Origin of the sequence: Paraburkholderia sp. GAS199 (assembly GCF_050436585.1) — a bacterium.
Lineage (GTDB): Bacteria > Pseudomonadota > Gammaproteobacteria > Burkholderiales > Burkholderiaceae > Paraburkholderia.
The window spans coordinates 114,990-226,704 of the sequence record NZ_JBNDMM010000012.1 but is presented as its reverse complement, the minus strand read 5'-3'; the positions used below and the strand labels follow the sequence as shown (position 1 = coordinate 226,704).

The 111,715-nt window shown below is 64.2% G+C and carries 106 protein-coding genes (2 of these 106 only partly in view); 46 read left to right on the top strand and 60 right to left on the bottom strand.

From position 1 onward, the window contains the following. A protein-coding gene (locus P3T18_RS34430; RefSeq protein WP_429304446.1) for an FUSC family protein crosses the window boundary here: on the top strand, positions 1–1,047 show its end. It extends 1,128 nt beyond the left edge of the window; only the last 1,047 of its 2,175 coding nucleotides appear in the window; the start codon falls outside the window, past its left edge; its stop codon occupies positions 1,045–1,047. Positions 1,048–1,631: 584 nt separating this feature from the next. Then, positions 1,632–3,152 (top strand): acetyl-CoA hydrolase/transferase family protein, encoded by a 1,521-nt coding sequence (locus tag P3T18_RS34425; RefSeq protein ID WP_429304445.1) that lies wholly within the window; start codon positions 1,632–1,634, stop codon positions 3,150–3,152. Between the two features lie 126 nt (positions 3,153–3,278). Here P3T18_RS34425 and P3T18_RS34420 read toward each other — a convergent pair whose 3' ends face one another. Both P3T18_RS34420 and P3T18_RS34415 read right to left on the bottom strand, forming a co-directional pair. After that, complete coding sequence (locus tag P3T18_RS34420) at positions 3,279–3,533, bottom strand: GlsB/YeaQ/YmgE family stress response membrane protein (RefSeq protein ID WP_429304444.1); 255 nt, start codon at positions 3,531–3,533, stop codon at positions 3,279–3,281. Positions 3,534–3,692: 159 nt separating this feature from the next. After that, positions 3,693–4,409, bottom strand: coding sequence for an MgtC/SapB family protein (locus P3T18_RS34415; protein ID WP_429304443.1), 717 nt, complete (start codon positions 4,407–4,409; stop codon positions 3,693–3,695). A gap of 602 nt (positions 4,410–5,011) precedes the next feature. On the opposite strand from P3T18_RS34415, the gene P3T18_RS34410 reads away from it, so the two are divergent. Then, entirely contained in the window at positions 5,012–5,533 is a 522-nt protein-coding gene (locus tag P3T18_RS34410) for a hypothetical protein (protein ID WP_429304442.1), read from the top strand. 92 nt (positions 5,534–5,625) lie between these two features. Here P3T18_RS34410 and P3T18_RS34405 read toward each other — a convergent pair whose 3' ends face one another. Continuing rightward, positions 5,626–6,789 (bottom strand): metallophosphoesterase, encoded by a 1,164-nt coding sequence (locus P3T18_RS34405; RefSeq protein ID WP_429304441.1) that lies wholly within the window; start codon positions 6,787–6,789, stop codon positions 5,626–5,628. A 349-nt stretch (positions 6,790–7,138) separates the two neighbouring features. Between P3T18_RS34405 and P3T18_RS34400 the strand changes: the two genes are divergently transcribed. Further along, positions 7,139–7,468: a hypothetical protein gene (locus tag P3T18_RS34400; RefSeq protein WP_429304440.1), complete on the top strand. Its 330-nt coding sequence runs from the start codon at positions 7,139–7,141 to the stop codon at positions 7,466–7,468. A 24-nt stretch (positions 7,469–7,492) separates the two neighbouring features. Here the strand turns inward: P3T18_RS34400 and P3T18_RS34395 are convergent, their stop codons facing one another. Continuing rightward, on the bottom strand, positions 7,493–8,077 hold the full coding sequence (locus P3T18_RS34395) for a malonic semialdehyde reductase (RefSeq protein WP_429304439.1): 585 nt from the start codon (positions 8,075–8,077) through the stop codon (positions 7,493–7,495). A 149-nt stretch (positions 8,078–8,226) separates the two neighbouring features. Here P3T18_RS34395 and P3T18_RS34390 point away from each other — a divergent pair, with 149 nt between their 5' ends. The 7 genes from P3T18_RS34390 (at position 8,227) to P3T18_RS34360 (ending at position 14,807) form a co-directional block, all read left to right on the top strand. Beyond that, positions 8,227–8,826, top strand: coding sequence for an alpha-ketoglutarate-dependent dioxygenase AlkB family protein (locus tag P3T18_RS34390; RefSeq protein ID WP_429304438.1), 600 nt, complete (start codon positions 8,227–8,229; stop codon positions 8,824–8,826). 303 nt (positions 8,827–9,129) lie between these two features. Next, entirely contained in the window at positions 9,130–10,116 is a 987-nt protein-coding gene (locus tag P3T18_RS34385; RefSeq protein ID WP_429304437.1) for an ABC transporter substrate-binding protein, read from the top strand. A gap of 139 nt (positions 10,117–10,255) precedes the next feature. Next, positions 10,256–11,815 (top strand): sugar ABC transporter ATP-binding protein, encoded by a 1,560-nt coding sequence (locus tag P3T18_RS34380; protein WP_429304436.1) that lies wholly within the window; start codon positions 10,256–10,258, stop codon positions 11,813–11,815. Continuing rightward, entirely contained in the window at positions 11,812–12,843 is a 1,032-nt protein-coding gene (locus P3T18_RS34375; protein ID WP_429304435.1) for an ABC transporter permease, read from the top strand. Before P3T18_RS34380 ends, P3T18_RS34375 begins: the two co-directional genes overlap by 4 nt. Further along, complete coding sequence (gene yjfF, locus P3T18_RS34370) at positions 12,840–13,943, top strand: galactofuranose ABC transporter, permease protein YjfF (protein ID WP_429304434.1); 1,104 nt, start codon at positions 12,840–12,842, stop codon at positions 13,941–13,943. Before P3T18_RS34375 ends, yjfF begins: the two co-directional genes overlap by 4 nt. 301 nt (positions 13,944–14,244) lie before the next feature. Further along, complete coding sequence (locus P3T18_RS34365; protein WP_429304433.1) at positions 14,245–14,493, top strand: AbrB/MazE/SpoVT family DNA-binding domain-containing protein; 249 nt, start codon at positions 14,245–14,247, stop codon at positions 14,491–14,493. Continuing rightward, a complete protein-coding gene (locus P3T18_RS34360; protein ID WP_429304432.1) occupies positions 14,487–14,807 on the top strand; it encodes a type II toxin-antitoxin system PemK/MazF family toxin in 321 nt (106 codons plus the stop codon). The genes P3T18_RS34365 and P3T18_RS34360 overlap by 7 nt, the downstream gene beginning before the upstream one ends. A gap of 26 nt (positions 14,808–14,833) precedes the next feature. Here P3T18_RS34360 and mdcH read toward each other — a convergent pair whose 3' ends face one another. The 8 genes from mdcH to P3T18_RS34320 are packed head-to-tail and all read right to left on the bottom strand — an operon-like array spanning position 14,834 to position 21,882. Next, on the bottom strand, positions 14,834–15,766 hold the full coding sequence (gene mdcH / locus P3T18_RS34355; protein ID WP_429304431.1) for a malonate decarboxylase subunit epsilon: 933 nt from the start codon (positions 15,764–15,766) through the stop codon (positions 14,834–14,836). Beyond that, positions 15,766–16,470: a malonate decarboxylase holo-ACP synthase gene (locus P3T18_RS34350; protein ID WP_429304430.1), complete on the bottom strand. Its 705-nt coding sequence runs from the start codon at positions 16,468–16,470 to the stop codon at positions 15,766–15,768. Before P3T18_RS34350 ends, mdcH begins: the two co-directional genes overlap by 1 nt. Then, positions 16,470–17,288: a biotin-independent malonate decarboxylase subunit gamma gene (mdcE, locus tag P3T18_RS34345; protein ID WP_429304429.1), complete on the bottom strand. Its 819-nt coding sequence runs from the start codon at positions 17,286–17,288 to the stop codon at positions 16,470–16,472. The genes P3T18_RS34350 and mdcE overlap by 1 nt, the downstream gene beginning before the upstream one ends. Further along, positions 17,285–18,151, bottom strand: a complete 867-nt coding sequence (locus P3T18_RS34340) for a biotin-independent malonate decarboxylase subunit beta (RefSeq protein WP_429304428.1) — start codon at positions 18,149–18,151, stop codon at positions 17,285–17,287. The genes mdcE and P3T18_RS34340 overlap by 4 nt, the downstream gene beginning before the upstream one ends. Beyond that, positions 18,148–18,462 (bottom strand): malonate decarboxylase subunit delta, encoded by a 315-nt coding sequence (locus tag P3T18_RS34335; protein WP_429304427.1) that lies wholly within the window; start codon positions 18,460–18,462, stop codon positions 18,148–18,150. Before P3T18_RS34335 ends, P3T18_RS34340 begins: the two co-directional genes overlap by 4 nt. Next, complete coding sequence (locus P3T18_RS34330) at positions 18,450–19,436, bottom strand: triphosphoribosyl-dephospho-CoA synthase (protein WP_429304426.1); 987 nt, start codon at positions 19,434–19,436, stop codon at positions 18,450–18,452. Before P3T18_RS34330 ends, P3T18_RS34335 begins: the two co-directional genes overlap by 13 nt. A 2-nt stretch (positions 19,437–19,438) precedes the next feature. Beyond that, entirely contained in the window at positions 19,439–21,100 is a 1,662-nt protein-coding gene (gene mdcA, locus P3T18_RS34325; RefSeq protein ID WP_429304425.1) for a malonate decarboxylase subunit alpha, read from the bottom strand. A gap of 8 nt (positions 21,101–21,108) precedes the next feature. Further along, complete coding sequence (locus P3T18_RS34320) at positions 21,109–21,882, bottom strand: GntR family transcriptional regulator (RefSeq protein ID WP_429304424.1); 774 nt, start codon at positions 21,880–21,882, stop codon at positions 21,109–21,111. Between the two features lie 97 nt (positions 21,883–21,979). Between P3T18_RS34320 and P3T18_RS34315 the strand changes: the two genes are divergently transcribed. From P3T18_RS34315 to P3T18_RS34305, 3 genes are all read left to right on the top strand, one after another. Then, positions 21,980–23,278 carry an MFS transporter gene (locus P3T18_RS34315; protein WP_429304459.1) on the top strand — a complete coding sequence of 433 codons (1,299 nt, stop codon included), beginning with the start codon at positions 21,980–21,982 and terminating at the stop codon, positions 23,276–23,278. A gap of 274 nt (positions 23,279–23,552) precedes the next feature. Beyond that, on the top strand, positions 23,553–23,846 hold the full coding sequence (locus tag P3T18_RS34310) for a type II toxin-antitoxin system Phd/YefM family antitoxin (protein ID WP_429304423.1): 294 nt from the start codon (positions 23,553–23,555) through the stop codon (positions 23,844–23,846). A gap of 10 nt (positions 23,847–23,856) precedes the next feature. Then, positions 23,857–24,111 carry a Txe/YoeB family addiction module toxin gene (locus P3T18_RS34305; protein ID WP_429304422.1) on the top strand — a complete coding sequence of 85 codons (255 nt, stop codon included), beginning with the start codon at positions 23,857–23,859 and terminating at the stop codon, positions 24,109–24,111. A gap of 100 nt (positions 24,112–24,211) precedes the next feature. Here the strand turns inward: P3T18_RS34305 and P3T18_RS34300 are convergent, their stop codons facing one another. After that, on the bottom strand, positions 24,212–25,126 hold the full coding sequence (locus P3T18_RS34300; protein ID WP_429304421.1) for a DMT family transporter: 915 nt from the start codon (positions 25,124–25,126) through the stop codon (positions 24,212–24,214). Between the two features lie 101 nt (positions 25,127–25,227). Between P3T18_RS34300 and P3T18_RS34295 the strand changes: the two genes are divergently transcribed. Then, positions 25,228–26,112 (top strand): LysR substrate-binding domain-containing protein, encoded by an 885-nt coding sequence (locus tag P3T18_RS34295; RefSeq protein ID WP_429304420.1) that lies wholly within the window; start codon positions 25,228–25,230, stop codon positions 26,110–26,112. A 68-nt stretch (positions 26,113–26,180) separates the two neighbouring features. Here P3T18_RS34295 and P3T18_RS34290 read toward each other — a convergent pair whose 3' ends face one another. The 6 genes from P3T18_RS34290 to P3T18_RS34265 form a co-directional block, all read right to left on the bottom strand. Beyond that, a complete protein-coding gene (locus tag P3T18_RS34290) occupies positions 26,181–27,239 on the bottom strand; it encodes an ABC transporter ATP-binding protein (RefSeq protein WP_429304419.1) in 1,059 nt (352 codons plus the stop codon). Positions 27,240–27,311: 72 nt separating this feature from the next. Then, positions 27,312–28,913: an ABC transporter permease gene (locus P3T18_RS34285; protein ID WP_429304418.1), complete on the bottom strand. Its 1,602-nt coding sequence runs from the start codon at positions 28,911–28,913 to the stop codon at positions 27,312–27,314. Continuing rightward, a complete protein-coding gene (locus P3T18_RS34280; protein ID WP_429304417.1) occupies positions 28,914–29,945 on the bottom strand; it encodes an iron ABC transporter substrate-binding protein in 1,032 nt (343 codons plus the stop codon). It abuts the gene before it with no gap. A 57-nt stretch (positions 29,946–30,002) separates the two neighbouring features. Next, positions 30,003–31,319 (bottom strand): iron uptake transporter deferrochelatase/peroxidase subunit, encoded by a 1,317-nt coding sequence (efeB, locus tag P3T18_RS34275; RefSeq protein ID WP_429304416.1) that lies wholly within the window; start codon positions 31,317–31,319, stop codon positions 30,003–30,005. 51 nt (positions 31,320–31,370) lie between these two features. Next, a complete protein-coding gene (locus P3T18_RS34270; RefSeq protein WP_429304415.1) occupies positions 31,371–32,522 on the bottom strand; it encodes a hypothetical protein in 1,152 nt (383 codons plus the stop codon). A gap of 100 nt (positions 32,523–32,622) precedes the next feature. After that, positions 32,623–34,131 (bottom strand): carbohydrate porin, encoded by a 1,509-nt coding sequence (locus P3T18_RS34265; RefSeq protein ID WP_429304414.1) that lies wholly within the window; start codon positions 34,129–34,131, stop codon positions 32,623–32,625. 338 nt (positions 34,132–34,469) lie between these two features. Here P3T18_RS34265 and P3T18_RS34260 point away from each other — a divergent pair, with 338 nt between their 5' ends. From P3T18_RS34260 to hutC (P3T18_RS34220), 9 genes are all read left to right on the top strand, one after another. Further along, positions 34,470–35,147 (top strand): hypothetical protein, encoded by a 678-nt coding sequence (locus P3T18_RS34260; protein ID WP_429304413.1) that lies wholly within the window; start codon positions 34,470–34,472, stop codon positions 35,145–35,147. A 180-nt stretch (positions 35,148–35,327) separates the two neighbouring features. Beyond that, the gene (locus tag P3T18_RS34255; RefSeq protein WP_429304412.1) at positions 35,328–36,164 is read left to right on the top strand and encodes an arylamine N-acetyltransferase family protein; all 837 of its coding nucleotides are present in this window, start codon (positions 35,328–35,330) and stop codon (positions 36,162–36,164) included. Positions 36,165–36,213: 49 nt separating this feature from the next. Continuing rightward, positions 36,214–36,894, top strand: a complete 681-nt coding sequence (locus P3T18_RS34250) for a methyltransferase family protein (RefSeq protein WP_429304411.1) — start codon at positions 36,214–36,216, stop codon at positions 36,892–36,894. Positions 36,895–37,209: 315 nt separating this feature from the next. After that, positions 37,210–38,034 carry a transporter substrate-binding domain-containing protein gene (locus P3T18_RS34245; RefSeq protein ID WP_429304458.1) on the top strand — a complete coding sequence of 275 codons (825 nt, stop codon included), beginning with the start codon at positions 37,210–37,212 and terminating at the stop codon, positions 38,032–38,034. Between the two features lie 93 nt (positions 38,035–38,127). Further along, on the top strand, positions 38,128–38,850 hold the full coding sequence (locus tag P3T18_RS34240; RefSeq protein ID WP_429304410.1) for an ABC transporter permease: 723 nt from the start codon (positions 38,128–38,130) through the stop codon (positions 38,848–38,850). Positions 38,851–38,865: 15 nt separating this feature from the next. Further along, the gene (locus tag P3T18_RS34235; protein WP_429304409.1) at positions 38,866–39,639 is read left to right on the top strand and encodes an ABC transporter permease; all 774 of its coding nucleotides are present in this window, start codon (positions 38,866–38,868) and stop codon (positions 39,637–39,639) included. A 55-nt stretch (positions 39,640–39,694) separates the two neighbouring features. Next, positions 39,695–40,486, top strand: a complete 792-nt coding sequence (locus tag P3T18_RS34230; protein WP_429304408.1) for an ABC transporter ATP-binding protein — start codon at positions 39,695–39,697, stop codon at positions 40,484–40,486. Between the two features lie 19 nt (positions 40,487–40,505). Then, positions 40,506–42,221, top strand: a complete 1,716-nt coding sequence (locus P3T18_RS34225) for an HAL/PAL/TAL family ammonia-lyase (RefSeq protein WP_429304407.1) — start codon at positions 40,506–40,508, stop codon at positions 42,219–42,221. A gap of 80 nt (positions 42,222–42,301) precedes the next feature. Beyond that, the gene (hutC, locus tag P3T18_RS34220; protein ID WP_429304457.1) at positions 42,302–43,060 is read left to right on the top strand and encodes a histidine utilization repressor; all 759 of its coding nucleotides are present in this window, start codon (positions 42,302–42,304) and stop codon (positions 43,058–43,060) included. 11 nt (positions 43,061–43,071) lie between these two features. Here hutC (P3T18_RS34220) and hutC (P3T18_RS34215) read toward each other — a convergent pair whose 3' ends face one another. The 5 genes from hutC (P3T18_RS34215) to P3T18_RS34195 all read right to left on the bottom strand — a co-directional run bounded on the left by hutC (P3T18_RS34215) (position 43,072) and on the right by P3T18_RS34195 (position 47,208). After that, positions 43,072–43,875 (bottom strand): histidine utilization repressor, encoded by an 804-nt coding sequence (gene hutC, locus P3T18_RS34215; RefSeq protein WP_429304406.1) that lies wholly within the window; start codon positions 43,873–43,875, stop codon positions 43,072–43,074. Between the two features lie 124 nt (positions 43,876–43,999). Then, positions 44,000–44,875: an amino acid ABC transporter ATP-binding protein gene (locus P3T18_RS34210; protein ID WP_429304405.1), complete on the bottom strand. Its 876-nt coding sequence runs from the start codon at positions 44,873–44,875 to the stop codon at positions 44,000–44,002. 69 nt (positions 44,876–44,944) lie between these two features. After that, positions 44,945–45,607, bottom strand: coding sequence for an amino acid ABC transporter permease (locus P3T18_RS34205; protein WP_429304404.1), 663 nt, complete (start codon positions 45,605–45,607; stop codon positions 44,945–44,947). 45 nt (positions 45,608–45,652) lie between these two features. Then, the gene (locus tag P3T18_RS34200; protein ID WP_429304403.1) at positions 45,653–46,303 is read right to left on the bottom strand and encodes an amino acid ABC transporter permease; all 651 of its coding nucleotides are present in this window, start codon (positions 46,301–46,303) and stop codon (positions 45,653–45,655) included. A 77-nt stretch (positions 46,304–46,380) separates the two neighbouring features. Then, complete coding sequence (locus tag P3T18_RS34195; RefSeq protein ID WP_429304402.1) at positions 46,381–47,208, bottom strand: transporter substrate-binding domain-containing protein; 828 nt, start codon at positions 47,206–47,208, stop codon at positions 46,381–46,383. A 267-nt stretch (positions 47,209–47,475) separates the two neighbouring features. On the opposite strand from P3T18_RS34195, the gene P3T18_RS34190 reads away from it, so the two are divergent. Beyond that, complete coding sequence (locus P3T18_RS34190; RefSeq protein WP_429304401.1) at positions 47,476–48,456, top strand: isopenicillin N synthase family dioxygenase; 981 nt, start codon at positions 47,476–47,478, stop codon at positions 48,454–48,456. After that, positions 48,453–49,865, top strand: a complete 1,413-nt coding sequence (locus P3T18_RS34185; RefSeq protein WP_429304400.1) for an FAD-binding oxidoreductase — start codon at positions 48,453–48,455, stop codon at positions 49,863–49,865. The genes P3T18_RS34190 and P3T18_RS34185 overlap by 4 nt, the downstream gene beginning before the upstream one ends. Here the strand turns inward: P3T18_RS34185 and P3T18_RS34180 are convergent. From P3T18_RS34180 to P3T18_RS34170, 3 genes are all read right to left on the bottom strand, one after another. After that, positions 49,857–50,672, bottom strand: a complete 816-nt coding sequence (locus P3T18_RS34180; RefSeq protein WP_429304399.1) for a hypothetical protein — start codon at positions 50,670–50,672, stop codon at positions 49,857–49,859. The genes P3T18_RS34185 and P3T18_RS34180 overlap by 9 nt on opposite strands. A gap of 129 nt (positions 50,673–50,801) precedes the next feature. After that, the gene (locus P3T18_RS34175) at positions 50,802–54,212 is read right to left on the bottom strand and encodes an alpha/beta fold hydrolase (protein ID WP_429304398.1); all 3,411 of its coding nucleotides are present in this window, start codon (positions 54,210–54,212) and stop codon (positions 50,802–50,804) included. A gap of 164 nt (positions 54,213–54,376) precedes the next feature. After that, a complete protein-coding gene (locus tag P3T18_RS34170) occupies positions 54,377–55,168 on the bottom strand; it encodes a hypothetical protein (RefSeq protein ID WP_429304397.1) in 792 nt (263 codons plus the stop codon). Between the two features lie 274 nt (positions 55,169–55,442). Here P3T18_RS34170 and P3T18_RS34165 point away from each other — a divergent pair, with 274 nt between their 5' ends. Further along, entirely contained in the window at positions 55,443–57,329 is a 1,887-nt protein-coding gene (locus P3T18_RS34165; RefSeq protein ID WP_429304396.1) for an ATP-binding response regulator, read from the top strand. Positions 57,330–57,431: 102 nt separating this feature from the next. Here P3T18_RS34165 and P3T18_RS34160 read toward each other — a convergent pair whose 3' ends face one another. From P3T18_RS34160 to P3T18_RS34135, 6 genes are all read right to left on the bottom strand, one after another. After that, entirely contained in the window at positions 57,432–58,178 is a 747-nt protein-coding gene (locus P3T18_RS34160; protein ID WP_429304395.1) for a response regulator transcription factor, read from the bottom strand. A gap of 314 nt (positions 58,179–58,492) precedes the next feature. Then, positions 58,493–58,672, bottom strand: a complete 180-nt coding sequence (locus tag P3T18_RS34155) for a hypothetical protein (RefSeq protein ID WP_429304394.1) — start codon at positions 58,670–58,672, stop codon at positions 58,493–58,495. Continuing rightward, positions 58,647–59,660: a cytochrome d ubiquinol oxidase subunit II gene (gene cydB / locus P3T18_RS34150; protein ID WP_429304393.1), complete on the bottom strand. Its 1,014-nt coding sequence runs from the start codon at positions 59,658–59,660 to the stop codon at positions 58,647–58,649. The genes P3T18_RS34155 and cydB overlap by 26 nt, the downstream gene beginning before the upstream one ends. 20 nt (positions 59,661–59,680) lie before the next feature. Next, positions 59,681–61,105 (bottom strand): cytochrome ubiquinol oxidase subunit I, encoded by a 1,425-nt coding sequence (locus P3T18_RS34145; RefSeq protein ID WP_429304392.1) that lies wholly within the window; start codon positions 61,103–61,105, stop codon positions 59,681–59,683. 330 nt (positions 61,106–61,435) lie between these two features. Then, on the bottom strand, positions 61,436–61,723 hold the full coding sequence (locus tag P3T18_RS34140) for a helix-turn-helix domain-containing protein (RefSeq protein ID WP_429304391.1): 288 nt from the start codon (positions 61,721–61,723) through the stop codon (positions 61,436–61,438). After that, positions 61,710–62,042, bottom strand: a complete 333-nt coding sequence (locus P3T18_RS34135; protein ID WP_429304456.1) for a type II toxin-antitoxin system RelE/ParE family toxin — start codon at positions 62,040–62,042, stop codon at positions 61,710–61,712. The genes P3T18_RS34140 and P3T18_RS34135 overlap by 14 nt, the downstream gene beginning before the upstream one ends. A gap of 604 nt (positions 62,043–62,646) precedes the next feature. Between P3T18_RS34135 and P3T18_RS34130 the strand changes: the two genes are divergently transcribed. The 3 genes from P3T18_RS34130 to P3T18_RS34120 all read left to right on the top strand — a co-directional run bounded on the left by P3T18_RS34130 (position 62,647) and on the right by P3T18_RS34120 (position 65,975). Continuing rightward, positions 62,647–63,468, top strand: a complete 822-nt coding sequence (locus P3T18_RS34130; RefSeq protein ID WP_429304390.1) for an alpha/beta fold hydrolase — start codon at positions 62,647–62,649, stop codon at positions 63,466–63,468. Positions 63,469–63,813: 345 nt separating this feature from the next. Then, positions 63,814–64,644, top strand: coding sequence for an NAD-dependent epimerase/dehydratase family protein (locus tag P3T18_RS34125; protein WP_429304389.1), 831 nt, complete (start codon positions 63,814–63,816; stop codon positions 64,642–64,644). A 29-nt stretch (positions 64,645–64,673) separates the two neighbouring features. Then, positions 64,674–65,975, top strand: a complete 1,302-nt coding sequence (locus tag P3T18_RS34120) for an MFS transporter (protein ID WP_429304388.1) — start codon at positions 64,674–64,676, stop codon at positions 65,973–65,975. A 187-nt stretch (positions 65,976–66,162) separates the two neighbouring features. Here the strand turns inward: P3T18_RS34120 and P3T18_RS34115 are convergent, their stop codons facing one another. The 3 genes from P3T18_RS34115 to garL all read right to left on the bottom strand — a co-directional run bounded on the left by P3T18_RS34115 (position 66,163) and on the right by garL (position 70,397). Then, positions 66,163–68,277, bottom strand: coding sequence for a glycoside hydrolase family 28 protein (locus tag P3T18_RS34115; protein WP_429304455.1), 2,115 nt, complete (start codon positions 68,275–68,277; stop codon positions 66,163–66,165). A gap of 340 nt (positions 68,278–68,617) precedes the next feature. Beyond that, a complete protein-coding gene (locus tag P3T18_RS34110; protein ID WP_429304454.1) occupies positions 68,618–69,514 on the bottom strand; it encodes a 2-hydroxy-3-oxopropionate reductase in 897 nt (298 codons plus the stop codon). Between the two features lie 82 nt (positions 69,515–69,596). Then, complete coding sequence (garL, locus tag P3T18_RS34105) at positions 69,597–70,397, bottom strand: 2-dehydro-3-deoxyglucarate aldolase (RefSeq protein ID WP_429304387.1); 801 nt, start codon at positions 70,395–70,397, stop codon at positions 69,597–69,599. Between the two features lie 222 nt (positions 70,398–70,619). Between garL and P3T18_RS34100 the strand changes: the two genes are divergently transcribed. Further along, a complete protein-coding gene (locus tag P3T18_RS34100; protein ID WP_429304386.1) occupies positions 70,620–72,203 on the top strand; it encodes an aldehyde dehydrogenase (NADP(+)) in 1,584 nt (527 codons plus the stop codon). A 101-nt stretch (positions 72,204–72,304) separates the two neighbouring features. Here P3T18_RS34100 and P3T18_RS34095 read toward each other — a convergent pair whose 3' ends face one another. The 3 genes from P3T18_RS34095 to kdgD form a co-directional block, all read right to left on the bottom strand. Beyond that, positions 72,305–73,048: a FadR/GntR family transcriptional regulator gene (locus tag P3T18_RS34095; protein ID WP_429304385.1), complete on the bottom strand. Its 744-nt coding sequence runs from the start codon at positions 73,046–73,048 to the stop codon at positions 72,305–72,307. Positions 73,049–73,291: 243 nt separating this feature from the next. Beyond that, the gene (locus P3T18_RS34090; protein ID WP_429304384.1) at positions 73,292–74,665 is read right to left on the bottom strand and encodes an MFS transporter; all 1,374 of its coding nucleotides are present in this window, start codon (positions 74,663–74,665) and stop codon (positions 73,292–73,294) included. A 205-nt stretch (positions 74,666–74,870) separates the two neighbouring features. Continuing rightward, a complete protein-coding gene (kdgD, locus tag P3T18_RS34085) occupies positions 74,871–75,788 on the bottom strand; it encodes a 5-dehydro-4-deoxyglucarate dehydratase (RefSeq protein ID WP_429304383.1) in 918 nt (305 codons plus the stop codon). Between the two features lie 227 nt (positions 75,789–76,015). Here kdgD and garD point away from each other — a divergent pair, with 227 nt between their 5' ends. The 7 genes from garD (at position 76,016) to P3T18_RS34050 (ending at position 84,288) form a co-directional block, all read left to right on the top strand. Beyond that, complete coding sequence (gene garD, locus P3T18_RS34080) at positions 76,016–77,605, top strand: galactarate dehydratase (protein ID WP_429304382.1); 1,590 nt, start codon at positions 76,016–76,018, stop codon at positions 77,603–77,605. 55 nt (positions 77,606–77,660) lie between these two features. Continuing rightward, on the top strand, positions 77,661–78,503 hold the full coding sequence (locus P3T18_RS34075) for an NAD-dependent epimerase/dehydratase family protein (RefSeq protein ID WP_429304381.1): 843 nt from the start codon (positions 77,661–77,663) through the stop codon (positions 78,501–78,503). Then, positions 78,500–79,438 carry an SMP-30/gluconolactonase/LRE family protein gene (locus tag P3T18_RS34070; protein ID WP_429304380.1) on the top strand — a complete coding sequence of 313 codons (939 nt, stop codon included), beginning with the start codon at positions 78,500–78,502 and terminating at the stop codon, positions 79,436–79,438. The genes P3T18_RS34075 and P3T18_RS34070 overlap by 4 nt, the downstream gene beginning before the upstream one ends. Positions 79,439–80,033: 595 nt before the next feature. Next, positions 80,034–81,026 carry a TRAP transporter substrate-binding protein gene (locus P3T18_RS34065; protein ID WP_429304379.1) on the top strand — a complete coding sequence of 331 codons (993 nt, stop codon included), beginning with the start codon at positions 80,034–80,036 and terminating at the stop codon, positions 81,024–81,026. Between the two features lie 152 nt (positions 81,027–81,178). Further along, the gene (locus P3T18_RS34060; protein ID WP_429304378.1) at positions 81,179–81,658 is read left to right on the top strand and encodes a TRAP transporter small permease; all 480 of its coding nucleotides are present in this window, start codon (positions 81,179–81,181) and stop codon (positions 81,656–81,658) included. A gap of 7 nt (positions 81,659–81,665) precedes the next feature. Continuing rightward, positions 81,666–83,018, top strand: a complete 1,353-nt coding sequence (locus P3T18_RS34055; protein ID WP_429304377.1) for a TRAP transporter large permease — start codon at positions 81,666–81,668, stop codon at positions 83,016–83,018. A gap of 73 nt (positions 83,019–83,091) precedes the next feature. Beyond that, a complete protein-coding gene (locus P3T18_RS34050; RefSeq protein WP_429304376.1) occupies positions 83,092–84,288 on the top strand; it encodes a porin in 1,197 nt (398 codons plus the stop codon). Positions 84,289–84,300: 12 nt separating this feature from the next. Here the strand turns inward: P3T18_RS34050 and P3T18_RS34045 are convergent, their stop codons facing one another. Further along, entirely contained in the window at positions 84,301–84,966 is a 666-nt protein-coding gene (locus P3T18_RS34045) for a TetR/AcrR family transcriptional regulator (protein WP_429304375.1), read from the bottom strand. Positions 84,967–85,035: 69 nt separating this feature from the next. Here P3T18_RS34045 and P3T18_RS34040 point away from each other — a divergent pair, with 69 nt between their 5' ends. After that, the gene (locus P3T18_RS34040; protein WP_429304374.1) at positions 85,036–85,770 is read left to right on the top strand and encodes an SDR family oxidoreductase; all 735 of its coding nucleotides are present in this window, start codon (positions 85,036–85,038) and stop codon (positions 85,768–85,770) included. Positions 85,771–85,839: 69 nt separating this feature from the next. On the opposite strand, the gene P3T18_RS34035 is transcribed toward P3T18_RS34040, so the two are convergent. From P3T18_RS34035 to P3T18_RS34025, 3 genes are all read right to left on the bottom strand, one after another. Continuing rightward, a complete protein-coding gene (locus tag P3T18_RS34035; RefSeq protein WP_429304373.1) occupies positions 85,840–86,031 on the bottom strand; it encodes a 4-oxalocrotonate tautomerase in 192 nt (63 codons plus the stop codon). 84 nt (positions 86,032–86,115) lie between these two features. Beyond that, complete coding sequence (locus P3T18_RS34030; RefSeq protein ID WP_429304372.1) at positions 86,116–86,892, bottom strand: class II aldolase/adducin family protein; 777 nt, start codon at positions 86,890–86,892, stop codon at positions 86,116–86,118. A gap of 51 nt (positions 86,893–86,943) precedes the next feature. After that, positions 86,944–87,918, bottom strand: coding sequence for an urea transporter (locus tag P3T18_RS34025; protein WP_429304371.1), 975 nt, complete (start codon positions 87,916–87,918; stop codon positions 86,944–86,946). A 259-nt stretch (positions 87,919–88,177) separates the two neighbouring features. On the opposite strand from P3T18_RS34025, the gene P3T18_RS34020 reads away from it, so the two are divergent. Next, the gene (locus tag P3T18_RS34020) at positions 88,178–88,732 is read left to right on the top strand and encodes a putative glycolipid-binding domain-containing protein (protein ID WP_429304370.1); all 555 of its coding nucleotides are present in this window, start codon (positions 88,178–88,180) and stop codon (positions 88,730–88,732) included. On the opposite strand, the gene P3T18_RS34015 is transcribed toward P3T18_RS34020, so the two are convergent. From P3T18_RS34015 to P3T18_RS33970, 10 genes are all read right to left on the bottom strand, one after another. Next, on the bottom strand, positions 88,707–89,669 hold the full coding sequence (locus P3T18_RS34015; RefSeq protein ID WP_429304369.1) for an alpha/beta fold hydrolase: 963 nt from the start codon (positions 89,667–89,669) through the stop codon (positions 88,707–88,709). The two genes, P3T18_RS34020 and P3T18_RS34015, sit on opposite strands and share 26 nt — an antisense overlap. Beyond that, entirely contained in the window at positions 89,666–90,547 is an 882-nt protein-coding gene (locus P3T18_RS34010; RefSeq protein WP_429304368.1) for a metal-dependent hydrolase, read from the bottom strand. Before P3T18_RS34010 ends, P3T18_RS34015 begins: the two co-directional genes overlap by 4 nt. A 78-nt stretch (positions 90,548–90,625) precedes the next feature. Then, a complete protein-coding gene (locus tag P3T18_RS34005; protein WP_429304367.1) occupies positions 90,626–91,534 on the bottom strand; it encodes an SDR family NAD(P)-dependent oxidoreductase in 909 nt (302 codons plus the stop codon). 43 nt (positions 91,535–91,577) lie between these two features. After that, on the bottom strand, positions 91,578–93,179 hold the full coding sequence (locus tag P3T18_RS34000; protein ID WP_429304366.1) for a flavin-containing monooxygenase: 1,602 nt from the start codon (positions 93,177–93,179) through the stop codon (positions 91,578–91,580). A 233-nt stretch (positions 93,180–93,412) separates the two neighbouring features. Further along, positions 93,413–94,273, bottom strand: coding sequence for a MerR family transcriptional regulator (locus P3T18_RS33995; protein ID WP_429304365.1), 861 nt, complete (start codon positions 94,271–94,273; stop codon positions 93,413–93,415). 31 nt (positions 94,274–94,304) lie between these two features. Next, a complete protein-coding gene (locus tag P3T18_RS33990) occupies positions 94,305–94,901 on the bottom strand; it encodes an N-acetyltransferase family protein (protein ID WP_429304364.1) in 597 nt (198 codons plus the stop codon). A 139-nt stretch (positions 94,902–95,040) separates the two neighbouring features. Next, on the bottom strand, positions 95,041–95,271 hold the full coding sequence (locus tag P3T18_RS33985) for a hypothetical protein (protein ID WP_429304363.1): 231 nt from the start codon (positions 95,269–95,271) through the stop codon (positions 95,041–95,043). 72 nt (positions 95,272–95,343) lie between these two features. Further along, complete coding sequence (gene ddpX / locus P3T18_RS33980) at positions 95,344–95,907, bottom strand: D-alanyl-D-alanine dipeptidase (RefSeq protein ID WP_429304362.1); 564 nt, start codon at positions 95,905–95,907, stop codon at positions 95,344–95,346. 24 nt (positions 95,908–95,931) lie between these two features. After that, positions 95,932–96,825, bottom strand: coding sequence for a sap1 transcriptional regulator SapR (gene sapR, locus P3T18_RS33975; protein ID WP_429304361.1), 894 nt, complete (start codon positions 96,823–96,825; stop codon positions 95,932–95,934). Positions 96,826–96,939: 114 nt separating this feature from the next. Continuing rightward, on the bottom strand, positions 96,940–97,827 hold the full coding sequence (locus P3T18_RS33970) for a DMT family transporter (protein ID WP_429304360.1): 888 nt from the start codon (positions 97,825–97,827) through the stop codon (positions 96,940–96,942). Positions 97,828–97,939: 112 nt separating this feature from the next. On the opposite strand from P3T18_RS33970, the gene P3T18_RS33965 reads away from it, so the two are divergent. Next, positions 97,940–99,361: a PLP-dependent aminotransferase family protein gene (locus P3T18_RS33965; RefSeq protein ID WP_429304359.1), complete on the top strand. Its 1,422-nt coding sequence runs from the start codon at positions 97,940–97,942 to the stop codon at positions 99,359–99,361. A 22-nt stretch (positions 99,362–99,383) separates the two neighbouring features. Here the strand turns inward: P3T18_RS33965 and P3T18_RS33960 are convergent, their stop codons facing one another. Together P3T18_RS33960 and P3T18_RS33955 are read right to left on the bottom strand one after the other, a co-directional pair. Then, positions 99,384–100,460, bottom strand: coding sequence for a TAXI family TRAP transporter solute-binding subunit (locus tag P3T18_RS33960; protein WP_429304358.1), 1,077 nt, complete (start codon positions 100,458–100,460; stop codon positions 99,384–99,386). A 206-nt stretch (positions 100,461–100,666) separates the two neighbouring features. Beyond that, entirely contained in the window at positions 100,667–101,668 is a 1,002-nt protein-coding gene (locus tag P3T18_RS33955) for a hypothetical protein (protein WP_429304357.1), read from the bottom strand. On the opposite strand from P3T18_RS33955, the gene P3T18_RS33950 reads away from it, so the two are divergent. Continuing rightward, the gene (locus P3T18_RS33950) at positions 101,649–101,996 is read left to right on the top strand and encodes a hypothetical protein (protein ID WP_429304356.1); all 348 of its coding nucleotides are present in this window, start codon (positions 101,649–101,651) and stop codon (positions 101,994–101,996) included. The two genes, P3T18_RS33955 and P3T18_RS33950, sit on opposite strands and share 20 nt — an antisense overlap. A gap of 479 nt (positions 101,997–102,475) precedes the next feature. Here P3T18_RS33950 and P3T18_RS33945 read toward each other — a convergent pair whose 3' ends face one another. Then, positions 102,476–104,035, bottom strand: a complete 1,560-nt coding sequence (locus tag P3T18_RS33945; RefSeq protein WP_429304355.1) for an MDR family MFS transporter — start codon at positions 104,033–104,035, stop codon at positions 102,476–102,478. Between the two features lie 74 nt (positions 104,036–104,109). On the opposite strand from P3T18_RS33945, the gene P3T18_RS33940 reads away from it, so the two are divergent. Continuing rightward, positions 104,110–104,874: a TetR/AcrR family transcriptional regulator gene (locus P3T18_RS33940; RefSeq protein WP_429304354.1), complete on the top strand. Its 765-nt coding sequence runs from the start codon at positions 104,110–104,112 to the stop codon at positions 104,872–104,874. 593 nt (positions 104,875–105,467) lie between these two features. Beyond that, on the top strand, positions 105,468–105,980 hold the full coding sequence (locus P3T18_RS33935) for a response regulator (RefSeq protein ID WP_429304353.1): 513 nt from the start codon (positions 105,468–105,470) through the stop codon (positions 105,978–105,980). Between the two features lie 121 nt (positions 105,981–106,101). Here P3T18_RS33935 and P3T18_RS33930 read toward each other — a convergent pair whose 3' ends face one another. The 3 genes from P3T18_RS33930 to P3T18_RS33920 form a co-directional block, all read right to left on the bottom strand. After that, positions 106,102–106,761, bottom strand: a complete 660-nt coding sequence (locus tag P3T18_RS33930; RefSeq protein WP_429304352.1) for a Fur family transcriptional regulator — start codon at positions 106,759–106,761, stop codon at positions 106,102–106,104. A 99-nt stretch (positions 106,762–106,860) separates the two neighbouring features. Next, positions 106,861–107,487: a glutathione S-transferase family protein gene (locus P3T18_RS33925; protein ID WP_429304351.1), complete on the bottom strand. Its 627-nt coding sequence runs from the start codon at positions 107,485–107,487 to the stop codon at positions 106,861–106,863. Positions 107,488–107,542: 55 nt separating this feature from the next. Continuing rightward, positions 107,543–108,169 carry a glutathione S-transferase family protein gene (locus tag P3T18_RS33920; RefSeq protein WP_429304350.1) on the bottom strand — a complete coding sequence of 209 codons (627 nt, stop codon included), beginning with the start codon at positions 108,167–108,169 and terminating at the stop codon, positions 107,543–107,545. Between the two features lie 214 nt (positions 108,170–108,383). On the opposite strand from P3T18_RS33920, the gene P3T18_RS33915 reads away from it, so the two are divergent. Beyond that, entirely contained in the window at positions 108,384–110,075 is a 1,692-nt protein-coding gene (locus P3T18_RS33915) for an ATP-binding domain-containing protein (RefSeq protein ID WP_429304349.1), read from the top strand. A gap of 56 nt (positions 110,076–110,131) precedes the next feature. On the opposite strand, the gene P3T18_RS33910 is transcribed toward P3T18_RS33915, so the two are convergent. Continuing rightward, on the bottom strand, positions 110,132–111,079 hold the full coding sequence (locus tag P3T18_RS33910) for a phosphoribosyltransferase family protein (RefSeq protein WP_429304348.1): 948 nt from the start codon (positions 111,077–111,079) through the stop codon (positions 110,132–110,134). A gap of 371 nt (positions 111,080–111,450) precedes the next feature. Between P3T18_RS33910 and P3T18_RS33905 the strand changes: the two genes are divergently transcribed. After that, positions 111,451–111,715 carry the start of a molybdopterin-dependent oxidoreductase gene (locus P3T18_RS33905; RefSeq protein WP_429304453.1) on the top strand. Its footprint extends 269 nt past the window's final position, so the window shows 265 of its 534 coding nt (coding positions 1–265); its start codon is at positions 111,451–111,453; its stop codon lies off the right edge, out of view.

Genomic DNA, 111,715 nt, shown 5'->3' with positions numbered 1-111,715 from the left:
CAGCGTCGGCGGGAAAAGCCGGCTGCCGCGGCGCGGAGCGCAAGCCGCTACGTCAGCAGGACGAACGGCTTCGTGGTCGGATTCACGTTCGTTCGATCCGCGGTGGTGATGGCGATCGCCGGCTGGTTCTGGATCGCGACCGACTGGCCCAGCGGCGGTTTCGCCGTAATCGGCGCGGCGCTCGCGTGCGCGTTGACGTCGAGCGCCCCGAATCCGTCGAAGATGGCCGCGCAGATGGCCGCGGGCGCAGTCGTCGCCACCATGACCGGCTATCTGTTCACTTGCTACGTCTACCCGAACATCGACGGCTTTCCGTTGCTCTGCGCGACGCTGGCGCCGGTGCTCGCTCTCGGTGCCTTCATTGCCACGCGCAAACGCGCCGCGGGCTACGGCATCGGGTTTTCCGTGTTCTTCTGTCTGTTGGCGGGTCCGGACAACGTAATCACGTATGCGCCGGATCTCGTGATCAACAACGGAATTGCGATCGCCGCGTCGTTGTTGCTGGCGGCGCTCGCGTTCTCGGTGGTCTTTCCGGCCGATATGCCATGGCTGATCGGGCGCATCGAAAAAGATCTGCGCGCACAGGTCATATCCGCCTGCAACGACGACCTGCGTGGTCTCAATCAGCGCTTTCAATCGGGCACGCACGATCTCACTTCGCAATTGCAGTTGCAATTGACACGGCGTTCCCGACGACGCCGGCGAGCACTACGATGGACGCTCGCCACGCTCGAAGTCGGGCACGCGATGATCGACTTGCGCCATGAGCTTGTGCGAGCCGCGTACGCCCATACGCTTCATCCACACTGGACAAGCAGCCTGGCACGCATCCGCGACGACGTGGCGCGTCTCTTCGCGCTGCCCGACGCGTCCAATTTAGATCGTGCGATCCGGTCCGTGCAAGCTGCGACATGGATTGCCCAGGACGTACTCGAAGACGTTCATGCCGACCGCGACAAACGCCACGATTTGCAGCGCATCCTCAGCTGTCTGCATTTCATCCGCACGGCTTTGCTCGACAAAGATGCGCCGTTCAACACGCGCTGACACGCGATTTCGTCGCAGCGCGCCTCGCCGCCGATCCTTCTGCCAGATGGAAGGATCACTTTCACCGGCACGCGTTTATCTGCACACATCGCGGTCATATAGTTTCATTGCTGCCCCGCAGTCCAGAAGAAAACTTCCTGCGGGGTGCAATCGAAAGTATCGGAGAACGAAATGAAAGTGTTGAAGAGTGTTTTGATTGTCTGTGCAATGTCCGCGGCCGTCGCCCACGCTCAAACGGCGCCGTCCGCGCCGGAATCGCGCGTCGCACAAACGGAAATGCCACGTGCCCAAGGCGTCGCAACGGAAGGCCGCGCGGCTGCGTCGAATGTCAAAACGGAAGAGTGTGTTGGACCGGTGAGCTTCTGCAATATCTACTTCGGCAGCTGATCAGCGCCACGCGTCTCGAAGACGCAAATTCGCGTCAACCTGCGGGTTCGACCCGCAACCCCCGCCGCCTGATCGCAAGCGGCACACACCCTGTCGTGAAGCCGCGGCAGGGTGCAACAACCCGGTTATCGGCGAAGCACACCGCAGACGTGCGCAGCGGCAGACCGGAGAGCGATGACTATGGAGAGACTCGATTCATGTATCAAGACCGGATTCGTTGTGCCGCATTGCGCGACAAGCTGACATCGGCGGCCGAAGCGGCCCTTCTGATTCAGGACGGCATGCGCGTCGGCGCCAGCGGCTTCACGCGCGCGGGCGACGCGAAGGCCGTTCCCGTCGCACTGGCCGAACGCGTGCGTCAGGAAGGCAAGCCTTTGCAGATCACGCTGATGACCGGCGCATCGCTCGGTCACGACGTCGATCGCCTGCTCACCGAAGCAAACGTGCTGGCGCGCCGTCTGCCTTTTCAGGTGGACAAAACCCTGCGCGACGCGATCAATCGCGGCGACGTGATGTTCGTCGACCAGCACCTGTCGGAGACGGTCGAAATGCTGCGCGCCAATCAACTCGGCAAGCTCGACGTCGCCATCATCGAGGCCGTCGCGATCACCGAAAGCGGCGGTATCGTGCCGACCACGTCGGTCGGCAATTCGGCGAGCTTCGCGATTCTCGCGGACAAGGTGATCGTCGAGATCAACCTTGCGCAACCGCTCGAACTCGAAGGTCTGCACGATATCTGGATTCCGGGCCGCCGCCCGCATCGCGAGCCGTTGCCGATCGTCAGTCCGCGGGATCGTGTCGGCACGCGTGCCATTGAGATTCCGCTGGAAAAGATTACCGCCATCGTCATCACGGACAAGCCGGACAGTCCGTCCACCGTGCTGCCCGCGGACGCGGAGACGCAACTGATCGCCGGGCATCTGATCGAATTTTTCCAGCACGAAGCGTCGCACGGACGCATGCCCACGCAATTGCCGCCGCTGCAAGCCGGCATCGGCACGATTGCCAATGCCGTGCTCGCGGGTTTTGTCGATTCGCCGTTCGACCACTTCGACATCTATTCAGAAGTACTGCAGGATTCGACCTTCGATCTGCTGGACGCCGGCAAGGTCAGGTTCGCCTCGGGCGCGTCGATCACGCTGTCGGCCAGCCGGCAAGCCCAGGTGTTCGGCGAGCTCGAACGCTATCGCGAGCGTCTCGTCCTGCGGCCTCAGGAGGTCAGCAATCACCCGGAAGTGATCCGCCGGCTCGGGCTGATTGCGCTGAACACGGCGCTCGAATTCGATATCTACGGCAACGTGAACTCGACCCATGTGGGCGGAACGCACATGATGAACGGCATCGGTGGCTCCGGCGATTTCGCGCGCAATGCGTCATGTGCGATCTTCGCGACGAAGTCGATTGCGAAGGACGGCCGCATTTCGAGTGTCGTGCCGATGGTGCCGCACTGCGATCACAACGAACATGACGTGGACGTCGTGGTAACGGAGCAGGGACTGGCCGATTTGCGTGGACTCGCACCGCGCGAGCGCGCCGTCGCGATCATCGAAAAGTGTGTGCATCCACTGTATCGCGATCTGCTTCGCGACTATTACCGCGAAGCACTGAAAAGCGGCGGGCAGACGCCGCACCGACTGGATGAAGCTTTCGCATGGCACACGCGTCTGCGCGATAGCGGATCGATGTTGCCCGTCACGGAAGCGGGCCGATCGAGCTAGTCGAGGAAAGCGCGCTGTCGGCGTGGAGACTAGATAAAACCAGCGCGGTAAACAACTTAAAAGAAACACAAACAAAAACGGCGTCAGCCGGCTTTCGCCGCTGACGCCGCATGAGCGTTTGCTACGTCAGGTTCCGCGTCGGATAAGCCTGATGATGAACAGAAGAATCACCGCGCCGATGACGGCCGTGATGATCGAGCCGATCCAGCCGCCGCCGAGCGAAATATGCAGCACGCCCGCGAGCCAGCCGCCGATGAACGCGCCGACGATCCCGACAATGATGTCGACGATCAGGCCGAAGCCGCCGCCCTTGACGAGCACGCCGGCCAGCCAGCCGGCGATTGCGCCGATGATGAGCCATGCAATGATGCCGTGTTCCATAATCGAGACTCCATGGTTGAGTGTGAAGAATTCACGGTGACAGAGCTTAGTCGAAGGCTATGGGACAGTCCATATTCAGGACGCGGAATTAACATTGTCTGAATCTATTGCAGCTTAAGTGTAGACGATGCCCGCGCATAAAGGTGACTTACCGCGACATCACTCCGGCGTCGGCTCGGCTTCTTTCGCAATCCAGCTGACGCTCGATACGCTCTTTTCCATGCTGATGCGGCTTGCCATCTGTTCGAGCTTCGGCTGGTCTTTCGGATGCAGCTTCAGGATCGCGGTCACGCGAATGCGTCGCTCACTGCCTTCGGCGCCTTCCACGTCTTCGCTCGTCAGGCTTTGAAACGACAGCGGAGTCGAGTACATCGAGTTGGACACGGCGGTGCGGATATGAATCTCGTCGGCTTCGCGGCACACGATCGTCAGGACGTATTCGCGCACGAGGTCTGCGTTTGAAACCGGCGTGGCATTGATCATGCGGCTGACTTCACGCAGCACGGTATTGGTCAGAAGGACCACGAGCGTACCCGCGATAGCCGGGCCGTAGTGTCCCGCGCCGCACAAAACGCCGACCGCCGCCGAGCACCAGAGCGTCGCCGCGGTGTTGATGCCCTGGATGGAGCCCTTGTCGCGCATGATGACGCCGCCGCCGAGAAAGCCGACGCCCGACACCACGTAAGCGGCGATCTGCGTGATGCCGCTGGTGCCGTTGCCGGTCAATACGCCGAGCGTGACGAACAGGCAGGCGCCGCTCGCCACCAGCGTGATGGTGCGCAGTCCCGCATTGCGCTGACGCATCTGCCGTTCGAGGCCGATCGCAACGCCGCAGGCAAAGGCGGCCAGCAGCCGCCACACGAATTCGATAGTCATCGTTAGTCAGAAAGTTGGTGCGCGTGTTCGCATAGTGTGTACCGCACGCGTGACAGCGTCACGTAAGCGCGCTGCGGGCGCCTGAAAATGCAGAAGGCGAGCACGGACGAGCGTGTCGGCGCAGCAATCGGCGCGAGCGGAACAGGCAGGCAAAGCGCGCGAGCAAAGCGGCCGCGCTGGCATCGGGCCACGCAGCACTTCACTGGCAATGAAAGATAAAACGGCGAGAGGTATAACGACGCGCACCGTCGGGCCCGAGGGCAAGACGGCGGCAGCAGACGAACGGCTGACGCGGAAATCTTGCCGATCAGGCGATCGGGCGAATCGAAGCTCGACGGGTACGACTGCTACTGTCCAAGATCGTGATTCCGGGTTGAAGAACTGCGCGGATTTTAGGCGGCTCTATGAAGATAAGTCAAGCCATCAGCAAAGCTGACGCGGAGCTTGCAAAGCCAGGTGCTGGAGAATTTTCCCTCCTACATGTCTATTCGATCTGACATAAATACGGACTCCGAATGTTGACGATGGTCATCCCGGAAAACACACTGTTTGGACATTTCGGAAAGCGTCTTGCTGTTCCGTTTGATTCACTTGAGGAAAGTATGAAAGACAGAATTCGCGGCATCGTTGCCGGTGTGTTGTTCGCGGCGGTGCCGCTGGTGTCGCTGGCTGCGGGTTTGCCTGCGCCGTTCGAGGGCAGCAGCACGCTGCAGGCCGATGGTGTCGTGAAGTCGGTCGATATGGCAACGCACGCGGTCGCCGTGCTGGACGCGCAAGGCGCGGAAGCCTCGTTCAACATTACCGACACCAGCAACTTCGCGCAGATCAGGCCGGGCAGCAAGGTTCACATCCGCATGACGCGTAACGCGGTGGTCAGCATCACGCGTGGTGCCGACGCGCATGACGCAGCGCAGCTTGCGTCGTCGGGTAGTGTTCAGAATGTCGTGGCCCAGGTTCAGGCCGTCGATCACGCGTCGGGCGTCATGGCCCTGAAGGGCGCGAATGGCTCGGTATTCCACATTCGCGGGCGCGACGCGGCCAAGGTGGCGGGCGTCACGCCGGGCATGCAGGTCACGGTAGCGTTTGCCCCGCAAGTCAGCGTGGCGGTTGCGCCGGTGCAATAAAAGCGCGAGTGTCCCTAATAGGGACACTCGCGCTTTTTTATCTGTCGGTCGTCGTGAACAACGGCTAAGGAGCGATCCGCCAGGTCAGGAAATTAATCAGGTTCACCCGGTACGAGCCGCACTCGCGTAATTTCAGATGGCGCGCCGAGGCGCTTCGGCGGACCCCAGTAGCCAGTGCCTCGGCTCGTGTAGACCCAGAGCCCATTCAGTCGCGCCAGTCCCGCGGTGAAGGGTTGCTGGAACCGCACGAAGAAATTCCACGGGAAAAACTGACCGCCGTGCGTGTGGCCCGACAACTGCAACGTGAAGCCGGCCGCGGCCGCCGCTTCCGCAGAGCGCGGTTGATGCGCGAGCAGCACCTTGATCAGCACGTCGCCGGGCGCGCCGGCCAGCGCGGCGGCCGGGTCGCTGCGATGCAGCGGATCGTGATGGCCCGCGGAATAGTCGGTCACGCCGGCAATCACGGCGCGGGCGCCGTCGTGGTCCACGATCACGTGCTCGTTCATCAGCACGTTCAGGCCGAGGCGTCTGAACTCGTCGATCCAGGCATTCGCGCCGGCGTAGTACTCGTGGTTGCCGGTCACGAGGAAAGCGCCGTGACGGGCGCTCAGGCGCGAAAGCGGCTGCGTGTGATTGGTCAGCTGCTGCACGCTGCCGTCCACCACGTCGCCCGTAACGGCGATCAGATCGGGTTTCAGCCGATTCACCGCGTCCACGATCGCATCCACATAGCGGCGCTTGATGGTCGAGCCAACGTGAATATCGCTGATCTGCACGATGGTGAAACCCTCGAGCGCTTTCGGTAAATCGTCGATCGGCACCTCGATCGTGACCACTTTTGCGCGGCGCCGTGCGTTGAACAGACCGACAAGCGTCGACAGCAGCGCAAGGATTGGCACGGCTTCGGCACTGCCCGTGCGCCACGAGGCGAGGGCGAGCGTGTTAGGCCAGATCGCGTCGACGGTTAGTAGTGAAGCCAGCGCCAGATCCCGCGCGAAGGTCAACACCAGCAGCGACGAAAAGAAGCCCATCGCCAGGAGGCCGACCCACGCGAGACGATCGCCGAGCGGTTGCCGCTTGATGGTGCGCGCGATCATGCCGAGCGGGATCACGAGGACCGACAGCATGAGCCACAACGCGCACAGCCAGCGGCCGGTCGCGCTGATCGGCAGATCCGGAATCAGCCGGAAGCCGACGTAAATATGCAGCAAGATGCCAATCAGAATGATGCGAACAAGAAACGATGAGCGGCGCATAGAAAGATTAGAGGCGGGAAGGGGCCGCGGCCAGAGAAGCAGCGGCGGCAGTTCGGCAGGCAGTTAAGTCAGTAGCACGCAAAGCGCGCGCCAGCCGGCAAGCCGGACCATTCTACCGGCATGTTCAGCCGCTTGCCGGAGCCGCCTCGGAGGCCGCGACCCGAGCGCGAAAACCGCGCTGCGACACAGAACGCATTGGCATCGGCGCGCTGCGCCGCACCCCAATTAAATGGCCTTTGAATTGCGTTCGCGCGTGACCTATTCTGAAAGAGAACCCGCTGACGAGAGGCATCTGAGGCCGGCAGCGGTTCATTGCGCCGCCTGCTGACGGCGCGGGAGGAGACGCATCATGAAGCTACTCGGATCAGGCAACCACGAACGCCACTTTCACCAGGGGCATCATGTTGGCCGGGAGGGGTCTCACGTGATGCTGCCGCTGGTCGGCATTTCCTTGATGGCGATCGCACTGTATTTCGGCGTGCGCGATATCGACTTCTCCGAGCTCGGCAAGAGCGCCCTATTCGACGTCGTGATGCTCAGCGTTGCGCTGGGCATTGCCGGACTGTTCGGCGCGGCGGGCGCCTGGTTGCGCTCAGCCGGCGACGACGCCGACGAAGGCTTCTGCTTCGTCGGTGCGGTGATTGGCGTGGTGGTGTTCTACATCGCCGTGCTCAGCTAGCAGCGCTGGCGCCGCATAACGGCGTCACGCGATGCGAGCCGCTTCGTCGAACGAGAAACGCGGGCTGCGCGCAAACAGCTTCGACGCGTCGCCGTAGCCCAGATTGATCAGGAAGTTCGCCTTCACGCTCGTGCCGGCGAAAAACGCTTCGTCGACCTTGGCGGCATCGAAACCCGACATCGGCCCGGTGTCCAGACCGAGCGCCCGCGCGGCCATGATCAGATAGCCGCCTTGCAACGTCGAATTGCGGAACGCAGTGTCCGCGATCGCGCGTTCGTTTCCGGCGAACCAGCTGCGCGCGTCGGCGTGCGGAAAGAGCTTCGGCAGATGCTCGTAAAAAGCCATGTCCATACCCACGATCACCGTTACCGGCGCCGCCATGGTTTTCTCCAGATTGCCGGCCGACAGTGCCGGGCGCAGCTTTTCTTTGCCTTCCGCCGTTTTCACGAAGACGAAACGGCCGGGGCTCGAATTCGCCGAGGTCGGGCCGAGCAATGTGAGTTCGGTAAGTTGATGCAGAACGGCATCGTCGACGGGTTGGGGCAGCCAGCCGTTATGCGTGCGTGCTTCGCGAAAGAGCTGGTCGAGGGCCTGGTCGGAGAGAGTCATGATGGTGGAATGCTGAAAGGCTCGATGAGCGGTGATGAAATGAATGACAGCGCAAGCTCGCACACGGTCGGGCGCCGCCGCTGCCGCCATAATAGCCAAGGTTTTCACTCAGGCGTGCAGTGCGCGCGCCCTTGCATTCAGGCAATCCGATGAAGGATCTTTTCGACGACCTGCCGACGCCCGACGTCGACTGGTATCCCGAGTGGCTCGAACCCGCAGCCGCGACCCGAGCGCTGACGCAACTCATCGACGAGGTGCAGTGGCGGCAGGACACGATGGGCACGCCGGGCGGCCGCATTCCCTTGCCCCGGCTGACCGCGTGGCAGGGCGAGCCGGACGCCGTCTACATCTATTCCGGCATCCGCAATCTTCCGCAACCGTGGACGCCGGCCGTCGCCGAACTCAAGGCGGCCGCCGAAGCCACGAGCGGCTCGCGCTTCAATAGCGTGCTGATCAACCGCTATCGCAGCGGCACCGACAGCATGGGTTGGCACGCCGACCACGAACCCGAACTCGGCGCGCGTCCCGTGATCGCGTCGGTTAGCCTGGGCGTGGCGCGGACCTTCGATCTGCGCCATAACAAAAGCGGCGCCGTGCAGTCGTTTTCGCTGAAAGGCGGCAGCCTCCTCGTCATGAAGGGCGAGACGCAAGCCCAGTGGCGTCATCGCGTCCCCAAGGAGCCGCGCGTGTCGGGTGAGCGTATCAATCTCACGTTCCGCTGGGTGACGCCGCGCAAAACGAGCGCGTAACGCGAAGCGCCCGCCGATCGCGGCGGGCCGCTCACAGCGGTCCTTAAGAAAGCGCTTAGGTGTTCGCGTACTAGCCGCGGCAAGCGCCGCGCGCCTCCGTCCGGGTCGCGTCAGCCGCGCAGGGTCCACGCGGCAACCGGTCCCGCCCGCTATACCGAAATTGGTATCGCCGACGCGAATCATATGATTGGACGGTTAACGCGTCGCACACTACGCTACATCACGATCCACGCACCGTGAGGGCCGTGCGAACTGCGGGCCGGTTGGATGGATCGCCAACACAACAACGATCAGGAGACAGTCATGGCGAATTCACGACGCGCCGCATGTCGTGCGTTGGGCGCGCTCGCATTCTGCGCGGGCACGGGAGCGCTGACGCTGGCAACGCCCGGCGCCTACGCGCAGGACAAACAGATCACGCTTGGTTTTGCGCAGGTCGGTGCGGAAAGCGCATGGCGGACGGCCAATACCGAGTCGGTGAAGTCGGCGGCGGCCGATGCGAAAATCAAGCTGAAATTCTCGGACGCGCAACAGAAACAGGAAAACCAGATCAAGGCGATCCGCTCGTATATCGCGCAGAAAGTCGACGTAATCGCGTTTTCGCCTGTCGTGGAATCGGGCTGGGAGCCCGTGCTGCGGGAAGCCAAGGCCGCGAAAATCCCCGTCATCCTGACCGACCGGAATATCGACGTGAAAGACACGTCGCTTTACGTAACCATGATCGGTTCGGATTTTATGGAAGAAGGCCGGCGCGGCGGTCACTGGCTCGCTGATCACTATAAAAACGACGCAGGCCCCATCAACATCGCGGAACTGCAGGGAACCGTTGGCTCGGCACCGGCCAACGACCGCCATTCCGGTCTGATCGAAGTCATCAAGAGCGATCCCAAGTTCAAGATCATCGCGTCGCAAAGCGGCGATTTCACGCTCGCCGGCGGCAAGCAGGTCATGGAAGCATTTATCAAAACATACGGAAATAAAATAAATGTAGTTTATGCGCATAACGACGATATGGCGCTCGGCGCCATTCAGGCGATGGAAGAGGCCGGCATGCATCCGGGCAAGGACATCACCATCGTCTCGTTCGATGCGACCAAGGGCGGCTTCCAGGCCATGGCTGCGGGCAAGATGAACGTGGACGTGGAGTGCAGCCCGTTGCTCGGACCGCAGTTGATGTCGGCCGTCAAGGACGTGGTGGCCGGCAAGCCGCTGCCGAAGCGCATCCTGACCGAAGAGACAGTCTTCCCGATGAGCGTGGCAGCGCAAACTTTGCCCACGCGCAAATACTAAGCCTCACAGATTCGCACGGACATACGAGCATTTCTCCAGTGGTGCCTGGCCGCCCGGCTGCTTCGGTAGCGGGCGGTCTCTTTTACCCGGAATATTGCTTAGCTAACCGAATCATTGCCCCATCGATCGAGCGAGGTCTATGACGCATTCCGCTTCCGAATCCATCGAACCGATTCTTGCCACCACCGGCGTGAGCAAGACCTTCCCCGGCGTCAAGGCGCTGCAAGGCGTCGATTTTCGTCTGTTTCCCGGCGAAGTCCATACGCTCATGGGCCAGAACGGCGCCGGTAAATCCACGCTGATCAACGTGCTGACGGGCGTGGTGGCGCCCGACGCGGGCACGATCCGCCTCGGCGGCGATATCGTGGCCTTTGCTTCCCCGCAGGAAGCGGAGGCGGCCGGCGTACGTACGCTGTATCAGGAAGTGAACCTGTGCCCGAATCTTTCGGTGGCAGAGAATATTTTCGCGGGACGGCAACCCAGGCGCTTCGGCGCGATCGATTGGCCCGACATCAAGCGCCGCGCCCAGCAGGCGCTTGCACGCCTCGACGTGTCGCTCGATGTCACGCGTTCGCTGGACGCATACCCGATCGCCGTCCAGCAGATGGTGGCAATCGCGCGTGCCTTGTCCGTCGACGCGCGCGTGCTGATCCTCGACGAGCCTACGTCGAGCCTCGACGACAGCGAGGTCGCACAGCTTTTCAAAATACTTCGGCATCTTAAGCAATCGGGAATCGCAATTCTGTTCGTCACGCACTTTATCGAGCAGACGTATGCCATTTCCGATCGCATTACCGTGATGCGAAACGGCGAGCGTGAGGGCGAGTATCTCGCGCGCGATCTGCCGGCCGATCAGCTCGTGTCGAAAATGGTCGGCCATGAGCGCATGAGCGCGCGACTGCGCGAAGCCGCTCACGACGCGCCGCGCGCGCAGGATCCGCAACCGGGCGCCGACGCGGCTGCACCCGGTCAGCCGTTCATCGCACTGCGTGGTGTAGGACGTCGCGGCACGCTGCAGCCGATCGACCTCGACGTGCAGGCCGGCCAGATCCTCGGGCTGGCGGGATTGCTCGGCTCGGGTCGCACGGAAACCGCGCGCCTGCTGTTTGGCGCGGACCGCGCCGACAGCGGCACGATTCTCGTCGACGGGCGCGCGGTGCGTCTGCATTCGCCGCGCGACGCAGTGCGCCACGGTATCGGCTACTGCGCGGAAGACCGCAAGAAGGAAGGCATCGTGGCCGAACTGTCGATCCGCGAAAACATTCTGCTGGCGTTGCAGGCGCGTCGCGGCTGGTGGCGCAAGATCAACCGGCAGCGCGCGCGCGAACTGGCCGATCTTTGGATCGAACGTCTCGGCATCAAGGCCGCCGACGCCGAGCAGCCCATCGGCCTGCTGTCCGGCGGCAATCAGCAGAAGGCGCTGCTGGCACGCTGGCTTGCCACGGATCCTAAACTCCTGATCCTCGACGAACCCACGCGCGGTATCGACGTGGCTGCGAAATTCGACATCATGGATCGCCTGCTCGCGCTGTGCGCGAACGGCCTGAGCATTCTGTTCATTTCCTCGGAAATCAGCGAGGTTTTGCGGGTCAGCCATCGCGTCGCCGTGTTGCGCGACCGTCGCAAGATCGCGGAAGTGGCGGGCAGCGCATCCAACGAAGACAACATCTACCGGCTCATTGCGGGGAGCGGCGAATGAAGCTATCGAACTGGTTCGCGCGCGACGGAGTCGAGCGTCCGTTGATCTGGCCATGCGTCACGCTCGCGTTGTTGTGCGGCTTGAACCTGTGGGTCAATCCGCATTTTCTATCGCTGCGCATGCTCGACGGCCATCTGTTCGGCGCGCCGATCGACGTGTTCAATCGCGCCGCGCCGCTGGTGCTCGTCGCCACCGGCATGACGCTCGTGATCGCGACGCGCGGCATCGACATTTCGGTGGGCGCGGTCGTGGCGATCGCGGGCGCGGCGGCGGCCACCATTCTCGCGACCCAGCCGGTGCCGACTCCTGGGCTGATCGCGCAGGCGCTGATCGCCGCGTTGATCGTCGGCGTGCTGAGCGGCATGTGGAACGGCCTGCTGGTGTCGTTCGTCGGCATGCAGCCGATCATCGCGACGCTGATCCTGATGGTGGCGGGACGCGGTATCGCGCAGCTGCTCACGGCAGGGCAGATCATTCCGATCGGCGCGCCGGGCTATCTGTTCGTCGGCGGAGGTTATTGGCTCGGCGTGCCGTGCTCCGTGTGGATTGCCACGGTCGCCGTGCTCGCCACCGCGACGCTCGTGGAAGGCACCGCGCTCGGGCTGTTCATTCGCGCGATCGGCGTCAATCCCGTGGCGACGCGTCTCGTCGGGCTGCGGTCCAAGGCGCTGGTTTTCGCGGTCTACGGGTTCTCGGGGCTGACTGCCGCGATGGCGGGCATCCTCATCAGTTCGAACGTGCGCAGCGCGGACGGCAACAACGCCGGTCTGCTGCTGGAACTCGACGCGATTCTCGCCGTGACGCTGGGTGGCACGTCGCTGCTCGGCGGCCGCTTCAGTCTGGCCGGCACCGTGCTCGGCGCGCTGATCATCCAGACGCTGACCTACACGACGTATTCGATCGGCGTGCCGCCGGAAGCGACACTCGTCGTGAAAGCGGCCGTGGTGCTCGCGGTCAGCGTGATCCAGTCGCCGTCGGCGCGCGCGATGGCCATGTCCGTGTTCAGACAGCGCGGGGTGGCGCGATGAAACGTCTTCTCGACGCATGGGCGCATATCGTCGACCCGCGCACGCTGCCGATCGCCGTCACGATCCTGCTGTTCTGCGCGCTGTTTGGCTTCGGCTCGGTCATGTACACGGGTTTCTTTTCATGGCAGGTGCTGCTCGATCTGCTGGTCGACAACGCGTTCCTGCTGATCGTCGCCATCGGCATGACCTTCGTGATCGTTTCGGGCGGCATCGACCTGTCGGTCGGTTCGGTGGTTGCGCTGACCACCATCGTCGAAGCCGTGCTTTCCGAGCGCATGCATTGGCCGGTCTGGGTGATCGTGCCGATCGTCCTGCTGATGGGCGCGGTGTTCGGCGCGGTACAAGGCGCGCTGATTCATTTCTTCCGGCTGCAGGCCTTCATCGTCACACTTGCGGGCATGTTCTTCGCGCGCGGCCTGTGTTTTCTGATCACCACGCAGTCGATCACGATCACCGATCCGACGTTCCAGAAAATTTCCGCGTTCCGTCTCGACATCGGCATCGGTTCGGTGACGGCCAACGTGATCATCGCTTTCGCCGCGCTGCTGGTCGCCATCTACGTCGCGCACTTCACGCGCTTCGGCCGCAACGTGTACGCGGTCGGCGGCAATGCGCGCTCGGCGCTATTGATGGGTTTGCCGGTGGCCCGCACACGCATCGGCGTGTATGCGCTGAGCGGCTTCTGTTCGGCGCTGGGCGGCGCGGTTTTCACGTTCTACGTGCTCTCCGGTTATGGCTTGCAGGGGCAGGGCATGGAACTCGATGCGATCGCCGCGACGGTGATCGGCGGCACCTTGCTGACGGGCGGCGTGGGTTATGTGATCGGCTCGCTGTTCGGCGTCGGTATTCTCGGCACGATCCAGACGCTGATTACCTTTGACGGCACGCTCAGTTCATGGTGGACGCGCATCGTGATCGGCGCGCTGCTGTGCGCGTTCTGTCTGCTGCAAAGATTGATCGAGCGGCACGCGAAGTCGGTGCGTCGGCCCGGCGGCACCGGTGCGGTCGTGACGCCCGGACGCCAGGGCGACACGCGACGCGCCGAGGCGAGCGCGCCGGATACGCAGGCAATCGGACGCGCACCGGAACAGGCACTGTGACCGCCCGGCATTGAACGCCTGATCTGCCCGCATAGACGCGACTGCCTGGCCGGGGTCGCGCACGATGTTTTGCTTTTACAGTTCTTCCGCGCGCCGATGCACCGATTGTCTGCGCGACAGCAGTTCGTCAGACATCCCCTCACTCCGCAGCGACGAATTCCCACGCGTGGCAACGGTGTTTTTGCGTGGAAACTGCCGTGCGCATGTCATTCGTCCTATATCGTTTGCCGTGCTACACTGTAATAACAATGTGTTTACTTTTCCGCGTCCGCCGCTTAGCATTTTATCCATAGGCACTGCCATGAAAACGACCATTCGCCGCATGGGAAATTCCCACGGCGTGCTGATTCCGAAACCGATTTTGGCCCAACTGGGTCTGGAGGACGAAGTGGATATGCAAGTAGAAGGCGACGCACTGGTCATCAGGCGTCCACAGAAAAAAGCGCGTGCGGGCTGGGCCGAGGCGAGCCGCTCGCTTGCGGCTTCGCAGGCCGACGCGCTGGTCATGGGCGAGTTTCCCAACGCAGGCGATTCGGAGTTCGAATGGTAGCGCGCGGCGAGGTCTGGCTCGTTGCGCTGGATCCAACCGTGGGCAGTGAGATTCAGAAAACGCGGCCCTGCGTCGTGGTCTCTCCGGCGGAGTTGCACGATCATTTGCGCACGGTGATCGTCGCACCCATGACCACCGCCGGTCAGCCGGCTCCGTTCCGTGTGCCGCTTACGTTTCTACGCAAAAAAGGTCTGATTCTGCTCGACCAGATCCGCACCGTCGACAAAACGCGGCTCGTCAAACGCGCCGGTGCGATTTCCGACCGCGCACTAACGGATGCGTTGTCCACCTTGCAAGAGCTATTCATCGAGTAGGCGTGCGCGGAAGACCGCTTTGCAGGTCAGCTTTGCTCGAGACGCCGCCGCGCGGTTGCAATCAGATTGTCGAAGGAGAACGTGCTCGCGGCCAGCGCGCTGGTGTCGGGAAAGTTGTCGCGCGCAATGTCTGTCAGCACCTGGCCGGGCGGTGCTTCGATCAGCACGCGCGCGCCCATTTCCTGCATCACGGTCAGGGCATCGAACCAGCGTACGGTGTAGCGCATGTTGGTGGCGAGATCGTCACGAATGGCGTCGGCGTGATAAAGCGGGCGGCCGCCGCGGTTGTCGACGTAGATGCCGTGCGGCGTTTTGAATGGCACGTCGCGCGCGTAGGCCACGAGTTCGTCGGTGGCTTGCGCGAGCAGTTCGCAGTGCGAGGGTACGCTCACCGCAAGACGCGTCACCTTGCGCGCGCCCGCGGCCAATGCGCGTTCCATGAAAGCGTCCAGCGCGGCATCTGCGCCCGCCATGACGATCTGGCGTGGTGCGTTCACGTTGCCTACATAAACAGGCTGGCCGCCGTCGTCAGTCTGTCGCGCTGCGAGTTGTCCGGCTTCGTGCTCGCTCAAACCCGAGATGGCCGCGAGACCATAACCGGATGGATAGGCCGCTTCCATGAGTTCGGCGCGTTTGCGAACCATGCGCAGGGCGTCGGCGAATTCGATCGCGCCGCACGCTACCGCCGCTGCATAGGCGCCAACCGACAGGCCCGCGCTTATTTCGGGTGTGAGCCCGGCGTCCACCAGCGCGCGCGCGTGGGCGACGCCTGCCACGGTGAGGCCGATTTGCACGGCGACCGTGGAGCGCAGCGCCTCGGCCGTATCGAGCGTGAGTGTGTCGATGCCGAGCACGTCCGACGCTTCTTGCAGCGTCCGTTGCACCACATCGCGTTCTGGCAACCGATGAAGAAAGCCATCGGTTTGTGCGCCCTGGCCGGGAAAGAGGAAGGCGAGCATCAGCGCATCTCGTGAGCCGAAGCCCATGGGTCCGCGATCAACTGCGGGCCGCGCGCATGGCGTGCCATCACGCGAGGTTTGTTTGCCGCCCATTCAGCCAGCGCGACGCCGCCTGCGGGTGTTTCGAGTTGCGCGTCGATGCGAACACCGGCTTCTGCGGCAATTGTTTGCAATTGGGTGAGCAAATGGGCGGCGTGTTCGAGCGGCAGTTTGGCCGGCGTGCGAATCAGCAGGTCGAGATCGCTCGAAGCGGAAACGGCGCTCACCTGGGTGGCGAGTTCGAAACCGGTGCTGCCGGTCGGCCCCCAAACCAGCGCGTTTTCCGTGGCAGTGCGTGCCTGAGACCAATCACGTTGCAACGCCGCGAGTGCCTTGAACGCCGGCAACCCGGCACGTGTTGCCGGCGGTTCGCGACCGCACAATGCTTCGGGCGTGACGGCATCGTCGACATCGTCCGTCTTCACCCACGTGCCGTAACGGTGCGAGCGCTGCGCGCCGCGCAAGCCGACCGCCAGAAAGCCATCGGCCGTCAAAGCGCGACGCACGACCACGTAGGGCGCGCGTTCGAAAGCGGCGCGCACCCAGTCCGGTTCGCCGTCGAAATACGGCAAACGGCGCAGGCGCAGCAAGTCGTGCGCGCGCCATCTCGCATCACACGAACGCGCGTGATCGGCAGCGAAGGGCGGCGCCGCGCAGACGGGCATTACACGGCGTCCCACTGTTCGGCGAGGCGCCGCCGCACTTCGATCGACGCCGCGCGATTCTGCTGTGCGGCAGGCGACATCAACCGGTGCGACAGATCGCGGTGGCTATCCGCGCGCGTGCTGCGAATCTGCTCGATCAGCACCTGACGCACACGCTCCACCTGCGCTGCGTCCGGCGCGTCGGCGTCGACGCTGCCGATCAACTGGTCGAGCAGGCCGAGTTTGGCGAAAGAGGCCATCGTGTACGACATCGGCACGACGGTTTCGCCGAGTTCGTCGAGTGCTTCGACCGTGCGGCGTGTGACGCGCGCGGCGGCTTCCTTGCCCATGGCGTGCACCATGGTGCCGGGCGCGTCGAGCGCGACGATGCGGTTGGCCTGATAGCCGTGCGCGAGAAACGCGCCCGACATGGCCGGACCGACGATCAGCGCGATCACGGGATGTCCGGCGTCGCGCGCGCTGGCATAAGCATCCACCCCCGCGGCGCACGCGAGATGAATGCCGAGCATCTCCTCGCGATAACCGTACGCCTGACTCTTCACGTCGACGATCGCCACGATCGGGCGGCGCGTGCCGCTCGCGGCGTCGGCGTCGATCGCTGCGCGCACGGCGCGTCCGAGCAGCCAGCCCTGTTCGAGGCCGACCACGTTGTCGACGGCGCGCGGAAAACGGTTGCCCGCATCGGGCACGACCGCCACGAAACGCGCGGTGTCGTCGCCCAGTGTTGCGTCGCCGCTCAGGACGGGCGCGGCGCTGGCGGAGGCGCCGGCCAGCGCGCGGAACCAGCGCGCGCCGCGGCTTTCGATGGTATCGCTCATGCCTGCTCCTTGTTCGTGTTGAACACCGCGCGCATCGTTTCGGGCGTGACGGTGGCCGGGTCGATCTGCGCGAGCCGCTTCAGGAAAACGTCGACCTGTTCGCTGCGGTGCGCAGCCGGCTTGCCGCGTGCGAACGACGCCAGCACGGCGTCGCGTACGGCGTCGGCGTCGTCGTCCACCAGAACGTCGGCCAGCGCGGTCGCGGCACGCTGTTCGCCGCCGATCAGCTGCCACACGCGGCGGCGGTCGCTGGCGTCGAGTTCCTCGATGCCGGCTTCCTGCTCGATCACTTCGGGTCCGTTCATGCCGAGCCGCCCTTGCTTCGTGACGATCAGGTAAGAGCACAAGGCGGCCGCGAGCGACATGCCGCCGAAGCAGCCCACCATGCCCGCGATCACGCCGACCACCGGCACGTGCCGGCGCAACGCGACGATCGCCGCCTGGATTTCCGCGATCACCGCGAGGCCGAGATTGGCTTCCTGCAAGCGCACGCCGCCGGTTTCGAACAGCACGACCGGCCGCACCAGCTTGCCGCGTTCGCAGTCGCGCAGCGCCATTTCGAGCGCGGCGGCAATCTTGCTGCCGGACACCTCGCCGATGCTGCCGCCCTGAAACGCGGACTCGATCGCGGCGACCACGGCTGGCTCGCCGTCGATGGTGCCGCGCGCGATCACGCAGCCGTCGTCGGCCTGGCAGACCACGCCTTGCAGCGGCAGCCACGGCGATTCGAGGCGGTCGAACGGTCCCAGCAGTTCGCGGAAGCTGCCCGCGTCGAGCAGGGCGCGGGCGCGCTCGCGCGCCGGCAATTCGATGAAGCTGTCACGCAGCACCGGTGCCGGGCGCGGATTGTCGACGGTGCTCATGCGGCGTCTCCCTGTTCGGCGGCTTCGACCGCTTCCGCGAGCCGCAATGCGACCACGCCGGGCGTGGCGCCGAAGTCGTTGATTTCGATCTGCACGGCGCCGTCGTAGCGCGTGAAGAAGCGGTCGAACACGCTTTTCCAGATGTGGCTGTAGCCGTCCACGCTGGTGTGCACGATCACGTGCGCCGTGAGCGCCGCGCCGTGATCGGCCGGCAACAGCAGCACTTCGAGATCGCCCGAACCCACCACGCCGACATGCGCGCGAGTCGTGACGGCGCGTTGCGCCGGGTAGTCGAAGGTCAGATTTTCCATGTGACTGAGCTCCCGCCGGCGTGATGGTGCGCCAGCATGTCGAGAAAAAGGGTGGCGGCGAGCAGATCGGCTGCGCCGCCGGGCGATGCGTTGAGCGAAAGCAGTGCCTGTTCGAGCGCGGCGAGCGCGACGCGGCCGTGCGGCGTGGCGCTGCCGCCTGCGTCGAGAACGCGTTGCGCGCCGCGCTGTCCGGCGTGCAGACCGGGCAGACCCGCGCGATGCAGCAGGCAGGTGTCGTCGAGCGAGGCCATGATCGACAGCAGCGCGTCCAGGCGCGCCGCGTTTTCTTCGACGCCGCTGGCGCGCGCCGCGACGAGCGCCGGCAGACCGACGTCGATCACATGCGGAAAGCCGTCCTGTGCTTCGCGCCGCGCGCCGCCCACCTGATAGCGCTGACGGGCCCGCTCGCCGTGGCTATCCGTGGGCGCCGCAAAGCGATCCGGAAAGCAGGCGATCTGCGCGGCACGCGAGCAGACCTGCGCGGCGAACGGTGCGCTCGTGTTCGCTTCGTGAGCGGGCATCGCGGCGCTGGCCGCGAGCAGGCCGACGATCCAGATCGCGCCGCGATGCGCGTTGCTGCCGCCGGTGGCGCGCAGCATGTCGAGTTCGCCGGCGCGGCCGATCTGCGCGAGTTCGGTGCGCAGCAGTGCCGACGGTTCGCCACGGCGGCGCGCCGCACGCGCCAGCGCGGCAAAGGTGGCTTCCAGCGCATGCGCCGAGCGTTCCATGGTGGCGAGATCGAGATCGCGGTGCGCGCCGCTGCCGCGCTGATCCACCAGCGCGGGCTTCGGCGTCAACCGGGCTTCTTCGACCAGTGCCTGCGTGGCGAGACGCGCGAGCAATGCGTCGGACAGTGACGCAGAGGCGGAGGCAGGTGCAGCGCAAAAACGGCCCCGCAAACGCGGCGCGCGCGCGTGCGACGTGCGCTCGGGCAACGCGCCGGCCGACGTATCCAGCAACAGGGCGGGCGCCATGATTACCAGCTCCTGAAGCGTGCCGGCGGCGTGTACAGTCCGCCGGACCACGTCACCAGATCGTCGATGCTGCGCGCGGCCAGCAGCGAGCGTTTCGCTTCGCCGCGGCGGATGCCGAGGTCTTCCGGATACGCGACGATGCCGCGCCGGCGCAACTCGGCCGTTTTCTCCGGCTTCGCCCGCAGACCGATCGGCGTGACGCCGGCTACCGCGGCGATGGCGGCGCGCCGTTCGTCGATGCCCTCGGCCTTGTGCAGATGCGCAATACCTTCTTCGGTGACCACGTGGCTCACGTCGTCGCCGTAGATCATCACCGGGGCGATCGGCATGCCGCTTTTCGCGCCCACCGCCACGGCGTCGAGTTCGTCGACGAAGGTCGGCTCGCCGCCTTTCTTGTACGTTTCGGCCATCTGCACGACGAGTTTTTGTCCACGCGACACCGGCCCGGTGTCTTTGAGGAGCTTGAGCCAGGCTTCGCTCGAGTGACGCCGCCCACGCGGATCGTGGCCCATGTTCGGCGCACCGCCGAAGCCGGCGAGGCGCCCGCGCGTGACCGTGGACGAGTTCGCGTCCGCGTCGATCTGCAGGGTAGAGCCGATGAACAGATCGACGCCGTATTGCCCGGCCAGCTGGCAGAACACCCGGTTCGAGCGCAGGCTGCCGTCGCTGCCGGTGAAGAACACGTCCGGGCGCGCCTCGATATACGCCTCCATGCCGACTTCGCTGCCGAAACAATGGATGCTGTCGACCCAGCCGGATTCGATCGCCGGGATCATGGTGGGATGCGGGTTGAGCGTCCAGTTGCGGCAGATCTTGCCTTTCAGGCCGAGCGATTCGCCGTAGGTGGGCAGAAGCAGTTCGATCGCGGCCGTGTCGAAGCCGATGCCGTGATTCAGCGAGGTGACGCCGTACGGCTCGTAGATGCCGCGAATCACCATCATCGCGGTGAGCACCTGCAGGTCGCCGATGTGGCGCGGATCGCGCGTGAAAAGCGGTTCGACCGCGAACGGCCGGTCGGCCTGCACGACCACGTCGACCCACGAACCCGGAATATCGACGCGCGGCAGTTCGTCCACGATTTCGTTCACCTGAACGATCACGATGCCGTGCCGGAACGCGGCGGCCTCGGCGATGGTGGGCGTGTCTTCCGTATTCGGACCGGTGTAGAGATTGCCGTGACGGTCGGCTTTCTCGGCGCACAACAGCGCCACCTGCGGCGTGAGGTCGACGAACATGCGCGCATACAGCTCGACGTACGTGTAGATCGCGCCGATTTCCAGCTTGCCGTCTTCGAGCAGTTGCGCAACGCGCAGGCTCTGCGGACCGGCAAACGAGAAGTCCACCTTGTGCGCGATGCCGCGCTCGAACAGCGTGAGATGTTCAGGACGACCGATGCTGGAGATCAGCAGATGGACGTCGTGGATTTTTTGCGGATCGACTCTGGCGAGCGAGCGCGACAGGAAGTCGGCCTGCTTCTGGTTGTCGCCTTCGAGCGCAACGCGGTCGCCCGGTTTGATCAGCGTTTCGAGCGCGTCGACGATGCGGTGCGACGGCAGCACGCCGTCTTCGAGCCAGGGCGCAATGGCGGCGAGGCGGCGGTTCTTCTCGTCGCGGCGCGTGGTCCATGAACGGGCGGCTGGTGGTGCTTCGGCGGGTCGGGTCATCGGAGAATTCAGCTCCCGTGAGTGGTGCGCGTGCGTCTGGCGCGCGGCTTGGGTTGATTCGCAAGCGTGGCTTCCGCCTGCGCGCGTTCAGTCAGGAAACGATAGAGCAGATCGCCCGTGCCGAGCAGATGCGCGACCACGAGTTTTTGCGCCGTGGGTGTGTCGCGGCGCTGCACGGCTTCGAGGAGCGCGGTGTGTTCGCTGTCGGACTCGCCCTTGTACGACGGCAAGCCGAACTTGAGCCGCAGATAGCGCTCGCCGCGACGGTGCAGCGTGTCGATCATGCTTTCCAGCTGCGCCCGCCCGGCCGGTGCATACAGGCTCATATGGAACGCGACATTGCGCGCCACGTAGAGCGAGGGATCGGGTTCGAGCTCGGCGGCGCGGCACAGCCTGGCCGACTCGCGCAGGGTGGCGGCGGTGTGATTGGGAATGGCAAGACCGATGGCAAGACTTTCCAGCGCCGAGCGGATCTCGTAGATCTCGCGCGCTTCGTCCGCCGAGAGCGGCGCGACCGTCGCGCCTTTGTTCACGGCAACTTTGGCCCAGCCTTCGCTTTCCAGCTGCCGCAGCGCCTCGCGCACGGGAATTGCGCTCACCGAGAAATGCCGCGCGATCGCGTCCTGGCGCAGCGGCGCACCCGGCGCCAGCGTGCCTTCGACGATCGCCGCGCGCAGGGCCTCGGCAATCAGGCGGGACGTGCTCTCACGCGGCGCGGCAGCGGGCAGGAGCGGGCTGCGTGGCGGGGCGTCCAGGGGAAAACCATCGGTTACGTCACTCATAGTATTGAATATTATATATAAAAATAACGCGAAATGCAGTCAGGGTAGCGGCGGATTTAACGTCACGTACGGACAACCGTAGTACCGGAGGAGCATGATGAATTCGATCACCGACCATACACCGGTCGCGCGGCGGCGCACGCCGCTCAACCGTTCGCAGATTGCGGGTTTCTGGGGCGCCTGGGCCGGCTGGACGCTCGACGGCATGGACTCGTTCATCTATGCGCTCGTGCTGACGCCCGCACTGACCGAACTGCTGCCGCGCTCGGGCTACGCCGCTACGCCGGCGAACGTCGGCCTCGCGGGCTCGATCCTGTTCGCGCTGTTTCTGGTCGGCTGGGGGCTGTCGTTTATCTGGGGACCGCTGGCCGACCGATTCGGCCGGACCAAGGTGCTGGCCGGCACCATTTTCACCTTCGCAATTTTCACGGGACTCGCAGCCACCTCGCATAACGTGTGGGAGCTCGGCATTTACCGCTTTATCGCCGGGGTCGGGATTGGCGGCGAGTGGGCGCTGGCGGGAACCTACGTGGCCGAGTCCTGGCCGGAAGACCGTCGCAAGATGGGCGCGGGCTATCTGCAAACGGGCTATTACGCGGGCTTTTTCCTCGCCGCGGCGCTGAACTACACCATCGGCGTGCATTACGGCTGGCGCGCGATGTTCCTGACCGGCGCGGTGCCGGTGGTGGTCGCGATTCTGGTGCTGCTGCGTGTGAAGGAATCGGAGAAGTGGCAGAAGGCCGAGGCGGGTGTCGCGCGGGCCAGGCCGATGCGCGAGATTCTCGGGCCGGCGTATCGCCGCCGCACGTGGGTCGCCTGCATCCTGCTGACCATCGCGATCATCGGATTGTGGGCGGGCGCGGTCTACGAGCCGTCCGCCGTGATCCAGCTTGCCACGAAGGCGGGTATGGCGAAAAACGACGCGATCAGAACGGCCTCGATTGCGACGGGTCTGCTGTCGATCTTCACGATTCTCGGTTGTCTCGCGCTGCCGCCGATGGCGGAGCGGATCGGTCGCAAGAAAACGCTCGCGGTGTATTTCCTCGGCATGGCGGTGGCGATCGTCGGCAGTTTCGGCTGGGCTTTCTATCTGCCGAATGGACTTGCGCCGTTCATCGCCTGGTTGTGCGTGCTGGGGTTCTTCGGCGGCAATTTCGCGCTGTTCAGCCTGTGGCTGCCGGAGCAGTTCGAGACGCGTGTGCGTGCCACGGCGTTCGCGTTCTGCACGTCGTTCGGGCGCTTCGTCGGGGCGGGCGTCAACTTCCTGCTCGGCGCGGCTGTCCTGCATATGCATACGCTCGGACTGCCGGTCGCGTTGACGGCGATCGCCTTCGTGGTCGGTCTGCTAGTGATTCCGTTCGCGCCGGAAACGAAGGGCGAGGTGTTGCCGCAGTAAGTCTGCTGCGGTACGTCTTGTGGTGCACGCGAGTGCCGGCTTAGATCATCTGGCCGACTGGCGCGCGGGGTGGTCGGCGGGCATGCTTCGTATCGGTTGGAAGCAGGCGGTTTGCGATTCGGGCGGTGGTTCAGGCAGTTGATGAGTTGTACAGCAAAATGTACAATGATTCGAAAGCCCCGGCATGTTTCGAGCACGGGGTTGCCGCCTGTTCGCGGGCCATTCCAACCTTCTTACACGAGCGGCCGGAACACAGGTTCCGGTCGGGATACGAATGAACGTCCTTACTTATAGCGAGGCGCGCGCCGGCTTCAAGCAGGCGATGGACGACGTTTGCCGCGACCACACGCCGATGCTGATCACCCGTCAGAGCGGCGAAAACGTGGTCATGGTGTCGCTCGAAGACTTCAACGCGATGCAGGAAACCCTGTATCTGTTGAGCTCGTCGAAGAACGCCCAGCGGCTTGCACAGTCCATCGCGCAGTTGAACGCAGGCAGCGCGGCACCGCGCGAACTGCTGACCGATGAACCGACAGAGAAGCCGAAACGAGGAGGCCGCAAGGGCTGACGGCGTTTTTATGTTTACCGACAACGCGTGGGACGACTACCTGCACTGGCAGAAGACGGATAGAAAGGTGCTGGGCAAGATCAATGTCCTGCTCGACGAATGCCGCCGCGATCCTTTTAGCGGCACCGGAAAACCGGAGCCGCTCGTCGGCAGTCTGAGCGGATTCTGGTCGCGCCGCATTACGCTGGCCGACCGCCTCGTCTATCTGCCGAAAGACGGAAAGATCTATGTGATCGCCTGCCGCTTCCACTACGACGAATCATGAAGCCAGGCCGCGAGGTCCTGCTTCGCGATCTGCCTCGTCCCGAAACGCCGCGTGCGCAATCCAGCATTCACCGCAACACACACTGCAACACCCACCCACGTCACTCCGCGTGACGCCGCGCGCGTGGCCGCAACATCGAGAACAGCGGCCAGCCGAGATTGACACCCAGACTCGCCACCACGATCAGCGCCATGCCCGCGAGTTGCGGCACGGAGAGCGCACGTCCGTACACGAGTGCATCCACTGCAATGGCGGTGAGCGGGTAGACGAACAGCAGCACGGCGATGATCGGCGTGGTCAGCTTCGGCAACGCGCCATAGATGAGCACGTAGGACAGCCCCGTGTGCAGCACGCCCATGCCGATCAGCCAGAACCATTGCATCGGCGCGATGTGCTGGGCAGTGAGCGGCGCGATGAACGGCAGACACACTACGCCGACCGCGCATTGCACGAGCGCGAGCAGATGCGGGCGCAGATTGCCGAGTCCTTTGGCGATGAGCGTGACGCTCGCGTAGAGCACCGATCCCGCGAGCGCTTCGCCGATTCCGACCAGATAACTCGTGTGTCCGTGGAGGTTGTCGCCGGCAGCGATGCCCGAAGCCAGCACGAGCCCCGCGAACGCCGTCGCGATCCAGCCGAGCCGGTCTGCGCCGAGGCGCTCGTGAAAGAGCGCGGCGCCGATCAGCACGACCCAGAACGGCTGCACGTGAAACACTACGGTGGCGACCGCGATGCTGGTGCGATGGATCGCGTCGAAGAAGCCGACCCACTGCGTGACCATCAGCACGCCTGCGATCAGCGCGAGCGCCGTCGTGCGGCGTGTGAACTGGGCGCGCGAGAAAAAGCCTTTCCACCCGCAATAGGCGGCCAGCGCGAGAAACCCGAACAGGCAGCGGAAAAACACCAGCGTCAGTGCGCCGAGGCGCGCCTCTTCGACGAAGATGCCCATCGTGCCCATCAGCAGTCCGCCGCTGGCCAGCGTGATGGCGCCTTGTTGACGTTGGGTGAAGGACATGCCGGCTGACTCCGTAATCGTGAAGTCCCGAGTTTGCGTGCCTTGCGCAGCATCGACAAACGAATTAAATTTAAAAATTCCATAAGCTGAATTGATAAATCATGCACCCGGAATTCGACGTCGATTTGTTGCGCACGTTTCTGGCCGTCGTGGAAACGGGCAGTTTCACGAAGGCTTCGGCAACCGTGCATCGGTCGCAGGCGGCGGTCAGCATGCAGATCAAGCGGCTCGAAACGATGCTCGGCACGACGCTCTTTGCGCGTAACACGCGTAATCTTTCGCTGACGCGACCCGGCAACACCTTGCTCGAATACGCGCGGCGCGTGCTGGCGCTGCATGAAGAGGCGTGGTCGGCGATAGTGCGGCCCGAAGTCACGGGGCGCGTCGTGCTCGGCGCGCCGGACGACTATGTGTCGTCCCTGCTGTCGCCGGTGTTGCGGCGCTTTTCGAATCTGTATCCGCACGTCGAGATCGAGATCGTGTGCGCGCAGAGCACCTCGCTCGCGCCGATGCTGGCCGACAACAAGATCGATCTCGCGTTCGTCACGCGCGACCGCAAGCTGCGCGGCGAATTCGTGCGCGCCGAACCGATGGTGTGGGTGGGCGCGTCGGAGGATACGCCGGTGCTGGCGGCTTCGCCCTTGCCGGTTGGCTTGTACGAGCCCGGTTGCGTGGCGCGTCAGCACACGCTTGCCGCGCTCGACGGCGCGCGCATCCGGTATCGCGCAGCGTTCAGCAGTGCCAGCCTGATGGGGCTGGTGGCGACCGTCGATGCGGGCCTGTCGGTGATCGCGCTGACGCGCTGCAGCGTGCCGTCGCGGCTCGCGATCCTCGGCGAGGAGCAGGGCTTGCCGAAGATCGCGCCGCTGGAAATCGTGGTGGCGCGCAGCGCCAAATCGGATCGGCCGACCTGCGATTATCTGGCGGCACAGATGGTGCAGGATCTTTCATTGCGCACGCCGGCGCGCAGCAGTTCGGCGGCGTGACGCATGGCAGGGTCGGGTGCAATGCCCGGCTCGCCAATCGTGCCGGGCGCGGCATCTACATCGGCGCGCTATTTCTGCGGATACGCCGTCACTTCGCCATCCACCGCGAGTCGTACACGCTCGCCGGGTTTCGGCGTCAGATAACCCGGCACGCGCGCGCGCAGCAGCGTTTGCGTGCCCGATTGCAGTTGCAGCGCGACGGCCGCATCCTGTCCCTGGAAGATCACGTCGCGCACCACGGCCTCGTGCGGAGCCACACCGTTGGTCACGGCTTCGTCGGCGCGCAGCAGGCGGATCTGCTCGGGGCGCACCATCACGTCGACCGGACCGTTGCCGACCGCGCCGCTCAGCGGCAGGTCGCCCAGTTCGCAACGCACACGGTCCTGCGTCACGATACCCGGCAGCAACACTGCTTCGCCGATAAACGACGCGAGATCGCGCGTCACGGGACGGCGGTAAAGCGTCTCGGGCGTCGCGGTCTGGATCAGCTTGCCATGCCACAGCACCGCGACTTCGTGACCGAGCGACAACGCTTCCGACTGATCGTGCGTCACCAGCACGGCGGTCGCGCCGGTCGCGGCCAACGCGCTGGCCACGGCCTGGCGCGTTTCGAGCCGCAACGCGGCGTCGAGCGACGAGAACGGCTCGTCGAGCATCACGAGCGTAGGTGTCGGCGCGAGCGCGCGCGCCAGTGCGACGCGTTGCTGCTGACCGCCGGACAACTGCTGCGGCGCGCGCGTGGCGAACTCCGGCGGCAGACCCACGAGTTCGAGCAATTCGGCGACGCGATGCCGCGCGCGGCGCTGGGCGCGCGGCAGGCCGAACACGATGTTGTCCGCCACCGACAGATGAGGAAACAGCGCGCCTTCCTGCGGCACGTAACCGATGCGGCGTTGCTCGGACGGCAGGTGCAGGTTATCGCCGGCCACCAGCCGGCCGTCGATCTCGACGCTGCCGCCGTCGGCGCGTTCGAAGCCGCACAGCAGGCGCAGCAGGGTGGTCTTGCCGCTGCCGGATGGGCCGAGCAGCGCGAGCAGCGTGCCGCGTTCGACGGACAGATCGATGCCGTGCAGCACAGGATGACCGTCGAACGATTTTTGCAGTCCGCGGATACGAAGTTCGCTCATGAAAATCCGATGGAAAAAGCGGGTGGGGCGAACGGGGTTGCGAGTTCGGGCATCGACGTGCGGCGTCGTCGCTCAGGTGCGTTCGCCGAGCAGCGCCGATTTGCCGAGCAGCGCGAACAGCAGCCCGGAGGCGAACAGCGAAATGCCGGTGAGCAGCGCCGCATACGGCGCGGCGGCGGCAAAAGCCATCGTCGAGGTGTCGGCCCAGACCTGGGTCGCGAGCGTCTGGGTGTCGATGGGCGAGAGCAGCAAGGTCGCATTCAGTTCGGTGACGACCGAGATGAACACCATCGCCGCGGCTGCCCCGAGTCCGGGTCCGGCCAGCGGCAAGACCACGCGAAACAGGGTTTGCGTCCACGTCAGACCGAGCGCCCGCGCGGTTTCTTCGAGACGCGGCTGTGCCTGCATGAAGGCGGCGCGCACGCTCACGAGTGCGATCGGCATGAACAGCATCGCGTAGGCGATCACCAGCAGCGTCGCGCTCTGATAGAGCGGTTGCAGCGCGTGCACCGCGAGCGACACGATTGCCAGCGCGATCACGAGACCCGGCACGCCTTGCGCGAGAAACACCGTGCGCTCGAACAGCGTGGCGAAACGCGTCGGATAGCGCACCAGCAGGAACGCCAGCGGCACGACCAGCAAGGTGGTCAGCAGCGCCGCGGCGAGCCCGAAACCGAGCGACGACATCGTGGCGTTGAAAAGCAGTTCCGGCGATACATCAGCAGGCGTGACCGCGGCTGCGCCGGGTTGCGTCAGCCAGTAGCCGATCATGCCGAGCGGCACGCCGAGCGTGGCCGTGGCGAGCGCGGCGAAACCGGCCACCACGATCCAGCGCCATGCGCCGAGTTCGTAGCGCAGCACCGCGCGACGCGTGCCGCGATCGACGCGTTCATAGCGCGCCGCGCCGCGCACGCGAAATTCGAAGGCCAGCACGATCAGGCAGATCACGATCAGCAGACACGCGAGCAGCGAAGCGCCGCCGCCGTCGAAACTGACGCGGTATTCCGCGTAGATCTGCGTGGTGAAAGTGCGAAAGCGCAGCAGCGTGAAGGCGCCGAATTCCGACAGCACGCCGAGCGCGACCAGCAGCATGCCGCCGAGCAGGGCGGGACGCAATTGCGGCAGCACCACGCGCACGAAGGTGCTCCAGCGGTTGCAGCCGAGTGCCCGCGCGCTTTCTTCGAGCGCCGGGTCCATGCCGCGCAGAGCCGCCGCGACCGGCAGATACACCAGCGGAAAATACGCCGAGGTGAGCACCAGCAGCGCGCCGTTGAAGTCCTGCAACTCCAGACTCAGCGACACCCACGCGTAGCTCGAAATGAACGCCGGCATGGCGAGCGGCGCGGCGGCGAGCACGGCCCACACGCGGCGTCCCGGCAGATGCGTGCGTTCGACGAACCACGCGGCTGCCGTGCCGATCACGGCGCAGGCGAGGGTGGTCGCCACGGTGATGGTCAGCGTATTGACGAGCAGTTCGCCGACCAGCGGCCGCACGATCAGATCGATCGCCTCACCGATACCGAAGCTCGCCGCGCGCCAGAAGGTAAACGCAATCGGCAGCAGCACCAGCAATGCGCTGAGTGCCGCTGCCGCAAAGAGGCCGCGCGGCGCGCGCAAACGGGGGCGCGCCGCGGCGGTGACGACCGGTGGCCCGGCCGATAAGGCTTCGCTCATTTACAGCAGGCCCGCCTGACGCAGCAGCTTGCCGGCCTGGCTGTCGTCGCCGAGTTGCTGGATGGTCAGCGCCGGCGGATTCAACTCGGCGATCGGCTTGAGGATCGGGTCCGGCGCAACGCCCGCGTGCAGCGGATATTCGAACATCACGTGGCTGTTCGCCATCAGTTGCTGCGCGCGTTCGCTCACCAGGTACTGCAGGAATTTCTGTGCGCCGTCCGCGTTGTGCGCCGACTTCAGCACCGCCGCGCCCGACACGTTCACCAGCGCACCGGCGTCGCCGTTGCCGAAGTGATAGATCGCGCTGCGGGTTTTCGCGTCGCCGAGTTCGGCGTGCAGACGCGCCCAGTAGTAGTTGTTGATCAGACCCGTGGCGACACCGCCGCGATTCACGGCGGCGACCACGCCTTCGTCGTCGTCGAAAATCTGCGCGTTGGCTTTCAGGCCTTTCAGCCACGCCACGGTTTGCGCCTCGCCCTTCAGCGCGAGCACGGCGCTCACGAGCGGCAGGAAGTCGCTGTCGCTCGGTGCGATGCCGACCTTGCCCTTCCATTCCGGCTTCGCCAGATCGAACAGCGATTGCGGCAATTGCGACGCCTGGACCTTGGTCGTGTTGTAGGCGAGCACGCTTTCACGCGCCGTCACGGCAACCCATACGCCGGTGGGCGAATTGAAACGCGAGGGAACGGTGGCGAGCGTCGAGCCGTCGACCTTGTTCAGGAGACCTTTCTCTTCGAGCAGCATCAGCTCGGGCGAGTTTTCGGTGAAGTACACGTCCGCGGGAGTGGCGGCGCCTTCCGCGACGAGTTGCGCGGCCATCGCCGGACCTTCGCCGTTGCGGATCTTCACCGAGATGCCCGACTGCTTTTCGAAGTCTTTGGCCAGCAGATTGACGACCTGCTCGTGTTGCGCGTTGTACAGCGTGATCGAAGCGGCCTGCGCCGCCGACGGCACGGTAGTCAATGCGGCCAACGAAAGCGCCACCGCGCTGCTGACGAAGCGCAGGCGCGCGCCAAACCCGATATGAGCCATGATCCAGAAGTCCGTTTTAATGATGTGGTTGATTGCTGTTGTGCTTGCTGCGCGGCCTTAAGCCTCGAACAGACCCGCGCCGATATACGAACCCGGCTTCGCGCCCGGCGGCACGGCGAAAATCGCGCTGCCAACGTGCGTGGTGAACTGGTTCATCATGTCGAACTTCGCGAGCCGGTCGTTGATCGGAATGAAGCCGGTGCGCGGGTCGCCCTGATGCGCGATGAAGATGAGGCCCGCGTCGTACTCGGTCTCCTGGCGCCATGGCGGCCAGCGCTCGATGTAGAAGTTGGTGCCGTCGTTGTACGAGTACGAGCGGCGCAGAATCTGCGCGCCGTTGTTGCTCGCCTGATTCGACAGACGCACGTGCGAGTTCTCCGGAATCACCGGATTGCCGTCCTTGTCTTCTTCTTTCAGATCGACGGCGTCGAATTCGTTCTTCTTGCCGATCGGCGCGCCGCTGTATTTGTGGCGGCCGAACACCTGCTCCTGAAAGTCGAGTTCGGTGTTGTCCCAGTGTTCGAGCGTGATGCGGATACGCCGCACCACCGTGTAGGTGCCGCCTTCCATCCACGGCGCCTCGGGCGTGCCGCGCGCCCACACGAATTCGTTCATCAACTGCGCTTTGGCGGTCGACGGGTTATTGGTGCCGTCCTTGAAGCCCATCAGATTGCGCGGCGTCTGACCGCGCGGACCCGACAGGAAACCGGACTGACCCCAACGCATGGCCGCCACGCCATACGCGCGGCGCGACAGTTGCCGCACCGCGTGAAAGGCCACCTGCGCGTCGTTGGCGCAGGCCTGGATGTACAGGTCGCCGCCGGTTTTTTCGGGAATCAGCTGGTCGCCGTTAAAGCGCGGCAGATCGACGAGCGCGGCGGGGCGGCGCGAGGCGAGGCCGTAGCGATCCTTGCCGTCGCGCGTGAAGAGGCCGGGGCCGAAGCCGAAGGTGATCGTCAGACCGTTCGGGCCGAGGCCGAGCACGTCGCCGGAATCGGGTGCGGCCTTGTTATCGGCCGCGCCGTCCTGCGGCATGGGGGCGGCGGTGCCGCCTTGCGTCAGACGCGCGGCAGCGTCGGTCCACGCCTGCAGGAGCGCGATCACGTCCTCGCGTTTGTCGGTGGTGAGATCGAGCGCGGCCACGTACGTGTGGCTCTGCTGCGGCGTGACGATGCCGCCCTGATGCAGACCGTAAAACGGCTCGACCGCCATCTGGGGATCGACGGCGTGCGCCGGTGCTTTCGCCAGCGCGGACTGCGGCGCGGCCAGACCGGCGCCGAGGCCGGCACCGAGACTCGCGCCGGCCGCTACCGCCGCGCCGCCCTTTTTCAGAAAGCCGCGCCGTGCCGGCCGCGGCGGTTGTTCCTTTGCCATGATTACTTCACCTTCCTGTGGCACTCGATGATATTGCGCGCGTCGACGCGCTTACTTCGCCAGCACCAGCGTGTTGACGTCGTCCTGCACGTAGTAGAAACCGTCGCCTTCCGGTGTGAGCGCGAGACCGAACAGGTCGCCGTTACCCGGCGGCGATTGCGCCTTGTCGGTGTCGATCCAGCGCGCGTAAATCTGCTTGCCGCTGGCCGGATCGATCTCGACGATCTGGCCGTTCAGCGCGTTCGTGACGAGCAGGTGGCCGTTGGGCGCGGTGACCATCGCGAGCGGACGATGCAGCAGTCCGTCCGCGGTCAGTTGACGGCCCACGCCGGCGCTGGTGTCGCGCGTCATGGGATCGTCGATTTCGGTGATGCGGTTGCCGATCGCGTCGGACACGTACAGCAGTTTCTGGTCGGCGGAGAGCGCGAGCCCGGTCGGCCCGACGAGGAACACGCCCTTGTCGGCCTGCGCCCCGAAGCCGCTGCCCACCACGGTTTCCTTCTTCACGACGGGCGGCTTGCCGGCCGGTACGTCGAGATCCAGACGCAGCACGGTGGCCTGCTTGAACACCGGCGGATTGCCCTCCGCACCGCCCACGCCGAAGCCGGCCATGCTGACGAACAGCGTCGCGCTCGTGCCGTTGTCGACGACCGCCATGTTGCCCCACGGATCGTTGATGTTCGGGCTGGAGATGGTCGACGCCACCTGGCCGTTCGGGTCGATCACGATCAGGCAGCCGGCGCCCTTGGTGCCGGTCGTGCCGTCGTTGCTCGGCGTGCTGCCCACGATCACGTAGCCGGACTTCAGCATGGTCATCGCGGTCGACAGACCGATGCCGCCCGGACATTCCTTCAGGTCGCGCGGCACCTTCGCGAACACCGTCATCTGTTTGGTGTCCGGATGATAGTTGATGATCGTGCTGCCGGTGCCTTGCAGGTTGGTGGAGTTGTTGAAGTTGCCGACCAGCACGTCACCCTGCTTGACGGTGCCCGCCGTGACCGGAGCGACCACCACGGCATACGGGTTCTGGTCGCCGTTTTCCGGCACGGTGTTGATGAGCGTCGTGTGATGCTTGACGGTTTCGAGGAAGCCTTGCGGCTCGGCAAGGGCGACGCCGGCCGTCGCGAACGCGGCAACGCCGACGGCGGCGGCGATCAGACCGCGCGCGGCGCGCGAGGCAGAAATGCGCGTGGGACGGTTCATGATTGGGCCTCCGTGCCTGCGCACAAAGTGGTGAATGCGGTCATGGTCGAAAGCATGAGGTTCGTTATATTGGAAGCGTGGGTGAAGGGCGCGGTCCGCATCAGAAAGTAATATTGGTCCGCAGGCCGATCACGAAGGTATTGCGCAACGGCTGCGTCGGATCGTTCGGGTTCTGGCCGGCGCCGGCGTTGAACGTGTATTGCGCGTCCGCCTGCAATTGCCACCATGGGTTGACCTGATACTGATAGGTCGCTTCGAGCGTGGTTTCGCTGGTCCGCACACCGTACGGGCCGCCGCTGAAATCGCGGCTATCCTGATCGAATGCGTTCACGTGATTGCCGACCTTGATGTAGGTGAGCGCGAGACCCACGCTGTCGTTGTCACGGCCCTTGAACGGCGCTTTCAGCACGACGCCGAGGTTGGCGGCGAGACTCACCAGATTGCGGTCGCCCGGCGCGCCCATCACGCGTGCAAACACGCCGAGGCTGCGTGGCTCGTCGGGGTCGGGGCGCCAGATCATCTGGTCGGCGACCGCATAGAAGCTGTAGTCGCCATGATGATTCTGCGCGACGCCCGAGGAGGCCGGATTCGCCAGCGATATGCCGGTGTTGTCGAAACGCTGGTCGGCGAAGCTGCCGTTGTTGTACCAGACGCCGAGCTTGTACGTACCCGGCAGACCGCCGCCGCCCATGCCGACCATTTCGCCGTCGGCCGGCTGGTTGATCGCGTACTGCAACTCGCCGATGAACAGCGTGCCGTTATGCAGATTGAAGTTGGTGCCGCTCAGGTTGTTGGGATTGTTGCCGAGCGGGTCGCCGTCGAACACGCCGGCAAGGGCGGTCAGGGAAGGCGTAATCTGACCGCGTACGCGCACGCCGAGGGCGGACAGCGGATAAGCCGGGCCGCCGGAAGGCATGTCGTAGGAGGGCAGTGCGGGCCAGCCGAACATCGTATTGACGAACAGGGCCGAATACGTGCTGGTGATGAATTCCTGGTCGATACTCTGCTGACCGACCTTCACGTCGATCCGCTTGTTCAGGAACGATTGCTGATACCACAACTCCCACAGACGGGTCGTGTCATCGGCTTCGATACCGCTCGCGGTGTTCAGCGTGCCGAGCTTGTTGGCGCTCAGATTGGCGCCGTGAATCTGCAACGCGCTGACGTTGAACAGGCCGCCCGGCAGACCGAACGCCTTCTGCGTGTCCATCTGCACGGTGGCGGTGGTCAGGCCGTCGTAGTCGGCGCCTTTGGCGAGGCCGCCGCGCAGGTTCGCCAGCACTTCGCTCGTCTCCGTGAGCGCGAAGGTCACGCCGTATTTGCCGAGCCAGGGACGCAAGCCGCCGATGTCGCCGAGCATCTGCTGACGATTCCAGAAACCGGTCCACTGATTCGTTTGCGTGGCCTGAATGTTCAGGTCGGCTTCGGGCGCTTCGGGCGTGGCATCGGGATTGGCTTCGGCCATCGCGGCACCGGCGGTCAGCGAGGCCCAGGCGAAGGCGGTGCACAGCGCGGCACGCCGCATCGACGGCAAACGCGCACGGCGCGTAGCAGAGTCGCGAAGCGGACGCGTTTGCACAGCGAGTCCGCGAGATTGGGCGAATTTCATCGAAATCCTTGTTCGTGTTGTATCGACTGAATTGACCGTCGCGGGACGTCATCACGACGCCCGCGATTAACCGCATCGCTTCGCGACGTACGATGCGGTAATTGGGCCAAATCGTACGCATGCGGCGTGAGGACGTCAATCCAAATGAGAACGATTCGCATCAATATTACTGACATACAAGCTTACTTTTTACGGACTGCTATGAATTGGCATTTGCCTGTAAATCAATTCGAATGAAGACGTAATGATTCGGTATGGCTGTAGTCATATCGAACGCGAGGAGCCACATTGTGTCGAACGGCACGAGTACCCCGAAAGGCTTAAGTCAGGAGATTGAAATGAGCAAACGCACCCTTTTGATTTCATTGCTCGCGAGCGCTGGTCTGCTCGTCGGCGGCGCGGCCAACGCGCAACTCAATCTGAAGCAGTTCGGCATTGGCGGCGGCGGGTCGACGGATGCCGGCGCAACCGCGTCGTCGGGCGGCGTGTCGCAACTGCTGCAGTCGTATGTCGGTGCGAATCAGCAGGTGTTGAGCGGCCAGTCGAGCCTCGCGTCCGCCATGGGATTGAGCGGCGCCGCCGGCCAGGCGCAGCAGGCGGCCGGACTGCTGAGCGGCGGCACGCCGTCGGTGAGTCAACTCACGCAGGTCGGCAACACGCAGCAGTCGCTTTCGCAAACCTTGACCCAGGCGTTCGCCGGTCAGGCGGGCGGGGCGTCCGCTACGCCGGTCAACAAGCAGGCGTTCACCGATGGCCTGAGTTCGCTCGGCAAAGGCGTGAGTCAATACTCGAGTCTGCAGTCGGGGCTCGGCAGCGTCGGCCAGATGAATCCGTCTTCGCTGCTGCAGTCGGGGCTGAATCCGCAGACCGCGCAAAGCGCGTCGTATATCGCGCAATCGGCGCCGGGCCAGTTGCAGTCGCTGATGTCGACGCTTAGCTCGGCGGTGCAGTTCGCGTCGAGTCACGGCATCAGTGTGCCGTCTATCGCAACCTCGGCGCTCAAGGGCGGCATGTAGCCGGAACGCATAGCGGGAAGATCGGGTAAGGCTGTGTGCAGCCTTACCCGTCAGGCTACGGAAACACGCACGCGCCGGCGCGCCCGCTGCGTACCATTGAAGCTATGATGTGCCGCAGAGACCGTGCAGCGGCGTGGCGCGGTCATGCACTCCGGCTACGTATCAATCATCGAGACACCCATGTCCCACACAGTCGATCTGGCAGGCTATTTCAACCGCATTGGCTATCACGGACCGCGCGACGCCACGCTCGACGTCCTGCGCGAACTGCACGTGCTGCATCCGCGTGCCATTCCCTTCGAAAACCTCAATCCGATCACGCGGCGGCCCGTCGACCTCGCGCTCGAATCGATCGAGCGGAAGCTCGTGATGCAGCATCGCGGCGGCTATTGCTTCGAGCAGAACGCGCTGTTCGCCAACGTGCTGACGCAACTCGGTTTCAAGGTCACGCCGCTGCTCGGGCGCGTGCTGTGGGGACGCGAACCGGACGCGATTCCGCCGCGCACGCACATGGTGTTGCGGCTCGACATCGACGGCGAGGCGTGGATCGCCGACGTCGGATTCGGCAGCGTGACGCTCACCGCGCCGCTGCGTCTCGCGCCGGGCATCGCGCAGGCCACGCAACTCGGCACGTTCCGTCTCGCGGACGCTTCGCGCGACGCGCTGCAACTCGAAGTGCAGGCGCAGGACGACTCGTGGGCGCGCGTCTATCGCTTCGATCTTCAACCCGTCGAGTGGATCGATTACGAAACCTCGAACTGGTACACGTCCACGGCGCCGGATTCGATCTTCGCCAGCAACCTGATCGTCTGTCGCGTGCGGCCCGAGTCGCGATTGATCCTGCTCAACGATCAATTGGGCGAACGCACCGCCAACGGCCGCATCCTGCGCGAGCAGACGCTCACAAGCGCCGACGAACTCGCTGCGTGCCTGCATGACGCCTTCGGCCTGAACACCGGCGACATCGACATCGCCGATATCTTCGAGCGCGTGCGCTCGCGTACCCAGGTGGCATGACGCATCCGCCTGCCGTCGCGTCGGGCCGCCGCCTGAAAAAAACGCCCCGATGATCGCGCGCCTCGTTCTGCAAACGCTGCTCGGTCTGGCCGGCATGGGCGTGCTGCTGTTCGGCGCGGCGGGCACGCTCGCGTGGCCGGCGGCGTGGTGGTATCTCGTCGAGATCGGTGTGTCGAGCGTATGGGTCGGTCTCTGGCTCGCGCGTCACGATCCCGCCTTGCTGGCGGAACGCCTCGCGCCCTTCGTTCAGTCGCAGCAAAGCCGCTGGGACCGCATCTTCATGATGGGCGTCGCGCTGGCGTGGAGCGCATGGCTCGTCGTCATGGGGCTCGACGCGAAGCGGTTTCACTGGTCGGCGCCGCTGCCGGTCGAACTCGCCAGTCTCGGCTCGCTCGCTGTGCTGGTGTGCATCGTGGCGTGCCGCTATGTGTTCCAGGCCAACAGCTTCGCCGCGCCGGTCGTGAAGATCCAGAGCGATCGCGGCCACGTGGTGGTGGATAGCGGTCCGTACGCGTACGTGCGTCACCCGATGTACTCGGCGGCGCTGCTGCTGTTCCTCGGCACGCCCTTGCTGCTCGGTTCGTGGTGGGGGCTTGCCTGCGTGCCGATGCTGGTGGCCGGCATCGGCTGGCGGGCCGTGCGCGAGGAGCGCGAACTGACCGCGCGGCTCGACGGTTACGCCGCCTATGCCGCGCGCGTGCGCTACCGGCTCGTGCCGTATCTCTGGTAGTCGTGCAAACGTCAAAGCGCACTGGTCTTTCATCAACCTGACTAGACAAATTGCGTAGTAGTCCAGGCGTGTCGTCGCGCTCGCCGCTTCAATTTCTTCGCTTACCGCTCCCTTGAAACACTTGCAGGCACGGACTTCATTAGGGTTTGCCCGATGATTTCGCCTGTTTCGTGCGAATCCTCTTGCAGTCGCTTTTTGACTCATGCAAGCTTGTCTATACAAATTCAGTTGCAGCTAAAAATTCGGTTCGACGGTTTCCTCAATTACAGGAGTTTCGACGTGAAAGTTAAGCGCACGACGTTGGCAAAAGCACTCATGGGCGCCGTGCTCGGCGCAGCGACCCTGCTGGCAGCACCGGTGCAGGCCAAAGACTGGAAGTCGGTCACGATCGCCCTCGAAGGCGGCTACGCACCCTGGAATCTGACCTTGCCGGGCGGCAAGCTGGGCGGCTTCGAGCCGGAACTGGTCGCCAATCTCTGCGAGCGCATCAAGCTGCAATGCAATCTGGTGGCGCAAGACTGGGACGGCATGATTCCGGGCCTGCAAGCCGGCAAGTTCGACGTGCTGATGGACGCGATCTCGATCACGCCGGAACGCGAAAAAATTATCGCCTTCTCGAAGCCCTATGCAGCCACGCCGGCCACCTTCGCCGTGGCCGATCAGAAGGTGCTGCCGAAAGCCGCGCCGACCGGCGGCGTCGTCAAGCTGTCGGGCGATCCGAAGGCCGACCAGCCGACCGTCGACGCCTTGCGCAAGCAGCTGAAGGGCAAGACCATCGGCATCCAGTCGGGCACGGTCTACACCAAGTTCATCAACGACGGCTTCAAGGACGTCGCCACGATCCGCGTCTACAAGACGTCGCCTGAGCGCGATCTGGATCTGGCGAACGGCCGCATCGACGCCTCGTTCGACGACGTCACCTACTACGCCGCCAACATCGACAAGAAAGAAACCGCGTCGATCGTGATGGCCGGTCCGAAGATCGGCGGTCCGATCTGGGGGCCGGGCGAAGGTCTGGCGTTCCGCAAACAGGACGCCGATCTGAAAGCGAAGTTCGACACGGCGATCGCCGCCGCGCTCGCGGACGGCACGGTCAAGAAACTCTCGGCCAAGTGGTTCAAGACCGACGTCACGCCCTGATTCGTCGGCGTCGTGAACTGTAGCGGTGCGCGCGTCGTCGGGCGCCGCACCGGCCGGCCGGTTCGAACCACGGTCATGCACGAGGAGTAAGGAATGGCACTGATAGAGATGCTCGGCTTCGGGCCGGAAGGCTGGGGCGGCGTGTTGCTGCTCGCGGCGTTGATGACCGTCGCGCTGACGCTGGCGGCGCTGGCGGTCGGCGCCGTGTTCGGCGGTCTGATCGCGGCGGCCAAGCTGTCGCGCTTTCGCGTGCTGCGCGTAATCGGCGACCTGTACACCACGGTGTTTCGCGGCGTGCCCGAACTGCTCGTCATCTATCTGTTCTATTTCGGCGGCTCGACGCTCGTGACCACGGTCGGCCAGTGGTTCGGCGCGGAAGGTTTCGTCGGCGTGCCGCCGTTCGTGATCGGCGCGCTTGCCGTGGGCATGATTTCCGGCGCGTACCAGGCCGAGGTCTATCGCGCCGCGGTGCTCGCCGTGTCGCGCGGCGAACTCGAAGCCGCGCGTTCGATCGGCATGCCCACGCTCACCATGGCGCGCCGCATCCTGATTCCGCAAGTGCTGCGCTTCGCGTTGCCCGGCATCGGCAACGTCTGGCAACTGAGCCTCAAAGACTCCGCGCTGATCTCCGTCACCGGCCTCGCCGAACTGCTGCGTACGAGCCAGGTGGCGGCGGGCTCCACGCATCAGTACTTCACGTTCTTCGTGGTGGGCGGCGCACTCTATCTGCTGATGACCAGCATCTCGAACCGGATCTTCAACCGCGCCGAAGCGCGCGTCGGCCGATCCTTCAAGCGCAACTTCGCGCGCAACTGACGAGGACCGGACATCATGCATATCGACTTCGATTTCCTGCTCGACACGCTGCGTCAGCTAATCGCCGCCGTGCCGACCACGCTCGGACTATTTTTCTGTTCGCTGATTCTCGGCGGGCTGCTCTCGCTCGTGATCGTGACGATGCGCGTGTCGCCGAACTGGCTGCCCAACCGGTTTGCGCGCGCCTATATTCTGGTGTTTCGCGGCTCGCCGCTGCTGATTCAAATGTTCCTCGTGTACTACGGCATGGGCCAGTTCGGCGTGATTCGCGAGAGCTTCCTGTGGCCGGTTCTGCGCGAGCCTTATATGTGCGCGGTGTTGTCGCTCGCGCTCTGCACGGCGGGCTATACCGCCGAAATCATTCGCGGCGGTCTGATGGCCGTGCCGGTCGGGCAGATCGAGGCGGGTTACTCGATCGGTCTATCGGGCTTCGCGCTGCTGCGCCGCGTGATCGGCCCGATCGCGCTGCGTCAGTGCCTGCCGGCGTACTCGACCGAAGCCGTGCTGCTGGTCAAATCCACCGCGCTCGCCAGTCTCGTCACCGTGTGGGAAGTCACCGGCGTGGCGCAGCAGATCATCCAGCAAACCTATCGCACCACCGAAGTGTTCATCTGCGCTGCGTTGATCTATCTGTTCCTGAATTTCGTCATCGTGCGTTTGCTCGGGCTGCTGGAGACGCGTCTGTCGCGTCATCTGCGCGCGGCACCGCCGCAAAGCGCGCCGGCGCGTCCGCTGTCAACGCCGAATTCGTCGGCAGCCGCGACCGAGGCAGGCCGCGCCGCGCCCTGAGCCTGGACGCTCAGACACGTTGAATCCGCTGAATCCGCAGAATCTGGAGAACCTCATGAACGCACCCGCACCCGTCGCCCTGTCGGTCAGGAACATCCACAAGTCTTTCGGCGAGCATCACGTGCTCAAGGGTATTTCGCTCGACGCGCATCAAGGCGATGTCATTTCGATTCTCGGCGCGAGCGGCTCGGGCAAGAGCACCTTTCTGCGCTGCCTGAATCTGCTCGAAACGCCCGACGACGGCTCGGTCGCGCTCGCGGGCGAAGAGCTGAAAATGAAACGCCGTAGCGACGGCAAGCTGCAACCGAGCGATCGCCGTCAGGTGGACCGCGTGCGTTCGCAACTCGGCATGGTGTTCCAGAACTTCAACCTCTGGTCGCATATGACCGTGCTGGAAAATCTGATCGAAGGACCGATGCGCGTGCAGAAGCGCAGCCGCGCCGAGTCGGTCGAAGAAGCCGAGGCGCTGCTCGCGAAAGTCGGTCTCGCGGAAAAACGCGGCCACTATCCGGCGCATCTGTCGGGCGGACAGCAGCAGCGCGTCGCCATCGCCCGCGCGCTGGCCATGCATCCCAAGGTCATGCTGTTCGACGAACCCACGTCCGCGCTCGACCCGGAACTGGTGGGCGAAGTGCTGCGCGTGATGCGCTCGCTCGCGGAAGAGGGCCGCACGATGCTCGTGGTCACGCACGAAATGGGCTTTGCGCGTCACGTGTCGAATCGCGTGATGTTCCTGCATCAGGGACAGGTGGAAGCCGACGGCACGCCGGACGAAGTCTTCGTCGAAAGCAAGTCGGAACGCTTCCGGCAGTTCGTCTCGAGCCATCAGGACCGCACCACCAACTAATCCCTCAGCGAGCACTACCATGGCCGTGATCCGTTCCGATCGTCCTCTCGACTGGGTTCAGGTGGCGGCTGTCGCCGCCGGCGAACCGCTCGAACTTTCCGCTGCCGCCCGCGAGCGCGTGGCTGCCGCGCGCGTGCTCGTCGAGCAGATCGTCGAGCGCGGCATTCGCGCTTATGGCGTGAATACCGGCGTCGGCGCGTTGTGCGACGTGATCGTCTCGCCGACCGAGCAGCGTACGCTGTCGCGCAACATTCTGATGAGTCACGCGGTAGGCGTGGGTGCGCCGTTGGGTGTGGCCGAAACGCGCGCCATCATGGCGGCAGCGGTCAACAATTTCGCGCACGGTCACTCGGGCATCCGTCTCGAGGTGGCCGATCAACTGGTCGCGCTGCTCAATGCCGATTGTCTGCCGGAAGTGCCGGCGTTCGGCTCGGTCGGCTATCTGAGCCACATGGCGCATATCGCGCTCGTGTGCATCGGCGAAGGCTACGTGCGATATCGCGGCGAGCGCATCAAGGGCCGCGACGCGTTGCAGATGCTCGGGCTTCAGCCGCTCGTGCTGGAAGCCAAGGAGGGCCTGAGCCTCATCAACGGCACGCCTTGCGTGACGGGGCTCGCGGCGCTCGCGCTGGCGCGTGCCGCACGGCTGCTCGACTGGACCGACATCGTCGCGGCCATGAGCTTCGAAAATCTGCGCGGCCAGCTCGCCGCGTTCGACGCCGACTCGCTGGCACTGCGCATTTCGCCGGGGCTGAATCTGGTGGGCGAACGCATGCGCGCGGCGCTCGCCGACAGCGGCATTCTCGCGGCCGTGGTCGGCCAGCGCACGCAAGACCCGCTGAGCATGCGGACCATTCCGCACGTGCACGGCGCCGCGCGCGACGTGCTCGCCGCGACCGCCGACGTGGTCAATCGCGAGCTTGCTTCCATCACGGACAACCCGATCGTCGCCGGCACGCCGGACGAGCCGCGCGTGTATTCGCAGGCGCACGCGGTGGGCGCCTCCATCGCGCTCGCCATGGACAGCCTCGCCACCGCCATCGCGCAGGTCGCGGCGATGGCCGAGCGGCGTCTGGACCGGCTCGTCAATCCGCTCGTGAGCAACTTGCCGGCGTTTCTCGCCGAGCCGGGCGGCACCTGTTCCGGCTTCATGATCGCGCAGTACACGGCGGCCTCGCTGGTCGCGCAGAACCGGCGCCTCGCGATGCCCGCGAGTCTCGACGGCGGCATCACCTCGGGTCTGCAGGAAGACCATCTGTGCCACGCCACGCCGGCCGCACTCAAGGCGCTGGAGATCGTCGACAACGCGGGACGCATCGTCGCCATCGAACTGCTCGCGGCGGCACAGGCCTACGACCTGCAAAGCATCGACGCAGCGCGCGCGCCGCACACCGACGCACTGTGGCAACGCGTGCGCCGTCTGGTGCCGACCTATCGCGACGACCGTCCGCTCGCCGACGACATGAGCGTCGCGTTTCGCATGATCGCCGACGGTGCGCCGCCGCCGTTGCCGACGCCTGGCACGATCCGGCCGGAACCGTCCGGCACCCTCGGCGCCTTCGACGCAGCGGGCCTCGCCAATCTCGCGAGTGTCGCGAACCTCGCGGCGGCGTCGCGCGGTGTCGGCGCCGGCATGCAGGACACGGACAAGCTCACGCAGCTGGCGAGCGTGGCGAACATGGCCGTTGCATCTCACGCGGCCAACGACGGCCAGAACGCGGCCAGCATCGCATGACGGAGACAGCGCCGGCGCGCGGGCCGACCCGCCTGCGCGCCGGTCAATTGCGTACCACCCACGAGGTCGACGTGAACACCATTACAAACACAGACGCGCACAGCGCCGAGAGTCAAAGCCAACCGGGCCGGCATCACGACACGCCGGCGAAAGCGCTGCCCGCGTACGAGCAGATCAAGCGCTACGTCATCAAACGCATCGGCGAGGGCGCCTGGAAGCCGGGCGGTCTGATCCCGTCGGAAGCGGAACTGGTGAAGGAGTTCGGCGTGGCGCGCATGACGGTGTCGCGGGCGCTGCGCGAACTGACCGCCGAGCGCGTGTTGACGCGCGTGCAGGGTTCGGGCACGTTCGTCGCGCCCCAGCGCTATGAATCGACCGTGCTGGAAATCCGCAATATCGCGGACGAAATTGCGGCGCGCGGCCACCGCCATTCGGCGCGCGTGCTGACGCTCGCGCCGGGCGACGACTCGCACGCACTCGATGCGCTCGGGCTCGCCGCCGGCCCGGCGTTCCATTCGTGCATCGTGCACAGCGAAGAGGGCGAGCCGATCCAGTACGAAGACCGCTACGTCAATCCGAAAGTGTTTCCGGCGTATCTGCAACAGGACTTCACCGTCGAAACACCGAACCACTACATGGTGCGGCTCGCGCCGATCCAGCGCGCGGAATTCCGCATCTATGCGCAGAAACCGGACGCCCATGTGCGCCGTCATCTGATGATGGAAATCGGCGAGCCGTGTCTGCTCTTATGGCGTCGCACCTGGGTCGGGGAAGACGTCGCCACGTCGGTGCGTCTGTGGCATCCGGCTTCGCGTTTCCATCTGGCCGGCAACGTCTGAGTTGCGCGCAGTCAGCCCTGTCGCTGCGACGTATCGGGAGTAAAGCGGCAGCCTAGCCGGTAGCGCGAACCCGGATGCACGAAGCGCGCGAACGTCACCGCGACACCGCTGGTCCACGTGCGGCGCATGAGCGTCAGGCACGGCTCTTCGGCGCGAATTTCGAGCAGCTCGGCGTCGGCGAGCGTCGGCAGACCCGCGTCCACCACATGCTCCACGTCGTGCGCCGGCACGATATCGAACAGATATTCCGACGGCCGGATGGCCGCGAAATCCTGCTGCAAAAACTCCGGCGCAATCGCCGGATTGACGTAGCGGTCTTCCAGTTGCACCGGCAGGCCGTTCTCGCGATGTACGCAGATCACATGAAACACCGAGGCGCCCGGCGCCAGTCCCAGCGCATTCGAGACCACCACCGGCGCGGTCTCACGTTGCGCGAGCACGGTGTCGTAGCTGTATTCGTGACCGCGCGAGCGGATTTCGTCGCCGATATGCGCGATCATCAGCAGGGTGGATTGCGGCTTGCTTTGCGCGACGAACGTGCCGACGCCCGAGACGCGCGTGACGAGGCCTTCGTCGGCAAGCTCGCGCAGCGCGCGATTGACCGTCATGCGCGACACGCCGAGCGTATCCACCAGATCGAGTTCCGAGGGCAGACGTTCGCCCGCCTGCCGCGCGCCGGATTCGATGATGCGGCGAATGTGCTGCTTGACCTGTTCGTAGCGGGCGGCCGGGGCCGGCGTCGTCACGCGCGCGGTCTTGATGGCCGCTACGGGGGGCGGCGTGTCGTGGGACTTGCTGCGGACACTGGCGGACATCGGCGGCTCCAGCGCTAGCGTCGATGCGGCGCGGTGGACGGCGCGGCAAGTAGCGCTGCAAGCGGCGCACGATCCGGCAGGAGAGCCGGGAACGCCGGAAGCGCCGAAAGCCTGGCGAGCGCACTCATACCGTGCCGGCTTCGTCGGGACCGCGCGCCCAGAACGCGTTGCGGTCGAAATAGTTTTGCAGGAACTGCCGCAGGCGCGGTTGACCCGCGTCGTGGAAAACCTCTTGCGGTTTGCCCTGCACGGCAATACGTCCCTGGTCGATGAACATCACCTTGTCGGCTACCTGCGCAGCGAAACCCATTTCGTGCGTGACCACGGCCATCGTCATGCCGTCGCGCGCGAGTTGCTTCATCACCTGCAGGACTTCGCCGACCAGTTCGGGGTCGAGCGCCGAGGTGGGTTCGTCGAACAGCATGATGTGCGGTTCCATGGCCAGCGCCCGCGCAATCGCCACGCGCTGTTGCTGGCCGCCCGAGAGTTTCGACGGATACGCGTCGCCCTTGTGCGCGAGGCCCACGGTGTCGAGCATCGCGTTGGCACGGCGGCGCGCTTCGTCGCGCGAAAGATGGCGTACGCGCAACAGAGCTTCCATCACGTTGCCGAGCGCCGTCATGTGCGGCCACAGGTTGAACTGCTGGAACACCATGCCGACGTTGCGCCGCACGCGGTTGATCTCGCTTTGCGCAGCGCGCACGCGTTTGCCGTTGCGCTCGCTATAGCCGAGCAGTTCGCCCTCGATGCGCACGTCGCCTTCATCGTAGGTTTCGAGCGCGGCGAGGCAGCGCAGCAAGGTGCTTTTGCCCGAACCGGATGGACCGATGATGCAGACCACCTCCGAGCGCGCGATAGCGAGGTCCACGCCGCGCAAGACTTCGACTTCGCCGAAGTGCTTGCGCAGGCCGCGCACTTCGATCAGCGGGGCGGATCGGGAAGCGTCGCCCGGCGCGGCGGCGGTGGTGGTGGAAGAGGGCATGTCGGCGATGGCGTTCATAGGGAATGGCAAATGTCCAGGCGGGCCGGGGATCGAGCTATAAACCGGGCCTATCAGTCAGGCCATGAATCAGGCCATAAAGCGCGCGATGCGGGTTTCGGCCCACATTCCGGCGCGCGAGGTCAGTTCGACCAGCGCCAGATAGCACGCGCACAGCACCAGCAATGTTTCGACGAAAGCAAAGGTGGCCGAGCCGATGCCGGTCAGCACGAAGGTCAGTTCGGGCACGGTGACGATCGAGAGCACCGCCGTTTCCTTGCTCAATACGATGATGAGATTGGTCAGCGCCGGCACGATCAGCACCAGCATTTGCGGCACCTGAATGCGCAACACGGCTTGCCAGCGCGTCAGCCCGAGACAGGATGCGGCTTCCAGATGACCCGGCGGCACCGACTGAAAACCCGAGCGGAACGCCTCGGCGAAATACGCGCTGCCGTAGAGACCGAGGCCGAGCACGCCGGCTGTCATCGGTTCCAGCGTGAGTCCGATGGACGGGCCGCCGTAGTACAGCAGAAAGAGTTGCACGAGAAAGGGCGTGCCGCGAAATACCTCGATATAGAAGCGCAAAACGCCGCGAACCCAGCGGCCGCAGAAGAGTTGCAGCACCGCGATCACGAAGCCGATCAGGATGCCGATGGCGACGCCCGCGGCCCACGTGCCGAGCGTCGTCGCGAGGCCGGCGGCGATCGGCTGCAGGTTGTGCGTGATGACGGTCGGATCGAGCTGTTGCATGAGTTCTCGCGCGTCGTGAAGAGTGCGTGGTGACTGGATGAAACGTCAGGCGTGCTGCAACCGGTATTCGGCGGCGTGCGCCACGAGCGCGAGCGCGCCGCAGATCACGAAGTAGATCAGACCCGCCGCAAGATACGCTTCGAGCGGACGATACGTACTTGCCGCGATGTTCTGCGCCGTGCGCGTCAACTCGGCCACGCCCACCACGGAAATCAGCGAGGACGCCTTGATCAGCAGCACCATTTCGTTGACGAGCGAGGGCAGCGTCAGACGGATGGCTTGCGGCACCTGAATGCGCCGCAGCATGTCGAGCGGTGCGAGGCCGAGCATGCGGGCGGCTTCGAGGTGACCCGGCGGAATGCTGAGAAAACCGCCGCGCAGAATTTCGGCGATATACGAAGCGGAACAGAGCGACACGGCGCTGATCGCCGCGACGACCGGGGACACGTTGATGCCGGCAAACGGCAGCAGATAGTAGACCAGCAGCAGCTGCACCAGCATCGGCACGCCGCGAAAGAAGAACACGTAAGCGCCGCCGAATCTACGTGCCGCGGGGCGAGCGGAGAGCCGCGCCGCACACACGCCGATACCCACGAAAAAGCCGATCACGAGACCCGTGAGTGAAATGCCGATGGTGGCGAGCGCCGCATGCAACAGCAGCGGCAGACCCTGGACGAAGACGGTTGTGCTGAACATGAGCGTCGCACTCGCTAGGACGGGAAGAGCACGGAAGCGGCGATGCGCGCCTCACGAAGCGCGCATCGCCGCGTGCATCAGTAATTCGGCGTGGGCATCGAGGTCGGTGCGTCCATGGCGACACCGAACCACTTCTTCTGCAGCGCGGCGAGACGGCCGTCGTTGTGCATCTTCACGAGCGCGGTATTGAAGGCGTCCGCGAGCGGCTTGCTGTCCGCGTCTTTACGCAGACAGTACGCGAAATACACCTTGGCGCCGAACGGCGGCTGCACCACGGCGAAAGTTTCCGGACGCTGTTTGGCGACGTAGGCGATGTTGGTCATCGAATTCGCGACGGCGGCGATGCGGCCGGCGGCGAGATCGGCGTAAGCCTGATTGTTGTCGACGTACTCTCGCACTTCCGGCGCTTTCGGCAGCGTGGCGATGTAGGCCTTCAACTGGTCGAGCTGGGCCGAACCCTTGCCCGCGCCGACCGTCTTGCCGACGATATCCGACGATTGCTTGACCGAGGTATCGTTCGCGCGCTTGAGCAGCGCATCGGTGGCGTCCGCCACCGGCAGCGTGTACGTGTAGCGCTCCATGCGCGCCTTGGTGACCGTCAACGGGCCGCCCACCATGTCGAATTTGCCGGCTTCGAGGCCCGGCAGCACGCTCGGCCACGGCAGGTCGATGAAGCGTACTTTCACGCCCAGTTCCTTGCCGACTTCGGCAAAGAGATCCTTGTTGAAGCCCGCTTGCTGACCGTTTTCGAGGAAGTCGAAAGGCGCGAACTGCATTTCGGTGCCGACCACCAGTTCGCCGGCTTTCTTTACTTTGGCGAGCTGGTCTTCCGCGTGGGCGGTGACGCTTGCGGCGCACAGCGCCAGCATGACCAGACGACACTTCCAGCCTGCAAGGATGCTCATGAGATTCTCCGGTTGGCAAAGCGGTGTCGCGCGAAAGCGGTGGTGCAGCGTTGCCCGGCGCGAGTCATGCGAGGCAGTATATACCGCGTTTTTTGCCCGAAATAAATAAACTCGCGAGTAGAGAAAAGCCCTGATACGAAGGCGCTTCGCGCAACTTGCCGGGACGCTTTTGGCGGTATATACAACGTTGATGCGCGTGTCGGGCGCGATGGCCCGCAACGCTTTTCGCCGGTTGAATTTGTCTGTGGTTAATCAAGGAGTCGTGCGATGTCCGTGTCCCGCATTCCGATCATCGATCTTGCCGGCGTGCGCGCGGGCGACCCGCAGGCGCTCGCGCGCGTAGCGCAGGAAATCCGCGAGGCGTGCACCACGATCGGATTCTTCTACATCGTCAATCATGGCGTGCCGCAAAGCACGATCGACGCAGCCGAACAGGCGGCGCGCCGCTTCTTCGCGTTTCCGGTGGAGACCAAACGCCGCGCCGCGGTGAATCAGCGGCATCGCGGTTTCAACGCGCTCGGCGACGCCACCATGTATCAGGCGAAGCTGCCCGACTACAAGGAGTTCTTCAGCATCGGTCTGGAATTGCCGGAAGACGATCCCGACGTGCTGGCGGGTCAGGCGTTACGCGGACCGAACAACTGGCCCGACTTCATGCCGGAACTGCGGCCCGCGCTCTACGGGTATTACGAAGCGCTCGGCGCGTGCGGCGCCGATCTGCTGCGCGCGGTTGCCGTGAGTCTCGGCGCCGACGAACATTTTTTTGCGCCGCGCTATACCAAGCGGATGCAACGCACGCAGATGGTCTACTATCCGCCGCAGCCCGCGCAATCGGCGGCGGACCAGTTCGGCGTGGCGCCGCACACGGATTACGGCTGCATCACGCTGCTGTGGCAGGATCGCGTGGGCGGCCTGCAGGTGCGCGAGATCGCCAACGACACCTGGGTCGAGGCGCCGCCGGTGGAAGGCAGTTTCGTGGTGAACGTGGGCGATCTGCTGGCGCGCTGGACCAACGACCGTTTCCGCTCCACGCTGCATCGCGTGATCAATGCGTCGGGACGCGAGCGCTATTCGATCGCGACGTTCTATGATCCTACTTACGGCGCGCCGGTCGATCCGCGCGATCTCGGCACCAGCGAGGCCGAACTCAAGTATCCGCCGGTCGCCGCGGGCGACTACATTCTCGGGCGCATCAACGATTCGATGGGCTACCGCAAAAAACACGCAGCACAGGGAACCACTGCATGACAGATCACGACCCGGCCACGCGAGCCGCCACGCTGACCGCCACACTCCAGGCCTTGCGCGACGCACTCGGTGACGACGCCGTGCGCGTCGGCGAACAGATCGGCGAACACGCGATGACCGACTGGACGCGTCACGAGCCGACGCGTCCGGCGGCACTGCTGTTGCCGCGCAGCACTGAAGAGGTGTCGCGCGCGCTTGCCATCTGTCACGCGGCGCATCAGCCGGTGGTGCCGCAGGGCGGCATGACCGGCCTCGCGGGCGGCGCCATTGCGCGCGCCACCGACATCGCGCTGTCGCTGGAGCGGCTCGCCGGCGTGGAAGAAGTCGATACGGCGTCGGCCACGCTCACGGTGCGCGCGGGCACGACCTTGCAGACGGCGCAGGAAGCGGCGGCGGAAGCAGGCTTCGAACTCGCGCTCGATCTCGGCGCGCGCGGCTCGTGTCAGATCGGCGGCAATCTCGCCACCAACGCGGGCGGCAACCGGGTCATCCAGTCGGGCACGGCGCGCGATCAGGTGCTCGGTCTCGAAGTCGTGCTCGCCAACGGCGACGTGCTGACCTCGCTCGGCAAGATGGTCAAGAACAACACGGGCTACGACCTTAAGCACTGGTTCATCGGCTCGGAAGGCACGCTCGGCGTGATTACGCGGGCCGTGCTGCGGCTGCATCCGCAACGCGCGGCACGGCATACCGCGCTGGTCGCGCTCGACGGCTACGACGCCGCCGTCCACCTGCTCAGGCGACTGTCGACGCGCTTTGGCAACGACATCGGCGCGTTCGAAATCATGTGGCCGGACTTCTACGATTTCGGCGTCAAGCTGACGGGCGCGCGTTCGCCTTTCGAGGAACCGCATCCGCTTTATGCGCTGATCGAACACGCGAGCTTCGATTCCGGCGACGACGGCGAGCGTTTCGCCGCCGCGCTCACCGAGGCGCTCGAAGAAAAGGCGTTGCGCGACGCCGTGATCGCGCAGTCGGTGGCTGACGTGCGGGCGCTATGGGCGATCCGCGAATGCACCGCGGAATTTCCGGTCCGGCTCGACGCGATCAACTTCGACGTGAGCCTGCCGATCGGCGAGATCGGCGCGTTCGTCGACCGGTGCCGGGCGGCACTCGATCAGCGCTGGCCGGGCAACGAATCGTATTTCTTCGGCCATATCGGCGACTCGAATCTGCACGTCACGGTAGACGGTCATTCGATCGCCAACGTGGATCATCACGCGGTGTATGCGTTCGTGTACGAGATGCTCGGGCCGTTGCACGGTTCGGTGTCGGCGGAGCACGGCATCGGCCTGCTCAAGCGCGAGTTCCTGCCGATCTCGCGTTCGGCGGCGGAACTGGCTGCCATGCGCGCCATCAAGCAGGCGTTGGACCCGCACGGCATTCTGAATCCCGGCAAGTTATTCTGATCGACCATTCTCGCGCGGCACGTCCACCGTGCTCGCGGTTTCGACCAGGCCGCGCAGTTCGCGCGCGAAACGGATATACAGCCACGAAAGCGCCGTCGCGCTGAGGGTCGACATCAGCACGCTCAGCAACGATTGGCCCGCCACCGTGAGCATGAGCCGTTGAGCCGGTTGCGTGTCGGCGAGCAGCGGATTCGCGGCCACCGCCACGGCCACGCCGATCACCATCGGCGGAATTGTCACGATGCACATGATGCCGGCGATCCACCAGGCGTGGCTCCGGCTATCGCGCCAGGCGGCCTTCAGCGCGAAGCGGCTGCCCAACGCCAGCGCCGAAAACAGCAGGCTGATGCGGGTCGCGAGGAACAGGCCGACGGCGAGCGCGGCGATGACGGCCAGCGGCAATCCGAAGCGCGCCGAAAACAGGAGTTTGCCGGCCAGAATAGCGAGAAGGCCGAGCATCAACGTCACGACGCCGATCAGCAGATAAAGCCCGAAATAGCGCAGCAAGGCCCGGCCTTGCGTGGGGAAGAGCGGCGTTTCGCCTTCGCCCAGCAGCACCATGCGGTGAATCTTGATGGCGAGCAGGGAATTGATGACGACTCGCACCAGGTTCATCGCGCTCAAGGCGGGCGCGGAAGCGGGCATGGTGTCGGCGAGGTTATCCGTCGAGGTCATACCCGGCAGGAGATGAGGCAGGGCGAAGGTGCAGGCCAGCGCCGCCACGTAAAAGATCAGGAAAAACGGCATCCTGGCGAGAATGCTCCACGCGCTTCCCCACGATCTGGCGGCGCATTCGCGAAAACTCATCTGCTGCATGTCGGTCACTTGTGTCGTTGATTTATATGGGCCGCGCTGATTTTATGCGGCTTTGTGACTCGCATGTAAAACTTTGTCCAGCGCCGGGTCCCGTGCCGGATTCGACGCCCGCGTTTTCGCTCAGTGTGCATAGAGATATCGGCCGATCAGCGGATACACGTCCACGTCGGCGTGCTTGCCGAAAATGCAGTCGATGTGTCCGTAGCCCGGAATCAGATGGCGTTCGTAGGGCTGCTCGGGGAAATGCCGCCTCAGCATGTCATACGTGAGTTGCGTGCTTTCCGGCAGATAGGTTTCGTTGCGGTCGCCGTGAATGAAGCCGATCGGCAGGCGCATGCCTTCCAGCCCCTTCATGCCGTTCGCGCCGCTCAGGTACACGTCGGCGCCGCTCGCGTCGACCACCTTGCCGGCGCGCACCATCGCCGACAGGTGCTGGAAGAGGGAAACGTCGTGAATGCCGAGGATTTCCTGCAGATTCGAATGCAGCGTCTCGTTGAGTTTTTCGTGCTCGTACAGGAGGCCGTAGAGAAAAGTGGCGCGGTGGCAGATCGGATTGCCGCAGCCTTCTTCGTGATCGAGCGGATAGAGGCGCAGCGCCTGGTCGAGTACGTTCTGCGGCCATTGTCCTGCCTGCGTGTAGGCGGTCAGATCGTCCACGCCGAGGAACTTCATGATGCCCGGAATGTGCAGGCCGGCCTTGACCCGCTGCAACGTGCCGGGAACCGGATGTGTGGACACCTGCGAAATCACCGCCGAGCGGATGCCTTCCAGTCCGCTGAGCAGCGACATACTCAGGGCGAGGCCACCCATGCAATGACCGAGCGCCTGAATGGCGGGCGCGCCGGTCACTTCGCGTATTTTGGCCACGGCGGCGGGAATGTCTTCGCGCGCCACCTTGTCGACGTTGGTCGGCACCATCACGCTCGGCATTTCGATGCTCACGCGCAGATCGACCAGCCAGACGTCGTAACCGGCGGCGCACAGATATTCCACCAGGTTGGTGGCGATCAGGTCGGTGGAAAAGATCCGGCTCGATACGCCCGAGCCGTGAATCAGCAGCAGCGGACGCGCGGCCTTGTTGGCCGCATCCACGTAACGCGTGAGCCGCAGATGGGTCTTGTCGGGCGTGTCGAAAAAGAACACCTGCGGCGCGGGCGCGCGCAGGGCACGCTTCAGGCGCGGCGCGGCCTTCGGATCGAAAAAATGCAGCGGCGCGGCGACGCCGCCGTATTCGTCGAATAGCACGCCCGCGAAGAACTTGCCGAATTTCAGCGTCCATTCGAGGCGCGTTTTCAGATCGGGCGCGTGGGTGACTTCGAGTGTGCGCTGCTGCTTGAGGAAATTCTCCGGCGTGATGATGAGCGTCGCCTTGCCGATGGCCGGCGCCTCGGCGCCCGGCAACTCGCGAATCTCGGCGTAAAGCGTGTTGGTCTGCTCCCACAGGTTGATCGGCGAACTGCGCGTGATGATCTTCTGTCCGCTCAGATAGTAGGGCTTGCCTTCCACCGAATTGAGCGTCATGTGGTAATTCATGTTGCGCTCGCCCACGTCGGACTGATCGATCACGAACAGGTTGAACGTGCCTTCGGTGATGGTCATGGGTTGCGCGGACAGCGCGGGGCAGGTGAGCGTGCCGGCAGTCTGCGCCAGATGATTCGGATTGCTGAGCAGATCGGCAAGGTCGTCGGATTCGACGGTCAGCGTGAATTGCATCGGGCTCGATACGTCTTTGGCGGCGAGCACCGGCGTGTAGTTGCCGACCATCGTTTCGGTGAAACGCAGGCCGATTTTTTGCGGTGGCGGCGCGGCGGCGCGGCCTGTCGAGTCGTAGTCGATCTGCCAGCCGTGCGACGCCGCGAGCAGTGCGCAATTGCGCTCGGCCAGCGCGGAAATCGTCAGCAGCGGATTGACGCCGAGCGAGATCGGCATCACCGCGCCGTCCATCACATAAAGGCCGTCGTGAACCGCGCTGCCCGCCGTGCCGTTAAATACGCGACCGGCCTGATCGACTACGCCATGCTCCGCGTCTTCCGCCATGCCGCAGCCGCCGAGCGGATGCACGGTCACGATCTGGTTGCCGAGCAGTTTGGTGGAAATCGGATTACGCACGTATTTGCCGCCGAGCGGCTGCGTGGCTTTCTTCAGCGTGTCTTCGACGGTCTGGTAGATCGGCTGCTTGCCGGCGTTTTGCCACGCGATGCGCGGCCGGCCATTGTCGCCGACGCTGATCTCGCCGCTTTCGTCGTCGTGCGCCATCACGAGATAGGCTTGCGTGTGATTCAGCGCGCCGTGATACGGGCCGCGCAGAATGCTGTCGACCACCCGCGCGCCGTAGTCGAGTCTCTCGCCGAACGTGCGCGGACCCGGCACGTCCACGCCTTCGAGCGGCGCGGCGCCGCCCAGCAGGCCGACCATCGCAGCGCCGACCGCGCCCGCGAGCGAGCCTTCTTCGATCACGAAGCCGTCGCGCACGTTCGGGGTGTCGCGATGGTCGATGAGCCCGGTGATGGTCGGCCCCACGGGCGCGATCTCGCCGGCCTCGTGCGCGCCCCAGCCGACTCCGTTGATCACCTGCTCGGTGTTGTACGCGAACGAAAGCACGTCGCCGTTGCCGGTGAAACGCTTGCCGAGCATCGCGGACACACTCAGCCCTGCCTCGCGCGAACGCAGCAGCAGGGCGGTGGAACCGATCGTGCCCGCCGCCACGATGACGATGTCGGCGCTCACGAACAGATCGGGCGCGTCGTAGCTTTCGCGGCCCAGGTGCACGAGTTGATAGTTGATCTGCCACTTTTGCGTAGCTGGATCGCGCTCCACCGAATGGACTGCCGCGCCCGTGAAAATCTGCGCGCCGTGAGCGACCGCGTCGGGCAGATAGTTCATGTGGGTGGAGTTTTTCGCGTCGTAGTTGCAACCGGAGTTGCAATCGCCGCATCCCACGCAGGCTTTCTGGTCCACGCCCGCGGCGTTGGTGCGGTTTTCGAACGTGACGGTGATCGGCGGACGGCAGAAGCGGTTTTCCATGCCGAGCGCCTGCGCCGATTTTTCGAGTGCCTGAAGCTTGGGCAAGGGCGGAAAATCGGCAGGTACCGGTGAAGGCTGCAGCATCGCGCGGGCGCGCTCGTAACCCTGCTTGCGACCCGCCGCGTCGCCGCGCAGGGCGGCCGGCCAGTGCGGGTCGTCCCACAGACGGGGATCGGCTTCGAGCGCCACGTTGGCGTTGATGAGCGAGGTTCCGCCCAGTCCGCAGCCGACCACGGCGTTCACGTCCGGGTTGACGTGCACTTCGAGCAGCGCGAGCGGCGAGCCGATCTGCGCGAGCGCCGTGTTGTACTGCACCTGGGCGGTGCCTTCCAGCGGCGTGCGCGGATACTCGCCGGCCATGAATTCGCGGCCGCGCTCCAGCACGCAGACGCTGCGGCCGGCGCGCGCCATGCGGCTCGCCGCGATTGCACCGCCGTAGCCCGAGCCCACCACCACGACTTCGTAATGCGACTGCACCGCCGTCATGGCGCTGGATAAGCGGTTCATGGACCACCTCGCAAATAATGGGGAGGCCGGGTGTGAGCCCCGGATTGCGGATCAAAGACGGTCTGCGGCTGCGGCTTTTTTATCGTACGCGCTGCGCATTTATAAAAAAAGGCGCATCGTACGAGGCGCGCCGGCAAATGCGGAGGAAAGCGGGTGCGAGCAAATCAGGCTGCCGCCTGGTGCATTTCGCTGTCGCTTGATTCGGCGGCGAGCAGGTTCAGCGCGATCAGAATCGCGGCGCGGTTGTCGAGCGCGATGTCGATGCCGAGCGTCTCGACCAGCCAGCGGCCGATCTTGGTGTTGGAAAAATCGGCGGCGCCGGCCGTCTTTTTCATGGTGACGCCGAGTTTGACGGCGCGATAGTGATACGAGGGCACCCGATGCTGAGCCGCAACCGCCGACAATCCGCCTTTTCCTTCCGAGCACCAGCCGAGGCTGCCGGCCAGCACGATGCGCTCGGGTTCGTCGAGATTCTCGATGAAAGCGCGCGCGGCGGCGCGCACGGCCTGCTCGTCGAGACCGTACTGCATCAGCACGCTTTGCACCGGGTCTTCCAGCGCCTGCGCGTGCAGGTCGATTTCCTGCGCCATGCCTTCGTTTTCCATCGACACGTTGCGCTGGTGACCGGCACTGCGCAGGCAGTCGATCAGATAGCGCCGGAAGTAGGCGCACAGCGCATAACCGTTGGACGGCGCGCTGTCGGCGCAGGCGTTGGTCTCGGTATGGCCGGGCGCGAGGCGCAGCACCTTCGAGTAAATGAACTGTGCCACCAGTTCTTCCTTATCCTCGCCGAGGGCCTGCAATTCGAGCGGGTGATAAGTCCGCAGCGCCCGCTTGACCAGCCCGACCATCGACACCATTTCGTCGCCGGACAAACGGGTGCGCCGGCGCCACAGGTCGGGCAGGATCGCATCGTCGAGATTGCGGACGAACTCGTGGCTCGGAACTGCGCCCATAAAAGCCTCCATAAGGGGTCTGGCAGGATGCGCGGGGCGCTTCGGCCGGAGTCGGGAGCGAAGCGAACGAACGATTAAAACCGCGCTGAACGTGATTCAGTATCGGTTTCGGCGACGCCTTCGCCTATATGGATTAAGTGGTAGCTGATGGGTAAACTGCCGGGTAAACCATCCATGCTTTCTGCATGACCATCCATGCGTTCTGCATGATTTCGGCGCGGTAGCCATGCGCTGCACCAGAATGTCGCGGCAGCCGACAAAGGAGACCGCCACGATGCGGGCCGACCCTATCCAGCGTGCGATCGACGAAGACCTCGTGCGCGTGCTGTACGCGCAGGACCCGATTGCCTTCTTTTCGCACTGGTTTTCGATTGCCGTGCTGGTGGCGATCTACTGGCCGAACATTCCGTCGCCGCATCTGTTCATTGCGTGCTTCGGGTTCTATGCGGCGGCCAATTGCGGCAGCCTGGCGCTGTGGATCTGCAACCGGCGTTATCCGCAACTGGTGTCGCCGCGCGGCTGGATCTATCTGCACGCCTTGCGCGGCGTGCTGCTCTATAGCGCGCCCGGCCTCGCGGTGTGGTTCGCGTTCCAGAGTCCGCATTCGGATTTGCCGCTGCTGCATACGGTGCTGCTGGTCACGCTGGCGGCGGGCGTGTTCATGTCGAACGGTTTCGACCTGCTGAATTTTTCGACCGCGATCCCGTTTCTGCTGTTTCCGTCGATCGTGCTGCATTTCGGCACCCACACGTTCGATCGCACCATTCTTGCGGTGGTGCTCGCGTTCTTTTTTTGCGCGATCAACGTCTATGCGCTGAGCTACCGCAAGCTGTTTCAGCGGGTCGTGCAGGCGCGCGTCGACCAGCAGTACCTGGCGGAATCGCTGGCGGCGCAAAAGCGCGTCGCCGAAGAGGCGAGTCTCGCCAAAACCCGGTTTTTTGCCGCCGCGAGTCATGATCTGCGTCAGCCGTTGCATGCCATCGGCCTGCTCGCGGCCTCGCTCAACGATCCGGCCACCACTGCATCGCAACATGCGAAGACTGCCGAGCACATCGTCTACAACGTCGAGGCGCTGAACCAGCTGTTCAACCAGGTGCTGGACCTGGCGCGCCTCGAAAGCGGCGTGACGCAGGTGATCCGGCTGCACTTCAGGCTGTCCGAACTGTTCGAGCGGATCGGCAGCCAGTACCGGCCGCAGGCCGCCGCCAAGGGGCTCGCGTTGCGCATCGCGCCGACCAGCGTGGTTGTCCACGACGATCCCGTTCTGCTCGAACGCGTGCTGAGCAACCTGGTGTCGAACGCGGTGCGTTATACCGAAGACGGCGCTATCTGGCTCGGCTTCCGGCGCTCGGGCCGACTGTCGGGCGGCTTCGTGGAGGTGCGCGATTCGGGCATCGGTATTCCGGGCGCGGAGCAGCAGCGTATTTTCGAAGAGTTCTATCAGGTGGCGAATCCGCAGCGCGACGCGCGCCAGGGCCACGGTCTCGGCTTGCCGACCGTCAAGCGGCTGGTGACCATGCTCGGCGGCGAACTGAGCTTGCGCTCGGCGCCGGGGCGCGGCTCGGTGTTCCGTTTTCCCGTGCAGGAGGGCGACGCCAGCGGCATCGTGACCAGCCTGAGCGAAAGCGTGACGAGCGGTCCGTCCGCGCAAGGGCAGCGCGTGCTGTGCATCGACGACGAACCGTCGATCCTCGAAGGTCTTGCGAGTCTGCTCGGACGCTGGGGCTGCGAGGTGCGCGGCGCGCGCGACGAGGGCGGTGCGCTGGCCGTGCTGCAGAGCGGTTTCGTCCCGGATGCCGTGCTGTGCGACTACCAGCTCGCCAACCATCGTACGGGGGCGCAGGCGCTCACGGCGGTGCGCAACATGCTGGCGCGTGCCGGACACGAAGGCGTCGTGACCTTGCTGATTACCGGCGACATGGCGTCGACGGAACTGGCGGCGCTGGCCTTGCAGGGCATTCCGGTGCTGCACAAGCCAGTGACGCCGGCACGCTTGCGGCGCACCCTCGACATGCTGTGGCAGCAGGCCGAACTCGACAAGGGACGAGCCGTTGTGGGGCGCGAGGGTCGCGAGGGGCTCGCGGGCGGCGGCCGTCGAGCAGAGCCGGGCGACACTTCGCACGATGCGGCGGGCGAACCGCAGAGCGAGTCGCAGAACTAGGCTGTCACTGAAGAAGTGTTAATGCCGGCGGCGGCGCGTGCTGAGCGTGGCCGCTCTGCGCGGGCTAGCGATCGCAGCCACCGCACCGCGCCACCAGCGCCCCTACAAAGTCTTGCCCGCTTCGAGCCAGCCGTTGATGACCGCGATCGCGGTCGAGCGGTTGTGCACGCCCAGCGCGCGAAAGATCACGGACAGATGCACCTTCACCGTGCCTTCCGCCACACCGAGTTCGCGCGCGATCATCTTGTTGGTCCAGCCGCGATGCACGAGCCGCATGATGTCCTGCTGACGCGGCGAGAGATTTTCCAGCAGATGCTGCTGGTGAGGTTGCAAAGCCTGGATTTGCGCGATGGGTTCCGTGAGCGAAGTGCCGCCCGAGCCTGGCGCGCATGCCGCCGCCTGCGCGACGCTATCCGGTGCGACCGGCGCGCTTTGCGTGTCGCGCGAGCCGAGCAGGCTGAGCGCTTCCATCGGCACGTAGGCGCCGCCCGACAGCACCAGTTCGATGGCCTTGAGCATGACGCTGGCCGGCTGGCGCTTCGGGACGAAGCCGAGCGCGCCGGCCGCCAGGACCGCGCGCATTTCGTCAGGCGATTCTTCCGCGGACAGCACGACCACCGGCAGCGCGGGATTGGCCTTCAACAGTACTTCGAGCGAGGACGCGCCGCTCATGCCCGGCATGTGCAGATCGACGATGGCGAGATCGTGATCCGCGTCGGGGCGCGCGGCGGCGGCGAGGGTTTCCCAACTGTCGGCTTCGTCGAACTGGGCGTCGGGATCGAGGCCCCGCAGCAAGCCTTTGACGCCTTGCCGGATCAGTTCATGGTCGTCGGCCACAAGAAACTTCATGATGTCTCCGCGAGTCGGGCGTGCGTAGGGTGGACTACCGCCGCTGTGCTGCTTCTTTTACTTTTGATCATGCCTGCTACCCCGCGATCCTTCGACCGTTGGCGGCGCGCCTCGCGGCTCGCCGCCTGTCTGACCCATCTGCCGTGTACATCGATCGCCGGTTTTCCGATTCATCGGACTTACGACTAAGGCAGGTCTCCTGCGCGTAGGTTCCGGCTTGCTACGTAGACGAGCCGGATTCGCCGTTTTTTCAAGGCCGCCGCGCAGGTCTGTGAAGCTTATGCGCGCCGGGTGACTTCATGCTTCCGGCGATGCTACCTGACTGCAAATAACGTCGCATTCATCAGAAGCTTGAACGCGAAACCGAGCGACATGGCCGACGCCACGCCGAAGCACCACAGCGCGATGAACCAGAGCCAGCCGGGCAGCTTGCGGCCGGCGGGTTTGTCCGGTTTGCCGGACGCGGAGTCAATGATAATGATGTTGGTCGCCATGTCGCACCTTGCCGCGAAAAACCCAATAACCCATGGTCGTATAAGCGATGATGATGGGCAGGATCACCAGCGCGCCGACCAGCGTGAACATCTGGCTCGAGCGCGGCGCGGCGGCTTCCCACAGCGTCATGCTCGAAGGAATCGCATACGGCCACAGGCTCACCAGCAGCCCGAGGTAGCCGAGCAGCACCAGCAGCAGCGCCAGCACGAAGGGCGTGTTGTGATGCCGCTCGCGCACCGCGCGGCGCATGAAGAAGGCACAGATCGCGACGAGGAACGGCACCGGCAGCAGACGGTAGAAGATGCCGTCGTGGAACCAGCGTTGCGCGATGTTCGGGTCCTGCAGCGGCGTCCACAAACTGACCATGGCGACGAACGCGAGCAGCACGATCGTGAGCGGCCAGATCACGCGATGCAACCGGCGCTGCAGATCGCCTTCGGTCTTCGCCACCAGCCAGCCGCAGCCGAGCAGCGCATACGTCACCACCAGCCCGAGGCCGGTCAGCAGACTGAAGGGCGTGAGCCAGCCGAAGGCGTCGCCGGCATAGCCGCCGTTGCCGCCGTCGAGCACGGGAATGCCTTGCAGGAATGCGCCGAGCGCGATGCCCTGAAAGAACGTGGCGCCCGCCGAGCCGCCGATGAACGCCAGGTCCCACATGTGTTTGGTGCGATTGGCCTTGGCGCGAATCTCGAATGACACGCCGCGGAAGATCAGACACACCTGCATGAAGACGAGCGGCAGATACAGCGCGGAGAGCACCGTCGAATAGACGGCGGGGAACACCGCGAACAGCGCGGCGCCGCCGAGCACCAGCCAGGTTTCGTTGCCGTCCCAGACCGGTGCGACGGTGTTCATCATCAGGTCGCGCTCTTTTTCATCGGGGAAGAACGGGAAAAGGATGCCGATGCCCAGATCGAAGCCGTCCAGCACCACGTACATGAAAAGGCCTAGCGCGATGATCGCGGCCCACACAACGGTTACGTCCATGTCGATTCTCGTCGGTGACGTTAAGCGGCGTCGATCAGCTGATCGGCGGCGGAGAGCGGGCGGCGCGCGGTCTGCTGCGGCGTGCTGCCTGGTGTGTGGTGCGGCGTGTGGTGCGGTGTGTTGCCCGGCAGCGCCGGACCCGCGCGCATCAGCTTGAGCATGTAGTAGATGCCGGTGCCGAACACGAGGAAGTAGACGACCACGAAGGCCATCAGCGAAATGCCGACCTGTTGCGTGCTGAGCGGCGAGACGGCCTGCGAGGTGCGCATGACGCCGTACACCACCCACGGCTGACGGCCCGCTTCGGTGGTGACCCAGCCGGCCAGCAGGGTGACGAAGCCGCTCGGTCCCATGACCACCGCCAGCCGCTGGAACCATGTCGATTCGAACAGCCGCCCGCGCCGGCGCAATATCGCGGCCGCCACGGACATGAGGATCATCAGCACGCCGAGACCCGCCATGATGCGAAAACTCCAGAACACGACCGTCGAATTCGGCCGGTCTTGCGGCGGGAATTCCTTCAGACCGCGAATCTCGCCGTCCCAGCTATGCGTGAGGATCAGGCTGCCCAGATGCGGAATCGACACCGCGTAGCGCGTGGTTTCCGCCTGCATGTCGGGAATGCCGAACAGATTGAGCGCGGTGCCGCCTTTTTCCGTGTCCCACAGACCTTCGATTGCGGCGATCTTGGCCGGTTGATATTCGCGCGTATTCAGCCCGTGCTGGTCGCCGACGAACGCCTGAACCGGCGTGAGGATCAGCAGCAGCCAGAGCGCCATCGAGAACATTTTCCGGACCGCCGGATCGCGCCGTCCGCGCAACAGATGCCACGCAGCCACCGCCGACACCACCAGCCCGGCGACGATGAAGGCGGCAAGCGCCATGTGTGCAAGGCGATAAGGAAACGACGGATTGAAAATGATCTTGAACCAGTCGAGCGGCACGACGTGACCGTCCACCACTTCGAAGCCTTGCGGCGTTTGCATCCAGCTATTGGACGCGAGAATCCAGAAGGTGGAGATGAGCGTGCCGATCGCCACCATCAGCGTGGCGCCGAAGTGCGCGCGCGGACTCATGCGCTGCCAGCCGAACAGCATGATGCCGAGGAAGCCGGCTTCGAGAAAGAACGCCGTCATGACTTCGTACATGAGCAGCGGTCCGGTGATGGGTCCGGCGAAGCTCGAAAAGCCCGACCAGTTGGTGCCGAACTGATAGCTCATCACCACGCCGGAGACCACGCCCATTCCGAAGGCCACTGCGAAGATCTTCGACCAGAACAGGCAAAGATCTTTGTAGTACGCCTTGCCGGTTTGCAGCCAGCGCCATTCGAGGACGGCGATAAAACTGGCGAGGCCAATGCTCAGGGCGGGAAAAACGATGTGAAACGAAACGGTGAACGCAAACTGGATGCGTGCGAGATCGAATGCCGAAATTGCGGGGTTCATGTTCGTGGCGTGCTGTGAGTGCGTCGTGCCCGAAGGCGGACTACGCGCGTCGACCGTTGTCGGTGCGCACTGCGTCGTGCAGATGGCGCCAGAGTAGGGGATGGTCGATTTTTTTGCTGCGCCGCGACGTGCGTCAAAAAACCACGTTGTTTTACGCTCGCTTTCCTTTTTGAGACAGCAAAGCCTTGATGGATATCAAGTTTTCCTGATTAGCTGAATGGACTCCGCCGACGCGCGCGACGCCTGGCTGCGTCAATAGACCGCGCTGCAACACGTTTTCGCGACGCCAGCGCCGGCGCGCGTTTCGCGTCGCACGCGTTAAAGCATCGGTTAAGCGATCGAGATGAACAGTTGCTTGCCACAGGCTGCTGCATAACGGCGCAGCGTGTCGACGGACGGCGAATGCTGCCCCGATGCGAGCGCCCGTTCGAGGCGCGTAATGGCGGGTGCCTTGGTACCCATGCGTTCGGCCACCTGCGCCTGGGTGAGTCCGGCTTCGCGGCGCGCCGCGAGCATCTGGTCGAGCAGGGCGAATTCTTCGCGATTCAGGCGCTCGAATTCGGCGCGTACTTCCGGGTCGTTCAGCGCGCGTTCGCGCATTGCCTTATAAGTTGCCATTCCTGATCTCCAGCAATCTCTTGCGCGCAGTGTCGAGTTCATTGCGCGGTGTTTGTTGCGACTTCTTCACGAAGCTGTGAAGCATGACGATCTTCCGTTCCACGATGGCGCAGTAGAAGACCCGGGCGATGCCTTCGGCGCCTTTGAGGCGCATTTCGAAGAGGCCGCCGCCCATGTGTGCCGTGTGCGGTTCGCCGAGATTCGGCCCGTATTCCTCCATGCGATCGGCCAGTGCAATGAAACGCGCCAGCAGGGTTTTCGGCAACGACGCGACGTTCACTTTGACGCGTTCGTTGTAGAACTCGATAGTAAATGACATCTGAATCCATAATAACAAATATGTTAGTTTCAAGCAAGCGATCTAGCTGCTGGTGTGGGGCGGCATTCTTCAGGAATGCCGACTCATCGCCGCGTTGCAACAGGTCTTGAGTCGAACGAAAAAATGGTGCGAGACGGCTCGCCGATAGCCATGGCCGCGTCGCGAAACAGGTCGACGGCATGCCGCGATGCCGTCGATAACGGACAACAGAAAGACAGCGCCGACACCGGATCCACGATAGCGCGGCGCGCGTTAGACGGGCATCGGCCGGATGGCTAGCCAATCGGCCGGTTTGCTTTTACGATGCGAACAGTCTGGTCGGGTCCGGCAGCCGGTACGGCTCGCCCAAAGTGTGAGACGCCCGCTTGTCGTCAGGCCGTCCCGACGTCTTCATCGTTATCTTTCATCGTTGTCGTTCACCATTCGTCGCGAATAATCATCTGGCGATCGCGCGCACCGTTCCGTTCGCGTGCGAGTCCGTCATCAATACGTGTTGCTTACCGTGTCATGCTCCAGGCGGCGTGCCGTTACGCTCGCCGCCCGGCGATGGCACGCATCGTCCCCCTGCCGGCAACGGCAGACTTCAATCCCAAGGAGTCAGCAGATGAGCACGATCACCACGAAGGACGGTACGGAGATTTTCTATAAAGACTGGGGCAGCGGCCGTCCGGTCGTGTTCTCGCACGGCTGGCCGCTCAGCGCCGACGCGTGGGACGCGCAAATGCTTTTTCTCGGCAGCAAGGGCTTTCGTGTCATCGCGCACGATCGTCGCGGCCACGGTCGCTCGGCGCAGACGTGGGACGGCAACGACATGGATACCTACGCCGACGACCTCGCCGCGCTGATCGAACATCTCGATCTGAAAGATGCGACGCTGGTGGGGCATTCCACGGGCGGCGGCGAAGTGGCGCACTACATCGGCCGGCATGGTTCCAAACGGGTGGCGAAGGCCGTGCTGATCGGCGCGGTGCCGCCGTTGATGCTGAAGACCGAGGCGAATCCGAACGGCACGCCGATCGACGTGTTCGACGGCATCCGCAAAGGCGTGGTCGACGACCGTTCGCAGTTCTTCAAGGATCTCGCCGTGCCGTTCTACGGCTACAACCGCCCGAACGCGAAAAAGTCGCAAGGCGTGATCGATTCGTTCTGGGCGCAGGGCATGGCGGGCTCGATCAAGGGTCTCTATGACTGCGTCAAGCAGTTCTCGGAAGTCGACTACACGGAAGACCTGAAGAAGATCGACGTGCCCACGCTCGTGCTCCACGGCGACGACGATCAGATCGTGCCGATCGACGCAGCCGGTCGCCTGACCGCGAAAATCGTCAGCAACGCCACGCTCAAGGTGTATCCCGGCGGCCAGCACGGCATGTGCACGGTCGAGGCGGACAAGGTGAACGCCGATCTGCTGGAGTTCATCGGTTCGTGATCGGGCCTTGATGTCGAGGAAGCGAGGCCGGCGGCGCCCGATGCCGCCGGCCGGCAATTGCAACAACGGAACGCAGGGCGGGGCGCGTCGACAAAAACCGGTCAATTAAAAACGCAAGTTGTTGTACGACATCACATAAAAACTCGCTTCGCAAATCCTTGTTTATAAAGACATGGCGCGCCTGTCGATCGTTGGAATACGGGTAAATGCCTAGTTGAAAATCAGCTTTGCATAGTCGATAGTACGTTATCGTACAACGTACCGGATTCATCATCCGACGCCGCTTCGGCCCAACGGCCGGTCCCGCTCATGGCGAGGCAATCCGCGGCGCAGTCAAGGAACCTTATGAAGAAGATTGCCCTGAGTGGAGCCGGCGGTCAGCTCGGCTCGGTCGTGCGTCGCGCGCTCGTCGCGCGCGGTGTCGCGTTGCGTTCGGCCGCGGGTTCGAAAGCCCTCACGCCGCTGGTCGATGGCGAAGACGTGATGCACGGCGATCTGCGCGATCCGGCGGTGGTCGACCGGCTGCTCGAAGGCGTCGACGTGCTGATCCATTTTGCGGGGACGAGTGTCGAGCGTCCGTTGCCCGAAATCATCGAAAACAATCTGCGCGGACTCGTGGAAGTCTACGAAGGGGCGCGCCGGCACGGCGTGAAGCGCATCGTGTTCGCGAGTTCGAACCACGCGATCGGCATGTATCCGGTCACCGAGCGTCTCGAACTGGATTGCGAACTGCGCCCGGACGGTTTTTACGGTCTGAGCAAGGTGTGGGGCGAGTCGCTCGCGCGCATGTACTGGGACAAGCACGGCATCGAAAGCGTCTGCGTGCGGATCGGCAGTTGTCTCGAACGGCCTACCGAGCCGCGTCACCTGAGCACCTGGTTCGGTCATCAGGATCTGATGCACTTTCTCGACCGCTGCTTCGACGCGCAGGACATCGGTTTCCTGACGGTATGGGGCGTGTCGGCCAATACGCGCAGCTGGTGGGACAACAGCGGCGCCGAGCGTCTGGGCTATGTGCCGACGCAGAACGCCGAAGACTTCGCCGGGGAGATTCTCGCGGGTCCCAATCCGCTCGACGCGCTCGGTCAGCGCTTCCAGGGCGGCGGCTTCGTGGGCATCGACTATTCGCGCGACCGCGAAACCGGCGCGGCAATCAAACCATCGCGCCCGGCCTGAGCGGTCAGAGCATTCGAGGAGACACAGTCATGAAAGTCAAGGGCATCCGCTGGTGGATGGTCAGCCTGGTCGCGGCCGGCCTCATCATCAATTATCTTGCGCGCAATACTTTGTCGGTGGCGGCGCCGACGCTGATGAAGGACCTCGACATCACGACCGTGCAGTATTCGCACGTCGTGGTCGCGTGGCAGCTTTGCTATGCCTTCATGCAGCCGGTGGCGGGCTACGTGCTCGACACCGTCGGCACCAAGATCGGTTTCGCGGCGTTCGCGCTGGCGTGGTCGCTGGCCTGCGCGGCGGCGGCATGGTCGACAGGTTGGCGCAGCCTCGCGTTCTTTCGCGGCGTGCTCGGTATCGCCGAAGCCGCCGGCATTCCGGCCGGCGTGAAGGCGACCAGCGAGTGGTTCCCGGCGAAAGAGCGCTCCGTGGCGATCGGCTGGTTCAACATCGGCTCGTCGGTGGGCGCGCTGCTCGCGCCGCCGCTGGTGGTGTGGGCGTTGTTGCACGGGCAATGGCAATGGGCTTTTCTGATCGTCGGCGTGGCGGGTGTCGTGTGGAGCGCAGTGTGGATGCTGCTCTACAAGCATCCGCGCAAGCAGAAACTGCTCGGCGACACCGAACGCGACTACATTCTGAGCGGCCAGGAAGCCAAACATAGCGACGCGGGCGTGGCGCGGCGCAGCTGGAAAAAAATGCTCGGCAGCCGTGATTTCTGGGCGATCGGCATTCCGCGCATTCTGTCCGAGCCGGCATGGCAAACCTTCAACGCGTGGATTCCGCTGTACATGATGACCGAGCGTCACATGAACCTGAAGGAAGTCGCATTGTTCGCGTGGATGCCGTTTCTCGCGGCGGACATCGGTTGCGTGCTCGGCGGCTATCTGAGCCCGCTGTTTCACAAGTACGCGAAGGTCTCGCTGTTCACGTCGCGCAAGCTGGTGTTCGTGGTGGGCGCGCTGTGCATGATCGGACCGGCGTGCGTCGGCCTGGTGGCCAGTCCCTACGCCGCGATTGCGCTGCTGTGCGTGGGCGGCTTCGCTCACCAGACGCTGTCGGGCGCGCTGTATGCCATCACCTCGGACATGTTCGGCAAGAACGAGGTCGCGACGGCGACGGGCATGGGCGGCATGGCGGGTTACCTCGGCGCGGCGGCCTTCACGGCGCTGTTCGGTGTGCTCGTCACACAGGTGGGTTACAGCCCGCTGTTCGTCGTGCTGGCCGTGTTCGACATCATCGCGGCGGTGGTGGTGTGTCTGCTTGCACGAAGCGGCGATCGCACGCCGGAGCCGCGCTGGAGTTCGGCGCCGGCAACCGGTGCGGTGGCGAAGTAATGTAACGCTTGCACGTCAGGCTGGATTCGGTTGATTGAATCCAGCGTGCTGGTCAGAGAAGAAAAAAGCGACGCTACGAGCGTCGCTTTTTTTGTTTCTGTGGGTATGACGCGGGTTGCAAGGAAGTGTGCGCGTTTGCCGGGGGAGGTCTGCGGCGTTGACGCACCGCAGACCCACGAACCGCCGTTTAACCCGTCAACGCGCTGTTGTACGTGACGCCTGCGATAACCACATTGCTCAGAGTGATCGACTTCACGTTGCTGACGAAAACCGGTCCCGGCACGGTCGACGACACCGGACCCGCTGCGATCGGCGTGCCGAGGTTGCAGTTCGAGATGGTGACGCCCGTGATCGGCGAGACCGTAGGCACCGGCAACGGGCCGTTGTAATCGGCGGCCACGGAACCTTGCGCGACGATCGCCTGGAAGCATGAACCGGTCGTCGCCGTAAAGCCCGACGTCAGCGCATAGCTGACGGCGCCCGACGTGTTGGTCGCGTTGACGTTCGAAATGTTGACATTGTTGATCGTCGCCGGATTCCAGCGCACGGCGTCGCCCGACGGGCTGTAATCGCAGTCGAAGGTGATGAGGCCGCCCTGGCCCGTCGACGGATTCGCCGCGAGGCCGACCGTGCCCGTGCCGGCCACCGATCCGGGATACGCGGAGCCCAGGGCGCCGCCGCCATATTTGCCGGTCAGGTTCACACCATTCGGCAGCGTGACGCCGTTGATCCACACGTTGTTGATGAAGCCACCGCGATTCATGTTGGTCTTGAAGCGAAGCGCGATATTCAGCGGATTGCTCGCCCAGTTTTCGTTCTGCATCGTCAGATTGCGGGCGTAGACGTTTTCGACGCCCGCGCTCATTTCGCTGCCGATCGTCAGACCGCCATGACCGCTTTGCATCGTGCAGTTCTGCACGACGATGTTCTGCATCGGACCGTATTGGGTGTCGAGGCACTTGCCGGACTTGATCGCGATGCAGTCGTCGCCGGTATTGAACTGGACGTTCTGCACCAGCACGTAATTGCACGCATCCGGATCGAAGCCGTCGTTGTTCGGACCGATGCTGTCGGCGAACACGCCGTCGATCACGACGTTCGTGCAGTCGGTCGGATGATGCTGCCAGAACGGCGTGTTCTGCGTGTGGTAGTTTTGCAGCAACACGTTCGTGCAGCCGATGAACTCGACCATGCACGGCCGCAGGAAGTGGCCGAGACCGAACACGCGGTCCACGACCGGCACACCCAGTTCCGACAGCGCGGGCAAATAGTTCTGATCCTGATTCCAGCCGGACGCGGTGAGCAGCGTCATCAGCGTGGTGGTCGTGCCGTCCTGATTCGTGAACGACACGTTCGCCTGTGGATTCGTGACCTGCGCGGCGGGCAGGCTCGTCAATGCAGTATTGCCTGCGTACGACGCAGAGTTCGCCGGGTACGAGGTCGCACCGGTGTTCGCGTCCGCCTGCGATACCGGTGCGCCGCCCGACGCGGGCTTCACGTAACCGTATTCGCCGCTCGTGCCCTTGAAGGTCCACCAGCACGACGTCGGCGGCTTCGTGCTCAACTGCATCGGCGTCATCGCCTGGCCGTTGAGCACGCAGGTGTTGTCGTCGGCGGTCAGTGCGATGTTGGTCTGCTGGTACGCGTAGATCGGTGCGCCGAAATTCAGGCAGTCGTTAGCCTGCCAGCGCGACCAGTACAGATTGCCGTTGCTGGTCGGATACGGACCGTTCTTGGCGTAGTCGGCGGGATTCGGGCTGAAATAGATCGTGCAGCCTGACGTGAGGTGGAAGTTCACGTTGCTGAGCAGCACGATCGGGCCGCCGCAATACCAGTTCCCGGCCGGCACGACGACGCGGCCGCCGCCCGCCGCATGCGCGGACTGGATCGCGGCGTTGAACGCGGAACACGAGTCGTAGGCGGTGTCGGTCATGTCGTACGGCACCATCACCGTCGATCCCGGGCTTTGCGGCGACGCTGCGGCCTGCGCGCCCGTCACCCAGGCAATGGTGCCGCCGGGCCATGCGCTCGCCTGAATCAGCGCGGACGACGGAAGCGTTTTCGCGCCATAGCTGGTCACCTGGAAATCGACCGACGGGAACATCGACGTCGTGATCGTGGCGAGCTTGTTGATGATCGTGGTCGCTTCGCCGCCAGGCCCCCAGATCGGATCGACAGCAGCGGTTGGGGTGGACGTCGTGCCCGAGGCCGCCGTCGACGAGTTGAGCGAATTGCCACCGCCGCTGCAGGCGGACAGCGTGCCGAGCAGCGACGCGCCCGCCGATGCGCCGGCGAACATCATCAGGGTTCTGCGTTTGGGGGACTGCGGTTGATCGTTGTCGCGGGTTGTCGTTGCCGGATGGTCGCCGCTGTTTTTATCGTGGATTGCCACGGATGTCTCCTTGCCCCTGGTGGGCGTTGTCGATAATCTTTATTTGCGCAGATGGACAATTCGTAGAAAGGACGATGCCGAGATTAGTCATCCTTAATATTTGTAAGGAAAAGAATGTGCGTGATCGTTTTTATCTGTCGGCGAACAGATGGCTTTAAAACCGCGCAAAAGGCGTCTGCGCTCGCGGCGAGCGTGATGCCGTGGCCATATGAAAGAACGGCGCGACAACGCGCCGTGTGCCGCGTGCGTGCTATTTGTCGAGCGCCTGTCCGATCTCGTGATTGGCGAGCACTTCGAGCGCGCGCACCATCGCCGAGTGGTCCCACGCTTTGCCGCCGTGCGCGACGCATGCGTTGAACAGCGCCTGGCAGGTGGCGGTATTCGGCAGCGACACGCCGAGCGCCTGCGCGGTCGACAGTGCGAGGTTCAAGTCCTTCTGATGCAGTTCGATGCGAAAGCCCGGATCGAACGTGCGCTTCGTCATTCGCTCGCCATGTACTTCGAGAATGCGCGACGACGCGAAACCGCCCATCAGCGCTTCACGCACGCGCGCCGGATCGACACCGGCCTTCGACGCGAGCAGCAGCGCCTCGCCGACCGCTTCGATCGTCGCGGCGACGATCACCTGATTGGCGACCTTGCACACCTGGCCCGCGCCGACCGCGCCGATCAGCGTGACGTTCTTGCCCATCATGTCGAACAGCGGCTTGACGCTGTCGAAGGTCGCGGGTTCGCCGCCGACCATGATCGTCAGCGTGGCTGCTTTTGCGCCGACTTCGCCGCCCGATACCGGCGCGTCGAGATACTCGGCGCCGCGCTCGCGCACGCGGGCAGCGAACTCGCGCGTGGCCATCGGCGAGATCGAACTCATGTCCACGACGACCTGTCCCGCGTGCAATGCGTTAGCCAGACCGTTTTCGCCGAACAGCACGCGCTCGACGTCCGGCGTATCCGGCACCATGATGAAGATCACATCGGCCTGCGCAGCGAGCGCGGCCGGGCTGTCGCATGCAACGGCGCCGGCTGCGACGAGATCGTCGGGCACGCCGCTGCGCGTGAACGCGGCGAGTGCGACGCCGTTCTTCAGAAGGTTGGCGGCCATGGGCTTGCCCATGATGCCGAGTCCGATAAAGCCTGCTTTCTGCATGATCTGCTCCGAAAATGTCATCGTGGCTGCGTGCATGCGCATCGGTCTGCCGCGCATGCTCTTAAAGCCGGGGGCCGGCGTGTCAGGCCGCGCCGGCCGGTTTTTGCATGAAGTGTTTCTGAACCGATTGCGCCGCGCTTTTGAGCATGCCCATATCGGCGCAAACGGCGATTACGCGGCAGCCCATCGACAGATAACGTTCGGCGTCGGCTTGCAGCGGCGCGAGAATGCCGCTCGATTTGCCGGCCGCCTGCGCGCGTTCGAACACGTGCGCGATGGCCCGTTGCACGTCGGGATGATTCGCGTTGCCGAGATGGCCGTAACCCGCCGCGAGATCGGATGGACCGACGAACACGGCGTCGATGCCATCCACCGCGAGAATGTCGTCGATCGCGTCGACGGCTTTGGGGCTTTCGATTTGCACGATCACGCAGATGTTGTCGTTGGCAATGTCGAGGTAGTCGGGAACGGTCCCGAAGCGGTTGCCGCGATGGCTGACCGACACGCCGCGAATACCTTGCGGCGGATAACGCGTCGCGGCGACCGCGCGGGCCGCGTCCTCGGCGCTCTCGACAAACGGCACGAGGAAATTGGACACGCCGCTGTCGAGCAGACGCTTGATGAACACGCTGTCGTTGGCGGGCGGCCGGACGACGGGCGCGCTGGCGCTATCCTTGAGCGACATCAGTTGCGGAATCAGCGTGAGCACGTCGTTCGGCGCGTGCTCGGCGTCGAGAAGTATCCAGTCGAAACCGATGACGCCGAGCAGTTCAGTGACAACGGGGCTGGCGAGCGACGACCAGCAGCCGATCTGGGTTTCGCCGTCGCAAACCGCGCGTCGGAAGCGATTGGGCAAGGCCTGATAGGGCGTGACGGCGGACATGATGTCTCCTCGAACGGCAATGGATCGGGTGAGCTGCTACGACACCGAATTAAAATGTTATAGGTCGTCGTATGTCTTGTTTCAGATTAGCATTGCGGCTTGGGCTTGTAACGGCCACGTAAACCCGAATTCACGGCGTGGCGGGCGTTTGCCGGTTGCGTGACAGGCATCCCTTGTTGTAGGATGACCTATATCTAAAGCGTTTTTTCAAGGAAAGCGAAAATGTTGATTACCGGCGAAATGCTGATCGGCCGCCAGGCAGTGCGCGGCGCGGACCAGCTGTTGCACGCGTTCAATCCGGCCACGGGTGCCGACATCGCCGAGCCGGTTTTTGGCGGCGGCGGCGTCGAGCAGGTCAAACGGGCGTGCGATCTGGCCGAGCAGGCGTTCGACAGTTACCGCTCGCTGCCGCTCACCGTGCGCGCCGAATTTCTCGAACGTATCGCCGACGGCATCACGGCGCTGGGCGACGCGCTGGTCGAGCGCGCGCATCTGGAATCCGGTCTGCCGAAAGCGCGCCTGGAAGGCGAGCGCGGCCGTACCACCGGGCAGTTGAAGCTGTTCGCCCAGGTCGTGCGCGCGGGCCAATGGTTGTCCGCGACGCTCGACTCACCGCTGCCGGAGCGCAAGCCGCTGCCGCGCTCCGATCTGCGTATGCAAAAAATCCCGCTCGGCCCCGTCGCGGTGTTCGGCGCCAGCAACTTTCCGCTCGCGTTTTCGGTAGCGGGCGGCGACACGGCGGCGGCACTCGCAGCCGGCTGTCCGGTGGTCGTGAAAGCACACGGCGCACACCTCGGCACGTCGGAAATGGTCGGCCGTGTGATTCAACGCGTGGCGCAGGAAATGAACCTGCCGGAAGGCGTGTTCTCGCTGGTGATCGGCGCGGGCAACGCAATCGGCGAAGCGCTGGTCGCGCATCCGGCAATCAAGGCCGTCGGCTTCACCGGTTCGCGCGGAGGCGGTCTTGCGCTGATGCGCGTCGCGGCGGCGCGCCCCGAGCCGATTCCGGTCTACGCGGAAATGAGTAGCATCAATCCGGTGTTCCTGTTGTCGAACGCGCTGAACCAGCGTGGCGAAAGCATCGCGCGCGGTTTCGTCGATTCGCTCGTGATGGGCGCAGGTCAGTTCTGCACCAACCCGGGTCTCGCGATCGCCGTCGACAGCGACGCGCTGAAGAGCTTCGTGGCAACCGCATCGCAGGCGCTGGCCGGCAAGCCCGCGCAAACCATGCTGACCGCCGGCATCTGCGCGGCCTACCAGAACGGCGAGAGCAAGCTGGCCGGCATTGAGGGCGTCGAGGAAGTGGCGCGTGGTGTCGAAGCGACCGGTCCGACCCAGGCGCGCGCGGCGCTGTTCGTGACCGACGCGCAGACTTTCCTCGCCACGCCGGCGCTCGAAGACGAAGTGTTCGGCCCGGTGTCGACCATCGTCCGCTGCAAGGACGAGCAGGAAATGCTGGCCGTGGCCAAACACGTCGAAGGTCAACTGACCGCGACGTTGCAAATGGACAGCGCCGACATGGCGACGGCACAGAAGCTGTTGCCGCTGCTCGAGCGCAAGGCGGGCCGGATTCTGGTCAACGGCTATCCGACGGGTGTCGAGGTGTCGCACGCGATGGTTCACGGCGGCCCGTTCCCGGCAACCTCGGACAGCCGTGGCACGTCGGTCGGCACGACCGCGATCGACCGCTTCCTGCGTCCGGTCTGCTATCAGGACTTCCCGGCCGATCTGTTGCCCGAAGCGCTCGCCGACAGCAATCCGCTCGATTTGTGGCGCCGTCGCGATGGTGAAATCACGCGCAGCTGAGCGTGTTGTCTGAGGTGCTAGTCGGATAAAAAATGGCCGGGATGAAAATCCCGGCCATTTTCGTTTGCGCGCCGCGCGAGCGAGCTGTGCGTGAACGCGCCTCAGTTGCTGGTTTCGCTCGCCTCGTTCGCGCGCCGCAGACGTTCGCGGCTGTTCGACAGATGCATGCGCATCGCCGCGCGCGCGCCTTCGGCGTCGTGACGCGAGATCGCTTCGAGAATGCTCTCGTGTTCCAGATTGACCAGCGACAGATACGCGTCCGGTTCCGCGCGCGCGATGCCGGCGGAATCGAGGCGGTTGCGCGGAATCAGCGCGCTGCCCATCTGCGTGAGAATGTCGACGAAGTAGCGGTTGCCCGTGGCGCGCGCCACGGAGATATGGAACTGCAGGTCGGCGTCGACGCTATCCAGTCCGTTGTGACGGGTTGCCTCGATGGCGTCGAGCGCCGTGCGCATGCGCGCGAGGTCTTCCGGCTTGGCGCGTTGCGCGGCCAGCCCGGCGCATTCCGTCTCCAGGCTGATACGCAGTTCCAGAATGGACAGCACGTCGCGCAAGGTGGTGGCCGGCACCATATCGATGCCGAGCTTCTCGCGTTGCGGTTCGAGCACGAAGCTGCCGATGCCGTGACGCGTCTCGATGATCTTGCCGGCCTGCAGGCGCGAGATTGCTTCGCGGATCACGGTGCGGCTCACGCTCAGCGTGACCATGAGTTGCGATTCGGTCGGCAGTTTGTCGCCGGGCTTGAGCGCGTTGGTCGCGATCTGCTCGGTCACGTAACTCACGACGAACTCGGCCAGATTGCGAGCGCGTCGTGGCGGTGCTGCGGAAGCCAGTGGTGTAGCCATCGAAAACGCCCCTTGAATCAGATAGTTGCAGTGACTTTATGCGACTTATTATACCGTCGTCTGACGACTGATTATATAAACGGCAATTCATTTTCGGTACTGCCCGCGCCGACATGGCGGCGCGGTTTGTTTCGCCCGATGTTTCGTGCAACCGGGCTGCGGCGCATGCTGCGCCGGGCGTGCCCGGAAGTACGACAACTGCGGCGGCCGGCGACCTGTGACGGGCAACCGGCTCGCCGCCGTTCAGTCGTGGCGCAGTTCGACGCGCCGGATGTCTTTCACGATCACGAGATAGCTGAAGACGGTGAGCAGGGCATTCACGCCGACGAACACCAGGGCGCCGTTGAACGAGCCGCTCTTCGCCACCAGGTAGCCGATCACGATCGGCGTGACGATGCCGGCCACGTTGCCGAACATGTTGAAGATCGCGCCGGACAGACCGAGCGCTTCTTTCGGCGACGTGTCCGCCACCACGGCCCAGCCGAGCGCGCCGATCCCCTTGCCGAAGAAGGCGAGCGACATGAGCGCGACCACCACCCAGTCGGTGGACACATAATTGCAGCCGATGATGCACACCGACAGCAGCATGCCGCCGACGATCGGCACCTTGCGCGCCACCGTCAGCGAATGACCGCGGCGGATCAGGCCGTCGGACAGGATGCCGCCGAGCACGCCGCCGGAAAAGCCGCAGATCGCAGGCAGCGACGCCACCAGACCCGCTTGCAGGATCGTCATGCCGCGCGCCTGCACGAGGTAGATCGGAAACCACGTCAGGAAGAAGTAGGTCAGCACGTTGATGCAGTACTGCGCCAGATACACGCCGAGCAGCATGCGGTTGGTCAGCAGTTGCCGCACCAGCGACCAGCCGCCGGCGCGCGCGATATCTTCCGTGCGCGCCACTTTCTGATGGCCGCTGATCACGCCGCCGCCCTGTTCGATGTACTCGAGTTCGGCACGCGAGACACCGGGATGGTCGGCGGGATTCTTCATGACCTTGAGCCATGTCAGCGCGAGCAGAAGTCCGGCAACGCCCATCACCAGATACACCGCATGCCAGCCGAAACGGTGCGTGAGCCACGCCATCAGCGGCGTGAAGACGACGGCGGCGAAATATTGCGCCGAATTGAAAATGGCGGAGGCGGTGCCGCGTTCGTTGGTCGGGAACCAGCTCGCCACGACCTTGGCATTGGCCGGAAACGCCGGCGATTCCGCCGCGCCCATCGCGAAGCGCAGCACGAACAGCGCGCTGACGGCCGCGGCGGCGCTGCCGAGCAGACCGATCGTGCTTTGCAGCAGCGTGAACAGCGACCAGAAGAAGATGCTCGCGGCGTACACACGGCGCGCGCCGAAGCGGTCGAGCAGCCAGCCGGCCGGCAATTGCGAGAGCACGTAGGCCCAGCTGAACGCGGAGAAAATGTAGCCCATGCGGATCGCGTCGAAGCCGAACTCGGTGCGCATGGCCGAGCCGGTGACCGAGAGCGTGGCGCGGTCCGCGTAATTGAACGTCGTGATGAGGAAAATAAGCAGCAGGATCGCGTAGCGTACTTTGGTGCGGGCGGCGGTATCTGCGGCAGTACCGGCGGCGTTGGCGGCATTTGCCGTGCGGCTCACGTCCATGGTCATCTCCTGAATCTTATGCGCGGGAATGCGTTCCCGGTCTTTCTGATGCCTGTCCGAAGGGCAGTGCGCTCGCGTGACACGAGTGCGGCTTCTGCCTTCCGCGGAAAAGCGAAAGCGCCCGGCGACGTTGCCGTCCCGGGCGCTCTTTTTTGCGTCGCTGCGCGCGCCATCGGCGCTCGCGCAGCGTCACGGCGCCTCCTGCTTACTGCGAACCGAGCTTCTTGATCAGCACGTCGAGCATGGCCATTTCTTCTTCCGTCAGATCGGTCAGCGGTGCGCGCACCGGACCTGCGCCGTGGCCGACCAGCTTCGCGCCGGCCTTGACGATGCTGACCGCGTAGCCTGCACGGCGGTTGCGGATTTTCAGGTACGGCAGGAAGAATTCGTCGATCAGCTTGCCGACCGTTGCGTGGTCGTCCGCTGCAATCGCGCGGTAGAAGTCCATCGCCGTCTTCGGGATGAAGTTGAACACCGCCGACGAGTACACCGGCACGCCCAGCGCCTTGTAGGCCGCTGCGTAGACTTCAGCGGTCGGCAGGCCGCCGAGGTACGAGAAACGGTCGCCCAGACGGCGGCGGATCGTCACCATGTTTTCGATCTCGCCCACGCCGTCCTTGAAGCCGATCAGGTTCGGGCAGCGCTCGGCCAGACCTTCGAGCATGTCGGCGTTGAGCTTCGAATTCGCGCGGTTGTAGATGATCACGCCCATGTTCGGCACCGACTTGCAGACCTCTTCGGCGTGCGCGGCGATACCTTCCTGGCTGGCTTCGGTCAGGTAATGCGGCATCAGCAGAATGCCGTTCGCTCCGTGGCGCTCGGCTTCCTGCGCGTAGGCGATCGCCACGCGCGTCGGGCCGCCTGCGCCGGCCAGGATCGGTACCTTGCCCTTGCACACTTCCGTCGCGGTGCGGACAACCTTGGAGTAGTCGTCGTGCGTCAGCGAGAAGAACTCACCCGTGCCACCGGCGACGAACAGGGCGGACGCGCCATAAGGAGCCAGCCATTCGAGGCGCTCGGCATAGGTGTCGGCGCGGAAGTCGCCCTTTTCGTCGAAGTCGGTAACGGGAAACGAGAGCAGGCCTTCGGAAACGATCTGCTTGAGTTCTTGCGGTGTCGTCATGATGTGTATCCAGGCGTCGGAAATGAGGTATTGAGTAAGTCAGTCAGTAGAAATGGTGATTTCTTATACGTCATCGTACAACAACAAATCCACGAACTCAACGGAGATTTAACGGCATAATCCCTGTCCTAGGGTAAATACGGAACCTCTGCGTGTTCTGCTGTGTTGTAGGATGACGTATGAATAGTCGGCGCAGTGCGCGTGCCGGCGCCATAAGGATCGATGCAATGGAAAACTCCCCGCTCTATATTCGCGTTCACCCCAACGACAACGTCGCGATCGTCGTCAACGACGGCGGTCTGGGTGAGGGCGCCGTGTTCCCCGATGGTCTGGTGCTGCGCGAGCGCGTGCCGCAAGGTCACAAGGTCGCGCTGGCCGATCTCGCCGAAGGCGACGAAGTGATCCGCTATAACGTAGTGATCGGCTATGCGCTGAAGGCCTTGCCCAAGGGCAGCTGGATCAACGAACACGTGATCCGCATGCCGAGCCCGCCCGGACTCGAAGACCTGCCGATCGCCACCATCAGGGCGCCGGAGATGCCGCCGCTCGAAGGCTTCACGTTCGAGGGTTATCGCAACGCGGACGGCTCGGTCGGCTCGCGCAACATTCTCGCGATCACCACCACGGTCCAGTGCGTGGCCGACGTAGTGCAGCACGCCGTCACGCGTATCAAGGCGGAGTTGCTGCCGAACTACCCGAATGTCGACGATGTCGTGAGCCTCGGTCACACCTACGGTTGCGGTGTCGCGATCGACGCACCCGACGCGATGGTGCCGATCCGCACGGTGCGCAATATCAGTCTGAATCCGAACTTCGGCGGCGAAGTGATGATGGTCAGTCTCGGTTGCGAAAAACTGCAACCCGAGCGCCTGATGCCGCCGGGCACGATTCCGATCGCGGCGGCCGCGAACGTGGCCGAAGTGGCCGACATCGGCGACATCGAAGCGGACCTGAACGGCGACGTCGTGGTGTTGCAGGACGAGTCGCACGTCGGTTTCCAGTCGATGATCGAGTCGATCATGAAGATGGCCGACGGCCATCTGAAGCGCCTGAACAATCGCCGCCGCGAAACCTGCCCGGCTTCCGACCTCGTGATCGGCGTGCAGTGCGGCGGCAGCGACGCCTTCTCGGGTCTCACGGCTAACCCCGCCGTCGGTTTCGCGACCGACCTGCTGGTGCGTGCCGGCGCGACGGTGATGTTCTCCGAAGTGACCGAAGTGCGCGACGGCGTCGATCAACTCACGGCGCGCGCGGCCAATCCGGAGGTCGCGGCGGCGATCATCCGCGAAATGCAGTGGTACGACGATTATCTGAAGCGCGGCGGCGCAGACCGCAGCGCCAACACCACGCCGGGCAACAAGAAGGGCGGCTTGTCGAACATCGTCGAAAAAGCGATGGGCTCGATCATCAAGTCGGGTAACTCCGCCATTTCGGGCGTGCTCTCGCCGGGCGAGAAGGTCAAACAGAAAGGCCTGATCTACGCGGCCACGCCTGCCAGCGATTTCATCTGCGGCACGCTGCAGGTCGCGGCCGGCATCAACCTGCACGTGTTCACGACCGGGCGCGGCACGCCGTACAGTCTCGCCGAAGTGCCGGTCATCAAGGTCGCGACCCGCTCGGATCTGGCACGCCGCTGGCACGACCTGATGGACATCAACGCAGGTACGATTGCAACCGGCTCGGCCAGTATCGAAGACGTCGGCTGGGAACTGTTCCGCCTGATGCTCGACGTGGCCAGCGGCCGCAAACAGACCTGCGCCGAGAAGCTCAAGCTGCACAACGCATTGACGCTGTTCAATCCGGCGCCGGTGACCTGACCGACACACTCGCGCAGACGCAATCACGCAGCACACACAGTAGACAGACAGAGACATGACCGATTCAACGCAGGAACGTCCCGTGACACAGAAACCATTTCGCCGCATTCTGCTGACCGGCGCGGCCGGCAACCTCGGCCGTCAACTGCGCGGACCGCTCGCCGCATGGGCCGACATCGTGCGAGTGAGCGACATCGCGCCGCTGGGCGAGGTGGCGGCGCATGAAGAAGCCGCCGTGGTCGATATCGCGGACGAAGCCGCCGTGCTCGCGCTGCTCGAAGGCGTGGACGCAGTGGTTCACCTGGGCGGCATTTCCGTCGAGGCGCCGTTCGAAGAACTGATCGAGGCGAACATTCGCGGCCTCTACAACCTGTACTCGGCCGCGCAGAAGCAGGGCGTGAAGCGCATCGTGTATGCGAGCTCGAACCATGCGGTCGGTTTTCATCCCACCACGTCGGTGGTCGATATCGACGCGCCGCTGCGTCCGGACAGTCTGTACGGCGTGACCAAATGCTTCGGCGAATCGCTCTCGCGTTTTTATTTCGACCGCTTCGGTCTCGAGACGGTGTGTTTGCGGATCGGCTCGTCGTTCGAGCAGCCGAAAAATCCGCGCATGCTGGTCACGTATCTCAGCTTCCGCGATTTCATCGAACTGGTGCGCTGCTCGCTGTTCACCAATCGCGTCGGCCACGCGATCGTGTATGGCGTGTCGGATAACCGCACGAAGTGGGTGGACAACACCAAGGCCGCGTTCCTCGGCTTCCGTCCGCAAGACAGCTCCGTCGAGTTCGAGCATCTGTTTCCGGTGAGCGCGCCGACCACCAATCTGGACGATCCGACCCAGCACTTCCAGGGCGGTCCGTTCGTGCTGGCCGGCCCGATGGAGCCGAAGCGATGAGCGGCACGGCGAATCCGCGCGTGGAGCGGGTCGAGGCTGCGGGCGAGGCGCCGGCGCAGGTTGGCGAGAGCCCGGTGTGGCGTGTCGCGGAGCAGGCGCTTTACTGGGTGGACATTCCCGCGCAGAAGATCGTGCGGCTGCGGGTCGAATCCGGTGAGCGTTCTGAGTGGCGGTTGCCGGAGCGGGTGGCGTGCATCGCGTTCGACCGTCACGGCACGGTGCTGGCCGGCTGCGAGACCGGGCTTTTCGCCGTCACGTTGCCCGAAGGCGCGCCGCATGGAGAAGTGGTGAGCGTGGCGCCGTCCGGCATCAGGAAACTCGCCGCGCCGTCGTTCCCGTTCGGCGACATGCGCTTCAACGACGGCCGTTGCGACCGTCAGGGCCGCTTCTGGTCCGGCACGATGGTGCAGGACATGAGCGCGGCCAATCCGGCCGGCGCGCTGTATCGCTTCGATGCGCAAGGCGTGCTGTCGGCACCGGTCGTTTCCGGTCTCATCACGCAGAACGGTCTGGGCTGGTCGCCGGATGGCGCCGTCATGTATCTGTCCGACTCGCATCCGCTGCACCGGACCATCTGGGCATTCGACTACGACGTGGAGTCCGGCGAGCCGCACAATCGCCGTGTGTTCGCCGATCTGCACGACTACGTCGGGCGTCCCGACGGCGCGGCGGTGGACGCCGACGGCTGCTACTGGATTTGCGCCAACGACGCCGGCATGCTGCTGCGCTTCACGCCGCAAGGCAAGCTGGACCGGCAGATCGCCGTGCCGGCCGTAAAACCGGCCATGTGCGCGTTCGGCGGACGTGACCTCGACACGCTGTTCGTCACGTCGATCCGGCCGGGCGCGAACGCGACCGGGCACGACGGTCATCTGTTCGCCGTGCGTCCCGGCGTCACCGGTCTCCCCGAGCCGGAATTCGCGGGCGTGCTCTAAGCGCCCCATCTGCATCGGGCGTCGTCCGATTAGTCGTGCGACGCCTGACAAACCTCCCGTTTATTCATCACTCGTCGTACAACAAAGTGGCGAAAATGCCACTTTGCGGTCACGTCCGCTTTTCATCCTCTGCTTGCAACGCCTGAATGACTGCCACGAGATTGTGGCGTCTGGCTTAGGTTTGCGCTTAATTCATGGCCGGAAATAGTTGCGCTGCGACGTTCGCGGTGCGGGTAAATACCGGCTGTACAACTCAAAGCGTGTTTTATAGACTTCGTATGTCGTCGTACAACGTATGAGCCCAAACGAAATGCTTTCGAGATAGCGCGGGCGAGCGGACGAAGAAGGCAACCGGCGCCGCGTTTCTGTTATCGCGCGCGCGGTGAGCCGACGCAATTGAAGTAAAAGAAGTCGAGTTGTCTGACAGGAGTGCTGAGCATCTGTGCCGGGGACATTTGCACGAGCCAGCGCGGCAGAGCGGTCGTGGTCCGCAAGGACGGCGGACGCCGAGCCGGGAGACGCAGCAAAACCATGTCGCATCCGCGAGCGGCCCTCCGCAATCGAATGGATGGTTCAAATTTCAAGGAATGTCACGATGAAAAACAAATTCGCCACTTCCCGTGTTTCGATGATCGTTGCGGCCTCGGTGCTGGCATTCAGCACCGTGTCGGCACAAGCACGCGTGTTCCGCGTCTCGGACGTTCATGGCGACACCTATCCGACCAACATGGCCGTGAAGTTCATGGGTGAGGAGATCAAGAAAGAGACCGGCGGCAAGGATTCGCTGAAGGTCTTCGGCAATAGCGCGCTGGGTTCGGAAAACGAAACGATCGACCAGGTGCGTATCGGCGCGCTCGACATGGCACGTGCCAATGGCGCCGCATTCAACGAGATCGTGCCGGAATCGATGATTCCGTCGCTGCCGTTCCTGTTCCGCGACATCGACCATTTCCGCAAAGTGATGTACGGCCCGGAAGGCCAGAAGATTCTCGACGCCTTCAAGGCCAAGGGCATGATCGCGCTGACGTTCTACGAGAGCGGCGCGCGCTCCATCTACACCAAGAAGCCGATTCACACGCCGGCCGACATGAAGGGCCTCAAGATCCGCGTGCAACCGTCGGATCTGATGGTCGACGAAATCCGCGCAATGGGCGGCACGCCGACGCCGATGCCGTTCGCCGAAGTCTATACGGGCCTGAAGACGGGTCTCGTGGACGCAGCTGAAAACAACCTGCCGTCGTACGAAGAAACCAAGCACTACGAAGTGGCGCCGATCTATTCGGAAACCCAGCATTCGATGACCCCCGAAGTGCTGGTGTTCTCGAAGAAGGTGTGGGACACGCTCACGCCGCAGGAACAGGAAATCATCAAGAAGGCCGCGGCCGATTCCGTGCCTTACTACCAGAAGCTCTGGACCGCGCGCGAAGCCGATGCGAGCAAGACGGTGACGAAGGGTGGCGCAACGATCGTCGCGGCGTCGCAGATCGATCGTGCCGCGTTCGTGAAGGCGATGCAGCCGGTGTGGACCAAGTACGAAAAGACGCCGCAAATGAAGCAGCTGGTCGACGAGATCCAGGCAGTCAAGTAAGTCTGCCGGTCTGAAAGGAGTGTGCGGCAACGGCAACTGGGGCAGGCGGGAAATTCCGCCTGCCCCGGTTGCTGCGCGCTCTCCGGAGTCGTGATGTCGAACAGGATTGCTGAATATCAAGTACAGGTGGGTCGCATGCAAGGATGGGGTCAATGAGATTCATAAAACGCCCAAATGATGTTCTCTTCCGGGCGCTGGTCGTACTGGCGTCGTTGAGTCTCGCCGTGTTGAGCGTGCTGGTGATCTATAGCGTGGTGATGCGCTATGTCTTCAGCGACGCGCCGGATTTCGTCGAACCCATCGCCTTGCTGCTGGTGATCGTGATTGCCATGTTCGGCGCCGCGCTGAAGGTGCGCGAAGGCGGCCATATCGGTCTCGATTCGCTCGTCAAGAAACTGCCGCCCAAAGGCCAGCTGATCGCCGCGGCGTTCCAGCATGTCTGCCTGATCGTGTTTGCCGTCGCGGTGTTCTTCGGTTGCCTGCAAATGGTGGAAGCCACCGCCGACGACCGGATTCCGATCATCGGATTGCCCGAGTCGCTGCGTTACTGCATTCCGGTTATTGCGAGCGTCTGCATTGCCATGTTCTCCATCGAGAACCTGCTGGCGCTTTTTGCACAGAAACAAAACTAGAGCAATCATGGAACTTGCCATCCTCTCCGTCAGTTTCCTCGTCTTTCTCGTTCTCGGCGTTCCAGTTTCTTTTGGGCTCGGGCTGTCGTGCGTCCTGACCTATCTGTATGAAGGTCTGCCGGCGGCGACCGCCATGCAGTCGATGATTTCCGGCATCAACGGCTTCTCGTTTCTCGCCGTGCCGTTCTTCATTCTGTCCGGTGAACTGATGCTGCACGGCGGTATCGCCGATCGCATCCTGCGTTTTGCTCAAGCGGCGGTCGGCCATTTCCGCGGCGGCCTCGGCATGGCCAACGTGGTCGCGTGCACGCTGTTCGGCGGCGTTTCGGGTTCGCCCTCGGCGGATACGTCGGCCATGGGCGGCGTGGTGATTCCCCTGATGAAGCGCGAAGGTTACAGCGCGGCCTACGCGGTGAACGTGACGACGCACTCGTCGCTCGCCGGCGCGCTGATGCCGACTTCGACCAACATGATCATCTATGCATTCGCGGCCCAGGGTATCACCGGCACGCTGAACGGGCATCAGATGAGCGGCGTGTCGATCGGCGATCTGCTGTTCTCGGGTCTGCTGCCGGTTCTGTGGGTGATGGGCTTCGTGCTGATCGCCGCTTACTGGCAAGCGGTCAAGTACGGCTACCCGCGCCGTGCCGACGGCTCGACCGAACTGCAAAAATTCCCCGGCTGGTATGCCGTGGCGCGCGCGTTCGTCGGTGCTTTGCCGGGCCTGATGGTGATCGCGATCATTCTGGTGTGCGTGGCGAAGGGGATTGCGACCGCCACCGAAGCCGCTGCGATTGCCGTGTTCTATTCGCTGGTGCTGACCATCGTCGTGTATCGCTCGATGACGATGAAGAAGCTGTTCCATGCGCTCTCGAAGGCAGCCAAGACGACCGGCGTGGTACTGCTGCTGATCGGCGTGTCGAACATGCTGCGCTACCAGATGGCGTACCTGGAGATTCCCGATGCGATCGAGCACATGCTCGACGGCGCGACCAGCATGCCCTGGCTGATGCTGCTCTACATCAACCTGATCCAGATTTTCCTCGGCACGTTCGTCGACATGGCGGCGCACATCCTCATCACGACGCCGCTGTTTCTGCCGATGGCGATGCACGCCGGTGTCGGCCCGGTTCAGTTCGGCATCATGATCCTGCTGAATTGCGCGCTCGGTCTGGTGCATCCGCCGATCGGTTCGGTGCAGTTCATCGGCTGCGCAATCGGCAATGTCTCGATCGGCGAAACCACCAAGGTGGCGTGGCCGTATTACCTCGCTATTTTCAGTGCCATCAACGTCGTCACGTACGTACCGATGTTTTCCACGTGGCTGCCGAGTCTGATCAATGGACACCCGGTCTTCTGACGAGTGGGTTCGGAGTAAGCGCTGTCCGCACAGCGTCCAAAAGCAACGATAAGTTTTTTACAGAGGAGCAGAAATGAAAAAGGTATTGGCAACCTCCGCCCTTGGGTTGGTCGCCCTCGGCGCACACGCTCAAAGCAGCGTGACGTTGTACGGGATCGTCGACACGGGTATCGGTTATCAAAGCAGCCAGGCGGCGCTGGGTTCGAACTCGGGTGGTCGCTCGGCCGTGAAGATGGTCAACGGCATCTGGGCCGGCAGCCGTTTCGGCCTGAAGGGCAGCGAAGATCTGGGTGGCGGCACCAAGGCAATCTTCCAGCTGGAAGAAGGCTTTAACAGCGCAAACGGCGCGCAATCCGTCACGGGTCTGGCATTCAACCGCCAGGCGTACGTGGGCGTGTCGAACGCGACGTTCGGTTCGCTGACCGCGGGGCGCCAATACACGTCGTACTACACGATGCTCGCACCGTACAGCCCGACCAACTGGCTGACCGGCGCATACGGCGCACACCCGGGCGATATCGATTCGCTGGATACGCTGTACCGCGCGAACAACTCGCTGGTGTACACCTCGCCGAGCATGTACGGCGTGACGGTGAGCGGTTCGTACTCGCTCGGCGGCGTGGCAGGCAGCCTCAATGCAGGCTCGACCTACAGCGCGGGCGTGCAGTACATCAACGGTCCGATCGGTCTTGCTGCCGGCTTCCAGCGTATCAACAACTCGACGCCGGGCGGCGGCGCGTGGGGCGCGGATTCCACCACGTCGAACGCGGGCGCGCAGGCCGGCGTCTCGGGTATCAACAACGGCTACCAGACTGCACAGGCGCAGCAACGCGTGGCGGTGACGGGCGGCTACACATTCTCGTCGTCGTGGGACATTTCGTTCTCGTACTCGAACGTGCAGTACATCCCGGGCGTCAACTCGAAGTTCCGCAACGAAGCGATCTTCAACACGGGTGGCCTGGTGCTGCACTACAAGCCGGTCACGTCGCTCGATCTGGCTGCCGGCTATAGCTACACGCGTGCAACGGAGTCGAACGGCATCACGAGCTCGGCGAGCTACAACCAGTTCAACCTGTCGCAGTACTACAGCCTCTCGAAGCGTACGGGCCTGTATGCGCTCGAAGCGTATCAGCGCGCGAACGGCAAGACGCTCGGCACGAACGGCAACATCATCAATGCGACGGCCGATATCGGCGACGGCCAGAACGGCGCGCCTTCGTCCTCGCAAAGCCAGGTTGCCGTGGGCGTGGGCATCATTCACCGCTTCTAAGTACTGCGTGAACTAGATACCCGGTGACACGGCGGCATCTTCGGATGCCGCCACCGCGACGCATTTCAGATACGCGTCGCTCAGCAGGACCAACTGCGCGCGCAACGCGCGCAGCATTTTCGGCGGCGCTCTGCCTTCGAGTATCGCGCGAGTCGGCCCGACCATCGCGCTCAACCACATGAACGCCACCATCGGCAGATCGGCGAATTTCGCGTCCTGTGCCGTATCGAGCATCGCGATCGCGGCGGCGCGCAGGCGTTCGGATGCGCACATGACCAGCTTCGTCGTATTCAACTCGGCCGCGATGGCGTAGAGCGCGCGCGACTCTTCCATACGCGCTGTTTTCGCTTCGACGAAAGCGTGGACCAGTGCTTCGATCATGCTGTCGAGTGTGCCGCCGTGCTGCCGCAGACAGGCCGCTTCCACGGTTTCGGCGACGTGGTCGAGATGCCGCTCCAATACCGCCACCAGCAGCGCTTCCTTGTTCGGGTAGTACTGATAGATCGTGCCCACCGACACGCCGGCGCGCTGCGCCACGCGCGTGGTGGTGAGCCGGCGCGGACCGTCGCTGAGCAAAACCTGAAGGGTTGCCTCGAAAACCGTGTCCACCGTCACCACCGAACGGGCCTGACGCGGCGTCTTTCTTGGCTCGCGGCCTGCCGCGCTATCGAGATTCATATGCGAATTCCAAACCTGAAGGATTGTTCATAAACTGGATGCTAACTCATCACACGGAACGGAGCACTCATGGCAGAGCATGACAAACGTATTGCGCTGGTCAGCGGAGCAAACAAGGGCATCGGACTGGAGGTGACGCGAGCTTTGGCGAAAGCGGGGCTGCGCGTGCTGCTGGGCGCGCGCGATGCGGGGCGGGGTGAAGCGGCCGCAGCGCAGGTGCGGGAAGAAGGACTCGACGTGCAGTTCATCGCGCTCGATCTGACCGACACGGCGTCGGTCGCGGCTGCGGCGGCGCGCATCGGCGCGGATCATGAGCGCCTCGACGTGCTGGTGAACAACGCAGGTATCGTGGACCCGGCCGACGGTCCGGTCTCGACGGCCGGCATCGACGCGGTACGCCGCATCATGGAAACGAACTTCTTCGGCACGCTCGCACTCACGCAAGCGCTGCTGCCTTGGCTGCGGCGTTCGAACGACGCGCGCATCGTCAACGTATCGAGCGGACTCGGCTCGCTGACGTGGAATAGCGACCCCGATTGGGAATTCGCACAGGTCAAGCTACTCGGCTACAACGCGTCGAAAGCCGCGCTGAACATGCTGACCGTTCACCTGGCTTACGAATTGCGCGAGACGTCGATCAAGGTGAATGCCGCCAATCCCGGTTTCACCGCAACCGACCTGAACGGCCATCGCGGCACCCAGACCATCGAGCAGGGCGCCGCCGAGGCGATCCGTCTCGCGCTTTTGCCGGCCGACGGTCCGAGCGGCGGATTTTTCAGCGCGGAGGGTGTCAATCCGTGGTGAAACAGCCGGGGTGAAAGGCCGGGGTGAAAGGCGACCGCGATTCACGCGTCGGCTGACGGGCGCACACGCTTACGCGTCGCTATCCGTCCACAAACGGCCACCCGTCGCCCAGTTTTCACGCTTGACGTCGGCCAGAATGATATCGACGGAATTCGCTTCGACGCCGAGCGTTTCGCAGGTCGCGCGCGTGATGGCTTCGACGAACGCGCGTTTCTGTTCCAGCGAGCGGCCTTCGAAGAGTTCGATACGAAAAGTGGGCATGGCAGGTCTCCGTGATAGATCGGGTTGACTTGGGGTTGAGCGTAGGGCAAAAACAGAAGCGCGTTGGACGCACGGCGCGCACATTCACTCGCGATAACTGCGGTCGATCCGGTCGAGCTTACGCAGAAGCGCGGGCCATTCCAGCGCGCCTTCGATCGCGCCGCCGTCGTATAACTGTTCGGCGGTGCGCGCGGCGACGGCGTCTGCGGGAACGACGAGTTCGGCGCCGCACGCCTGCGCCTGCAACTGGATTTCGCACGCCTTGATGAGCGTGGCCATCAGCACATACGCTTCGGCCACGGTGCGTCCCGCCGTCAGCGTGCCGTGATTGCGCAGCAGCATCGCGGGTTTGTCCGCGAGATGCGCGACGAGGCGCTCGCCCTCGGCGGGCGTAAAGGCGAGACCCTCGTAGTCGTGATACGCGAGGTGGCCGTAAAAGCGCAGTGCGTGCTGCGACGCCGGCAGCAGTCCCGCCGGCTGCGCGGACACAGCCACACCCGCCGTATTGTGCAGATGCATGACGCAGAAAGCGTCGTCGCGCGCGGCATGCACGGCGGCGTGCAACGCAAAGCCCGTCGCATTCACGGGATGCTCGCTCGCGCCGACAATCTGTCCGTGGATGTCGATCTTCACGAGGTTCGACGCATGCACTTCGTCGAACGCGAGGCCGAACGGATTGATCAGGAAATGGCCGGGCTCGCCGGGCACGCTGGCGGAGATGTGCGTGTAGATCAGATCGTCCCAGCCGTTGAGCGCGGCGAGGCGATAAGCCGCCGCCAGATCGACGCGGGTGCGCTGCTCTGCATCGGACAACGGTCCGGTTGCGGCAACGTGTCCGGCGGGCGTGTGAGTGAACGACATGACCGTCTCCTGTTGTGCGGCCGCGCGGTGCGTCGGCGCGACTGGCGTGTTCTAGGTGGCGCGGCGGCCGGCTGCTCGCTGAACGCCCGACTTGCCGCGCTTTTCCGCCGCGCGTTTCGCGAACCACTGCATGCACCACTGCACGCTCCATGTGGCGAGCACGAATGGTGCGGTCATGGCGGGCAGGCCGCAGGACGTCGCCGCGGCTTGCAGCGCGACGCTCAGCGCGACGCCGCCCAGCGTGATGCCGATGCCGCAGTCGGAGAGTGCGATTGCGGTGAGCGCGCCGTTGAATCCTAACAGGCCGGCGCCCAACGAACTCATCGGCGCGCCGAGCAGAACGTGGGCGGCGCTCGCGAGTGCCGCGCCGAGCAGGGCGAACAACGCGTGTCGCCGGGACGCCGCCGCGATGCCCGTCAGCACCAGAAGTCCCGGCAAGGCGCCGGACGCGAAGCCGATCTGCGCGAAACCGGCCAGCCAGCCGCCGCCTACCTGCGCCGCAGTCGAAACATGATCCGGCGCGACGACTGGCGCGATCAGCGACGCGGGCGACGCGGGCTTCATCAGCGCCAGCCAGATCCACGTCACGATCAGGCAAGGGCTCGAGAATACGCCGAGCCCGCGCGCCTGCAGGCCGCGCGCCCACGGCTGCTGGAGCCACGCCGTGCCGGTTGCCGCGAGAATGGCGACGGCCGTCGCCGTGGCGTTGTCGGCGACGAAACTGAAGGCGGCGAGCCCCGCCAGCGCACCGTTGAAGCCGTGCAGACCGGCGCGGGTGTCCGCTTCATCGCAGCCTGCCAGCACGGCGCTCACGTTGGCGGCGACCGCGCCCACCAGCGCCGCGCACGCGAGGCGCGGATCGAACAGCAGCCATGCCGCGATGAGACATGCGCCCGTGAACGCGTTGCCTTGCAGAACGATCTGTCCGAGGCTGCGCAACAGTGTGCACAGCAGCGTGTCCAGCGAGGTGGGCAAAGCGAAGGTCCGCGAGGCGGCGGAGCCTGCTTCGGTTGCGTTGACGTACATGTCCAGGCGTAATTCCAGGCGTAATGTGAGTTCGGTTCCGGCCAACCGGGCAATAGCGGATTAATGGCCAGTCCAATCCCAGCCGTCAGGCGCGAGCATAGGCGCAAGTCATGGCCTCCGGCATGACAGGGCGTTGATAGTGGCTATTTGCAACGGTGTGGCACGGCGAACGGGTGTCTGAACCGCAGCGGATTTCGCGCTAGGATGAGTGTCCGGCGCGCGCCGTGCGCCAATTGCAGATTGCCAGGGAGACAGTCCTATGCGCGAACTACGATGGGTTTCGGAAGAGGGCGAGGGCATCGAACATCTGGCGTTCGACGCGCGCAGCGATGGCTTCAGCGCCGAAAGCGTGGTGGTCGGGCAGCGTTACGGTCAGGCGTACGGGCTGCATTACGAGGTGCGCTGCGACCCGCAGTGGCGCACCACGTATGCATGGCTGAAGATCGTCGGCGGCGCCGAAGTGGAACTTCACGGCGACGGCGACGGCCATTGGCACGACGGCCACGGCGTCGCGCTGAGCAGCATCGAAGGCTGCATCGATATCGACATCGCCGCCACGCCGTTCACCAATACCTTGCCGATCCGCCGCTTGCAACTCGCGGAAGGCGAGCGCAAACCGATTGCCGTGGCGTATATCTCCACGCCCGATCTGCAGGTGACACGCGTCGAGCAGGCTTATACGTGTCTCGCGCTGAACGACGAGTATCGCTACGAAGGAATTTTTCGGGAATTCACGGCCGATCTGCAGATCGACCTCGACGGCCTCGTGCTCGACTATCCGACGCTGTTCAGGCGCCTGCCGAGCGCGAACTGACGCCGTGTTCGCCCGCGTCCGCTTGCTCGACCGGATGTTGCTCGACGAAGCGTTCGACCAGTTCCGCGATCCGTTCGGGTTCGCGCAACACGACCCAGTGGCCCGCATCGATCTCGACGCGGCGATACGCGCCGAGCCAGGTGTCGAGTCCGAGCGAAAGCTCCGGTCCGACATAGCGGTCGCGCAGCGGCACGATGAACTGCACGGGCGCATGCGCATGCCGCGCGCGCGGGCGCAGCAGCTTGTCGACGAAATTCGCGCGGTAAAGGTTTAATCCGTTGAGCGCATTGCGTAACTGCGACGGGTCTCGCGAAGATTGCACGCGTTCGGTCAGCCGCAGCCACAGCGGCCACATGCGGGCGCCGCCGGCACGCCAGACCAGTTCCGGCAACCACGGCAAGTGGAAGAAGAAAATGTACCAGGACTTCAGCGTTTGCCGCACGCTGCTGCCGAACGGCCGGCGGCGTTTCAAGGTGTGCGGCGAGGGCGTTTCATCTGTCCGCGAAGCCGATTTGCCGCGCAGATCCAGCGACGCATGATCGAGGCACGGCCCGGAAATCGACGTATACGACGCGATGCGTCCGCGAAGGGCGGGTTCGGTGACGGCTTCCCAGCACTGGATCGAGCCCCAGTCGTGGCCGACCAGATGGAAGGGTCGTGTGCCGCAGGTTGCCTGCGCCACGGCCGCGAGATCGGCGGCGAGACGTTCCAGCCGGTACGCGCTGCGCGTGGCCGGCGCCCCGGAAGCGCCCGCGCCGCGCACGTCGTAGCCGATCACGCGATAGCGGGTGTCGAGTTGCGCGCGCAGCGGTTCCCACACTGTCGCCGAATCCGGATAGCCGTGCACCAGCACGATCGGCGGAGCGTCGCGCGGACCGCTCACGTAGACCGCGAGTCGCACGTCGCCGGCGTCGACCGACAGCGTGTCGCGTATCACGCGGCCGCCTGTGCGTTGCGCCGCACGCCGCGGCGGGCGCCCGGTGCGTCGGCATGCGTGGCTTCGACGGCCGCGACGAGCCCGTCGATGCGAGCCAGTTGCGCGCGATTGTCGTAGTCCCACGGATGGAAGCCGGGCCGGAAAAAGCCCAGCCATTCGCCGGCGATGCGCGGAAACACGCCATGACGCGGGCCGTAGAGATACTTCACCACGCGCCACATGCCGCGAATGTGGCCGCCGCGTTTGCGGTCGGCGATCATCAGCCGCACGTGGTAATCGAACACGATCAGCCAGAACGTGAGCGTGGTGGCGAGCATGGTGCCGGTGCGCAGCAGATAACGGCCGAGGCCGGGCTTGAGCACCGTGTTCCAGACGTCGTAGGACACCGATTTATGTTCGGTCTCCTCGAGCGCGTGCCAGGTCCACATCTGCGTATAACCTTCTACCGAGCCGCCGATACGCGTGGCGTCTTCCAGCAGCAGACCGGCGAGCATCGCGGTGTAATGTTCGAGGCAGACAGTGACCGCGAGCTGGTACGAATGCGGCAGGATCTTGCGGCCGAAGTTGAGAATGGCCCACAGCCGCTTGTCGAGCTTGTGCGCGGGCAAGCCGGCTTCCTGCAGCAGATCGTTGTATTCGACGTGTTCACGCGTATGCATGGCCTCCTGACCGATGAAGCCGAGCACCTGCTTCTTCAGTTCGGGGTCGTCGATCTGGTCGCGGTAGTTGCGCACGCTGTCCATGAAAAAACGCTCGCCCGCTGGGAATAGCAGCGAAAGCGCATTGAAGAAGTGTGTCACATGCGAGCCTTGCACGTGCCAATCGCAGGCACGTTCCTTCGGCAAATTGAAACGCAGGTCGCGGCGAACCGGCATCATGGCCTTTCTCCTGATGATCCTCGATGGTCTGTCGATCCGAATGACGGACGGTGTGGCATGGTCGATCGACGGGCCGTGTCAGGCGCGCCGTCCGTCCATCTGTGCATGACGGCGCGCGCGTTTCTGCGCAATGCGCTTCATGCGGCGCGTCTGCATCACCACCAGCGCCTGATAGGCGGCCGGCAGGGTGCGCGCGAGCCAGTCGGCGGCACGCGCGTCGCGGCCGATCAGCACGCGCCGTTTGTTTCTGCGCACGCCGTCGAGAATCACGCGCGCGGCTTCGTCGGCGGTGGTGATGAAGAATTTTTCGAAATCGTCCTTACCTTGCTGTTCGTTTTCCACCATGAAGCCGACCATGTTCTGCGCGATACGGCTCGACTGCGCGATGCTCGTGCGGATGCCGCCCGGATGCACGCAGGTTGCCGAGACGCCGCATTTCATCAGGTCGAGTTCCTGGCGCAGCGCTTCGGTGAATCCGCGTACCGCGAATTTGGTGGCGTTGTAGCCGCTCATGCCCGGCTGCGCGAACAGGCCGAATACGCTCGACGTATTCACCACGTGTCCCGCGCCGGAGGCCTTCAGATAGGGCAGAAACGCTTTCGTGCCATGCACCACGCCCCAGAAATTGATGCCGACGATCCACTCCAGATCGGCGTAATCCATGCCTTCGATCGTGCTCGACAGCGCAACGCCCGCATTGTTGAAGACGAGGTTCACGCGCTGATGCTGCTCGGCCGTGTCGGCGGCCCACTCGAACATCGCCGCGCGATCCGAGACGTCGAGCACGCGCGTGGTGATGCGCAGCGGTGCGCCGACGATCTGCGGCGCGGCGGCTTGCGCCAGCTTCGCGGTGTCGGCGAGACTCGCCGCATTGCGGTCGGCGAGCGCGAGATGGCAGCCTTCGCGAGCCAGCTGGATCGCGAGCGAGCGGCCCATGCCCGAGCCTGCGCCGGTGATCGCGGCCACTCTGTCGGTAAAGTTTTTCATTGGCGTGTCTCCTGTCCTCTCTGAACGGTGCCTGTTATTTGAATCACGTCGCTTCGGCGGAAGTCGGCGTCGCGTTGCCGTGCGTATGCACGGGTTGCGCCGGTATGTCCGCGTGAGCGTTTTCGGGTTGCTTCGACGGCGCGTATGCCAAATAGTCGCCCATGCTGAAGCTGCTCGTCGCCTGACGGAATTTGTAGGCGAATCCCGGCCACAGCGTGGTGTTCTTGCCGGTCTTCGGATCGAGATACCAGCTCTTGCAGCCGCCCGTCGACCAGATCGCGCGGCCGAGTTTCTGCTGGATCTGCTCGTTGTAGGCGCGCTCCACCTGCGGGCGCACTTCGATCGCCTCGGCCCGCTCCGCGCGCATCGTCTTCAGGGCGCGCAGGATGTAGGTCACTTGCGACTCGATCATGAACACCATCGAGTTATGGCCGAGGCCGGTGTTCGGGCCGACGATCATGAAAAAGTTCGGATAGCCAGGCAATGTCGTACCGAGGTACGCATGTGCGCCGTCGCGCCATGTATCGACGATGTCCACGCCACCGCGCCCGAGCACCACGCCGCGCGGAAACGGATCGGCCACCTGAAAACCGGTGCCGAAGATCAGCGTGTCGGCCGGATGACGTACGCCGTCGCTCGTGACCACGGCGTCCGCTTCGATGCGTGCGATGCCGGTCGTCGTGACCGAGACGTTTTCGCGCGACACGGCGGGGAAATAGTCGTTCGAGATCAGGATGCGCTTGCAGCCCATCGTGTAATCGGGCGTGAGCGTGGCGCGCAGTTGCGGGTCGCGCACCTGACGGCGCAGATGCCGTTCGGCCACCTTCTGCGCGGTTTTCATCAGCGAGGGATGGATGGCGAAGCCGAACGCCCGCGATTCGAGCATGCAGTAGAGCGCCGAGCGCATGATCTTCTGCGTGAACGGCAGGTGTTTGAAGAGCCATTGTTCGAGCGGCTTAACCGGGCGATCGGCCTTGGGCATGATCCACGGCGGCGTGCGCTGGAACAGGTTCAGATGCGCGACGCGCGGCGCGATTTGCGGCACGAACTGGATCGCGCTGGCGCCCGTGCCGATCACGGCGACGCGCTTGCCTTCGAGCGGATACGTGTGGTCCCAGTGCTGCGAGTGAAATGCCTTGCCGCGAAAATTTTCGATGCCCGGAATCTCCGGCATCGCGGCGCGCGAGAGGCCGCCCATGCCGGAGATGAGCACGCGCGCCGACCACCGCTGACCATTCGCGAAGGTCAGATTCCAGCGATGCTGCGCGTCGTCGTACACGGCCGTGGCGAGTTCGTGGCCGAAGCGCAGATGGCGCTGAATGCCGAATCGCTGCGTGCAGTCTTCCAGATAGGCGCGAATTTCCGGCTGACGCGCGAACATGCGGGTCCAGCGCGGGTTCGGCGCGAACGAAAACGAGTAGACGTGCGATTGCACGTCGCAGGCGCAACCGGGGTAGTGGTTGTCGCGCCAGGTGCCGCCCACGGAGTCGGCTTTTTCGGCGACGATGAAATCCGTCATGCCGGCCTTGCGCAGCTGGATCGCCATGCCGAGTCCGGCGAAGCCGGAGCCGATGATGGCGATGTCGGTGACGATCGGCGACGCGTCGGGCGCGGCGGCGTCGTGGGGCATCATGCGAGCGTTCATCCGTGCCGTCTCCTTGTTATTCACTCTTAACTGTTACATTGGTTGATGTAACAATAGTGGCTGGCAGGAGATGGCGCAAGCGGACGGTTAGACGCCCAACTCTAGTACGACCCTTGATTTTTCATGATGCGAAATTCTGGCGAAAACGCCGGCAGCATGAAAAACGGACCCGAAGGTCCGTTCCTGATCAGCTTGCCGTCACGGCGGCAGCGTGGCGCCGCTTATTTGGCCGCTCACTTGGCGGGCCGTGTCTTTCTGGCCGCGCCCGTCTCGCCGCTAGTGCCGTCTGGCGCGTGGCCGAGTTTCTTTTCCATGATCGCCGCGACCCGGTCGCCGAGGTAGTCGCCCGAGGCTTCCTCCAGCGCGCGGTTCATCTCGCTCTCGACCAGCACCATCGCCAGCGGCCGCACGCGCCAGATCGCCTCGACCAGCGCGGGCACGTCGGCGGGCGGCGGCAGCGCGTCGGCGTCGTAGCGGTCGAGTTGACGGACCACCAGATCGACCAGCGCCTTCGCCACGGCATTGAAATGCGGACGCGCGACGCCCACAGCGTCGAGCAGATCGCCGAGCGGAATGCCTTCCTGCGCCATCGTCGCGCCGGCGGCCAGCGCCGTGGGGTTGCCCGATACGAACGAGAGACCGTGACGCTCCAGCAGGCCCAGATCGACCGCCTTGCCGAGCGCGCTCGGGGTGGCCTTGTCGCCGAACATCTGCAGCAATTCGAGCAGCGAGTATTTTTTCGGCCGCTCGCGCGACCAGCGTCCGCCGATCGCGGACTCGAGTCCGAGGATCGAGCGCAGGTCGTGACCTTCGTCGACGGCCTTGATCAGATCCTGGATGTTCGCGAGCGTGTAGCCGCGCGTCAGCAGGTGATTGATCAGTTTCAGACGCGAGACGTGCGTGTCGTCGTACACGCCGACGCGGCCGCGTTTCTCCGGCGGCGCGAGCAGGCCGCGATCCTGATAGGCGCGCACGTTGCGCACCGTGGTATCGGTGACGCGCGCGAGTTCGTCGACGGTGTATTCGTTGCGCGGATCGTGGCCAGGCGCCTCGGTGGGCGCGGCGGGCGAAGTGGGAGGCGGCGTATTGGGCATGGACGGGATTTTAACGCGCCCGTCCGGGGTTTTAACCGCGCGTTTGCGCGACGTCGTGCGGCGCGCACGAATCGCCCGCGCCCAGGCGGCGCTGCATCAGCGTGGTGTCGAGCCAGCGTCCGTGTTTGTAGCCGACGGCTTTCAGCGTGCCGGTGAGTTCAAAGCCGAGTTGGGTATGCAGCGAGAGCGAACCGCCGCTGCCGCCGTCGGCGATCACGGCCACCATCTGACGCCACGGTCCGCTCTCGCATCGCTCGATCAGCGCTTGCAGCAGCACGCGACCCAGGCCGCGTCCGCGATACGCATCGCCCACGTAAATCGAATCTTCGATGGTGTTGCGATACGCGGCGCGCGGCCGGTAAGGCGTGGCATAACAATAGCCGGCCACCTCGCCGTCGATCTCGGCGACCATGTACGGCAAGCCGTGGCTGCGCACCGACGCGAGCCGCGTGCGCAGATCGTCGACGGAAGGCGGCGTTTCTTCGAACGAGGCCACGCCGGTCAGCACGTGATGCGCGTAGATCGCCTGGATGGCAGGCAGATCGGCTTCGACGGCGTCGCGAACAAGCGGTGCGGACGTTGCGCCTTCTGCTTGCGCGGACGCGGGAGTGGGGCGGGCGATGCTCATACGGTTCCTGTCGAGGGCAAGGCGAATCTGCGAATGCCTTCAACTATGCCCGCCGCGCGGACGAATTTGAAGGGGGTCAAAATTCGCCGCGCCGCGCCGTGATGACTTGTGATGCGACGGAACGGGCCGGCATGCCGGCTCAGTTATGCGAGTACGTGTCCGGCTGCGTCACGTGGGCGCGATGACGGCGACGATGTTTCGTGTGATTCGCGTGCGCGGGCGGATTGGCCGGCGCTTGCGCCGCCGGATGCGCGTTGCCGGCCGGCAGTTTGCTGTCGCCTTCGCCGAAATGAAAGGTCTGCGCGGTTTGCGCGAAGACGCTGGCGGACAGGGTCAGGGCGGCGGCCGCGAGGCAGATCGAAAACTTCATGAAACACTCCTTGTGAACGAGCCGCCGATGCTGCCGCGAGCGGGACGTTCTGGCAAGGTCGATTGCAATGCGTTACATCAGGCGCAGCGGACCGCTCGCGCTGTTGTCGATCACCGGCAACGCGCGCGAACCCGGCAACTCGTAATGCCACCATTCGCTTTTGATATGCGTGAAGCCCGCGCCGTGCATCACGCCGAGCAGCAGCATGCGGTTGCGCTGAACCGGCAGCGGCAGGCCGGCGTGAAAATGTTCTGATTCGATGGTCATGGCGTCGAAGCCGGTGCCCATATCGAGCTCTTGGCCGTCGGCGTCGAGCAGCGTGAGGTCGAGCGCGGTGCCGCGGCTATGGTTCGAGCCGCGCGCGAGGTCCGCCACGTAAGTCGGGTCGGGCAGGAAGTCCCACAAGGCCTGTTGTGCTTGCGGCGGCCGGTAGGCGTCGAAAATCCGCAGGCGCATGCCGATCTGACCGGCGAGTTCGACCGCGCGGCGCAATGCGGCTTCCGCCGGTTCGAGCAGCAGGCAATGCGCCTGGCGATAGATCGGCTTGCCGGTGAGATTGCGATCGGTTGCGTAGACAAGGTCGATGTCTACGTTGTGCGAGGCAGAGGTGATTTCGATGAGTCGATGATCGGTCATGGGCAGTGTGACGTTATTGGGGTGTCAGCGTTCGAACTGGTCGAACTCGTTCTGCAGTTCGCGATTGCGGGCCACGCGTTCGTCGATCGCCGGGCCGAGCCGCTCGACCACGGCCGAGATCAGCAGATTGAACAGGCAGGTGAGCGGTGCGAGCGAATCCCAGAACTGGCCGACATCGGTCTTGACCTGCAGCAGGTCGCCGTCGAAGTCGCGGGCCCACGGGCAGTAGATATCCGTGACGAGCGCGAACGGCAGGCCGCGCCGCGAAGCCTCTTCGCAATAGCGGCGCGCGACCGTGGAGTAGGCGCGCGTGTCGGTGACGATCAGATACGGCGACGCGAACTCCGAGTTCAGCGAATCGACATACGAGCCCGACATGCCGTCGGAGTAGAACACGCGCGGACGGATGTATTCGAGGTAGCTATAGAACGCGTTGCTGATGCCGCGGGTGGACTGGATGCCGAGAATATAGACGGCGTCGGCCGTGGAAATGCGTTCGGCCACGCGCGCGAACATCGGTGACTGCGCGAGTTGGTAGACGTGCTGGATCGCGCCGATTTCCAGCTCTAGCGAATGGGCGAGCGCGGGAGCCGCGGCCGTGTCCGGCGTCTCGGCCGACGCGGTGTCGTGCGCGTGATCCGCGGTGCGGCGGAATGCGTCGAGCCGGTCGGTAATCAGCCAGGGACGTTCCTGTGTGCCGCGCAGTTCGCGCTTGAGGTCGTCGAGATTTTGATAGCCGATGCTGCGCAGAAAGCGGCCGACGGAAATGCCGCTGGTGCCCGCCTGCTGCGCGATCTGGTCGGCGTTTTCGAGACCGAGACGATCGAGGTTCGCCAGCATGTAACTGGCGACGCGTTTCGACGTGGGCGTGAGTTCGGCAAAGCGGGCTTCGACGGTTTGAGCAAAGGCGGTCGGCATCGTAGTCGCGGTGCGGGTGGTGGCAATGTCTGCATGATGATGACATATCTGCCGGGCACCGCGTGCTGGGCACCGCTCGATTGCCCACGCCGTCTTATCGCGTCGCGCGCCGCTTCAAACCGTGCGGCGTGCCGGCGCGCTGCGCGAGAAGCGGCGCGCACCGGCCACGCAGGCCACGACGATCACCGTGACCAGAATCATCGCGGGCGGCACCTGTTCGTGCAGCAACAAACCCGCCAGCAGCAGTCCGAAGAACGGTTGCAGCAACTGCAACTGACCGACGCCGGCAATGCCGCCGAGTGCCAGTCCGCGATACCAGAACACGAAGCCGATCAGCATGCTGAACAGCGACACGTAGGCGAGACCCCACAACGCCGCGTGACTCACGCCGTCGAACGAAGCCGGGCGCGACCACAGGGCGAGCGGCAGCATGACCGGCAGCGACAGCACCAGCGCCCACGAGATCACCTGCCAGCCGCCGAGATGCCGCGAGAGCCGCGCGCCTTCCGCGTAGCCGAGGCCGCAGACGACGATTGCCGCGAGCATCAGCGCGTCGCCGAGCGGCGAGGCGTCGAGACCGTGCCGCAACGCGAACGCCACCACGGCGCCGCTGCCGAGCGCGGAGAACAGCCAGAACGCGCGCTGCGGCCGCTCGCCGCCGCGCAACACGCCGAAAATCGCGGTGGAAAGCGGCAGCAGGCCGATGAACACCACGGCATGCGCGGAACTCACGTGCCGCAGGGCGAGCGCGGTGAGCAGCGGAAAGCCGACCACCACGCCGAGCGCAACGACGACGAGCGGCAGCAGATCGCGCCGCGCCGGACGCGCTTGCCGGAAAGCGAGCAGCAGCGCCAGTCCGAGCGTGCCGGCAATCGTGGCGCGCGCCACTGTCAGGAAGACCGGGTCGAGACCCTGCACCGCGATGCGCGTGGCCGGCAAGGAGCCGCTGAAGATGAGTACGCCGATCAGGCCGCTGAGCCAGCCGTTCGTGGTCTTGTCCATCGAAAGAATCCGTGCATGAGAGAACCTTGCAAGCATCCTCCGAAATCGCAAAAAGGTTAAGCTACGGATCAGTACAATTCGTACAAACTGTACTTAACATGGAGCAGTACAGATGGCGGAAGCGGATAACCGGGCGCAGGCGTCGAACACGCGGGTCGGTACGGTGATGGACAGCCTGCGCGAACGGATCGCGAGCCGCGCGCTGGTGCCGGGGGCGCGCGTGCCGTCCATCCGGGCGATGACGGGCGCGCTCGGCGTATCGAAATCGACCGTGGTGGAAGCCTACGACCGGCTGGTCGCGGAGGGCGCGATCGTGGCGCGGCGCGGGTCGGGGTTTTTCGTCTCGGGACACGCACCGCCGCTCGCGCTCGCCGATCTCGGCCCGAGGCTCGATCGCGAGGTGGATCCGTTGTGGCTCACGCGGCAGTCGCTCGAAGCGGGCGCCAAGGTCTACAAGCCGGGCTGCGGCTGGATGCCGTCGGCGTGGCTGCCGGAAGATGGCGTGCGTCGCGCGTTGCGCGCCGTGGCGCGCGATCCGCAGGCGCCGCTGGTCGATTACGCGAATCCGTCCGGGTTGCCGGCCTTGCGTCAGCAGCTTGCATGGCGGCTCGCGCAGCACGGCGTGGAGGCGCCGCCCGAGCAGATCGTGCTCACCGACGGCGGCACGCATGCGCTCGATCTGGTGTGCCGTTTTCTGCTCGAACCGGGCGACACCGTCCTGATCGACGATCCGTGCTACTTCAATTTTCAGGCTTTGTTGCGCGCGCATCGGGCGAAGATCGTCGGGGTGCCGTACACGCCGAACGGTCCCGATCTCGCGGCGTTCGAACGGGCGCTGAAGGAGCATCGTCCGCGTCTTTACGTGACCAATTCCGCGATCCACAACCCCACCGGCGCGACGCTCGCACCCGCCGTCGCGCACCGGTTGCTGAAGCTGGCGGGCGAGCACGATCTGCTGATCGTCGAAGACGATATCTTCGCCGACCTCGAAGACGATCCCGCGCCACGTCTCGCCGCTTTCGACGGACTCGCACGGGTGGTGTCGATCGGCAGTTTTTCGAAGACGCTGTCCGCATCCGTGCGCTGCGGCTATATCGCTGCGCGGGCGGAATGGATCGAGCCGCTGATCGACCTGAAACTCGCGACCACCTTCGGCAACGGCCAGCTCGCGGCGAGCGTCGTGCATCGTCTGCTGGTGGACGGCACGTACCGGCGGCACGTCGAGTCGATGCGCGCCAAACTCGCCGACGCGATGGGCGAGACGATCCGGCGGCTGGGCTACGCGGGGCTCGAAGTCTGGACGCGTCCGCGCTGCGGGATCTTCGTGTGGGCGCGTTTGCCCGATGGACTCGACGCCGCCGACATCGCGCGCCACGCGCTCAACGATCATGTCGTGTTCGCGCCGGGCAACGTGTTCAGCGCCTCGCAGAGCGCGACGGGCTATCTGCGCTTCAACGTCTCGCAGTGCAATCGTCCGAAGGTCTACGAAGCATTACAAAGGGCAATGGACGTCTCCGCGGCACGGGTCGGATAGCGCCCGTGCCGCGTGTTCGACCTTATTTGCAGAGCAGGAGCAGGCGTTCCTGGTCCGTGCAGGAAGAGCGGGGTTTCTGCACCGCCTGCGTGGCCGCGGCCGCGCTCATGGCCGCGCTCTTGTTGGCGAGGCACGCACGCAAATGTTTCTCCACCGGGCTGTAGTATTTCCAGCCGCGCACGAGCGTCGGCAGTTCGAGCTTCACCTGTTTCCACTTCGGATGGCCGTGTTCCTGCAGGTTGTCGAAGTTCGCGCACAGCGAGTCGGCGAAATGATTCAGATTGCCGACGGTGTCGCGCAAACCGTAATCGTAGGTGACGAGAAAGGCTTTCACCGTCAGTGTCGGGACGTCTTCTTTCAGCCAGTTCGGGTAGCTGCTCGCGCGGATCGTCGCGGGAAAGTAGGTCTGTTTGGCGCGCGCGGTTTCGGGCGCGGCGGGGTCGGCTCTCAGTAGCCGGATCTGTTGCAGCAGATCGGGATTCATGTCGTTAAAGAGTTTGGCGGGCTGTCCGACCACGATGATCGCCACGTCCACTTTTTTCACGATCAGCGCGGCGAGGGCGTCCTCGTTGCTCAGATGCTGGATGTTCTGATCGGGAATGTTCTGGCCGAACATCAGGTGATAGAGCGTAGTGGCCGACTGCGCGGTGCCGCTGCCGAGCAGGCCGACGCTGATAGTTTTGTCCTTGATGTCGGCAAGCGTTTTCATCGGCGAGTCGGCGCGCACCACGACGTTGATCTCCTCGTCGTAGAGCGGCATGATGAGCCGCAGCGGGCGGATTGCGGTGCCGGCGTCCGCGTTACCCGCGTTGGCCATGTCGATGTACGCCTGGTAGACGTCGGACTGCACCAGCGCGAGCTTGACGCCCGACTCGAAGCGCATGCGCTGCACGTTCTCAGCCGATCCCTTCGACGCCATCACTTCGAGGTCGATGCCCACGGGCGCTGCGACCCACTTCGACAGATCCTGTCCAATCTGGATGTACGTGCCGCGTTCCGGCCCGGTGACGATCTTGTAGTGCGCGGCCTCGGCCATGGCGAACGACGACATGACCATCAGCACCAGTCCCAGCCATCCCGCCAGAAGTCTCTTCAGCATGGTCGATCTACCTATCGTGCAGAGTTGAACAGCCTCTCGCGACGGGGCGCACGCAAGCGCATCGGCGAGTGGGGTTGCGATCTCATGTTCAGCGCGTGCTGCGTGCGATGTCCGTGTGCTGGCGCTCAGTTGGCGCCCGATTGACGGTCAATCAGTGCGCAGTTACGCGCATGGGCATTCAGACAAACGATTCGGTATCCATATGATTATTTTCCCGGGCTTGTCGATGTCGATGTCGCTGTCGTTGTTGCTGCGGCCATCGCTGCGGGCGCGGACGCGGACGGTTTTGCGCCCGCGCCGGCGGCGGACGAGCGCGACCAGCCGGAATCCCGGATCGCGCGCTCACGCGCTTCGGCTGCGTTGACGTCGGCAGCAGCCGGGCCGCTGCGCGACGCGGTTGCCGGCGCGTTGTTGTTCGGCGAGGGCGCCTGCTGCGTGAGTGGCGCGGTTTGCGGCGTCGTGGCCGTCGCGCCGTGCAGATTGAGCGGCGCCCAACCCGTCTCGCGTATCACGCGTTCGAGGATGGTTTTTGCCGTCGTATTGCCGGTGTCGATGGTGAGCGCCTCGTTGGCGTGCTGACGCGCGCACGGCCAGGACTGTTGCGCGACGCACGTCTGCGCAGCCTGCAAGGCGGCGTCACGGCGCGCGGCAAGCGGCTTGATGTCGTTGAGCAAAGACTGCGCATCGGCGTTGCCGGGTTGCAAAGTCTGCGCTGCGCCGAGCGCGGCCTGCGCGGTGGAAATGTCGTTGGTGCGAATGGCCTGGCGCGCTGTCTGCATGGCCTGCGCGGCGTCGCGAAACTGCGGCGCCGGCGGAGCTACTGGCGTGACGGGAAGTACGGGCGTGGGTGCTGGCTTTGCCGGCGTCAGTGCCAGCGCGGGCGGTGTCGCCAGCGCAAACGGCGCGCTCGGTGCCGGCGTCGGCACCTTCACGGAATTACCCGAATTGCCGGATTTCGGCGGCGCGACGTTTGCCGTGGCATTCGCGTTAGGCGTGCCGCGAGCCGCCGTGTTTTGTCCGGCCGATTGCGTGGATTGCGTGGGGGTGAATGGCGCGATCGTGCCCGTCGTGGTGCGGGCGTCCTGCGTCGCCGTGTTGCCCGACTCCGCGTCATTACTCTGGTCGTCGCGGTTACCGGTGAATAGCTGATATCCGACAAACGCCAGCACGATGGCGACAGCGATCACGATGCCGAGCATCAGCTTCATCAGGGACGCGCTGCTCAAACCGATCCAGCGCGAGGCGCGTTCGTCCGAAGAAAGCGCGATGTCGGGCGAGGCGAGCACCGGTGGCGGCAACTCGGGCATCACGCGCGGCACATTGCTCGACGCTGTAGCGTTTGCAGTCGTGCTTGCGGCTGTGCTCGTCGCCGCGCTTGCTACCGCGCCCTTCGAAGCAGGTGCGAGCGATGACGCTGCGCTCGACGTCGGCAGCGGCGGCGGTTCGAGATTGCTGTGGGGCAGCGTTCTGCCGGTCGCGCTCGCGCGGCTGCCGGGAATCACGGCGCGTTTATGCGAGCCCATATCGAGCGGATGAACCGCGCCGCAATACGGGCAGTAGTCGACTTCTCTATACAGCGCTCCGCCGCAGCGTTTGCAGGGCGTCGGAAACGTTTGGCCGAGTAATGTCTGGGTGGACATGCTGTGGACCCACCTGTGGGAAACGATGCCGGTACGGCATGCTCCGGATCGTGTTGAAGCAGGAGCGATGTCCGCGGAAATCACGATCCACATGCGCTGGAGAGCGTAGGGCCGCGCGCTTTCGCGTGCGGGTTGGTACACGCAATATGTGGCGTTTCGTTGTCAACGTCAATCGACGTTGATACCTAGCCTGTGTGTGTTAGCGCACATTTCCAGGCATGACGAAACACTGGATACGTGGGCAGAACGAATCGCTGGCCGGCTTTTTGCACGCGATGATTCCGCATTCCGCGTATATCGCGCTGCAAATGAAAGAGGCCGTAGCGCTATGCGCACGGCCTCGTCTTTAAGTACTTGCAGGAAGTGCTGCAGTGTCTAGTGCTTGCGCAGCGGGTGATCCTTCAGGAGCCACGCGAGAACGAACGCGAGCACCACCACGCAGGCGGCCGACAGATACACCGTATGCAGCGCGCCGGCGAATGCCTGCAGATAGTCGTTGCGCAAAGCGTCGGGCAACTGATGGATTGCCGCGGGTCCGAGCGCGTGCGGCAATTCGGTGTTGGCCGGGATCAGCTTTTCGAGCCGCGACGCGAGGCCGTTCGAAAACACCGCGCCGAACGCAGCCACGCCGATCGAACCGCCGATCGAGCGAAACAGTGTCGCGCCCGATGTCGCCACGCCCATGTGCCTGAATTCGACCGTGTTCTGCACGGCGAGAATCAGCACCTGCATCACCATGCCGAGGCCGCAGCCGAGAATGCCCATGTACAGATACATCGTATGAATCGGCGTATCGATCTGCAGACGCGCCAGCAACACCATGGCAATCGCGACAAGCAGCGTGCCCGCGATCGGGAACATGCGGTACTTGCCGATTTTGCTGATGACACGACCGGTCACCATCGACATCACGAACAGGCCGCCCATCATCGGCAGCATCTGCATGCCGGCTTCGGTCGGGGTCGAGCCTTTCACTACCTGCAGATAAAGCGGCAGGAACGTCACACAGCCGAACAGCGAGACGCCGATGATGAAGCCGATCAGACTGCTCAGCAAAAACGTACGATGTTTGAAGAGTTCGAGCGGCATGATCGGCTCGACCGCGCTTCGCTCTTCGTGAATGAAACCCCAGATTGCGGTGAGGCCCATGCCGAGCGTGAACCACAGTTGCGGCGAGGTCCACGGCAGGATCGTGCCGCCCTGACTCGTAAACAGGATGATGCAGGTCAGTGCGCCGGCAAGGAACAGCGCGCCCATGTAGTCGATGGTGTGCTTGACATGCCGCACGTGCGGTTTGAAGACCGCGCCGATGACCGCGAGCGAAATGATGCCGAGCGGCAGGTTGATATAGAAAATCCAGCGCCATGACAGATGCTCGACAAGAAAGCCGCCGAGCAGCGGTCCGACGACCGTGGCGAGACCGAACACGCCGCCGAACACGCCCTGATAGCGGCCGCGCTCGGCGGGCGGGATGACGTCGGCGATCGCCGCCATCGTCACCACCAGCAGGCCGCCGCCGCCGAGACCCTGCAGCGCGCGCAGCACGATCAACTGCGTCATGTTCTGCGCGACGCCGCACAAGGCGGAACCGACGAGAAACACGACGATTGCGGTTTGCAGCACGATCTTGCGGCCGAACAGGTCGCCGAATTTGCCGTACAGCGGCACCACGATGGTGGAACTCAGCAGGTAGGCGGTCACGACCCACGACAGATTGTTCAGCCCGCCCAGATCGCCGACGATGGTGGGCAGGGCGGTGGAAACGATCGTCTGGTCGAGCGCCGCCAGCAGCATGACCAGCAGCAGCGCCGGAAACAGCAGGCGGATCGGCGGATGGTCGGCCGATTGCGCAGCGGACGGCGCGGCAGACTGCGCGTCGGCAGGCGGACCGCTTTGCACCAGCGCCGGAGGATGCGTTGCTGAAGATGAGGACATGACGTTTGTCTTGAAATTAATTAACGTGGAGATTAATATAGGCGACATCGCTCCAATCGTCAAACTGAAAAGCAATGGCAAAACCAGCAAACCCGCCGGACCGGCCGTCCGCCGGCGTCCAGGCGTCCGAACCGGTTGTCGCCGGTAAGGCTGCCAAAGCCGATAAAGCCGCCCAGTCCACGCCCACGCCGGTGGCCGCCCGGCGTCCCGGCCGCCCGGCGGGCAGCGCGCGCGGCGCGGAACAGCGCGTGCGGTTGCTGGATGCCGCGCTGGCGCTGTTCGCGCGGCAGGGTATCGTCGACACCACGCTCGGCGAGATTGCCCGCGAAGCCGGTTTTACGCCGGCGATGATGCATTACTACTTCAAGAGCCGCGACCAGTTGCTCGACGTGCTGATCGACGAGCGTTTCGGGCCGTTGCGCGCGGCGCTCGGCACGCCGTTCTTCGACCATCCCGACGATCCGGTGACAGCGATTACGCAGCTCGCGCAGCGAATGGTGCAGGTGGCCGAGGAGCATCCGTGGTTCGCGTCGCTGTGGGTGCGCGAGGTCATCAGCGACGGCGGTTTGCTGCGTCAGCGCATGCACGAACGCTTTGGCAACGTGCATCAGAAGGCGTCGCTGGCCTGCATCGAACGCTGGCAGAAAGAAGGGCGGCTGAATCCGGGGCTGGAGCCGTCGCTCGTATTCGTCACGTTGCTCGGCCTGACGGTCTTGCCGCTCGCCACGTCCAAGCTATGGCGCAACGATCCGATGCGCGCCACGGTGGGCGGCGCGGAGATCGCGCGGCATGCGGTGGCCTTGCTCGTGCAGGGTATCGGGCCGAATGCGCCGGTTTGAGGTGCATTGAGCCGTTTTGAGTCGAGATAAGCCGAGGTAAGCGGCCTTTGGTCGGCGGTATTCGGCTTTTTGCGTTTTCTTGTCAGGCTCCGGCGTCGAAAAATTAATCAGGGTTCCGAAATTATTGCGGCCTGCTTTCGTCTGTTCAATTTCCGTTTTTCAAAGCGTTAACGCTGTTCCATCCTTCAGACAAACCGACCCCTCGTTCGTCACGCTCCGTGCCGCGTTTTCAGGCGCCTAGAGCCGCGATGCGCCGCGCGGCACGCAACGTGCTACAACTGGGGAGAATGTGAAGTCCGCGCAGGCTGCCGGGTGATGTGCAGCGTGGCGCGGACGCCGCAGAAAAATAGCAATACAGGAACGATGGATGCCGGTTGGCGACATGCGCACGATGTTTGGCGCGGACCGCTGCGGCGAATCGGATGTCGGCAGCGGCGAGTCAGGCCAGAATGGTTCGAGGCAAATGGCGTCGCAAGCCGGTTTTTTCACTGGCGTGCAATTTTGGCGCGTTACGGTGCGCACGAGCAGAACGAAGACCATGTCTTACAATTGCGGTCTTCGTGCAACTCGAAGCACGAATTCGAGTCGGAACCATGAACAGCAATATTGCAGCCGCGCAGATCGGCGGCACACTGAAGAGCGACACTCTGGCCACGTCGGAAGGCCTAACCGGTTTGATAGAGCAACAACAGAAAATGAACGGAGCATTGAGACTCGATCAGGCCACGATCGTGCTCGTCGAAGACGACCTGGATAGCCGGGAATCCCTCACCTTATTACTCGAAGCCGAAGGGGCGCATGTCGTCGCGGTGGCGGATGCCGAAGAGGGCGTCGAAGCGGCCTTGCGACTCCTGCCCGACGCCGTGGTATGCGACCTCGAGCTGCCCGCCATGGACGGCTTCTATCTGATCCAGCGCTTGCGTGACCACGAGATTCGCGGCGATCACCGTCCCTGTGTGGCGGTGGCGCTCACCGGTCACACCGATGACGCGTATCGCCTGCGCAGCATCGGCGAAGGCTTCCAGCATTTCATGACCAAGCCCGCGCTACCGGAAGACCTCGTCACCTTGCTGCACGACGCGATCGATTCCCGCGCTGCAGGTTGAGCGGGCGGTTTCGCTGGACGATGAGGTGATGGCGCAGTCCACGTGACTCGTGGCGGCGCTTCGCTGCTCCAGCGAGAAAGTGGTAGAGCGGACGCTTATGCGCTTCCCGCTCTCGAGCTTTTTACTTCGCCGCTGCCGCCGCGCCGGCCTTGGTCGTCGAGGCCGGCGTCGCATTCGCCTCTGCCGCCTGACAGTTCGCGCACAAACCCTTCAACTCGATTTCGTCGCTGGCGAGACGGTAGCCCGCGTCTTCGATCTGCGCGACGAGCGCCTGCCGCAGTTTGGGCTGATGCAATTCGGTGACGTTGCCGCATTGCTGACACACCACCAGTATGCCGTGCTGACATTGCGTCAGATCGTGACACACGGTAAATGCATTGATCGACTCGATCCGATGCACGAGCCCGGCCGACAACAGAAAATCCAGCGCGCGATACACGGTGGGCGGCGCGGAGCCCGGGTGAATCTGGCGCATGTCGTCCAGCAGCGAATAAGCCTTGGTGGCGCGGCCGGAATTCAGCAGCAGTTCCAGCACCTTGCGTCGAATCGGCGTGAGCTTCTCGCCCCGCTCGCGGCAATACTCTTCGGCGAGCGCCAGCGCGGTTTCCTGCGATTCGCCGTGCGTATGCTCGTGACCCGGCCCATGCTCGTGCGCCGATTCATGCGCCGACTCGTGCGCGTGCGCGGACGCGGCCGGCGGCGTGCCGGTAACGGCGGCATTGGCAACGGCAGTCGCGCCGGACCTGGCGACGGGTTTGGCTACGGGCTTGGCTATCTTCATGCGTCTGATTATAAAGGGCATCGCGTCTCGCCGTGCCGGCCTGACAGCGCGTTGCAAGGTCGGCACGGGTGGCAACGCGAGACGAGACGCTGTTCGCTTCTAGTCGAGCTTGACGGCGAAGCCGCGCTGCACGCCGGGCCGCGCGAACAGCGTGTCGTACCAGCGTCGCACGTTCGGATAGGTTGCCAGATCCACGTGGTGCCGCTCGTGACGCCACGCCCAGCCGAGAATCGCGAAATCGGCCACCGACAACTCACCCGCCACGAACTCCGTCTGCGCGAGCCGCCGGTCGAGCACGCCATACAGCCGCCGCGTCTCGTCCGAATAGCGCTTCAGACCGTAGGCGCGGTCGGTTTCGGATTCCAGCGCCGCAAAGTGATGCACCTGACCGGGCATCGGCCCGAAGCCGCCCATCTGCCACATCAGCCATTCGAGGACGGGAACCCGCTCGCGTAGCGTCCTGGGCAGGAACTGGCCGGTTTTTTCCGCGAGGTAAAGCAGTATCGCGCCCGACTCGAACACGCTGATCGGCTGGCCGTCCGGACCGTCGGTATCGACGATCGCGGGGATGCGGTTGTTCGGGCTGATCTGCAAAAAATCCGGCTCGAACTGTTCGCGACGTCCGATGTTGACGGGCCGGACCGTGTAAGGCAGGCCCATTTCCTCGAGCGCGACGCTGACCTTGCGCCCGTTCGGCGTGCCCCATGCGTAAAGCGTGATGGTCATGTGAAAGTGGCTATTGGCGTATGACGAAGGATGTGACCCAGCATGTGACGCAGGCTCAGGTGAGCGGGAAGTCAATGTACTTCTTGAAGCCTGAGCGCGTGGCGATGCGCGAATACCAGCGCTCCAGATTCGGCAGCGGCGGACGCTCCACGCCTTCCAGGCCGAACCAGCGTTTGGCGTAGGCGCCGATCACGATGTCGGCGAGCGTGAACTTGTCGCTTTCCAGGAAGAAGCGGCCTTGCAGGTGATTGTCGACCAGGCGCCACAGCGCGGTAACGGCGTCGAAATCTTTCGCGAGTTTCGTCATGTCGCGTTCGGCGGCCGGCGTGCGCACGAGGGTCCAGAACACGGGACGTTCGGCGGGCTGCAATGTGGACAGCGTCCAGTCGAGCCAGCGGTCGATGCTCGCGCGCAGTTTCGGTTCCGGCGGGTAGAGCGGGCTCGCTTCACCGTATTGCAGCACCAGATAGCGCAGGATCGAGTTGGACTCCCACAGCACGAAGCCGTCGTCCACCAGGGTCGGGATCTTGCCCGTCGGATTCATGGCGAGATAGTCGGGCTCGTTGTTGCGCCCGAAATGCAGGCCGGCATCGATGCGGTCGTACGGCAGCACCAGCTCGTCGCAGCACCACAAGACCTTTTGAACGTTGACCGAGTTGGCGCGTCCCCAGATCGTAATCATCCGGTAAATCCCTTTCTGTTTCGTTGGCAAGCCGCGCCCAGCGCGCGGCGTTCAGCCAGTAACGATACACGCATGCGCGAGAAATTGCGCGGCGCCGGTGGCGGGCGGGCGGATCGCAGGCGTGTAAAACGGCGCTGCGGCGAGGCGAACCCGCGCGCCGCCGTGACACGCGCGTTGCGTACAATGTGCGCACCCGAATACGACGAGGCACCGCATGGCCCGCATTGTCCCCGACGACTGGAAGAGCCTCGCCGCCACCGGCGCGGCGGCACGCGAACGCGAAACGCTCGCCCTGCTCGAAACAACGCTTCCCGACGATTACACCGTCTATCACGGTGTGCACTGGACGCGCCTGAACCAGAGTTTCTCGGTGTTCGGCGAGGCCGATTTCGTGGTGGTGAGTCCGGCGGGGCGCCTGATGATCGTCGAGCAGAAAACCGGCTTTCTGCGCGAAACGCCGAAAGGCCTCGTCAAGGTCTATCTGCAAACGGAGCGCAATGTGGCCATTGCGCTCGCGCACACGGTCGAAGGTTTGCACCGGCGCTTCACGGCCGCTTTCGGCGCCGGCACGTATTGCATCGAAGAACTGCTGTATTGCCCGGACCATATCGTCAAGGACGCGGCCATTGCCGGCGTGAATCCCGCGCGCATCGTCGACGCCACGCGCCGGGGACGTCTGGCGGAGATCATCCGCGAAGCCTTGCCCGCCGACGAACCGCGTCTCGCGAGCGCGTCGAAGATCCACCATTTTCTCGCCGACGAACTCTCGCTCACGCCCGACGCCAGCGCGCTGGTCGGTCAGGCCGGCACGCTCGTCACGCGGCTGGCGGGTGGTCTTGCCACGTGGGCGCGGCGGCTCGAATTTTCGCCGTTCCGCTTGCGCGTGATCGGCACCGCGGGCTCGGGCAAGACGCAACTGGCGGTGCAGGTCATGAAAGACGCGGTGGCGCGCGGGCAGCGTCCGCTGTACGTGTGCTTCAACCGGCCATTGGCCGATCACATCGCACGCGTTGCGCCGCCCGAAGCGAAGGTCGCGAATTACCATCAGCTGTGCGACTGGATTGCACGCGACGCGGGCCGTGAGCCGGACTTTCAGGCTGGCGGCGTGTTCGAACAGCTAGAAAAGAACTTCGCCGAAACACCGATCGACGCGCGCTGGCAATTCGACGTCCTGATCGTCGACGAAGGCCAGGACTTCCAGCAGCCGTGGGTTGCCGCGCTGGAGCGCCTCGTGCGGCCCGGCGGCGCGTGGTGGTGGCTGGAAGATCCGCTGCAGAACCTGTATATGCGCGAACCGGTCTCGCTGACCGGCTGGACCACGCTGAAAGAAACCACCAACTACCGCAGTCCGCGCGACATTCTCGATTATGTGCGCGACGTGGTGGGCGGCGCGGTGCCGGTGGCGGCGTCGCTCGCTTCGGGCAGTCCGTTCGACGGCTCCGCCATCGCGCTATCCGTCTACGACGAAGCGAACGCCGCGCAAAGCAGCATCGACGCGACCAAGCGCGCCATCACGCAGGCGTTGTCGCTCGGCTTTCGCAAGCAGGATATCGTCGTGCTCTCGTTCCGCGGCCGCGAGGGCTCGGCGATGACCACGCAGGAACATCTCGGCCCGCATCGGCTGCGCAGTTTCACGGGCAAATACGATCTGTTCGGCAACCCGGAATATCGCGAAGGCGACGTGCTGTTCGAGTCGATTTATCGCTTCAAGGGGCAGGCCGCGCCGTGCGTGATCCTGACGGAAGTCGATTTCGATACCTTCGACGAACGTATTGCGCGCAAGCTGTTCGTCGGCGCAACGCGTGCCACGATGAAGCTGATCGTCGTGGCGTCGCAGCGCGCGGCGCGGCATCTGCATCTGCGTGACGGCGAAGCGAAGGAAAGCCGGGAAGCAAAAATGGCCTGACGTCGCGTTTCGGGTGGTGTGTGCCGGATCAGGGCGCCGTGCTTTAGCCGATTACCTCACGCCCACGCTCGCGCGCTCACCAGCCGCCCCGTTTGCGTGCGGGCGTCCCACCAGATCACGCGCAGCAACGGCGCATGTTGCGCGATCAGCAAGGCCTGCACCGGATCGCTTTCCACGAAATGCGTGACGCCGCCTCGCAACGCGGCGTCGGCCTTGTGCGCGGCGGCGTCGGCGGTGCTCTCGTCGTGCGTGTCGGGTGCGCGCATCACCAGTTGCAGATGGCCGAAGCCGTGACGTTCGAGCCAGTTCCGTGTGCGCGCACGGTCCGCTTCGGGCCGGCCCGTGATGATCGTGCGAACCTTTTTCAAATCGATGTCCGGCAGCACCTCGAACGGCAGCAGCGCATCGCGCTCGGCGAGCGCCGCGGCGAGATCTTCGTCGTAACGGGCAAGCGGCACGTCGGGCAGCAGAATGCCGTCGAGGTCGATCGCGTAGGTCGCGTATTCGTGATCGTCGGCCATCGCGGACGCGTCGCCTGTTTCGACGCGTGCCCAGTCGTCACGATAGCCTTGCGTATGCGCCTGGCGTTCCCATGGAAAGAGCGCGAAGTAGCCGCGCGCGTCGATGGCGTAATCGGGTTGCGTGCGGCTCAGGTCGTCGACCGCGCCGGTCAGCGTTTTCACGTCGAGGCCGCGTTCGCGCAGAAATGTGATGCAGTCGGTGAGCGTGTGGCCGCGCCCCGCGATGTCCTCGCACAGCAGCACGGTCGAACCCGCCGGCGGCACCGGCAGCGTCGAGTCCCACGTGACGGCGCGGCTTTGCCGGTCGTAGCGCAGAAACGCGACCGGCGCGCCGATGGCGTGCGAGACCATCAGGGCCAGCGGCGCGCCGCCGCGCAGAATGCCGATCGACATCGTGAAGCGTTGCGCCAGCAAGGTGGGTTGCAGCGATTCGATCCAGTGGTCCAGCTGTTCGTAAGTCAGGGGCAAAACCGGCTTGTTCATGACTCGTGTGACGTCGCGTTGCTTGCGTGAGAGGACGTTCGCGGGGCTGTTCCGCGCTTGTTCCGATGATGCAGAGCGGCGCCCGGCGTGATGCGGCGCCGACCCTCCGTTTTTGAGACAAAGATTTTTGGCGATATTATGCATGCGGTTCAAGGATCGCGCGCGCCGGGGCGACGCGCGCGTGAGGCGTACATAAAGCAGGAACGGCGGCAATGACGCGTGAGCATGCCGTGTGATGCCGTCCGCAGAAAACCGATGATGGAATAAGAAAGCCGATGATCGACGAGACCAGCAACATCGACGCGTGCAATGCGCGCGCAACAGGGATCGAGCAAAAGCTCGCGCACGTCTTCAGGAACGCAAGCCGGGCGATGAGCCTGCTGCTCGCATTTGTGGCGCTGACGGCGCTCGCAGCACTGGGCGCCACGAGCGCGCGTGCGCAAAGCCAGACCCAGATGCAACCGCAAGCGCAGTCACAGCCGGCGTTGACGCTCGATGTGAAAGGCAAGATCGGCAAGACCACGGACGCCGCGCACACCGTCTACCATTTCAACGAGGCGCAGCTGCTCGCGTTGCCCACGCATTCGATTACCACCTCGACCACCTGGACGCCGCGCTCCACCTTCACAGGACCGT

What these genes read in the sequence shown, in the direction of transcription:
- P3T18_RS34425 (WP_429304445.1), top strand. Translation starts at nt 1,632, where the DNA reads ATGTATCAAGACCGGATTCGTTGTGCCGCATTGCGCGACAAGCTGACA.
- P3T18_RS34420 (WP_429304444.1), bottom strand. Translation starts at nt 3,533, where the DNA reads ATGGAACACGGCATCATTGCATGGCTCATCATCGGCGCAATCGCCGGC.
- P3T18_RS34415 (WP_429304443.1), bottom strand. Translation starts at nt 4,409, where the DNA reads ATGACTATCGAATTCGTGTGGCGGCTGCTGGCCGCCTTTGCCTGCGGC.
- P3T18_RS34410 (WP_429304442.1), top strand. Translation starts at nt 5,012, where the DNA reads ATGAAAGACAGAATTCGCGGCATCGTTGCCGGTGTGTTGTTCGCGGCG.
- P3T18_RS34405 (WP_429304441.1), bottom strand. Translation starts at nt 6,789, where the DNA reads ATGCGCCGCTCATCGTTTCTTGTTCGCATCATTCTGATTGGCATCTTG.
- P3T18_RS34400 (WP_429304440.1), top strand. Translation starts at nt 7,139, where the DNA reads ATGAAGCTACTCGGATCAGGCAACCACGAACGCCACTTTCACCAGGGG.
- P3T18_RS34395 (WP_429304439.1), bottom strand. Translation starts at nt 8,077, where the DNA reads ATGACTCTCTCCGACCAGGCCCTCGACCAGCTCTTTCGCGAAGCACGC.
- P3T18_RS34390 (WP_429304438.1), top strand. Translation starts at nt 8,227, where the DNA reads ATGAAGGATCTTTTCGACGACCTGCCGACGCCCGACGTCGACTGGTAT.
- P3T18_RS34385 (WP_429304437.1), top strand. Translation starts at nt 9,130, where the DNA reads ATGGCGAATTCACGACGCGCCGCATGTCGTGCGTTGGGCGCGCTCGCA.
- P3T18_RS34380 (WP_429304436.1), top strand. Translation starts at nt 10,256, where the DNA reads ATGACGCATTCCGCTTCCGAATCCATCGAACCGATTCTTGCCACCACC.
- P3T18_RS34375 (WP_429304435.1), top strand. Translation starts at nt 11,812, where the DNA reads ATGAAGCTATCGAACTGGTTCGCGCGCGACGGAGTCGAGCGTCCGTTG.
- yjfF (WP_429304434.1), top strand. Translation starts at nt 12,840, where the DNA reads ATGAAACGTCTTCTCGACGCATGGGCGCATATCGTCGACCCGCGCACG.
- P3T18_RS34365 (WP_429304433.1), top strand. Translation starts at nt 14,245, where the DNA reads ATGAAAACGACCATTCGCCGCATGGGAAATTCCCACGGCGTGCTGATT.
- P3T18_RS34360 (WP_429304432.1), top strand. Translation starts at nt 14,487, where the DNA reads ATGGTAGCGCGCGGCGAGGTCTGGCTCGTTGCGCTGGATCCAACCGTG.
- mdcH (WP_429304431.1), bottom strand. Translation starts at nt 15,766, where the DNA reads ATGCTCGCCTTCCTCTTTCCCGGCCAGGGCGCACAAACCGATGGCTTT.
- P3T18_RS34350 (WP_429304430.1), bottom strand. Translation starts at nt 16,470, where the DNA reads ATGCCCGTCTGCGCGGCGCCGCCCTTCGCTGCCGATCACGCGCGTTCG.
- mdcE (WP_429304429.1), bottom strand. Translation starts at nt 17,288, where the DNA reads ATGAGCGATACCATCGAAAGCCGCGGCGCGCGCTGGTTCCGCGCGCTG.
- P3T18_RS34340 (WP_429304428.1), bottom strand. Translation starts at nt 18,151, where the DNA reads ATGAGCACCGTCGACAATCCGCGCCCGGCACCGGTGCTGCGTGACAGC.
- P3T18_RS34335 (WP_429304427.1), bottom strand. Translation starts at nt 18,462, where the DNA reads ATGGAAAATCTGACCTTCGACTACCCGGCGCAACGCGCCGTCACGACT.
- P3T18_RS34330 (WP_429304426.1), bottom strand. Translation starts at nt 19,436, where the DNA reads ATGGCGCCCGCCCTGTTGCTGGATACGTCGGCCGGCGCGTTGCCCGAG.
- mdcA (WP_429304425.1), bottom strand. Translation starts at nt 21,100, where the DNA reads ATGACCCGACCCGCCGAAGCACCACCAGCCGCCCGTTCATGGACCACG.
- P3T18_RS34320 (WP_429304424.1), bottom strand. Translation starts at nt 21,882, where the DNA reads ATGAGTGACGTAACCGATGGTTTTCCCCTGGACGCCCCGCCACGCAGC.
- P3T18_RS34315 (WP_429304459.1), top strand. Translation starts at nt 21,980, where the DNA reads ATGAATTCGATCACCGACCATACACCGGTCGCGCGGCGGCGCACGCCG.
- P3T18_RS34310 (WP_429304423.1), top strand. Translation starts at nt 23,553, where the DNA reads ATGAACGTCCTTACTTATAGCGAGGCGCGCGCCGGCTTCAAGCAGGCG.
- P3T18_RS34305 (WP_429304422.1), top strand. Translation starts at nt 23,857, where the DNA reads ATGTTTACCGACAACGCGTGGGACGACTACCTGCACTGGCAGAAGACG.
- P3T18_RS34300 (WP_429304421.1), bottom strand. Translation starts at nt 25,126, where the DNA reads ATGTCCTTCACCCAACGTCAACAAGGCGCCATCACGCTGGCCAGCGGC.
- P3T18_RS34295 (WP_429304420.1), top strand. Translation starts at nt 25,228, where the DNA reads ATGCACCCGGAATTCGACGTCGATTTGTTGCGCACGTTTCTGGCCGTC.
- P3T18_RS34290 (WP_429304419.1), bottom strand. Translation starts at nt 27,239, where the DNA reads ATGAGCGAACTTCGTATCCGCGGACTGCAAAAATCGTTCGACGGTCAT.
- P3T18_RS34285 (WP_429304418.1), bottom strand. Translation starts at nt 28,913, where the DNA reads ATGAGCGAAGCCTTATCGGCCGGGCCACCGGTCGTCACCGCCGCGGCG.
- P3T18_RS34280 (WP_429304417.1), bottom strand. Translation starts at nt 29,945, where the DNA reads ATGGCTCATATCGGGTTTGGCGCGCGCCTGCGCTTCGTCAGCAGCGCG.
- efeB (WP_429304416.1), bottom strand. Translation starts at nt 31,319, where the DNA reads ATGGCAAAGGAACAACCGCCGCGGCCGGCACGGCGCGGCTTTCTGAAA.
- P3T18_RS34270 (WP_429304415.1), bottom strand. Translation starts at nt 32,522, where the DNA reads ATGAACCGTCCCACGCGCATTTCTGCCTCGCGCGCCGCGCGCGGTCTG.
- P3T18_RS34265 (WP_429304414.1), bottom strand. Translation starts at nt 34,131, where the DNA reads ATGAAATTCGCCCAATCTCGCGGACTCGCTGTGCAAACGCGTCCGCTT.
- P3T18_RS34260 (WP_429304413.1), top strand. Translation starts at nt 34,470, where the DNA reads ATGAGCAAACGCACCCTTTTGATTTCATTGCTCGCGAGCGCTGGTCTG.
- P3T18_RS34255 (WP_429304412.1), top strand. Translation starts at nt 35,328, where the DNA reads ATGTCCCACACAGTCGATCTGGCAGGCTATTTCAACCGCATTGGCTAT.
- P3T18_RS34250 (WP_429304411.1), top strand. Translation starts at nt 36,214, where the DNA reads ATGATCGCGCGCCTCGTTCTGCAAACGCTGCTCGGTCTGGCCGGCATG.
- P3T18_RS34245 (WP_429304458.1), top strand. Translation starts at nt 37,210, where the DNA reads ATGGGCGCCGTGCTCGGCGCAGCGACCCTGCTGGCAGCACCGGTGCAG.
- P3T18_RS34240 (WP_429304410.1), top strand. Translation starts at nt 38,128, where the DNA reads ATGGCACTGATAGAGATGCTCGGCTTCGGGCCGGAAGGCTGGGGCGGC.
- P3T18_RS34235 (WP_429304409.1), top strand. Translation starts at nt 38,866, where the DNA reads ATGCATATCGACTTCGATTTCCTGCTCGACACGCTGCGTCAGCTAATC.
- P3T18_RS34230 (WP_429304408.1), top strand. Translation starts at nt 39,695, where the DNA reads ATGAACGCACCCGCACCCGTCGCCCTGTCGGTCAGGAACATCCACAAG.
- P3T18_RS34225 (WP_429304407.1), top strand. Translation starts at nt 40,506, where the DNA reads ATGGCCGTGATCCGTTCCGATCGTCCTCTCGACTGGGTTCAGGTGGCG.
- hutC (WP_429304406.1), bottom strand. Translation starts at nt 43,875, where the DNA reads ATGTCCGCCAGTGTCCGCAGCAAGTCCCACGACACGCCGCCCCCCGTA.
- P3T18_RS34210 (WP_429304405.1), bottom strand. Translation starts at nt 44,875, where the DNA reads ATGAACGCCATCGCCGACATGCCCTCTTCCACCACCACCGCCGCCGCG.
- P3T18_RS34205 (WP_429304404.1), bottom strand. Translation starts at nt 45,607, where the DNA reads ATGCAACAGCTCGATCCGACCGTCATCACGCACAACCTGCAGCCGATC.
- P3T18_RS34200 (WP_429304403.1), bottom strand. Translation starts at nt 46,303, where the DNA reads ATGTTCAGCACAACCGTCTTCGTCCAGGGTCTGCCGCTGCTGTTGCAT.
- P3T18_RS34195 (WP_429304402.1), bottom strand. Translation starts at nt 47,208, where the DNA reads ATGAGCATCCTTGCAGGCTGGAAGTGTCGTCTGGTCATGCTGGCGCTG.
- P3T18_RS34190 (WP_429304401.1), top strand. Translation starts at nt 47,476, where the DNA reads ATGTCCGTGTCCCGCATTCCGATCATCGATCTTGCCGGCGTGCGCGCG.
- P3T18_RS34185 (WP_429304400.1), top strand. Translation starts at nt 48,453, where the DNA reads ATGACAGATCACGACCCGGCCACGCGAGCCGCCACGCTGACCGCCACA.
- P3T18_RS34180 (WP_429304399.1), bottom strand. Translation starts at nt 50,672, where the DNA reads ATGAGTTTTCGCGAATGCGCCGCCAGATCGTGGGGAAGCGCGTGGAGC.
- P3T18_RS34175 (WP_429304398.1), bottom strand. Translation starts at nt 54,212, where the DNA reads ATGAACCGCTTATCCAGCGCCATGACGGCGGTGCAGTCGCATTACGAA.
- P3T18_RS34170 (WP_429304397.1), bottom strand. Translation starts at nt 55,168, where the DNA reads ATGGGCGCAGTTCCGAGCCACGAGTTCGTCCGCAATCTCGACGATGCG.
- P3T18_RS34165 (WP_429304396.1), top strand. Translation starts at nt 55,443, where the DNA reads ATGCGGGCCGACCCTATCCAGCGTGCGATCGACGAAGACCTCGTGCGC.
- P3T18_RS34160 (WP_429304395.1), bottom strand. Translation starts at nt 58,178, where the DNA reads ATGAAGTTTCTTGTGGCCGACGACCATGAACTGATCCGGCAAGGCGTC.
- P3T18_RS34155 (WP_429304394.1), bottom strand. Translation starts at nt 58,672, where the DNA reads ATGGCGACCAACATCATTATCATTGACTCCGCGTCCGGCAAACCGGAC.
- cydB (WP_429304393.1), bottom strand. Translation starts at nt 59,660, where the DNA reads ATGGACGTAACCGTTGTGTGGGCCGCGATCATCGCGCTAGGCCTTTTC.
- P3T18_RS34145 (WP_429304392.1), bottom strand. Translation starts at nt 61,105, where the DNA reads ATGAACCCCGCAATTTCGGCATTCGATCTCGCACGCATCCAGTTTGCG.
- P3T18_RS34140 (WP_429304391.1), bottom strand. Translation starts at nt 61,723, where the DNA reads ATGGCAACTTATAAGGCAATGCGCGAACGCGCGCTGAACGACCCGGAA.
- P3T18_RS34135 (WP_429304456.1), bottom strand. Translation starts at nt 62,042, where the DNA reads ATGTCATTTACTATCGAGTTCTACAACGAACGCGTCAAAGTGAACGTC.
- P3T18_RS34130 (WP_429304390.1), top strand. Translation starts at nt 62,647, where the DNA reads ATGAGCACGATCACCACGAAGGACGGTACGGAGATTTTCTATAAAGAC.
- P3T18_RS34125 (WP_429304389.1), top strand. Translation starts at nt 63,814, where the DNA reads ATGAAGAAGATTGCCCTGAGTGGAGCCGGCGGTCAGCTCGGCTCGGTC.
- P3T18_RS34120 (WP_429304388.1), top strand. Translation starts at nt 64,674, where the DNA reads ATGAAAGTCAAGGGCATCCGCTGGTGGATGGTCAGCCTGGTCGCGGCC.
- P3T18_RS34115 (WP_429304455.1), bottom strand. Translation starts at nt 68,277, where the DNA reads ATGATGTTCGCCGGCGCATCGGCGGGCGCGTCGCTGCTCGGCACGCTG.
- P3T18_RS34110 (WP_429304454.1), bottom strand. Translation starts at nt 69,514, where the DNA reads ATGCAGAAAGCAGGCTTTATCGGACTCGGCATCATGGGCAAGCCCATG.
- garL (WP_429304387.1), bottom strand. Translation starts at nt 70,397, where the DNA reads ATGTCCGCCGTCACGCCCTATCAGGCCTTGCCCAATCGCTTCCGACGC.
- P3T18_RS34100 (WP_429304386.1), top strand. Translation starts at nt 70,620, where the DNA reads ATGTTGATTACCGGCGAAATGCTGATCGGCCGCCAGGCAGTGCGCGGC.
- P3T18_RS34095 (WP_429304385.1), bottom strand. Translation starts at nt 73,048, where the DNA reads ATGGCTACACCACTGGCTTCCGCAGCACCGCCACGACGCGCTCGCAAT.
- P3T18_RS34090 (WP_429304384.1), bottom strand. Translation starts at nt 74,665, where the DNA reads ATGGACGTGAGCCGCACGGCAAATGCCGCCAACGCCGCCGGTACTGCC.
- kdgD (WP_429304383.1), bottom strand. Translation starts at nt 75,788, where the DNA reads ATGACGACACCGCAAGAACTCAAGCAGATCGTTTCCGAAGGCCTGCTC.
- garD (WP_429304382.1), top strand. Translation starts at nt 76,016, where the DNA reads ATGGAAAACTCCCCGCTCTATATTCGCGTTCACCCCAACGACAACGTC.
- P3T18_RS34075 (WP_429304381.1), top strand. Translation starts at nt 77,661, where the DNA reads ATGACCGATTCAACGCAGGAACGTCCCGTGACACAGAAACCATTTCGC.
- P3T18_RS34070 (WP_429304380.1), top strand. Translation starts at nt 78,500, where the DNA reads ATGAGCGGCACGGCGAATCCGCGCGTGGAGCGGGTCGAGGCTGCGGGC.
- P3T18_RS34065 (WP_429304379.1), top strand. Translation starts at nt 80,034, where the DNA reads ATGAAAAACAAATTCGCCACTTCCCGTGTTTCGATGATCGTTGCGGCC.
- P3T18_RS34060 (WP_429304378.1), top strand. Translation starts at nt 81,179, where the DNA reads ATGAGATTCATAAAACGCCCAAATGATGTTCTCTTCCGGGCGCTGGTC.
- P3T18_RS34055 (WP_429304377.1), top strand. Translation starts at nt 81,666, where the DNA reads ATGGAACTTGCCATCCTCTCCGTCAGTTTCCTCGTCTTTCTCGTTCTC.
- P3T18_RS34050 (WP_429304376.1), top strand. Translation starts at nt 83,092, where the DNA reads ATGAAAAAGGTATTGGCAACCTCCGCCCTTGGGTTGGTCGCCCTCGGC.
- P3T18_RS34045 (WP_429304375.1), bottom strand. Translation starts at nt 84,966, where the DNA reads ATGAATCTCGATAGCGCGGCAGGCCGCGAGCCAAGAAAGACGCCGCGT.
- P3T18_RS34040 (WP_429304374.1), top strand. Translation starts at nt 85,036, where the DNA reads ATGGCAGAGCATGACAAACGTATTGCGCTGGTCAGCGGAGCAAACAAG.
- P3T18_RS34035 (WP_429304373.1), bottom strand. Translation starts at nt 86,031, where the DNA reads ATGCCCACTTTTCGTATCGAACTCTTCGAAGGCCGCTCGCTGGAACAG.
- P3T18_RS34030 (WP_429304372.1), bottom strand. Translation starts at nt 86,892, where the DNA reads ATGTCGTTCACTCACACGCCCGCCGGACACGTTGCCGCAACCGGACCG.
- P3T18_RS34025 (WP_429304371.1), bottom strand. Translation starts at nt 87,918, where the DNA reads ATGTACGTCAACGCAACCGAAGCAGGCTCCGCCGCCTCGCGGACCTTC.
- P3T18_RS34020 (WP_429304370.1), top strand. Translation starts at nt 88,178, where the DNA reads ATGCGCGAACTACGATGGGTTTCGGAAGAGGGCGAGGGCATCGAACAT.
- P3T18_RS34010 (WP_429304368.1), bottom strand. Translation starts at nt 90,547, where the DNA reads ATGATGCCGGTTCGCCGCGACCTGCGTTTCAATTTGCCGAAGGAACGT.
- P3T18_RS34005 (WP_429304367.1), bottom strand. Translation starts at nt 91,534, where the DNA reads ATGAAAAACTTTACCGACAGAGTGGCCGCGATCACCGGCGCAGGCTCG.
- P3T18_RS34000 (WP_429304366.1), bottom strand. Translation starts at nt 93,179, where the DNA reads ATGAACGCTCGCATGATGCCCCACGACGCCGCCGCGCCCGACGCGTCG.
- P3T18_RS33995 (WP_429304365.1), bottom strand. Translation starts at nt 94,273, where the DNA reads ATGCCCAATACGCCGCCTCCCACTTCGCCCGCCGCGCCCACCGAGGCG.
- P3T18_RS33990 (WP_429304364.1), bottom strand. Translation starts at nt 94,901, where the DNA reads ATGAGCATCGCCCGCCCCACTCCCGCGTCCGCGCAAGCAGAAGGCGCA.
- P3T18_RS33985 (WP_429304363.1), bottom strand. Translation starts at nt 95,271, where the DNA reads ATGAAGTTTTCGATCTGCCTCGCGGCCGCCGCCCTGACCCTGTCCGCC.
- ddpX (WP_429304362.1), bottom strand. Translation starts at nt 95,907, where the DNA reads ATGACCGATCATCGACTCATCGAAATCACCTCTGCCTCGCACAACGTA.
- sapR (WP_429304361.1), bottom strand. Translation starts at nt 96,825, where the DNA reads ATGCCGACCGCCTTTGCTCAAACCGTCGAAGCCCGCTTTGCCGAACTC.
- P3T18_RS33970 (WP_429304360.1), bottom strand. Translation starts at nt 97,827, where the DNA reads ATGGACAAGACCACGAACGGCTGGCTCAGCGGCCTGATCGGCGTACTC.
- P3T18_RS33965 (WP_429304359.1), top strand. Translation starts at nt 97,940, where the DNA reads ATGGCGGAAGCGGATAACCGGGCGCAGGCGTCGAACACGCGGGTCGGT.
- P3T18_RS33960 (WP_429304358.1), bottom strand. Translation starts at nt 100,460, where the DNA reads ATGCTGAAGAGACTTCTGGCGGGATGGCTGGGACTGGTGCTGATGGTC.
- P3T18_RS33950 (WP_429304356.1), top strand. Translation starts at nt 101,649, where the DNA reads ATGCCGAGCATCAGCTTCATCAGGGACGCGCTGCTCAAACCGATCCAG.
- P3T18_RS33955 (WP_429304357.1), bottom strand. Translation starts at nt 101,668, where the DNA reads ATGAAGCTGATGCTCGGCATCGTGATCGCTGTCGCCATCGTGCTGGCG.
- P3T18_RS33945 (WP_429304355.1), bottom strand. Translation starts at nt 104,035, where the DNA reads ATGTCCTCATCTTCAGCAACGCATCCTCCGGCGCTGGTGCAAAGCGGT.
- P3T18_RS33940 (WP_429304354.1), top strand. Translation starts at nt 104,110, where the DNA reads ATGGCAAAACCAGCAAACCCGCCGGACCGGCCGTCCGCCGGCGTCCAG.
- P3T18_RS33935 (WP_429304353.1), top strand. Translation starts at nt 105,468, where the DNA reads ATGAACAGCAATATTGCAGCCGCGCAGATCGGCGGCACACTGAAGAGC.
- P3T18_RS33930 (WP_429304352.1), bottom strand. Translation starts at nt 106,761, where the DNA reads ATGAAGATAGCCAAGCCCGTAGCCAAACCCGTCGCCAGGTCCGGCGCG.
- P3T18_RS33925 (WP_429304351.1), bottom strand. Translation starts at nt 107,487, where the DNA reads ATGACCATCACGCTTTACGCATGGGGCACGCCGAACGGGCGCAAGGTC.
- P3T18_RS33920 (WP_429304350.1), bottom strand. Translation starts at nt 108,169, where the DNA reads ATGATTACGATCTGGGGACGCGCCAACTCGGTCAACGTTCAAAAGGTC.
- P3T18_RS33915 (WP_429304349.1), top strand. Translation starts at nt 108,384, where the DNA reads ATGGCCCGCATTGTCCCCGACGACTGGAAGAGCCTCGCCGCCACCGGC.
- P3T18_RS33910 (WP_429304348.1), bottom strand. Translation starts at nt 111,079, where the DNA reads ATGAACAAGCCGGTTTTGCCCCTGACTTACGAACAGCTGGACCACTGG.